We start from the raw sequence: 115343 nt of genomic DNA, 5'->3' as shown, positions 1-115343 counted from the left end.
CGCAAACCACAACGGAAAGCATCTTCTCGCTCGTTTTCACCAATCAGGACAACCCAGGAACGCAGAATCAATTTGGCTTTTACTACCTACCGACAGGTAACAGGGAGTATTACCTGAACCCGGCAGGAATTCTGGGCGAAAGCACCTGGAAATCGACCGATGCCCGCCGCCAGTTTGTGGTTACTTCGGGCGGGCAGCAGTGGTTATCGAAATACTCGAGTCCGTCGCCTTATACCGACAAAGCTCCAATTATTCGCTACGCGGAAGTGCTATTGAACCTTGCTGAGGCACGAACCCGCTCGACCAATTCAGTAGATGCCCGAGCCGTTCAGTTGCTGAGTGCCGTGCGATCAAGGTCGGATGCTTCCACGCAGTGGACTACCGCCAGCTTTCCTAATGCCAGTGCTTTGCTGGAAACGATTCTAAAAGAACGCCGCATTGAGTTTTTAGGCGAAGGCTTACGCTCTATTGACATTTACCGGCAGAATCTAACGTTTCCAGCAAAAGGCACTGTACCGGCCATCGTACCGAGCGATCCTACCTATGTATGGCTCATTCCAGCCAGTGAGTTAACCGCTAATAAGCTAATGACCCGTAATTAATCACAGGCAGCAGGCATCTAGCTTGAATAAATGCCTGCTGCCTAATCTAACCTCAATTCTCAATCTACTGATTGACAAATGATTAATAGGTTTGGCTAAAAAAATAAACGTTATTAGTCTATAAAATCTATAGATTTATTTGGATAATGTATTTTCACGTATATATCTTTGCAGAGTCTTCAATTACTTCCCTGCAAAAGTAGTTACGGCTTATAAAGAAAGGTGGAGAGACAGGCTCTTTGAATCCTTAGCAACTTTCCTGAACGGAATCAGTGCTAACCTGCCTAACATTTTTAGGAACTATAAACCCAACAACCAACCATGAACGCTAAGCTATTCGCCTGCAATGCTCGCTGCTGCACCTGCTGCTGCTGAGATCCGTCCAACCTCAACTAATCACGAAAGTCATTTGCATCTGCCTGCCTGCACTGGTGTATATGCTTTCTTTCTCTGCACGCGTTTCAACGCGAGTGCATTTCCTAACTATTTCTAACACATCTATTTATGAAAATGAAAGCCATTTCATTCCTGAAAGGCACGGCCCTTACTTTGTCCGTACTCAGTGGTTTTTCTTCGCAGGCTCAGCAAACTCAATTCCCGAAAGAAGGCGTTTGGCGGGGCGTTTTCACCATTAACGAACAGAAGGTTCCCTTTAATTTTGAAGTAAAGGGTAATAAAGCCGAAGACGCTACTTTCACCCTCATCAATGGCACCCGTCAGGATCACTTCCACGTCAAACAAACGGCTTCTGATTCTTTATTTATTAAAATGAATACGTACGATGCCGCACTGGTAGCTAAGGTTCACCCCGACGGCCACCTCACGGGTGAATACCGTAGTCTGGTGCCCAGCTTCCGGGGTAACTCGCTGCCTTTTACGGCGGAATACGGTAAGTCTTACCGATTCGTTGAACCCGGTAAAGACATTGCACCAGCGGCTAACCTGAGCGGGAAATGGGAAATCAAACTCATTAGTAAAGAACCGGTTGCGAATCAGGTCGCTTTACTCGAACAAAAGGGGAATAAACTGACGGGCGTGATCATGACGGTCGTGGGTGATTCCCGTGAACTGGAGGGGACTGTTCAGGGAAATGAATTTGTTCTTTCGGGCTTCACCGGGCCTAATCCCGTATTGATCAAAGGAAAAATCAACGAGGACAAAACCTTATCCGCCGAAATTGATCGTGGGTTATACGTTACTCAAAAGCTGGAGTGGACGAAAAACAAAAAGGCCGAACTTCCGGATCCCTATGCTCTGACTCAACTGAAGGAAGGTCGGAATAAATTAGATTTCACTTTCCCCGATCTGAATGGAAAAACCGTAAAACTGAGCGATGCCAAATACAAAGGCAAAGTGGTCATCGTGGAAATCATTGGGACTTGGTGCCCCAATTGCACGGATCAGACGGCTTTTCTTTCCCCCTGGTATAAGGCCAATAAACATCGCGGTGTAGAAGCCATCGCGGTTGGTTTTGAACAGAAAGATGATCTGGAATACGCCAAGTACACGCTGGGTAAACTGAAAGAGAAATACGGTATTGAATACGACATTCTCTTCGGTGGTATTGCGGATAAAAAACTGGCTTCCGAGAAATTCGCGGCCCTCAATAAAATGATGGCGTTCCCAACAACGATCATCATTGGTCGGGATGGAACCGTGAAGCAAATCCACACGGGTTATACCGGGGAAGTAACGGGGAAATACTACAAAAACTACGTGAAGAAGTGGAATAAAGACCTGGACAAATACATTGCTGAAGAAGCTCCGGCCAGCAGCGATGTGGCCGCACGATAATCGTTCGATCGTCAAAGTTGATTTGCCATGTATTCGAGTATCGGGTAGTTTACCCGATACTCCTTAAAAAACCATAATTCGCTACTAATCAACTACATTTACAAAAACCTAAACAAAACTTGTCATGAAAAAAGTACTCGCTCTCCTCGCCCTTGCGTCATTCGCATTTACAAAGCCTCAGGCTACGGTTACTTACAAAGTAGATACCCAGAAAAGCACTATCGTGTGGAAAGGTAAAAAAGTGACCGGTGAACACTATGGCAACGTTACCCTTACCAGCGGCACCCTAATTGCTGATAATGGTAAGTTGAAAGGCGGTTCGTTTGAAAGCGATCTTCGCACGCTGACGGTTACAGATTTAAAAGATCAGGAATACAACCAGAAGCTAGTCAATCACCTCAAAGGGGATGATTTCTTCGCGGTTGACAAACACCCTAAATCAACCTTTGTGATTACGTCGGTAACCCCACAGGCAGCGGGTCAGGTGCAGGTCAAAGGGAAGTTAACCATCAAGGGCATTACGCAGGAAGTAAGCTTTCCTGCCACGGTAAAGGCTGATAAAAACCAGTTAACGGCATCAGCTAAAATTCCGGTAGATCGTACCAAATACGATATCAAATTCCGTTCGACTAATTTCTTCGAAAATCTGGGTGACAAAGCCATCCACAATGACTTTGAACTGGATGTAAACTTAGTGGCTAACGCGGGCGGCACGGCTTCGGCGAGTCGATAATCTTTCCTTGTTTATGAGAAAAATTTTTACTAGGCTAGTCGTTTTACTAGCCAGTGTGACCTCGCTATGGGCTCAGGAAAGCGTTCAGCAACTCGAATGGGATTATTCGCTATCGAAGACCGCTCTCCAGCCCGGTGACGAAGTAGAGCTCATCGTGAGAGCCAAAGTTGAAAAAGGATGGTCTTTGTACTCTTCTGATTTTAAGGCAGATATAGGTCCTCAGCCCACTCATTTCGAGTTCGTATCTAATGGCACGTATTCAGTGCTAGGTCCGGTCGTTCCCATTTCGCCCCAAACGAAGCAAGACAAAACCTGGGAAATGAATGTCTCTTACTTCACGAAACAGGCCGAATTTCGCCAGAAGGTCAGAATCGATAAACTGGATTATTTTTTCACAGGCTACATCACTGGTCAGGTTTGTCACGATAAAAAAGGCTTATGCGTTCCTTTCCGACAAGCGTTTAATTTTGATCCCCGAAATGCCCAATGAAAGTCTTTTTCCTCGCTCTGGGGGGGATTCTATTACTCTTTCTGAACTTCAGGTTTATTACTTCAGAAGAACCCCTAAGCAAAGTAGAACTGGGCAAAAAGCTCTTTTTTGACCCTATTCTTTCCGAAGATCGCACCATTAGCTGTGCTTCCTGTCACAAACCCGAATTTGCCTTTGCGGATACGATGTCCTTCAGTCTGGGTGTGCGAAATACCCCCGGTGAACGTAATACGCCTTCGGCGATGAATCTGGCAGGTCGGTTGCAACTCTTTTGGGATGGGAGGTCATCGTCTCTAGAAATGCAGGCTCTGGAGCCGATTGCGAACCCAACCGAAATGAACTTGCCCATCGCCGAAGCTGTATCCCGCCTTAATGGCGACAAGTTTTACGCAAAGGCTTTTCGTAAACTTTATAAATCAGACGTTACGGCTACTCAACTGGCAGAGGTAATTGCGGCCTATGAGCGAACGCTGGAAACCAGTAATACGCCCTATGACCGGTATATCAATGGGGACGATGCGGCCATGTCGGCTTCGGCCATTCGTGGCAGAAATCTGTTCATTGGTAAAGCCAATTGTGCCAATTGCCACTCAGGAGAAGATTTCACGGCAGATCGGTTCAAGAACATTGGTTTATTCGATGGAAAGGATTTGCTGGATCAGGGGCGGTTCAGGATTGTAAAAGACAGTACTTACCTGGGTCACTTTAAAGTTCCGGGCTTGCGTAACGTGGCCTTAACGGCTCCGTATATGCATAACGGTATGTTCAAGACACTGCGGGAAGTCATTAATTATTACAACCATCCCGACCAGTTTGTCAAGAATGGTTTCAACCGGGACCCCTCTCTTAGTACCCCCCTGAATTTAAGCGAAGGTGACATTACTGATCTGGAGGCGTTTCTGCATGCGTTGACCGACGATCAGTTCACTAAAAAGTAAATCAATGAACCCGAGCTTCCCCTGCTCGGGTTTCTTTCAACTCATTTATTCTACTAATTCTATAGATTTAGTAAATTAATATATGAAACACTATCTTTACCTGACTTTCTTACTGATTATCAGTTTAACTACGAAGGCACAGCAACGAATTATCAGTGGTAATGTAAGCTCTTCCGCCGACAGCGGTCCCATTCCGGGAGCTTCTGTTTACATCAAAGATACCACACATGGCAGCTCAACCGATGTCCAGGGTAACTTCAGGCTTACGTTCAATAAAGGGACTACCCTTATTATTTCTGCCATCGGTTACCAGACGCAGGAAGTGGCTCTGAATGAGTCGAATCAATACGTCATCCGGCTGGAATCTTTGGCGAATCAATTGGGTGAAATTGAAGTAGTAGGCTCCCGAAACGCCAGTCGTACCCGAACAGATTCTCCCGTTCCCGTCGATGTAATTGATCTGAAACCCTTGAAAGAATCGGCTCCCCAAGTGAGTATTACCCAACTTCTGCAATACGTTTCGCCTTCCTTTCACTCGGTCAATGGCAGTAATGCCGGGGATGCGGGTTCGGCCCTGAATCTTTCGCAGCTACGGGGTTTAGGCGTAGATCAGGTCTTAGTACTGGTGAACGGCAAACGTCGCCATAAAAGCTCTAATGTTAACTGGGGTGGATTGGGCAACGGAGCTACGGGTTATGACCTGAACTCTATTCCAACGGGTTCGATTGAACGCGTGGAAATACTCCGGGACGGAGCCGCTGCTCAATACGGCTCAGACGCGATTGCCGGGGTTATTAACATCGTTTTGCGGAAAAGCACCGACGAACTAACGGCAACCTCAACCGTCAGCACGCGGCGTCGCGGCGATGGAACTACGACGCGAACCAGTGCCAATTATGGATTTTCGCTGGGTAACAAAGGCGGTTTTTTCAATGCAACGGCTGAATTTGCCACGCAAGGAATTTCCCTGACTCCCGGCAAAGACGATTCGGGTTTGTACAACGGCCCGATTTACGGCGGAGGAGCCAATACCCGGGCTTACGATGCCATTTATACCAAAGAAATTGATGAGGCTATCCTCGCCAAGCGAGGCATTGATCGGCACTTTTTTGATCAACGCGGTGGCGGTTCTAACAAAGCCAAAGACGCGTTACTCTTTTTCAACGCGGCCATTCCCCTGAAAGAAGAAGCGGAAATCTATGCTTTTGGCGGAATCAGTCACCGCAACTCACAGTTTACGGCAGTCTATCGTCTGCCCGGCTGGAGTGAGCGAACCAACTCGTTTTTATACCCCGACGGTTTTCTACCCGCGATGGAAAACATCATCACCGATAAGTCTCTGACGCTGGGCATTAAAGGAAAAGTACACGGGTGGAATGTTGATTTTTCGAATGTTTATGGGAAGAATGATTTCGGTAACGTCATCACCAATTCCATCAATGCTAGTCTGGGTTTGAAAAGCCCAACTACGTTTGACGCAGGAAAGTATAACGCCAGTCAAAACACGGCCAGCCTTGATTTCAGTCGTTACTTTGATCGGGTGTTGAAAGGATTGAACGTTGCCCTGGGTGCCCAGTACCGGGTGGAAACCTATCAGATCATTGCGGGAGAGGAAGCATCCTACAGCAAAGCCGATTTACGCACGATTTATGACATTGATACCACGACGGCAGGTATTCCTTACCTGAATAATGCAGGCAGCATTGGTCTAAACGGTCTTTCGCCCGGCTCACAAATCCACGCCGGATTCCGTCCAGCCAACGAGGTCAATGTAAACCGGGCCATTTCAGCGGGTTACCTGGACCTAGAAGCAAACCTTACCCAGAACTGGTTACTGTCGGGGGCCTTTAGGGTAGAGAATTTTTCAGATTTTGGAAACGTAACCACCTATAAAGTAGCCACCCGTTACAAATTCAGCAACTGGTTAAGCATCCGGGCTTCGCATAACACCGGCTTCCGGGCCCCCGATCTGGCTCAGTTCTATTATACCGAAACGTCCACGAGTTTCCAGCAGGGCCGGGCTATTGATCAGGTAACGGCTTCCAACAAAAGTGCCGCTACCCGGGCATTAGGGTTCCCTTCCCTAACGCCTGAAAAATCAAAAGGGTACACCTTCGGGTTTACTTCCCAACCCGTTCGGAATCTGGAGTTAACAGCGGATGCGTATCTGGTTGAGGTGAACAATCGGGTAGGCAATACGGGTAACTTCTCAGCAACCGATACCAATTTACCCCTGGAAGTACGTACCCTCTTCGTGCAAACGGGAACGACACAGGCCAAGTTTTTCTATAACTCCTTTAGTACCCGCACGAAGGGTATTGAGTTTACAGGAAGTTATAAAACACCCTTCCGCAGTGGTCAGTTAACGCTTCTGGTGGGAGGCAACTTTGTAAAGAATGAAGTAACCAATGTCCATACACCCAAAGGGTTGGAAGCCTATCGTTACATTATTTTTAACGAAGGCGAAAAGGCCCGGGTTACCTCCAACATTCCCGGTCAGAAAATTACACTTCAGGCTTTCTACCGTCAGGGACGTTTTAATTACCTGCTTCGCACGGTATATTTCGGATCGGTTACTACGGCTACAGCCCTGAATGCCACCTTCCCCCGACCTGATTATTTCTTCCAAAAACTCAATCCTATCTGGGTAACGGACGCTTCGGTAGGTTACCGCGTTTCTTCGGCCATTCAGGTAACGGCTGGTGTCAATAACCTCTTTAATCAGCTCGGCGATTATTCTCAGGTAGTCAGCCTGCGTAATCCGACGGTAGTTGGGATTCAAAACGGCAGTGCAGGGATTCAGCCCTTCGCCCGCCTTTCTGTCACTTTCTAAAAACAGCATCCATGAACAAGCTCTTCATAAAAGCAGGTCTGTTACTCACGTTCATTACAGGTTTGACTTCCTGCAACAAAACCGATTATCTTGATATTAACGCCTCCGAACGTCCTGCATTAGCGGCCTATGTTCGCTTTGTGAACGCCCGTACTACCGCCACGCCCGTTCAGTTCTGGACGTTTACCAATCAGATCACTTCCACTGCCTTAGCCCCCGGTAATGCATCTGCGTATCTGCCTACGGTTTTTGGAAACGTTCAGATTAACCTGACGGAAGGTTCGGGAACGAGTTACAAAGCGTCTCAACAGTTTGGAAACAGTGCCACTTTTAGCAGTTCTGGCGGGCCGAATGGTCCCATTGCGGATTTTTATCATACCGTTTTTGCCACTCGTAAAAACCGGACTTCTGGAGACACACTCATTCTCTTCTACGATAATCTGACTACTCCGGCTGCGGGCAAAGCCAAGTTTCGTTTCGTTAATCTTTCCCCCGATCAGGGAGCTGTGACGGTAACGGGTTCGGATGTTACTTTTACGAATGTGGCTTACGGAAGAGCGGCGAATTCAGCCCTGACCGGAGAAACGTCAAGTGCCTACACGCTCGGGCCCTTTGTAGAAGTAACTGCTGGAACGAAAACGCTTAACGTCAGTAATACGACGGGTGTTCTCCACTCAGCCTCCTACACGTTTCAGGACGGAAAAATTTACACCCTCTTTACTCAGGGTTCGCCGGGTGCCTTGAAAGTGGTTTCCCTCCTGCACAACTAACGATTCACTTCATCTATAGATTCGCGTTTAGCTTTAATCTTAACCGTCGGCTATCAGAGTCGGCGGTTTTATTTATTAACAATGATCGTCTTTAGAACTTCCTGAGCCTTTTTATTTTCTTCGGGTAAGCCAATGGTAATGCGAATCCAGGTCTCGTAGGGAGCAAAGGCCCGTCCAATTTTAATACCAGCTTTCGTGAAGGCCGCTTCCGTTTCAGTATATGGTTTTTTCGTATCCAGATACACAAAATTGGCCTGAGAATTCGTATGAGTTACCTTCCATTCATCAAGCCATTGATTCCACTTTTGACGTTCTTGCTGGATTTGTTGGGTTACTTTGGGTAAATAAGCTTCGTCCTCCAGCGAAGCCAGAGCCGCTACCACCGACAGGCGGTTTAAATCATGGACATTACCCAACCCCTGAGCTTTCAGGTAACTGGCTAATTCTTTAGTCATGACGGCATAACCGATCGATAAACCCGCCAGTCCATAGGCTTTAGCAAAGGTTCTGAAAACCATAACATTATTACCCTTTTTAAGATCAGCCACGGCGGTTCGGCCCTGAAAGCCACCCGTAAATTCCAGATACGCTTCATCCACTATAACCAAGGCTTTCTTACTGGTTTTCTCAATAAAATTATGGAAGGCCTTCGCGTCATTCACCGTTCCCGAGGGGTTATGCGGATTCACCAGAAAGATGGCTTGGGTTCGTTCATTTACCTGCTTACTCAGGGCAGGTAAATCGTTTTCTTTATTCGCATTCAGTGGCACCGAGATTACCTTTCCACCCACCCGGGCCGCCGCGTGAACCAACACGGGGTAACCCGGAACGGAGTAAATGAACTCGCTCCCAGCCCCGCCCTTTAATCCCAGGTAAATTCCCAGTTGATCCAGAATTTCACCCATCACAATCTGATCTGCCGAGACCCCTTCTCGTTGAGCGATGGCTTTTAGTAGTAACTCCCCTTCTTCACCCGTATACCGACTTAATCGATTTTTTTCCGCTTCCAGTCGCTGATAAACCGCAGGAGAAGGGCCATAGGGATTCTCATTCAGCGAAAGAGGAATAACCTGAGCTTCCATTCGCGTGATCAGGCTCAAGATCAGGAAAACAATCGCGTAAACGTGTCTTTTTTTCATCGCTGTCAAAATTCACTAGTCTTTATTTTCAATGTATTTAAGGAAACCATCTGAGCTTATCAGAAATTTAGTGATGGCCACAACTTAATATAACGATTTCATATATACGTTATATTAAATCTGAGACTAATTCATCTGAATTTTCGATGATAAGTTATTAGAAACCCAAGGCATTCCAATAAGATTTCTAATGATAATCCTCAACTGATAATCCTCAACCCAACCATCGTATTCAGAGGCTTTTATAACGTATTCAGAGGCTTTTATAACATTGTAAAGATGAAACGCAGTGTTGCAAATTACTAATATAGCCTATAGATTTTATAGATTATTTTCATTTCTGTGGAATAATAACAAGATTTGCAGTCTGTAAAAGACATCCATTTTGCTTTTCTCTCTGGGTCGATTTGTCATTCTTGAAAGTAGTTCAGGCAGGAATTTGCTCGTATGGTTTCATCATTAATTGAGTACCTGGACTGCTTAAAACTAGTCTATTGTTAGCCTCACTCTATCGAAATGAAGCGTACCTTTTTATACTTCTTCACTGCCCTTTGGGGGATCAGCCTGGGGCAGGCTCAAACGCCGCAGCGACCCAACATCGTCTTCATTTTCTCGGATGACCACGCGTATCAGGCCATTAGTGCTTATGGCAGCAAGCTGGCTCAAACGCCTAACATTGACCGCATTGCCCGCGAAGGAGCTTTGCTTCAGAACAATGTGGTGACTAACTCCATTTGTGGCCCCAGCCGGGCTACTTTGCTGACAGGGAAGTACAGTCATAAAAATGGCTATACCGTCAACGAACGCAAGTTTGATATTAACCAGCCCGTTTTCCCGGAATCCTTACAAAAAAACGGTTATCAAACCGCGTGGATTGGAAAAATGCACCTGGGAAGCCTCCCCAATGGCTTCGACTACATCGACGTTTTACCCGGTCAGGGTCATTATTACAGTCCGGATTTTATCAACGGAAAACGGGATACCGTTCGGCATGAAGGGAAGTATGTCAGTAACGTAATCACTGAGCTTTCGCTGAACTGGTTAGAAAAACGAGATCAGTCTAAACCCTTTTTTCTGGTGGTAGGTCATAAGGCCACCCACCGCGAATGGTTACCCGATATTCAGGATTTAGGAGCGTACGACGGCGTTACTTTCCCCCTACCCGCCAATTTTTACGATGCCTATCAAAACCGGGAAGCGGCGGAAAAGCAGGACATGACCATCGAAAAAACGATGCGATTGAAGGAAGATTTAAAGGTACATCTGGACTACGAAGCCCAAAGGCTCTATGGGGAGTATAAACGCTTTACCCCCGAGCAGAAGAAAGCGTTCCGGGATTATTACGAAGGCAAAGTCAGTAAAGAATTTGATGAGAAAAAGTTAAGCGGCAAAGCCCTGACCGAGTGGAAATACCAGCGTTACCTGAAAGATTACCTCGCTACCGCCAAGTCGCTGGACCGTAACATTGGTCAATTGCTCGATTACCTCGATCAGTCGGGACTGTCGAAAAATACGGTAGTGGTGTATGCTTCCGATCAGGGGTTTTACATGGGCGAACACGGCTGGTTTGACAAGCGATTCATCTACGAAGAATCCCTGAAAACGCCCTTTGTGATTCGCTATCCGGGCGTAATTAAACCCGGAATCAAGGTGGCTCCGCTGGTTTCCAACATTGACTGGGCTCCGACCATTTTGGACATTACCGGCACAAAAATTCCGCCGGAAATTCAGGGAAAATCTTTTTTACCGCTTTTGAAAGAACAAAAACCTGCCGACTGGCGGAAAGCGGCTTATTACCATTATTACGAATTCCCGGAGCCTCACCACGTCTATCCGCACTTCGGCGTTCGTACGGATCGTTATACGTTGGTACATTTTTACGGCGAGATTGAACGCTGGGAACTCTATGATTTGCAGAAAGATCCTCACCAGCTAAAAAATTTGTACGGCGAGAAGAGCACTGAAAAAATCACGACTGAACTGAAAAGTCAGCTAAAGCAACTGATGATTGACTACGATGATCAGGAAGCTCTACGCTTGCTGAATAAATTAGTTAATTAATTTTGAGGAATGTAGCGGTGCCTTTTAGTTACTGCCTTCTCTAAACTAAACTCATTCGTGCATGTTTCGAATTTCATGGTTACTGGGTCTGATTCTGTTAAACTCCTGCCAGGATCGAAAACAACCCGCAACCAACCAAGCTACCATTCCGGTATGTGAAACAGGGGAAGCCATTCCCAGCCGAGTCGCTTACATTAAAACGAATTCCAGCCGTACGAAAGTAAAGCCCGGTTCCACCCAGGGAATGGTTCGCATTCCCGGCGGTGATTTCACCATGGGGTCCAACGAATTCGAAGATACCCAACCCTTACACGCCGTTCACGTAGATGCCTTCTGGATGGACGAACACGAGGTAACCAACGCGGAATTTGCGGCCTTTGTAAAAGCAACGCATTACGTAACGGTTGCCGAGCGTCCTCTAAATCCCGCAGATTTTCCAGGTGTTCCGGCGGCTGACCTCGTTCCAGGTTCGGCGGTCTTTACCCCTCCTACGCAGCCGGTTTCGCTGGAGAATCCGCTTCGCTGGTGGAGCTACGTGCCGGGAGCGAACTGGAAACACCCTAAAGGTCCCCATAGCATTTATAAGCCGAACGATCCCGTTATCCACGTGTCCTACGAAGATGCCGCCGCGTATGCTCAATGGGCCGGTAAGCGGCTCCCTACCGAAGCCGAATGGGAGTTTGCCGCTCGGGGCGGAAAGGCACAAGCCACCGTTTATTACTGGGGTAATGATCTCAAGCCGAAAGGGCAATGGGTAGCCAATATCCATCAGGGCCACTTCCCGGACCATAACGCTCAGGAAGATGGCTTTGCCGAATTAGCTCCCGTGAAAACCTATCCGGCCAATGCGTATGGATTGTATGACATGGAAGGCAATGTCTGGGAATGGTGCTCGGATTTTTATCGTCCTGATTACTACGCACAAAGTAGCAAAGATAACCCTAAAGGCCCTCAGGATAGTTACGATCCACAGGAGCCAGGAGCGGTAAAACGGGTGCAACGCGGTGGTTCGTTCTTATGCAGCGATCAGTATTGCATTCGCTACAAGTCCGGCAGTCGCGGAAAAGGCGAAGTAAGCAGCGGCAGTAATAACCTGGGATTTCGCTGCGTAAAAAGTTTATAAACGAAAAGCCTTTACTGCCTAAAGGCTTTTTCATTAGCTTAGAAATCGTGAAGTCCGACCGGCAGAATAATTAATTTTTACCAGTATGATTGTTCCCCGGCCGGGTTTGGAATCTATTTCCATTTTGCCATTCATAATAGCAACCCTTCTTTTCATGCTTTGAAGCCCCATCCCCCGCTTTTTTACCAGTGACGGCTCAAATCCCCTGCCATCATCTTCAATAATCAGGTTAATCTGCTTTTTATACCAGGTAAGCTGTATCGTAACTTCCTTGGCCTCTGCGTGTTTGAAAATATTATTAATCGTTTCCTGAATGATGCTGTACAAGGTCACTTCCATTACCGTTTCGAGACGGTCTTTTTCGAAGCCTTCGGAATGAATGGTAAATTTGGGCGATTCGATCTGACCATACATTTCGGTAATCATTTCCAATAGGCCTAATTGCAGCAGAGCCGCTGGGTAAATATTGTGAGCAATATTTCTGCATTCCTCCGAGGCCAGTAAAAGCATTTGATCTGTTTGATCAAAAACGTCTTTCATATTCTCCGAAGACATTTTTTTCAACAGCCCGACATTCAGTCGAATGGCAGAAAGTAACGCCCCCATTTTATCGTGAAGATCGCGGGCCATGCGTTCCCGTTCTTCGTGACGAGTCTGCATTTCAACGCGATACTGGGTCTCCTTCACTCGCAATAATTGCAGCTGATCCAGGTAAAAACGATACGCAATGCCAAGCGTTAGTAAGAACATTTCCCAGAGGGTTCCCATGTAATAAGCATTGAATAACTGACTGGAGGCAATCTGATGCCAGTTTGAAAGTGATTCTATAAAACCAATGACAATTACAGGAACTGTGGCAAAAGCAAAAAGCCACGCAGGTTTATATTTTCTCCTGAAGGATTTAACCGCAAATAGTAAGGTAACTAAAAACAGTCCATCTAAAAAGGGATAAAACACGGCCCTTAATTCAAATAACCGTAGATCTGCGATATAGGTTGTAATCAATAGAATCAGAAGAATAGCGATCAGCACATAGCCTATTTTCAACCAAAACTGGTCGGAGGGTTTATTTATTTTTAGAAATTCTTTTGTGAAGAAGAAATAACAAATAGCAATAGAAACTACTAAAATCCCGAACACATCTTTATTGTAGACTATTTCAGGAATTGCTGAGGTCCAGTAATAATAATATTCATTCTGCATAAGCATGACCATCAAAGATGTACTTACGCAGGCACTGTATAAGAAATAAAGTCTACTTCGAAACAACAGCATCAGGGCAATTCCAAAACATAACATTAACATCATTCCCCCTACATACAAGTGCTGATATAAGGTTTGTTTGGAAATAAACTCCTGCCCTACCGTTTTTTCAAATAAATAAAATGGACTCAAGGAAAGCTTATAGTTATTTTCTTTAACTCTTAGAAACAAACGATTCGTTTTACCGGGCTCTAGGGTGAAGGTATAAATAAGAAAATTCGTTGGGTAAATTCGTTTACAGAGGGGTTGTACGGTGCCTATTTGAGGAAGGAATTGAAGGCGACTTCCCTGAATATAGCCTTCAAGAAAGTCAATCCCTTTCGTAACAAACATTAAAGTAATGGGATGTGAACCTGTATTTTTCAGAAAACTTTGAAAATAAACTGGTTCTTTACGGCTACCCATGTTTTCACCCGGTATTTTTTTCCATGATCCCCCTAAGGAATCTTCAGAAAAAAACGTAACTGGTATTAAGTCAGCGTTGGTAAATTTATTAGAAACAAGTAAGGTATCCTGTGCATAAGAAACAGCTATCAATTTACATATAAAGAAAAGAAGCAATAAGTATTGTTTTTTCATAATATACCCTGTCGGTGTGCTTTATTCACCAATTCTGCCGCATTTTTTGCACTAAATTTTCTTAATAAATGTGATCTAAATTCACTGACAGTAAATTTTTTAAGTCCTATTTCATCGGCAATGTCCATATCGGTTAACCCTTGAGCAATGAATGTTAGTACTTCCTTTTCACGCCGGGTTAACTGTACCGTTTCAGTAATCTTAGTTTCATTTCTGAGATCTTTTCTGTGAAGTATCTCTTCAACCTGATTTTGCAAATACTTGGTGCCGGAATGCACTTGCTGGATAGCTTTTAATAACTCTGTCAATGAGGTATTTTTAAGCAAATAGCCCATCGCTCCAAGTTGAATGGATTTTTTAATGAGGCTATAGTCATTATAACTGGATAGAACAATACTTTTAACGTGTGGCATATGCTCCTGAAGATATTCCAGAATCTGAAAGCCGCGATCTACATTCGGTGTTAACTTGCCATGTTCTGGAATACTCAAATCCAGTAAAACAATATCTACTTTGAGTAAGGATAAGGCTCGTAACGCTTCTACTTTATTTGTACAAATACCTACTACGTTAAATTGGCTCTGTTCAGAGAATAACCTTTGAAAAGATTCAGCTAATATATGCTGATCTTCCACAATTAATAATTGAATAATGGGATAATTGTTCATAGATGTTCACAAATGAGGTTGAAATACTACTACTTTTTTTGACGAATAAATATAAAATCTCCACCCTTTCCGTCATCACCAACGTTGTAAATAATACCGTACTGAGGCTGTTGCTTAATTCCTGAAAACCCAGGATTGGACTCCAGTGCCTGTAATATCTGAAAATACAGGTAACTTCCCTGTAAATAAGGGAGAGGGGATTGCCGTAGGTTTTCGACCAGAAGCTGGGCAAAAATGCTTTGATCGGGTACTTCTTCTTTAGCTCCACTGGTTAAAGCGTGACGACTGCGGGTGGTTTGATACCGCTCAGCCACTTTTGCGTTCAAAATCTCACCCGCCGTTTTTGTTGATCGGTTGGTCTGAAAAAGAGTGCCGCTGAAGCACGCATCTACAACCACTAATAGGTGTCGGCATTTGATTACCCTGAGCTTCGTTACAATATCGTTGTTGCTCACCCATTCGGCATCGGACTCCCGCTCGGCATCCACAGGTAACCAGTAACCCGCCTTACTTTCCTCGTCCCAATGGCCATGCCCTGCGTAATAAATCAGAACATTATCTTTTTCCGTTACTTTTCTTCGCAATTGTTCAAAAGCATGCAGCAAACTAGCCCGGTTAGGATTGGTCAGTAACTGAACATTTTCCGGTTCAAACGTATAGTTACTCAGCAATACTTCCTTAAGCATGGTCGCGTCAGCAATAGGATAACTCAAAGGATTCAGCCCTTTACTAACCTGATAGTCATTAATTCCAATCAGTAAAGCATAATAGTTTCCTTCAATAGTTTTAGAAATAGTTCCTACGGGAGCGTCTCCTATTTCTGTACCTCTCGGTGCCAGGGGATAGGGTTTCACATCTGCATTAACATCTTCTGAAACAATAGTTAAAACGATGAAATAAATCGTTTTCCCATTCAAATATTTACCAATCGTTTCAACGCGACTATGGCCTTTTACTAACGTTGTTCTAAAGGTTTTATCCCTACGTTGGCTATGGCTACCGGAATCTACAAAGCCAAATTGTTGGACTAAATCTCTTCTCATTTTAAAAACCTGAGTCGGGTTTTCGATCACAAAAGTTAAACGTGGACTTCCCTCACAGTACGTAATGCTTTCATTCCATTCTCCCTCATTCCCCTGCATGGTTCTTTTAAATTCAATGCAAAGTTTATGCGTTTCAGAATTGATAAATGCCTTTTCGTATACAAAACCCAGGTCTGCAATTATTCCTTCTCTGTTTACACCTTTGGCTAGACTGATTTCAAATAGGTCATTCCACCTTAAATAACCCACCTGAGCATTCGCCTTTGTAATTAGACCGACTGCAATAAAAAACAATAAATATCGTCTAATAAATTCCGTTTTGCAATGTTCAAACCTCATACTCTTAATTCTCTTCTGATGCTCCTCGTTAATGTAAGGAATAGGCAACGGTAGCCTAAGGACTTAAATAATTCAAGTTTATTAGCAAGATAAATTCATTCTTAATGATAGTTACCAAACACGCCTATATATTGATAGTATTGTATTATTTATATTCTAATAATTTTATAAATCATATATTCAAAATAAAACTAATCTTAATTTTAAAACAAACTTTTTGCTTATTAAGGCACCTTTTTAAAAATAAACTAATATTATATTACTGTCACTATTGATTATTTACATAAAATATAAATACTATTTTCAAAACCAATCTCTTGCAAATGATCTCTTAACCAAGATTTATTCACCACCTGTTGCAGGCTTTTGTTCAAATTCGTAAAATTTCTCCCTTGATATATTATAATGTTATATCTTTCCTTTCTATGGGGGTTAAATAGGTTAGTCAGTAATGTTTCAGACTTACGTTCGAGCTCCACTTGTTCACTACATGTACAATAGTTCTGTTTAAAATTGAATTGATGTATTAGTTGCTCCTGAGTGATAGGCTTATCCCTGTAGTTAATATAAATAATTAATCTTTTTGTATTGATTACAGAAATAAGCCCAAGATCTGCATATATATCTATTCGCATGAGCTTCGATAACTGATCTGTTTTTTTTTCCTGAAAATCAAAACCTGGTTGTGTCTTTAGTTTTGCCGTTTCCTGGCATTCATACTTTTTATGTTTAACCCAGGGGTCGGCATTAGTACCATACCCTTTTTTTGCTTTGACAATGGGTTGTTCTAATTCTACTTTATAACCTACCATTTCATCAGCATCCATTTCTGTCTGTTTTATTTCTTCTCCGTTTCCCCTAAAAAGTATAGGTACATCGTCACTATTACCAATCAATTGCAGTTCAACCCGGCGGTTCTTACTGCGGCCTTTTTGCGTATGGTTGGATGCAAGGGGAACTGCAGACCCAAATCCTCTCGTGCTTAATTGCAATGGCATTATTCCTTTGGTAATTAAAAAGTGTCTTACCATTACTGCTCGACTAGTAGAAAGAGCCTTATTCTTTTGAGGCTCCCCCGTATTATCCGTATGCCCCTCCAGAACCAACTTCGCTTTAGGAATCTGTTTAAAATAGCATGATACAGCCGTTAGATATACTTGGGCAGAAGCGGTTAATTGATTCGCTCCGTATTCAAATTCGATATTTTTTAAATGTATGGCTTTATTCTTAACCGTTTCTTCACGATCCTTTTCCATAGCCTTCATGATCCCCAATAATTCTTTATCAGAAGTATCCTGAGTAAAGCCCTTCGGGCCTGTTAAAAAATAAATCATTAATGCGAAGAAAGCAGGTATTTTTTTCATATTCGAACAGAGTAATGCTAACATTATCTGTTTTGCTCAACAGATCATCAAACACCTTTTCATTGAATACCACACTTGAAAGGTAATTGGCGGATTAGTCATTTTCTAGATTTGCACATAGGTCTTTAAAGAGATTCTGTTTATAAAAACCACTTTGCCTTCTGTTAGTGGTAATTTGAAAAAGTAACCCCTTAAACCGAAAGTATTAACTGACTCATTATATTATACGCAAGCATTTCAAATGATTAGACTGGCCCCAGCCAAAGGCCGGGGCAGTCAGGATTCGGGTGTTAAATGAGCAGATAATCTTTAGGTATAGGTGGAATTTTACAATTCCCATCATCAATGTATACTCCATAACCTAATATAGCAGCACAATTACAGTTAGGAATATCATTAATGATGGGCATCAATAAATACTAAGGTTGAAGTCTAGGAGAGCAAACGGAATAAATACAGTTTTTACAACTTGATGGGCAACAAACAGTAGGATCATTTGGCTACTTTATTAAGGCCTTTCGGCGGTGACCTTTATAAAATGGTGAGTAATGGAATTTCAGTAATCCACTTGCGTTAGAGATTACCCATCAACCAGTTTCAAAGAGAGTTAAACATCTATCATAACAGAAAAAAGCATAATAATCTTATCCAGATCTCAATAGCTAAACATTAGCTTCACCTATCAGAATCACGTCTTCAATAGTACTATGCTTCAGTCTGTTACAACATATCGTGAGTTGGAAAGTATTGCGAATCTTTAGTCTTTAATTTCAAATCCTGTCCTTTGCCTGGTTACCGCCTATGGCGATAAGCAGTACCCTAAGCGAAGCAAAATTGACCTTTGAAGATTATTAAACCAACCCCTAAAAATAGGGGGTATTTCGCAGATCACTCATTTTATGAATAGCATGAGCCTATTAGAGATACTATTTCTAAATTAATCATATACAAAATAAAAATATGACAACAATTACCCCTTATTCATCTCATACCCTCGACAGATCGTTACATTTATAATCATTTATCAACGTCCTTAAGACCCATCAGTAAAGAGATTGTCCTAGATGGAACAAGCGATATAATCACTATTCTTTGTACAGAATATTCATTCGTAAATCCAGTATTATATCGTCTAACCATACCTGTGTAATGAAGGATATTTACCAAATGAATGGAAACAATTTCCAGGTATGTTTTTGATAGTCAGTGTATTTTTCTCCAAAAATGCTAATTAAAAACTTCTCTTCAATTGAAACACGATAGACGTATGATCCCGTAATAAGGATCAGAATAATCATTGTACTCCAAAAGCCTTGTAAAGTCACACCCGTTGCTACCAGAAATAGCCATGCTCCTGTGTAACTAGGGTGTCTTAAATAGCTATAAGGCCCCGTTTTTATTAACGTTGGGGTGATCTTTCCAACGGTATTCGTAAAGTTTTCTTTAAGTTCTCGAATGGCTATGTATCGAAAGGTCAAGCCCGTAATCATACCCATAAGTCCCAGATAGAATGCATAATTATTTTCCTGAAAATCAGGCATATTTCTTATAAAAATCCAGTCTATCATCAAAACCCATTGCCCTAGCCAGCTGGTTACTAAAAGAATAATCATTGAACCTCGGTCCTTCGTGTTTTCAAAATCTGCTTTGGTGATAGTTGGCTGGGTTATCAACAGCATTGCACATCCGACGACTACTGGTATTAGTTGCCAAGTAGTTAAGCTTAAGTCGTGATTACGTAGGAAATAAATCAAAACAGGCAAGCCATAAAAGAGCAATAAAGTGAAGGCTACTTTAAAGTAATTTTTCATTGAGCGTAGAGATTTAGGGCCGAGTTTTTTCAGCCCGTGTAGTGTTGGCTACCAGGATTAAAAAAGTAAAATGGAGAAGTAGGGAAACTTATCGGCTGAGGCCTTCAGCCATCATTTGGAAAGTCACTGCAATGAAGTAGAGATTTTCATTCTTTGGGTAAGTACCGAGGTAGGGAAGATTTTCAAGAAAACTGCCTTCTTTTCTGTCATTAAGGCAAGTAGGAATGGTTTCGAACTGGAATGACTTCCGCAGGGTCCGTCCTAAAGCCGTTCGGACAATGGCAACGAATCCCGATAAATTCCAGCGTTTTCCGTAATACAAAAAAGCTTTTTGTATCAAAAGAAGTACTTCAGGAGGGGCCTGAGGCTCAATTGCCAAGCGTCCATACTCTACGGTGCGGTTCCAGTCGAGCGGTAATGAAGATTTGTGAAAATCTACCTGAAAAAGATCTTCTCCCGGAAAAATTCCATTCGTAGGAACATAAGAGATGCCGTACCGAGAAGCTTGTTATTCTGGTCATATACCACCAGCACTTTCGTACGGTAGCGTTGACTCGTATGCAATTTACTGGCTTCAATCTGGTGGGTCTCCCAGTAACGCCGCTCCACCAGTGCGTAAGCTTCTGAGATTTCCTTTTTGTTTCGTGCGAGTCTGGCTCTCATGATTGTAGTGTTTTTCTAATTCACTACTGAATCGGGACGACTGCACTGAAACGTCAGGTGAAAATTTCCTTTTCTAAAAAATATTTCATAATTATCTATAAATCAGAATTATAGCTGTATTATTTTTTCCTGGCCGGGATGATTTCAAAAACAAAGGACGCTGTTCCTAACTGATCTAAGGACATTTCATCGGGTTTACTTCCACGAAAATTCGACCGAAAAAGCTTCTGATAAGGATGGTCAGATTCTTGTTCTGGGATATTGCCCCGATTAAGTACAGCCATTCGTAAGTCAAAGGGCTGGGAGGCCATCAATAGCTTGTACATTTCGATACCATAAGGCGGGGAAATCGTTTCAATTGGGTAATGAAGTGTTTGTTGCGGCTTAAGGTAAAGCCCTTCCTTGCCCCATCCTTTTCCCGGTAGAAGAACCGATGTTTTACCCTGAGGCTCAATATCGATCAGGTTGAAGTAAAAAGCCGTCTTGCCCGTATTAGTGATGCTCAGCCAACCCTGATCCTGCGTGGAAAAAATAGGGTAACCACCCGAAGCTGTTCGTTTTTCTACAACTTTGTAGTTGCCCTTTTCGTCTTTTTCCAGACGAACGGGTACGAGTTCGAGTTTTGCCTGAAAAGAATTCGAAGACTGGAGGGTTAACTCCCGCAACAATTTCGCCTGAATGTAATTTTGCAGGGCCTCTTCCGTTTTATAAACCCATTGGTCGTTCAACGGCAACTTTTGCCAAACCTCTGCATCCTGCTGGTGAATGATGAAAAGAGTATCCCTTTGTTCTTTTACCAGAACCTCCGCAGAATCGCTAACCCACACCAAGGCCTTATTATGCTCAAGTCTCTGATAAAGAGTACGTTGCCGATTCTCTGACAACTTCGTTTTGAGGAAAAGCTGCCAGTTATCCAAAGCTTTTGAGTATTCATAAACTTTGTAGAAATCCATTGAAGAAGTAGGAAGTGGCTGCTTTAAACGAACCTTGGACTGAAAAGCACTACTCTCTATTACTTCTCCTTCCAGATCGTCGTCGCCTCGAGGGCTATCAACCGAACGTAATCGAACTTTCGCTCCCTTGAACAAGCCCGAAAGTGTTCCTGCCGCCACCGTTACTTGGGTACGAAACTGGTCAACAAATCCAGTTATAGAATAAAATGTCGGACGAGTAACCCCCATCCCACCCAGAACCAATTCTTCGGAATCTCCCTCTAACTGAGGCGTTTGACCCGGGGCCTTTTGGGCCATAATGGTTGAAATTACTTCGAAAAAAACACGATAAACCGTCCCTTTTTCCAACTGTTCGAAAGCTTTACTAATGGCATAGCTTAGCGACCCTATTTTCTTGCCTTCGTCATCTTTGGTTTCGTAATTAGGCTGCGTTGATTTCGCTCCGCTGATAAATACAAGCTTACCTAAGCCTCGCCCCGAGCGGCTTTCAAACAAACCCGAGCCATTTTCGGTGGAAAGAAAATCGCTGGTCATCCCACTTTCCCCCCTCACTTGCGACTCTCCGCGAGAGGCCGTTCCCGAATGGCAGGAATCCAGAAACAGCACCACTTGCCCAGACGAACCTACCTTTTCCCGCAAACGATCCAGCCAGGTGCCTAATTCATCATCCCTCAGGTGAAGCATCCCCGAGTAAGAGGCATCAAAACGCTTAGGAGCGTCGTAAGGTACCAGGCATTCGTCTTTGCCATCGGCTTCGTCACCCGTATCGTCCTTTAACTGACAGCCGTGCCCAGAATAATGAATTACTAACTTGTCCCCCGGCTGGGCCTGATTATAAAGCTGTTGCAGGGATTGAGTAATGCCTTTTCGAGTAGCCTGAGCGTTGATACAGGTCAGGATACTGACAAATTCCTGACGTTGCAAGGTCTCTGTCAGTACCAGCCGATCGCGATCTGCATTTAAGGGAGCCCAATTCTTGTCCGCGTAATGAGCAATAGTAATAAGTAGGGCTTTTTTGGATGGATTTTTCGCCAAACTCCAGGATGCTGAACCCAGAAAGAGCCATCCGAACACCCAGAGGCGGTGAAGAATCAAGCTTTTTGCCATAGCTTCCCTATAAAGATTCCAGCATTTTCCGGGCAGAAGATTGGTAAGAATGTTGCTTATTACCAGCCATTCGCTTTAATAAATCAAGAGCATTTTCCCGCTGATGATTTAATAAATACGCTAACGTCAGATACCATTCCGTTCTTTCTTTGAGCATTCCTACGGGTTCTTTGCTTAACACCTTTTTGAAATCTGAAATAGCAGCTTCTTCATTTTTCAGGGCCAAATTAGCCAGACCGTGATAGTATAAGGCACAACTCAGCTTTAATCTCGATTGGGTCAAACGTAGCGTTTGTTCGAATAAGCCGTTGTAATACGACTGACGAATGGACGCAGGTAAATCACTACAGAAAACACCTTGGTCATCCCCACGCTTTCGGCTTCGGGTTGGTAATAAGCTTCAAACACCTGATCCTGCCGATACGCACGAACCTGCATCAGCATAACGTAACCTATTCCCAGAAGTACTACCAGTGAAGCCACAAGCCACGCATAACGCTTCATGGATTTCAAGGATCGCACGGGCGTTGCATCCTCGTGATTACCCTCCTTTTCAACGGTCGGGCTTATTTGCTGAACCTGGTATTCCAAACTCAATTCTTCCAGTCCCCGATGAAGACGCTGATAGGTGTCTAATCGTTTACGTAGCTCTGGCTCCTGTTGTAGCCTTTGCTCAAAGTCCTCACGTTCAGACTTTAGCATCTGGTTTTTCACATAAGCCTCAATATCTCTCTGGTCAAAATCAAATGCCATTATACGCTAAAATTAGTGATGTCATTAGTCCGTTTATCTATTACCAGCCTCGTTGAACCAAAATGCTTCGCAGTTGTTCCTGACAGCCCCGGTAGGAGTTTTTGGCATGCCCTTTAGAAATGGAGATTCGTTCGGCCACTTCCTCCCAGGAACACCCATGAATATCCCTTTCAATGATGATACTCTGACAGGGCTGGCCTAGCTGTTTTAAAGCATCTTCTACAAATGCTTTTGTATCATCTACCGACTCTTCCGTCAATTCCGGGAAATCACCGGTTGGTTTTCGGGTACGGAGTATATCAATCCAACCATGCACCATCATCGGATGAATATAAACTAATATCGTAGCTTTCTCTGGCCCCTGATAACTTCCCCGCTCAATGGCATCCATGAATTTATGCAGGACTTTAGTGAGTAACGTGTCCGTATCATCCCGAATATCAACTGGGCTATTATTCGAAACATGGCGATAAAATTTATAATAGACCAGTTTTATAAACTCTTCAATAGCAGCATTATACTGCCTTCGAATTAGTCCTAATTCCTTTCTTAGTTGAGTATAATCATTCAGTTTAAGTATAGCCACTAATTGCTGTAATTGAGTATCATTTGGAAAACGTAAAAGTGCTTCCTGCGTTTTTTCTTTCGCTAATAAAATCGTCTTCTCCTGAAATCGTTGTTCGAGTTTTTGCAACCATTCCATTCTTTCTTCGACGGTAATAGTAGCCTGTACTAAAGCCTCATCAGCCCGAGTCCAGATTAATGCATAATCAATCGATAACTCCGACAAACGATTCTGTTCCAGTCGATTATTACTAAGCCAGTCGGCAAATACCGTTGCTTTTTCTTCAGAAATAGGGATTGATTGAAAAGCCCTTCCCAGAAAAAGACCTCGATACATTCGTAGTTCCTTTGAAAGACCGTCGCTGGGTTTTAAGTACATAGAGCTAACCATTAATTCATTCCGATACTATTTTACTTAAAAAAAATTAAGTACCACTATTCATTACATCATTCTTTTTAAATAAATCATCGGATTAACTTCCTAAAAGTGGACAAACAGTTTGTAGAATTTAGGAAGCTATTTACACTGGCTCAGGCTTTTTAAAATTACATCAGAAATTGCCGCAAATTTGAAAACATTATTGCCATGAGCCATCAACAACAAGTAGAACATATGAAAGAATTAGCCCGCCAACTCAGCTGCCCCGACGGCGAAGAAGGAATTAAAACGGGTGAACATATGAACATTAACAACGCCTTCATGACCTCCCTTACCATTGATTCGCTGGAGTTGCTTCCGGGTCAGAACGTATTGGAAATTGGACCGGGTAATGGGAGGCACGTCAATTATTTACTCGAAAAATACCCTCATGTTACCTATCGGGGCGTGGACATTTCGGAAACCATGGTAAGCGAAGCCCGGCGACTTGTTCGTTCAAATCAGGCTCATTTTCAGTTAATTGATGGAGAAAAATTACCCTTTGCTGACGCGAGCTTTGATGCTCTTTATACCGTGAATACCCTTTATTTCTGGAAAGAACCCCTGGCTTATGCTCAGGAAATGGCTCGGTGCCTAAAACCTGGCGGTACGCTACTCCTGGCTTTTGCGGTGAAAGAATTCATGGAACATTTACCTTTTACCCAACACGGCTTTGAGCTTTATGAAGAAGAAACGGCAGTAGAGCTTTTACAAGAAGCTGGTTTTCAGATCGTAACTACGAATCAGCAAACGGAAGAAATTTTGAGTAATGCCGGACACCCGGTTGTGCGTACCTTTGTACTTATTACCGCTCAAAAGTAAATCTCCGTTATGGCTTACCCCTTTGCCGCCCTCGTTGGGCAGGAACCCCTGAAACTGGCTTTATTACTCTGTGCTATCAATCCCGGCATTGGCGGTATTTTGATTCAGGGCGACAAGGGAACGGCTAAAAGCACCGCGGCCCGCGGGCTGGCTGAGTTAATGCCATCCCTGCAACGCGTGGCTCAGTCTCGTTACAATGCCTCCCCCGAGGAGTTACTCGAATGCTGTGAAGCATGCCAGCTGAATCCTGGTTCTTTCGAAGTCGTTCCGGTTCCTTTTGTTACGCTTCCCCTCGGAGCTACGGAGGACCGGGTTTTGGGACATCTGGATTTGGAAAGTGTTCTCAATGAAAAGCGGAAGAAACTACAACCCGGCCTGTTGGCCACGGCTCACCGGGGCATTTTATACATTGATGAGGTAAACTTGCTGTCGGACCATCTGGTAGATGTGCTGCTTGACGTAGCCGCGATGGGAGTGAATACCGTTCAACGCGATGGTTTGTCGATTAGTCACCCATCGCGGTTTATGCTCATCGGCACGATGAATCCCGAAGAGGGTAATCTTCGGCCTCAGTTTCTGGATCGTTTTGGATTAATGGTAGACGTGCAGGCCCCAACGGATGTCAACGAACGAACCGAAGTCATTCGCCGCCGCATCGCCTATGAAACAAACCCCAAAGCGTTCATCGATACATGGACTGCCGAACAAACGAACCTAACGCAACAAATCGAGCGGGCCCGACAGTTGTTACCTTTGGTAGCTATGCCAGAAGGATTATTAACCCTCATCAGTCAACTTTGCACCCAACTAAATGTCAGCAGTTTACGGGCCGATATTGTTCTTTACAAAACGGCGTTGACCTTAGCCGCTTACCATAACCGGACTACCGTTACGGCTGATGATGTCAAACAGGCTGCCGAATTGGTATTACCGCACCGCCGCCGCAAAAAACCGTTTGAACCGAATCACTGGAATAACTCGGAGCTGGATGAGTTAATGAATCAGTTACCGCCACCACCGGAAGAAACAGGGAATAACGATACCCGCGAAAATAACCCCGCAGATTCCACGGATTCCGATTCTTCCGAAGAAGTTTTTGACAGTGCACCGGTGGCTTCTTTGCCCTCTTTGCAAGTCGAAGATTTTCGAATGAACGCTTCGGCGGGGCGACGCAGCGTTACGGAAAACAGTAACCGGGGCTTTGTGACGCAAACCATCGCCAATGCCCAGACCAAAGATTTAGCCATTCAGGCCAGCGTTCAGCAGGCTATCATCCGTAATCCTGATCATTTTTCCTTACAAAAAGAGGATCTTCAGGCAAACGTCCGAAGTGGCAAAACCGGACATCTGATTGTTTTCGTAGTGGATGCCTCGGGTTCAATGGCGGCTAGTCGTCGGATGGAAGCCGTGAAGGGAAGCGTCCTGAGTTTATTAACTGATGCTTATCAGCGTCGGGACACGGTAGCCGTCATTGCTTTTCGGGGCGTAGAAGCTCAGTTGGTACTTGAACCTACCCAAAGCGTCGAGCGGGCCGAAACGGCTCTACGGGCTTTGCCCACTGGCGGACGAACGCCATTACCTCAAGCGTTACAACTGGCCCAGAACTTACTGAATCAGCGGAAAGAAAACCCCTTACTGATTATTTTGAGCGATGGCAAAGCAAACGTTCCGCTACCCGGCGGCGGCGATGCCTGGCAGCAATCCCTGGAAATCGCTCAATCCCTGCGACAGGTACCCACCCTCGTGCTGGACACCGATACGGATTACCTGCGGCTCGGCAAAGCCAGCGAACTGGCGGCGGCGTTGGGAGCGGATTGCGTATCGCTGGAAGCATTATCCGCCGAAACCCTGACCCGAACCATTGTTAAGCAACTCCAATAAATGAATCGCGTGCATTCATCTCTTCGACCTATTATGTTTGTGGGGACGGCTTCTGACGTAGGCAAGAGCATCATTACCGCCGGATTTTGCCGGATTTTTAAACAGGATGGTTATGCTCCCGCCCCATTTAAGGCTCAGAACATGTCCCTGAACAGTTATGCCACGCCAGAGGGGCATGAAATGGGCCGGGCTCAGGCCGTGCAGGCAGAGGCTGCGGGTATTCCCTGCCATACGGATATGAACCCGGTACTACTCAAACCTACCACCGATCAGCGTTCGCAGGTGATTTTGAACGGTAAACCCGTAGGCTCTCAGTCGGCATACGAGTATTTCCGCACGACCGACCGAACGGAGCTGTTTGCCTCGGTAACCCAGGCTTTTGACCGATTATCCCGTCGTTATTCTCCCATCGTTATGGAGGGGGCAGGCAGTATTTCGGAGCTTAATTTAAAACATCGGGATATTACTAATCTTCGCATGGCTCAGCACGCTGGGGCGGCCACTTACTTAATCGGTGATATTGATCGTGGTGGCTTATTCGGCTCCGTTTACGGAACCATTGCTCTTCTGACACCCGAGGAACGGACCTGCATGAAAGGCATCATCGTCAATAAATTTCGCGGCGACGCCCGACTTTTTGAGGATGGAAAACAAATGCTCGAAGAACTCACGGGCTTACCTGTCGTGGGAATACTACCTTATTTTCGGGATATATTCATTGAAGCCGAAGACTCCGTTTCGCTGGAATTGAAACAGCGAAACCCTACGAAAAATAAGGTCAATGTCGCGGTGATTCTACTACCCCGCCTTTCAAACTTTACCGATTTTGATCGACTGGAAAAAGACTCCCGCGTCCACCTGTTTTACACCCACCGCCCGGCTGACCTTGAGCAATCGGACCTCATTATTCTGCCCGGTAGTAAGAATACAATTGAAGATTTACTTTTCCTGAAAAACAACGGCATGGCCGAAGCTATTATTAAGGCTCATAAATCGGGAAAAACGGTGATTGGCATTTGTGGAGGATACCAGATGCTCGGCGAACAAATTGAAGATCCTTTGCACATAGAATCGACTGTCGATTCTATTCCGGGTCTCGGACTTTTGCCCGTTCGCACAGTGTTACAGGCCACGAAAACCACGCTTCAGCGACAGTTTCGTTTCCGGGCCTCGGAAGAACGTTGCCTGGGCTACGAAATTCACATGGGGGAAACTTACGTAAATGGCGAAAGTCAGCCCTTAACCCAGTTCGATTCGGGTGAAAGCGAGGGTTATTACCTAGACGAGACCTGCTGGGGTAGTTACCTGCACGGTATTCTGGATAATCAAGTCGTAGTCGATTCGCTACTTTCCCGCTTTACATCGGCGGAGGTAACCCCTTTCGATTATGCTGCCTACAAGGAAGAACAATACGATAAGCTCGCCGATATGATTCGGACGAATGTTGATTTAGAATTGATTTACAGTCATTTAAAAAAGTAAGGTATGCTGGAAGGACACGGCGACGATGGGTATCGTTTTTCGGGAAAAATTCGGGCCGACTTCAGTACCAATGTCTGGTACGGCGGGGAGCCTGTGGGCCTGAAAGCCTATTTATTTGACCGCTGGGAAAAAGTAAATCGTTACCCCGAAGTATTGGCAGAAAGCCTGTCTGAGCGGATTGCCCAACATCATCAGTTGTCTACGCATCAGGTTTTGGTTAACAGCGGTTCAACCGAAAGTATTTACCTAATTGCTCAGGCATTTGCGGGTGCCCAAACCACCATTATTACCCCCGCCTTCGCCGAATATGAAGATGCCTGTACGCGTTTTCAGCATCAGCTTCAGTTTGTAAACTGGTCGAAAAAAGAAGTATTACCCCAAAGCGATCTGGTTTTTATCTGTAATCCCAACAATCCAACCGGAGCTATTTTCAGCGAACTGGAAAAGTGGTTATTCGATTATCCATCCACCCTTTTTGTTGTAGACGAGGCTTTTATTGATTTCACCAAAGCCCTTGCATCCAGCATTCATTTATTAGCTCAGTATTCGAATCTGATTATCCTTCGTTCCCTGACAAAAACGTATGCTATTCCCGGTCTTCGACTGGGTTATGTATTGGCTTCTCCCGGGTTAATTGATCGATTAAAGTACCAGAAACAGCCTTGGACGGTTAATACCTTAGCTCTCGAAGCAGGACATTTTATCTTCGAACATTTTAACGAAATTCAGATTCCTTTACTATCCCTGTTAGCAGATAAAGAGTCGTTTGTTCAGGCGTTAAAGCAGATAGAATTCCTGGAAGTTGAGGACAGCGAAACTCATTTTTTTCTGGTAAAAACCCGTAAAGATACAGCGGCAGCATTGAAATCTTATTTGCTGGAAGAGCACGGTTTATTAATTCGAAACGCCAGTAATTTTAGAGACTTAAGCCCGCAACATTTCAGGCTGGCTACGCTTCGTCCTTCTCAAAATCAATTATTACTTTCTGCCTTACACGAATGGTTTTAAGCCTTGCCGCTTTATTCATCGGCTATGCACTGGATTTATTCATCGGTGATCCTGATCACTGGCCGCATCCCATTCGGGTGTTTGGTAATGCTATTTATGCAGGAGAAAAACGATTCAATACAGGTAACCATCGGTTCTGGAAAGGCTTGGGTATGAGCCTGTTCTTAGGTCTGTTGGTGTTTGCTTTTTTTACTTGCATTAACCATTTACTCCAACTCCTTCCTCAAAGTATCTGGTTGATTTTCAACGGAATTATGGTGTGGTACGGACTGGCGAATCACAACTTAATCAGCGAGGGAAAAACGTTTTTAAAGCCTTGAATGAAGGCGGTGTTGAAGCAGGGAGAACCCAGCTTTCGCGGATTGTTGGTCGCGATACCCGAAACTTAAGCCCTCAGCAAATCAGAATTGCGGTACTGGAAACCATGTCCGAAAATCTAAGCGATGGCGTAATTGCTCCCTTGTTTTATTATGCTCTTGCGGGGGTTCCCGGAATGATGACCTACAAAATGATTAATACGCTGGATTCGATGATTGGGTATCGCAATGAACGGTACGAGCAATTCGGCAAATTTGCCGCTCGCCTGGACGACGTTGCCAACTTCATTCCCGCCCGATTAACGGCCTTATTAATGATCCTGGTTACCTTCAGCAAACGCGGGCTTACGTTCGTTTTCCGTTACGGCAACCAGCATAAAAGTCCGAATTCGGGTTACCCCGAAGCAGCTTTGGCGGGTATTTTAAATTGCCGTTTCGGCGGACCCAATGTCTATCATGGGAAGCTCGTGGATAAGCCCTACATCGGAGCGACGGAACGAATGATTGAAGATCAAGAAATCAAACAGGTCAGCCGTATTAACCATTTGACCTGTTTATGGATGATCCTGCTTATTGCTATGATTTTCTACGCTTTATCCTAACGCCTTGCTGACCTGGTTTTACGTTCTGGATTAGGCGTTGGCATTCCCCCAAAATTTCGGAAATGATACATAAAGCTTACCAGAAAATACCGGGATAACACCCGATTCTGCCGTTCTTCCGTGTAGAGTTCCGTGACGTTACGTGTCACGCTCCGGTTCTGATTAAGTAAATCAAACACCCGAATCTGCATTTCCGCCTGCTGTTTTTTCAAAAATTTCTGACTAACCGTTACGTTCCAGAGCGTATATCGCTGGGCCGGACCGGCCGTATTTCCGCCGTAATGTTGATAGGTCGCATCCGTGCTAAGCCTCAGGTAAAAATCCCACTCGTAATAAAAGCTTGCGGATACGGAGGTATTGATAAACGATGTATTTCGCTGACTTTGCAGGGAATAGCGAGCGGACTGGTACGTCAGCATGGTCCGTAGGTTATATCCCAAACGTTCCTGATACGAAGAATTTAATTGTAGTTCGGGACTGATCAGTAAAGAATTAGCTTGATTAACCTGGCCATTGACCAGAGTCAGGCTGCGGTTATAGTTAATGGAAGAGCCTGTATTAACCTGTAATTTCAGAAACTCAAGCTGACGTCCATAATTAACATTACCCGATACCATGTAATGGCCGTTGGTATTCAGGGGAAGCGTCGTTTGAACGCCCTGCTCATCAAAACGGACCGATTGTATAATTTTATTGGTGACCTGATTAGCATTAATGTTAAGAAAGAAATTCTCAAAAGTCGTCGAATTAAAAGAGTTATAATTCAAGTTCATCGAATGATGGAATTCCTGCCTCAAGTCGGGATTACCCAGTCGAATGAGTAAAGGATTTGTATTATCAGCCACGGGCTGCAACTGATCTACGGTTGGGGCTTGCGTCTGCCCCTGATAATGAAGCCGGAGGTAACGATCCTTTTTTACTTTAAAACTTACCATGGCTGTGGGTAACAGACTGATAAAGTCTTTAGTAATATTCTGCGACGTAGATCTACTGCTAAGGCTTGCCTGCTGGACATCCATTCCCAGATTGAAAAGATTCTGGCCTTGATTTCGCTGGAATAATACGCCCGCTGCATGACTGGGGTAACTCGACCGAAAACGATTGGACAGGGAGTCATTGAAGCGGTCATACCTGCCCGTTGTTTCGTTATAGTTGCGAACTTCCCGATTGGAATACGAGGGATTTTTCTGGAATCGGTAATGAAACTCAAGTCGGTTTTTTTCCGAAAGCGGTTCACTGTATGAAACATATACCTGATGACGGGAAGAACGGGTCGTTTGCTCATTTTCCTGATTAATCGTCTGGTTTTGTCGCTGACCAAAGAATTCGTTCGTAGACTTCGTTAATCCTTCATTTTGTTGATGATTCAGAAAAAGCGTATAGGTGACCATTACGTTTCTCCCTTTTTTGTGAAAGTTTCGATTCAGGAAAGCGTTAACCGAACCATTCAAACTTTGATTATCCGTTGTATTTTCAGTACTACTTTGATTAATCGGATTCAGAAATTCTGAGCCTATGGGAAACGTTTGTGACTGTCGATGGGAAAGATTACCGGATTGCAGAAGCGAGACATTCGAATTCAAACGAAAACTGGTCAGCGAATCAAATTCATGGTTAAAATGGAGATTTAGCGAATGGGTGGTGTTTCCAGCATGGGACGAACTCGATTCCCGCACCTGATACGAGGTATCGGGCAGTGCATACGTGCGAATGCTTTGCTGGTCATTAAGGGATTTCACCCGATTAGCTCGGTAGTTGACTCCCAGGTCTGTTTTCTTGCCCCAACGATTTTGATAATTTACTCCCCCTACTAACGTTCGATTAATAGAGGAACCACTGCCGGGGCCACTGTTGGTATTATCTGCCTGAGCAATTACTGAAAATTGCTGCGATTCTTGAAAACGGTTTAGATTGAGTCGAACCCCATATCGCGGATTTCTTTCACTCTGATCGGGGCCAATGCTGAATTCCTGATCGCCGAATAAACCTTTTCGTCGGTCTTTTTTGGTGACAATGTTGATGGTTTTACTCCGCGACCCGTCATCCATTCCTGACATTTGGGTTCGCTCTGATTTCTGATCAATCAACTGAATTTTCTCGACTATATCAACGGGCAAATTTTTCGTTGCCATTTTAGGATCACCGTCAAAAAATGGTTGCCCATCCACCAGAATCTTCGGCACATCCTGGCCCTGAGCCTTGATATTTCCGTCTTTATCGACCGTAATGCCGGGTAATTTGCCGAGTAATTTTTCTATAACCGCACTGGGCTCCGTCTGAAAAGCTTCTGGATTATATTCTATCGTGTCTTTTTTAACCGTCACCGGCGGTGCCTGCCGGCGAATAACCACCTCAGCTAAGGTACTGGCTTGGGTGAGAAGTGGAATAGTGTCTAGCTGAATATCCGAAGTATTTACCTGAAGAACTGAACTATAATTCTGATAACCTACGTAGCTAATGACCAGATGGTATTTGCCTTTCGTAACACCCGAAAGGATAAACTGCCCAGCTTCATTACTGCGAGCTCCTTTCACCAGAACGGAATCCGAAAATGTAAACAGGGTAACACTGGCATCCGACAGATTCACCCGAGTGTCCGAATCCTGAATTCGACCTCGCACCTGCACCTGAGCACTAGCCCACGACCAAACCCCACAAATCAGGATTAAAACCCAAAGAAATCGCATTGCATAAAAAATAAACCCCGTCCTTCACTCCTGACTCTACACAAAGATGAGAAATGCTTTTGATTGAATACGTCAATCACGATCAAGATGTTGTACGGTCCTGAAAACCGTCGCCCTTCTCAATCAGTCGTAAGCCATTCCCTTAATCATCACTTAACAATTTGATTATCTGTCCTTTCTAACATTTCTTCTTTGTAAAAGCCTTTTCATTCCTGCCGTCCTTGGCTAAAATTTTAGCCTTTCTGCTATCTCCTATTCTCTACTATTCTTTGGCATTTTTTAAAGAAGCATTCAGGTATGTTCAGGTTTTTAAAAAATTTCAACTTTTTATTCTGAAAGAAGGGATAAATTAAAAATTCCGTGTGTATACCTAATTGAAGAGACCATGAACGAAGCATTACAAGTATATCAGACCTATACAACGATCGAATTCTTTAAGGATGAAACGTTCGTTGACAGTGTAAAACATCCCACGCCCGAAAAAGAGCAGTTCTGGCAGGAGCTATTACTGACTTATCCTGATCGTCGTCCTTTTATAGAAGAAGCCCGGCAATGGATTGAATGGTTGCAAAACCAGCCTCTATACATTCCTCAGCAATCTGAAACGGAAGCCTGGGGACAATTATGGGAAAAGATTGAAGAGAAAGAGCGTTACCAGCGAACATACATCCGCCCGATCCGTCGGGCCACGCAGTGGGCTTCAGCGGCGGCGGCAGTCGTTCTGGTCTTTTTCGCAGGCCGTGAACTTATCCAATTGGGAGATCAACAGGTAGAAACTCCTTTTGGACAACTCAGCACGATTACCCTGCCGGACGAGACGGAAGTGGTCTTGAACGGTAATTCGAAAATTCACTACTCCCGGAACTGGAAATCCAGCAAACCCCGCGAAATATGGGCGGAAGGCGAAGTTTCTTTTCACGTCAAGCACGTGGCTATTCAAAACCGGGTACAGGAGTCTGATTCCTTCCGAGTACACGTGAATGGATTGAATCTGACGGTGTTAGGAACTCGTTTCAACGTCAAGTCACGACGGCAGAAAACGGAAATATCACTATTGGAAGGACGCATCAAAGTTGAAAAACCCGGCGTATTCGTCCGTTACCTAAAACCGGGAGAAAGCCTGGGCTATGATGCCCGAACCAGCCAGTTGCAGGCTCTTGATCGCAGTCCGCAGGCGAATGCGGCCTGGGTTAACAAAGAGCTTGAACTTACCGGATATACCATGGCCGATGTAGTGGGCATACTGGAAGATACCTACGGATATACCGTTACTGTTGACAAGCCAGAATCATTGAGCAAGCGGTTGAATGGAACGGTTCCGGCGGCGAATCCGGACGACATTTTATTCGTGATTGAAAAAGTTTTTGATGTAAAAATCGAAAGGCAACACCAGCATCTGATTATACATACCCCCTGAGTTTATGAAAAAACCCTTACTGTTCCTTGTCTGCTTACTCCTAACGGGTCCGGTTGCCTTCGCTCAGCAACGGATTACCCTGAACCAGGCTCTGGTCAAAATCCAGCTTTTTACGGAACCAAGTTTTCCTACGCCGAACACTTGACCGATAATATGTATGTTCAGCTCAAAACGCCGCTGTCAAAAAACCAGCCAGTAGAGAATGTACTAAAGGAAATTCTCTACCCCAATAAACTCTTATTTCTATACGTTCAGCACAATTACTACACCCTGATTAAAGATACCCGTGACCAACCCTCGAAGAACCGAGTGGAGACTTCCGCACCTGGTTATACAGAAACCGTCGAGCCAGAGTCTGCCTACATTGAGACCATTCGCGGCACGATTACCGACAGTCACGGCAAACCACTGATTGGAGCAACGATTAAATCCGACCGGGGAAATGTCGGCGTGACTGCCAATAGCGACGGTCAATATACGCTTCGGCTCACGCAACCCACCCAGCACCTTACGGTATCTTTTGTCGGGATGGTTACGCAGCGGGTGGCCGTTGGTAACCGAACCATGATTAACGTCATCCTGGAAGAAAACACGCAGGAATTAAAACAAATTGAAATTCTCTCGACGGGTTATCAGAAAATTCCAAAAGAGCGGGCTACAGGTTCTTTTAGCCAGGTAACCAAAGAAATTAAAGATGTTCCCAGCATTAACCTGATGGAGCGTCTGGAAGGAGCCATGCCTGGCGTGAACTTCAATGTCCGCAAGAACACTATCCAGATTAGGGGTGTAAATTCTTTTGGATCAGGTGCAAATACCAATCCACTCATTGTCATTGATGGCTTCCCGGCCATTGATCCTGAGTTAACCAGCCGTGGTACTTCCCAGTATACGGCGGGTGCCATTTTAAGTCGTTACAATCCAGAAGACATTGCCTCCATCACCGTTCTGAAAGATGCCGCCGCTACGTCCATCTGGGGAGCACAGGCGCCAACGGCGTAATCGTGATTGAAACCAAAAAGGGCCGGCCCAATACCTCTTCCATTAATTTTAGTACGAACCTGAGCATCTCTCGTCCCGCTGATTTGTCAAGTTTAACAACCATGAGCAGTGCGGAATACATCGCTCTTGAAAAAGAGCTCAAAGACCGTGGTTTTTATTCTGACCCAACCAAATGGGATTCTTCCTGGATGAATTTCAACCAGAATCGTCCCCTCAGTGATGCGTTGGAATGGATGTTCCGGGTGGATCGGGGCACAGCAACGGTTAGTCAGCGGGATTCGGCCTTAAGTGCTCTTGCGGGGATTAATAATCAGGGTCAAATTCGTAAACTGCTTTTACAAAACGCAATTTCCCAGCAGTATAACCTCTCTCTTTCAGGAGGTGGGCCGAATAGCACTTATTACCTTTCAACGAATTACAGCAAGGATATTCCCGTTTTTCGCAGCAATCAATCCGAAAGTTACTTTGTGACCGCTAATTTGGGTAACCAGTTTTTTCAGAACCGCCTTCGACTCAACACCAGCCTCAATTATAACATTAGTAATAGCATCAATAATTCAGCGGCTATTAATGCCATTACCACAAGTAATCTGGGCCTTCGTCCCTATGAGTTACTCGAAGACGCTCAGGGAAATCACATTCAACGGTATTACGTGTATCGGCAGGATGTCGCCCAGGCTTTTGAAAAGAAGGGTTACCTGCCCTATGGGTATAATCCTATTGATGAATTGAATTATTCGAAATACACCACGCAGGAAAATCGCCTTCGCTTTGGAGCGGACTTAACCGGTAAGCTTACGGATTGGCTCGATCTAACTGTAGCCGGACAATGGCAGCGAAATCTGGTAAACGGGGTGAGCCTTGACGAATTGCAAAGTTACAACATGCGAAACCGACTCAACTATGCCACCAGCATCAGCCCCACTACGGGCAGCATCGTATATGGCATACCGTTCGGAGGTCGATGATAAGCAGAAACCAGATTAATGACAGTTATTCGTTGCGTGGACAGTTCAATATCAACAAGAGCTGGCATCAGTTTGCTCAGTTAAACATGGTAGCGGGCAGTGAAATTCGGCAGACCTTCAATAATGCCCAACAGCAAACGCGTTACGGATACAATGCCGATACCCGTAGTTCACTGGCCTTTAATCCTTCTGTTGCTTACACCACCATTGACGGATATAGCAGCATCCTTGGCTATAACGACGGAGCAATTACTTATGACCGCATGCGGTACCTGTCGTATTACAGTAATGCTGGACTTTCATTTCTTAATAATCGCTATTCTTTATCGGCTAGTATTCGTTTTGATGATTATTCGCTCGCCGGCATTTCACGGAGTCGCCGGGCCCGTCCCCTGTGGTCTACGGGCGTAAAGTGGAATATCAAGTCCGAATCGTTCATGAATACCGTCTCGTTTTTTGACGATTTACAGCTTCGCCTCACGTATGGAATAGCCGGAATCATTCCAACCGCTACCTCCAACAGCACCTTAATTAATACGTTTGGAGCTGATAACCTCACAAATGAAGCTTATGCCAGCATTTCAACGCCCGCCAATAGTCAATTAAGCTGGGAAAAAACGGCAAGTAGTAACATAGGACTCGATTTTGCACTGCTTAACAATCGCCTCTCGGGAAACTTTGATGTTTATAAGAAAAGATCTACGGATATTCTCGGACAGTTTCCTTACAATTCTACCTACGGCTGGTCTACGCTTAAGTTTAACTCGGCATCCATGGAAAATCATGGTTATGAGCTAGGCTTGAAAGCAGAAGTAATTCAATACCGGGGATTCCGATGGTCCTCTGCGTTCAACGTTTCTTACAATACCAATAAAGTTACCGATACCCGATTTAACCAGACTACCGTGGGTCAGATCCTGAGTAATGTATTTCTAAACGGAATGCCTACGGATTACCTGTATGCGTATCGCTGGGCTGGCCTTGATAACCGCGGACAAGGACAGATTTATAATAAAAGTGGAGAAATCGTTTCGGATCAAGTCGGTGTCAATAGCTTAACTCGTGAAGACTTGGTATATGTGGGTCGGACGACGGCACCCTATTTTGGAGCTTTCATTAATAACTTTTCATACAAGGGCTGGACGCTGGCGGTTCGGTTTACCTATGCCATGGGACACGTCTTCCGTCGTCCTTCAATAGATAACTATCCTGACTATCAGGCTACCGCTCTTTCAGGACTGATGGGAACTCAGAAAGATCTGGCTCTTCGCTGGCAAAAACCCGGGGACGAAGCTTTCACCAACGTACCCGGTCTGGCCAACATAAGTTATAACAGCGTAAACCGATATAAATTATCCGATCTTCTCACGGAGAGTGCCAGTCATATTCGCTTTCAGCAACTTTCACTAGGTTACCAACTGGGCGAATCATTACTAAAAAAGTTACCCGTCAAATCTGCCAGTTTGAACGTAACGGCTCGTAACCTGGGTCTGATTTGGGTGAAAAATAAAGCGGGCGTTGATCCCGAGTATTACCGCACGAATAACTACGCTAATCTTCCTCCGGTAACAAGCTTTTTCTTCGGCTTAAACGCTTCTTTCTAACGATCCTAGCCAATATGAACATGAAAAAATACATCTTGATTTTATCAGTTTCCTTATTGGTCATGACTTCGTCATGCCGGAAATACGTGGAGATTGAAATCAATAACAGTAACAACCGACTTCTGAAATATACTTCTGATTTTCAGTCTCTTTTAAATAACTATACGGTTTTTTCAGCAACGCCTTCATTACCCATGCTTTCGAGTGATGATATTGATGCCGGGGCCGATCAGGCCGCCCAAAACCGTCTAACCACGGACCAGAGTAATGTCTATACCTGGGCCGAAAACTATTACGACGCTACGCAAAGCGACGCGGGCTGGGATCAGCTTTATAACCAGATCTACGTCTGCAATGAGGTACTTGCTAAAGTAATGACCAGCGAAAATGGAACCGACGAAGCAAAGCATAAGATTTATGCGGAAGCTCAGGTGCAACGATCCTATGCCTACCTTACGCTGATTAATCTTTACGCACCGATTTACCAAAAAGATAAAGCAAACACCACTCTCGGGGTTCCCTTATTACTCGTTCCTAATCTTTTCCAAAAGTTAAATCGGGTATCCCTGGAAACCGTTTATCAACAGATTTTCAAGGACATAGCCGAAGCTTTACCTTTCTTACCTACTTATCCGAGTTTAAATACCCACCCCGGAAAAGCCGCGGCTTATGCCACATTGGCCCGAGCCTATCTGATGCGTCAGGAGTATGCACTGGCTCAGGAAAATGCCAGTAAAGCTCTGAAAATCCAGCCTACGCTGGTTGATTTAACTACCTATCAGACCACCCCTACGCAATATCCCCGTCACCTGAATAACCCGGAGATCATTCTTTCGAGATCGGCTTTATTTAATACAAATATTCCGCTCAATCCTACTTTATTACAGCTATTCGACACAAACGATCTTCGCTATATGCTCTTTACGCGAGTCGGTACGGCTTTTGCCCCGAACATTGTGGGAAGGGGATATTATAAAGGACGCTTGACTGTAGACCTTTCTATTAACTCAGGACCTAGCGTTGGCGAGATGATGTTAATTCAGGCCGAGGGCTTTGCTCGGAATAACCAGACTGACCAGGCCCTTCAGGTACTCAATACCCTTCGTGCCAAACGCTTCACGGCGGCTAATTATAAAGCCTTACAGGCCACTACCGCTCAGCAGGCTCTTGGGTATGTATTAGACGAACGTCGCCGGGAACTCATGGGAACGGGTCTTCGCTGGCTCGACCAACGTCGGCTAAGTCTGGAAAGCGAATGGGCCAAATCGGTCACTCGAACGTACAAGAATGTAAGTTATACCCTGCTCCAGCCAGCAATCGCTACGTCTACCCGATTGGACCGAAATACATTGATCTCAATCCTGAGATTCAGCAAAATGACCGTTAATTTTTCCTATATGAAATCTCCTTTTGTTATTCTTGCCTGTCTGGCCCTTCTGCTCAGTAAGGGTTTGCAGGCTCAGCAACTCACGCTTTCCCCGCAAAAACCAGTAGCGGGGAAGACGCTTCAAGTGCAGTATTCACCCCAAGGCAGTTCGCTACAGGCGGGTGTACCCATTTTAGGGGAGGCGTTACTCTACCAAAATTATTCCTGGACACGAGTGGACTTGCCTTTGGAATCAAAAGGCAATCTCTATCAGGGACAACTTTTGATCCCCGCCCCAACTGCCTTTGTTGCCTTTCGGTTTTTTCAGGGATCCCCTTTCAGGCCCGATCAACTGGATATTCAGAAAAGTTATGGACTGACAACCGTCAGCTCCACAGGTCAGACTTTACCTGGTGGTGCGTTGGCTTCCGTTATCTTCCAGATGCCTACTCTGGATAGCCATATGCCCTTTTTTTGGAATGATATGCAACCTGCCCTATCAACAGAAATACTCGAGAAAGCCCTCCAAACGGAGTTAAAAGAACCCGCTCGGGTAAAGTACTTCATTCCTACGTACCTAACCATGCAAAAAGCCATTCTGGGTAAGTCTTTTACGCAGCAAGCTCCGGCATTGCTCGCCAAATTGGAGGCTATTCCTGACTTATCAGAAGCGGATCGCATGGAGTTGGCTCGGTACTATAGATATGATTTGAAAGACAAAACCCATGCCGATCAAATAGAGCAATCGGTCATTCAGGGTAATCCTACGGGGCCTTATGCCCGATTGGCCGCTTCTCATGAGTTAATAGGAGCAAAATCTCGGGAACAGATGATTAGTAAATCAGAAAGTTTTCTGAAGAAGTTTCCTTACGGCGAATGGAAGAAAAACTCTACTAATCAGGCTTTTATTTATTACGAAGTTCACCGAAACCTAGCAACGGCTTATTTCGAAACTCGTCAGTTTGGTCCACTCCTGGCTTTGCTTCCCCAGCTTGATTTTAAAACAACCAATGAAATTGCTCGCTGGAATATTCATCGTGCATTTACTTTCAAAATGCTTCCGCTGGATAGTATTAATCTGATTTCGACGCCTTTCATCAAACACCTGATTCAGAACGTAAAGGACGGCTCGTTCGAAGAACCAAACGTTTTCACGGCCAAAGACGCCCAGATACAGGCCGCTAATCAACTGGATGAGCGGTTATACATTCACCTGAGTCTGTTGCATGAATTGGGAAAAGATCAGGAGGCGGAATCCTATTTCAACCATTTTTCGGAAAAAGGTAAATACGCCAATGCTGAGTTCAACGAAACCTACCTTCAGATACTCGAAAAAACCGGATCTCCTATTCAATCCTTTCTGGAATCGTGTGCTAAAGCGAATGCCCTTACCCCGCTAATGCTGGAAAAATTACAGTCGGAATTTGTTAAGAAAAAAGGCTCCGCTGATGGTTTCCAGACGTACTTGTCTTCACTAAAATCGGACGAAGGAAAAGCCGAACTGGAAACGTACGTCAAACAGCATTTACTCAATGAAGAAATCATGCCGTTTGCTCTGGAAAACCCCGAAGGAAAACTGGTGCGTTCCAGTGATTGGGAAGACAAAATCGTAGTAATTGACTTTTGGGCTACCTGGTGCAAACCCTGTATTAGTGCCTTTCCCGGTATGCAAATAGCCGTTGATAAATATGCCAAAGACCCGGAAGTGGCTTTTTATTTCGTGGGAACCATGCAACACGATAACTACAAGGAAAAATCGGAAGGCTATATCAAGAAGATGGGCTATCGTTTTAACCTCCTTCACGATGGAATTAATAAGAAAACGGGTGAGCAAAACGCGGTATTCAGCACGCTGGCACCCCGCTTCAATTCGTCAGGCATTCCCCGGAAAATTGTGCTTAAAAATGGTATGATGCGGTATAGTTCCGAAGGCTACTCGGGTAGTCCAAGTAAGCTGGTGGACGAATTATCTACGGTCATTGAAATCCTTAAGTCCGAGAAATAAGCCATGAATACAACCACATGTTACCTGGCCCTGGCCTTAGGCTTACTAACGATTTCAGGGGTGAATGCTCAGGTAAATCCCAAAGAAAAGTTTGCTTCGGCCTTAAGAGCGATTGAAGCCAATTACGTCGATCCGACCGATGATGAACAGCTAACGGATGCTGCCATTCGAGCCATGATTAAGGAGCTTGATCCGCATTCGCAGTACATGAGTCGGAAAGAAGCCGAAGCCATGAATCAAGCCATGAGTGGAAATTACGCCGGAATTGGCATTCAGTACCTCATGCAAAATGACAGTCTGTTTATTACCCAGATTGTACCGGAAGGCCCCGCCGAAAAAGCGGGCTTGCGGGCCGGAGACCGGATTATTGCCATTGACGGTCAGCAACTGGCCGGGAATGGCCTTTCGAATCTGGACATTATGAAGAAAATCCGGGGAGAGAAAGGGCAACCTATTTCCCTGACACTTGTTCGTCGCAGTTCTCCTGATCCTTTAACCGTAGCACTCACTCGGGGTACCATCCCCAATAGATCCATCCGGAGCTATTACATGGTCGATAAAACCATTGGCTATATTTCGCTGGGCATTTTCAATACTACTACCCGTTCCGAGCTTGATCAGGCCTTAAACGCTCTGAAAGCCCAGGGAATGAAAAGCTTGATTCTAGACTTGCAGGGGAATGGGGGTGGTTACGTACAGGCCGCTATCGGTGCCGCCGATGAATTTTTGAATCAGGAAAACTCGTGTTCTATAGTGTGCCCCGTGATGGCGGTAAAGATTACTATTATACCGGAGGTCAGGGGCAGTTCATGATGGGGAACATGGTGGTTCTGATTGATCAGTCCACGGCTTCTTCCAGTGAAATTCTAACCGGAGCCTTACAGGATTGGGACCGGGCCGTGGTAGTAGGTCAGCGGAGTTTTGGAAAAGGTCTGATGCAAAAGCCCGTGAACTTACTGGATGGATCGGTGCTGCAACTGACGGGTGCCCGTTATTACACTCCAGCAGGACGGTCTATTCAGAAACCTTACCACGGCCATGCTTACGAAGACAACCTGACGACCCGACTGAAAAGTGGGGAGTTAACGCATGCCCAGAACATTCATTTTCCGGATTCCCTCAAGTATAAAACCCTCGTAGGTAAACGAACCGTGTACGGGGGCGGGGGCATTATGCCTGATGTCTTCGTTCCGATTGATACGCTGGAGTTTTCTCCTTACTTCCAGCAACTGGTGGGTTCGGGTATAATTAGTCAAATCGCCTTTGAATACATGGATCAAAATCGGGCAACGCTTCAAAAACAATACCCTGATTTCCAGTCCTATGAAAAAAATTTCCAGCTTCCAGCAGAGTTAATGGAACGCCTGGCAAAAATGGGAATCACCCCTAAAGGTAATGAAGCTACCCAAGCACGATTGAAGACTATGGCTGAGTTACACCTGAAAGCTCAAATTGCCAGCCAGCTTTTTGGTAGTAACACGTATTACCAACGGATGCTGAACAGCGAAAATGGCAGTTACCTAAGGGCCATTGCTATTCTCAAAAAGCCCAAACAATACGAACAATACTTACAGATTTCACAACATTAAATCGTTTTTCCCTGATTAGTCATGAAAAGATTCATTCTTCCTGCTCTCCTACTCGCTCAGCTTAGCAGTTACGCCCAGGGCAGTTACACCATCAAAGGTAAAGTCGGTCATCTGAATAAGCCGGCCAAAGCATATCTCTATTACAAAATCCGGGGAACGAATCAGTCTTTCGTAGATTCAACCTTTCTTACGGATGGTAACTTCACGTTCAAAGGGAAAGTAGATTCACCCAAGGAAGCGAACATTCGGCTCGTTCATGACAATACGCCGAACGATCCGACCAAACGCCCCAAATTTGACGTACTGGCCTTGTTTGTTGAGGATACTGAAATTACCCTAACGGCGAAGGACTCCATTAAACATGCGACCATTAAGGGTTCGAAACTGAATGATGAGAATGCCAAGGTAAACGCCATGCTGAAGCCTCATTACGACAAGTACACGATTTTAAACGACGAGTATAATAAACAGCCCGAAGAGAAAAAATCGGATAAAACGTATATCCAGAGTCTGGAAGATCGGGCAACGGCCATTCAAAACGAGATCATTGACGTAAAAATGAAATACGTCAGAAGTCACCCCGATCAGTTCATGGCTTTGATGGCTTTCAATTCAACCTTACCTCCTGAATTCGATGCCCGTAAGGCGGAAGAAGATTTTCTTAAACTCAGTGCTGCCGTCCGTAATTCTGACCTGGGAAAGGATGTAGCCGAGAAAATCCAGAAGGTCAAGAAAACCCAGGAAGGTTCTTTAGCTCCTGAGTTTACCCTTAACGATGTAAATGGTAAGCCCGTTAAGCTTTCGGATTATAAAGGTCAATACGTATTACTTGACTTCTGGGCCAGCTGGTGTGCTCCCTGTCGCCGCGAAAACCCGAACTTAATCAAAGCTTATCATCAGTTCAAAGACAAGGGCTTTACCATTTTGGGCGTGTCACTTGACAAACCTGAAGGTAAAGAAAAGTGGCTAAAAGCCATTAAAGACGATGGCCTGACTTGGACTCAGGTATCGGATTTAAAAGGCTGGGATAGTCCCGCTGCCCAGCTTTATGAAGTGGAAGCCATTCCCATGAATTTTCTGATTGATAAAGAAGGTAAAATCATTGCCAAATACCTGCGGGGCGAAGCCTTGAACACGAAGCTTGCCGAGTTACTAGGCCAATAATATTCAATTAGTTTTGGTTAAGTGTAGGACTAATAAGGTCTCTTTCTGAGGGGCCTTTATTTATTTTCCTCCTTCATTACGGTAAGCTTTGCTTCGTGTCTGAAATAGGTAGTACATTTACACAGAACGGCCTAAGCCGACTACTTCATCAATCTATCATGTTTTCAGAATTTTTAGCGGAACCTTCGATCGTTCAGCCGATTCGGCTGGATGCTAACGAGAACCCCAATGGTCCCTCTCCGCTCGTACAGAAGGCCATTCTTCAAGCCCTTTCCTCAGTGAATCGGTATACGTTCAGCGAGTTACCCCGGCTTCAGGCTAGCATCGCTGCGTACGAAGGAGTCCCTACAGCACAAGTTCAGTTAGGTGCCGGTATTTCTGACCTGCTGGAAAAGATCGCCTTACGGCTATTTCAAAATCCCGGTACTCTGATTTTGCCCAGTCCAACCTTTCCTTTATTGGGGAATGCGGTTAAGGGCATGGGTTCCAACTGCGTAAGTATTCCCTGCTTATCGAATGGGTCACACAATCTGGCCGCTATGGAAGCCGCCCTTACGGAAGAAACCCGTCTGGTTTACGTCTGCAACCCTAATAACCCAACGGGCAGCATCACTCCGAGTGCTGAGTTAGTAGAGTTTTGCAAGCGTGTCAGTAAACGGGTACCGTCGTGGTAGATGAGGCCTATCTTGATCTGGCGGTTGACGCCCCGAGTATGGCTTCGCTTTTACAGGAAGGATACAATGTTATCATCATGCGAACTTTTTCTAAGGGTCTCGGTCTGGCAGGGTTACGCATTGGTTATATGCTGGGTCAGCCGAGTTTTTTGAAACCCTTGCAGGAAATAATGGCTTATAATGGTCTGATGTTGAGCAACATTGCCGTTCAGGCGGCTTTCGCAGCTCTGGAAGACCGGGCATTTCATGAGTCTTACATTGCAGAAAATCATCGGGTTCGAAACGAGGTTTCGCAGGCTTTGCTTGAAATGGGTTATGAAATCATTCCTTCCTTTACCAATTTCATTTTATTCAGTATTACAGGGCCTGCCCTAGATTTTGAGCTATACTTTAAAGAGCGAGGCTATGTTCTCAAGACCATGGCTTTGGACGGAAAAACCTGGTGCCGTCTCAGTCTTGGAACGCGGGATCAGATGAAGAGTTTCTGCCAGCTTCTTAAAACTATCCATTCTTAATTCCCTAATCTCCGTATCGAAAAGATCGATACGGAGATCAGTACTTAGTTGGTAACTTGATTTTTCCAGTAAAGAAAAACACCGAACAATATCCTAAACTCATGGGTCGACAGATGAGCTTTCAAACTGTCCAATGCTTTGTAAAGTAATTTATAGGTACTACTGGAAGATATACCCAGAATCTCGGCAATTTCCTCGTACTCAAGCCCTTCATAATACTTCAGGTGAATAATCTCCCGTTGCCGAGGGCTCATCTTCTCCAATGCTTTTTCGAGATTTTCCTTCAATTTCTGCTGATGCTCGGCCTGAATCATCGTAACATCATGCCCAAGTTCAATCTGAAAGGTATAATCTACTTCGGATTCAAAAAAATCAAGCAGGGGCGTCGCATATTCGAGCTTACGAAACAGCGTTCTCCGGAAAGCTTTATACAGGTAATTTTTTACGGAAGGGGTTTCTTTAATTGAAGTTCGGTTGAGCCACAACTTTACAAACAGATCCTGAATGGCATCCTCAATCGCTAATTCATCGGGACTGAATTTGCGTCCGTAATTATACAGACGGCGGCGGTAGGTGTTGAAAAGCAATTGAAACGCCTGCTCATCACCTGCTCTGAATTCATCCCACCATTTCTCTTCTTCCATTGCCAATGGATGCTAATCGCTTTTCTTTTAGAATCGTTTTGGAGTATAATTTGGTATAAAGTGCATGCAGAGGCGAAGTTTACGCAAGATATGAAAAAACACAGAACTTTCTATGGGAATATCAGCACTTTAGCTTACAGTGAGTATGATTTATTTTAGATTTGTAATGCGTAAGTCGCTCGTTTTGCGAACCGAGCCTGCCCTATTCCTTTTTTAAAAGCTATACGCTCTGGCCGACTGCTTATGTTATACCGCATTGCCTTTTTCAGTTCTTCTAAGCAACTCCTTCAGGAACAGGAGCTCATTGCCATTTTAGATCAGTTTGCTACAACCGTTGACGCCTTTGACATTAAAGGGGTTTTCATTTATCTTAATGGAAGCATGTTGCAAATGGGCGAAGCCGAGCTTGAAAAGTTCGAAGCTTTTATCGATTTATTAAAGTCAGATCCACGCCAAACCTACATTACTATTCTCTCCAAAAATCCCATTGAACAGCGGATTTTTAACCGAAAATATCTATTTTATAAAACATTGGATGCCAAGAATTTTTCCGGTTTAAGCGAGGTCATCCATACTGTCTTTCCGCCTGATTACGCGGCTAATCCAGATAATGAAATGATCAAAATTATTACTAACTTTTTCCGGGATAATTATCGAAATTAACTAACCTATTTATGTCTTAATCAATCTATTGGATAGTATTCTCCCTTATAAATACATGAGTAGCGTAATTAATTGAGATGAATAAGCTCATACCCATACATGCTTAATTTAAAAGCTATAACTATTCTCTAAAACATGATTAATAACTAGTAGCCCCAGGCAATTAATTACCAGGGCGTGTATTTCCTTATTCAATTGTTAACGCTATGAACTAATTCTTTCTTTAGGAAATCTTAAAGCTCAGCAACTGATAGTATGTTCTGGGCGTATGCATTCCATCCTACAGGAGAATATTCAGGTTAATTCAGATGAAACCCAATCCATTAAGTATTGATTACCAGTCGTTTTACTGATTCATTATCAATGGTAGTTTAATTGAGCATACCCATATCTCCCTTGATTATTACCCAAGGAAAGCACTCAATTTTTTATTGAATTGAGTGGGCTTTTCCTTGGGTAATAACTAACTAGGCAATTAGACTGGCATTCAGTTTAATTTCGAAACTAAACGCTCCGCTTACGGGACAGGTTTTTTCAGCTTCAGCGGCGATTTTCTGAAATTCTTCCTCCGTAATACCAGGTACTTTTGCCTGTAACGTTAATTCAGACAAGGTAATTTTTCCGTTATCCAAGGTAATAACTGATTCCGTTTCCAAAGATTCTACGGTATAACCCGCCTGCGTCAAATCCAGGTCTAATTTCATGGTGAAACAACCTGCGTGAGCGGCGGCCAGTAACTCCTCGGGGTTCGTTCCTACTCCTTCAGCAAAACGGCTATTGAATGAATATTGCGTCTTGTTAAGCGTAGTACTTTGCGTCGTTAAATGACCTGCTCCTGATTTAATGTCTCCGTTCCAAACGGCTGTAGCTCTGCGTTTCATGATTGTGTTGTTTTTGTAATAGATTGATTAGAAATGTTTTGTACCAAACAGTACAATATTGGTTAAAAAAATTTACTCGATTACGGCCAGATTCAATTTTAAAAGTTCAGTCAGTTTTGCCGAATCCGTTTCCATCCGACGCGTTACGTTAATGCCATTCCACAGATTAATCAGATACGACGCCAGCGTTGCCGGAGGCAGGTTTGTTTGAAGTAACCCCAGGTCTTTTCCTCGCTGCATGGCTTCTTCAAAAATACTTTCCAGCAGGGTTAGGTAATGAGCAGCCAGCAACTTAAGTCCTGAATCGTTTTCGCTAATCTGCACAAGAGCATTCCCAAAGTAGCAACCCTGATTCCCAATCGGCGATTGTTCTCCCACTAAACCCAAAAAGAAGTCCTTAATCAGCTTAACGGGGTTATCACAGGCATGAATGGCTGATCTCAACTCTCTGAAATTCTGATCCACCACCCGCTTCATGGATTTTTCAAACAGTTCCTGTTTGCCTCCTTTGAAAGCCAGGTAAAAACTGCCCTTTCCAATACCCATGGCTTTAAGCAAATCGTCTGCTGAAGCGTTGGCGTAGCCTTTTTCCCAAAATACGCCCACCGCCCGATCAAGGGCCCTTTCTTCGTCGTATATTTTGGGTCTGCCTGCCATTTCCTATTTGTTTTGCTCTACAAAGGTATAATATTGTACCTTTTAGTACAAAATATTTTTTCATTTATTTTTAAATTCTTTTCGCATCCGACTCCTCTGTGATCTGATCCTTATTATTAGCAAAAACTGAACGCGACCTTTTACCTTTGACTAACTCTTATTCCTGCAAAAGCCTTGACAGAAAAGTTTCGTTATAAATTTCAGGTCCGTTGGACTGCTCTGCTCGGAGCCCTGAGCTTCGGCATTGTGGTGCCTACATTTTACATTCCTATGGAGTTGGGGTCCTCCGCTCACCTGCTCTCCATTCTAGTAGCTACCCTGACCAGTTATATCATTTGGGAAGGAAGCAAGCTCATTCAGGCCTTAACGCTGTACTTCTTTCCTTGGGAACGCAGCATTACCAAACATCTGGTGTATGAAGTACTGGGAATTTTTCTGTTCTCTTCGTTGAGTCTGATTTGCGGAATTCTGATTTATGGCCGACTGGTAGCATCCGAATTAATCACACTTGGAGTAATCGTCCAGAATGCGTTCGTTTCCTTCCTGCTCGCGTTGCTTTTTACGGCTTTCAATGAAGGAACTTTTCTTTTTAACCAATGGAAACAGTCGCTGGTTGAACAGGAAAAACTTCGGCAGGAAAACCTCGTGGCCCGCCTTGAAGGACTCAAAAAACAACTCGATCCGCATTTTCTCTTCAATAGCCTGAGTGTGCTTAGCGGTGTAGTGTATAAAGATCCGGCTCTGGCCGATTTGTATATCAGTAAACTAGCCCAGGTGTATCGGTATGTGTTAGATCACACCGAAGAAAAACAGGTACCTTTAGCTGCCGAAATTTCCGTAGTTGAAGCTTATTTATTCCTGCTCAATGTTCGGTTCTATCATAAAATCGAAGCCCGCATTGAGCTTTCCCACGCCCAACGGGCTCAGGTATTGCCCCTTTCCATTCAGTTACTGGTGGAAAACGCTGTCAAGCATAATTACATTTCCGACGAACACCCGCTCACGCTTTCCATTTATACGGAAGGTTCAACGCTTTGGGTGACCAACAGCATTCACACCAAATCGGGAAAGGTTAATTCAAGCGGTATTGGACTGAAAAACCTACAGGCTCGTTACCAGTTTATGACCGGACAGTCGATTGTGGTGGAACCCGATTCAAGCGTATTCCGGGTAGGGTTACCCTTGATTTACTCTGAAAAAGCATGAAAGTAGTTATCATTGAAGACGAATATTTTTCAGCCGAAAAGCTCCGGTTTTTACTGGAAAAACTTGATCCTACCATTGAAGTACTGGCGGTATTACCCTCGGTTGAAAAAAGCGTAGCCTGGTTCAGTGCTCATGCCGAACCTGACTTGATCTTCTCCGACATTCAACTGGAAGATCAGGAAAGTTTTGAGTTATTCGAACGGCTCTCCATCGATGCTCCCATCATTTATACCACTGCCTACGACCAATACGCCATTCAGGCCTTCAAGCAAAACAGCATCGATTATCTACTGAAACCCATTCAACCCGAAGAATTACGGGCGGCCTTGAAAAAGTATGAAAATCAGGCGTATCGTTTATTGAAAAAAGGTTTGTTACCCACGCCTCAACCAACGAAGTCTGAACCCAAAGAGCGTTTTATGGTGCGGAAAGGAAATGGCTTCGCCGTGGTTAAGGTTCAGGACATCGCTTATTTCAAAAGCGAAGACAAACTCAGTTTTGTCGTTACCTTCGACCAGCAGAAACTGTTAATTGACGCGACACTGGAAGAACTCAGCGAACAGGTAGATCCCCGTCGCTTCAACCGGATCAGCCGTAATCGATTGGTTTGCATTGACAGCATTCATAAAATTCACCCGCATTTCAATGGTCGGTTGAAACTGGAGTTGATGCCACCGGACGAAGAGGAAGTATTCGTCAGTCGCGACCGGGCTACGGCCTTTAAAGAATGGATTAACTCCTGACCTTGCTTTTTTGGCCCTACGATTCAGTCAGGTAATGTTACAACTCGGGAAGTGAATTCGACCAGTCATCGCTAAAAGCTCGGTTTAGAGCCTCTCAGACCGAATATTTACTGAAAAAAGTAAAACAAAAGCGATGACTGCAATCCTCATATTCTTTGCTATACACTGGTACGGAGCCTTATTTTTCCAGACCGTCTTCCTTCACCGTTACGCTGCCCACCAGGCCTTTACCATGTCCAAAGGCTGGGAGCGGACGTTTTTTGTATTGACCTGGATTTTTCAGGGTTCGAATTACCTGAGTGCTTACGCCTACGGCGTGATGCACCGCATGCACCATGCCTACGCCGATACGGAAAACGATCCGCACTCGCCGATGTACAGCAATGGCATTTTTGATATGATGCTGAAAACGGCTAAATTCTACTCGGCCATTCGCGAACGCCGCATTGCGGTTGATCCTAAATTTACCGCCAACGTTCCTGATTGGAAAAGTTTCGATGATTTTGCTTCCAGCCGGGTTTCCCGTGTGGCCTGGGGTACGCTCTATACCCTTTTCTACATCTACTTCGCACCGTCCTGGGGCTGGTTCCTGTTGCTACCCGTTCATTACCTGCTGTCACCCATTCACGGTGCCATTATCAACTGGTTTGCTCACAAAATTGGCTATACGACCTTCAAGGTTAACGATACTTCAAAAAACCTGATGCCCGTGGATTTTCTGATGATGGGCGAAGGTTTTCACAACAACCACCACACCTACGGCAACCGGGCCAACTTTGCCTTCAAATGGTTTGAAATTGATCCTTCGTATCAAATCATGAAAGTATTGAATGTCCTCAACGTCATTCAGTTACCCAAAGAAAAAGGCCGTACAAAGGTCTTTATGGAGAAAAGAAAAATGGCCTCCTAAGCGATCCATGTCGTTAGTCCTGTAAAAGGTAACCACTGAAATGGTTACCTTTTATTTTTTTACCCGGGTTGCGTGCTGACTATTTGTAAGTTAACATAGTGAGTAGCCTTCCAATCGTAAGTCGATGGAAGAATCTACCAAATAATTAACCTGTATTCCGTATTTTTACTCGAATTTTTGCAAACAAAATCTGGGTAAGGCCATACTACAGCGATCTTTCGATACGGATCAGGAGTTACTAGCTCGTCTTCAAGAAGGAGACGAAAGTGTATTCTCGTCCCTGTATGATCGGTACTGGTCTCCCTTGTATGCGTACGTCTATAACCGCATTCGGCTAATCGAGGAAAGCGAAGAGCTGGTTCAGGAAGTTTTCATTATTTTCTGGGAAAATCACTCGGCCCTGACCGTTACCGACTCCCTCGCTCCTTACCTGTTCAGTGTGCTCAAAAAGCGGTTACTCTCCTATTTCCGTTCGGAAAAAGTACGCAGCCAATACGCCGAACACTTTAGTCATTTTCTTTCACAGCAAGTCGATAATTCTACCGATGAAGAATGGGCGGCGGAAGATTTGAAACAACGCATTGAATACGCCATCAGTGAGTTACCCAATAAATGTCAGCAGGTGTTCTGGATGAGTCGGCGACAGCAGCTTTCCATTGATGAAATTGCCCGGGAACTACAGATTTCAAACCGAACGGTTGAAAACTATTTGACAACGGCCCTCAAACATCTCCGATCGGTACTGGGTGATTCTATTTTATTACTAGCCATCGGAATGCTATTTTGCCATTGATTCATAGGCATTTTCCGAAATCACAGGAAGTTTATTTTACTAATTTTAAATTTCTCAAAAAATAATTGCCTTTCGACTGTGTGTTAAAGCCCACTTAGGGAATATAACAGTAGAGAGGCAGCTAGAGGCGTGAATTTTTAGGTTTATTAACCCGAGTATTTCACCTTTTTTCCACTCTAACCTGATTGCATCACTTTATGAATGAAGAACAATTTGACCGGATCTTAAGGAAAGTTCTGGACGGAACCGCTACGCCTATCGAACAGAAACAGGTCGATCAGTGGCTGGCTTCTTTCCCTGAACAGGCTTTTGAAGAAATACCGGCCATTGAAAAACAAGCGATTAAAAACCGAATGCAGGAACGCATTCAAAAACACATTCAACCCAACCCGGTACGTCGCCTGCCCTGGTATCGACACATCGCCTGGCAACTGGCGGCAGCTCTGGTAGTACTGATCGGAGCCGGACTGGCAGGTTATCAATACTGGGCCAACCGTGTTACCCTTGAAATGGCTTATGCAAATGCGAAAGAGATTCATAAAGTCATATTACCCGATGGAACGCTGGTATGGTTGAAAGACTCCAGTAGTCTGGAGTATCCGTCCCGATTTACGGGAAACCTCCGGGAAGTAAAATTGCACGGAGAAGCGTTTTTTGAAGTAGCCAAAAACCCTGAACACCCATTCATGATTCATTCGGGCCGCATGACGACTAAGGTTTTAGGAACCAGCTTTAATATCCGAAACCGGGCTGAAAAGCTGGAAGTGGTTGTATTTACGGGAAAGGTAATGTTGAGCTCGCCGCAAGGTCAGGTTACTTTATTACCCGCTCAAAAGGCCGTTTATCAGCAAAAAAGTCAGGATTTTAAACCGGAGATTCTGCAACCCAGCGAACCCGAAAAGCTGACCTATATTCAGGGAACGGAGTATCCCATGCAGTTTGAGGACGTACCGATGTTTGAAGTGTTAACCCGTATTGAGAAGAAGTTTAACGTTCACATCATCAGCGATAAAAAGTCCATTTATGACTGTTTGTTAAGAGCCGATTTAACAGACCAGTCGCTGGAAAATACATTATCCGTCTTAACGCAAACTTTTGGGGGTACGTATGTCATCGAAGGGTCGAGCGTTGAGTTAAAAGGTCTTAACTGCCAGTAATTTTCTATTCACTTAATCATTTATTCACTTCTATTTCTGACTGGATGACATAAACCTGTTCTCAACTCTTTAAAAAAGGTCAGAAGTGCCCCCGCACTCCTGACCTTACATGAACACCCAGTAACGCAATTACTCCCGCTCTAGGAAAGCGGGCAGGCTGTTCATTGTCTTATTCCGAAAACCGTCTGAATAAAACTTGACCAAATTAATGCTAAAAATTTATACCCCCCAAACCGTCACTTATCAACTTATGCGATTTACGGTTTATCAATGCTTTCTGGTGCTATGGCTGGCTTCCATGACCTTTGCTCACACCAACTACGCCCAGGGCGTTCTGGATCGTTCGGTCACTATCTCGATTCAGAATCTTACGTTAAAACAAACGCTGCAACAGCTCGAAGCCAAGGCGAGTGTACGATTCGTATACAGCAGCAGTTGGCCACAAATGAACCAGAAAGTAACGGTTTCAACGGTCAATACTTCCCTGAATCAGGTATTAGAAAAGGTATTAACCCCCGCAGGGATGACCTTTCAGCCACACGCGAATTCTAACATGATTGTGATTAAGCCCCTGAAATCAACCAGCTCAACGGACGTTCCGCTGGAAATTCAGCGGGAAGTGAGCGGTCAGGTGGTCAGTGCGGATAACGATCAGCCCATGATTGGGGTAAGTGTTCGGGTTAAAGGTACCTCTCAGGGAACCGTTACGAATGACCGAGGCGAATTTCGCATTACTACACCCGACAAAGGAATTGTGTTAATATTCAGCTACGTAGGCTACGAAACCCGCGAGGTAGGAATAGGCACTCAATCGTATCTGAAAGTAGATCTGAAGCCCAAAGATGCTTCGTTAAACGATGTAGTGGTCATTGGTTATGGAACCACCACTCAACGTTATAACACCGGGGCCGTTAGCTCCATTACTGCGAAAGACATCTCCGTTCAGACCATTTCTAACCCGCTGGTTGCCTTGCAGGGTAGAATTGCGGGAGCTCAGATTACGCAGAATAATGGTTTACCCGGCAGTTCCGTTCGTATCCAGATTCGCGGCCAGGGTTCATTATCTTCAGGTACGGTTCCTCTCTACGTAGTTGATGGTGTTCCGTTTACCCTGTTTAATGGTGGACAACCCGCCAATGACAACCTGAATGCTTATGGTATTTCTGGTGCCAATGGTGAGCAAAGCCCTTTAAGCCTGATTCCCCCCGAAGATATTGAGCGAATTGACGTATTGAAAGATGCGGATGCTACGGCCATTTACGGTTCACGCGGATCGAACGGTGTCATTTTGATTACTACGAAGAAAGGCAAAGCCGGGAGAACCCAGTTCAATGTTAATGTCAACAGCGGGGCGGGAAAAGTGCCTCATTATATCCCTATGCTCAATACGGAACAATACCTTTCTTTACGCAAGGAAGCTTTTGCCCGAGCGAAGGTAACGCCTAATACTTCGAACGCTCCAGATTTAACCTTATGGGATCAGAACGCCAACACGGATTGGCAACGCAAATACCTGGGCGGTACGGCTCAATTTGTGAATGCCAGTGCATCGGTCTCGGGAGGCAATGCCTTCAACTCTTTCTTATTCAGTGGTTTATATCGCAAAGAAGGCACCGTATTCCCCGGAAATCTGGGAGCTACTACCCTTTCGGGACGTTTCGCTGGTAGTCACACCACGGCGAACCAGAAATTCAGAATCGATTTCACGACCTCTTACTCTCACCTCAAGAACAACCTGGTTGGATCGGATCTTACTTCTGTCTACAGTCTGGCTCCCAACTATCCGCTGTATAATGCGGACGGTAGCTTGAACTGGACCGGAGGTTCAAACCCGGAAGGTCTGCTTATGCAGGAGTTTGACAACGTAAGCACGAACTTCATTACCCAACTGAATTTAAAATATACCATCTTACCCGGCCTGGACGTAAAAATAAACAATGGTTATACGTTGACGGGTATCGATCAAATTCAGGTTAATCCGGCTCGTTCACAAAACCCGCTGTATAACCCCATTAGCTCGTCCGTTTTTGCTAACAATAAAATCGAATCTTACATTGTAGAGCCTCAGGTAGACTACCGCAAAGCTTTTGGGAAAAGTCAAATCAATGTTCTGGTTGGGGGAACGTTCCAACAATCAAATGCTACGGGCCAATCCATTGAAGGCCGTAATTACACCAATGATGCTCTCCTTAAATCGTTAATAGGAGCGGGTACTATACTCGTTACCCAAAATAACTATTCGCTCTATAAATACACTTCTGCTTTTGGTCGGGTAAACTATAGCTGGGACAACAAGTACATTCTTAACGGAACCTTCCGCCGCGATGGCTCATCCCGCTTTGGTCCTAGCCATCGTTTTGGAAACTTTGGGGCTATTGGAGCTGCCTGGCTGGTTTCTTCGGAAGAGTTCATGAAAACACTTCCCTGGTTTAGTTACCTGAAACTCAGAAGTAGCTATGGTTTGACGGGTAATGATCAGATTCCTAACTATGCCTATCTCCCTACCTATCAGCTCACGAGTAGCACTAATGTTTATTCAGGAACGGCTACGTTGGTTAATTATAATATTCCTAATCCAACGCTCCATTGGGAAACGACCCGGAAACTCGAAGTAGCTCTCGAAATGGGTTTCTTACAAGATCGGATTCTGCTGAAATCTGCTTACTTCCGTAATCGTTCGGGCGATCAGTTGGCCAGTACCAACATGCCTACCCAGTCAGGGGTGAATTCCTTTTCGAGTAACCTGGATGCCGTCATTCAGAATAAGGGATTTGAATTCGAACTGAATACCATCAATGTAGCTACGGCTGCGTTGCGATGGTCAACGAATATCAATTTTACATTCCTGAGAAATAAGCTCCTTTCCATTGGCGATCCCAAAAAGCTTTTCAATTCCAGCTCTTATACCATTGGCCAGCCCGTCAACGCAACCCGCCTGTATCAATACACTGGTCTGGATGCCAACGGTTTGCCAACCGTACAGGATATTGATGGCGATGGCGTCATTAACTTCAACAAAGATCGAGTGATGGCTCCTATCGGGAATCCCTTCTTTGGTGGTATCAATAACTCACTTTCCTACAAGAATTTCCAGTTAGATGTATTCCTGCGGTTTAATCACCGAATGGGCTATCAATTTAATTTTTCTGATTTATACGGCTTCCCCTTAGGTAATAGTGTGGCAAACAAAACAACGGCGGCTCTGAACCGGTGGTCCGAGAGCAATCCTAACGGTGTTTATCCGGCAGCTACTACGCTTTATTCATCCGCGTTTAGCTACTATTCTTCCTCGAATGCTCTATGGGGAGATGCTTCTTTCCTCAAGCTCAGTACGGTAAGTCTGTCCTATAACCTTCCTGCTGCCTTGATTCAGCCCCTTCAGCTTTCGAAAGTTTCGGTGTATGTACAAGGACAAAATATGTTTACCTGGGCCAAACAGAAATACATCCTTGATCCTGAAACTTCACTGCCCGGTACGGGTACCGGGTTGGGTTCGGGCCAGTTCCAGGCAGTGCCTCAGCTCCGTACCATTGTTGCAGGTCTTAATGTGTCATTCTAAGCAGGATATTCCCATGAAATCTATCTTTCGTTTTCCCCTCTTTATTACATTGGCAGGTTTAAGTCTTGCTTCATGTGAGAAGTTTGTAAGCATTGATTATCCTCCCACCGTTATTGGGGTAGATGACGCTTTTAGCTCTGATGCCTCAGCTACCAGCGTGGTGTTAAATATGTATTCTACCGTTCGCAGTAACCCTACCATCTACTGGACTGTATTTGGCGGACTGTTGAGCGACGAATTGGAATACACTCCTACTAACTCAGATCTGGAACAGTTCGAAAACAATACGGTTTCTCCACTCAATACGTTTGTTTCTGACTACATCTGGTTCGAGGGCTATCGCTTTATTCGTCAGGCCAACATGGCGATTGAGGGTATTTCTAAGTCACAGCGTATGACTGAAGCAGGCAAAAAACAGTTGCTCGGCGAAAGCAAATTCTGGCGTGCCTATGCACTATTCCATTTGGTAAATTACTTCGGGGATGTGCCTTTAACGGTTTCATCGGATGAGTTTCTAAATGCTGGCCTTCCCCGAACCCCGGCAGCTCAGGTTTGGGCTCAGGTCATCACCGATTTGAAGGACGCCAAAGCCAGCCTGCCGACGGCATACGTAGGTAGCTTACGTACCCGAATCAACAAACACACGGCTTCGGCATTGTTAGCACGTGCGTACCTGTATACCAAAGACTATGCGAATGCCGCTGCGGAAGCTTCGGAAGTGATTGGTTCGGGGACGTATAGCCTGGGAGATCTTTCTACGACCTTTGTTAACAATAGTAACGAAACGATTTTTCAGACGGCTACCTTACTGGGCTTCACAAGACTGGGAGCGAATTACCGTACATCCAATCCTAATGCGGCTCCAGGTTTTGTGTTGAAATCAAACTTTGTTCGTTCGTTCGAAGTGGGGGATAAACGTCGTACGGCCTGGGTCGATTCCATGACCATTGGAAGTACCGTATACCAGCGGATCAACAAATACAAACTTCAAACGGCAACAGCGGGTAACGAAAACAACGTCATGTTCCGACTGGCCGAACAGTATCTGATTCGGGCTGAGGCACAGGCAAATTTGAATCAGTTCACGGCAGCGAAAGCGGATTTGGACATCGTTCGCAGCCGGGCTGGCCTGTCGGCTTCTACCGCCACTACGCAAAGTGCCTTGTTAGCAGCGATTTTGCAGGAACGTAAAGTAGAGTTTTTCGGAGAATTCGGCCATCGCTGGTTTGACCTCAAGCGAACCAACCAAGCCGATGCCGTGCTAACTCCGATTAAACCCGGCTGGAAAACGACAGGACTGTTAATGCCCATTCCTTCAACCCAGATTGAAGCGAATCCGGCATTAACGCAAAACTCAGGCTATTAATCACTCACTAATAACCAATATCTATTTATGAAAAAAATAACCACCCTGGCTGGACTGATGCTCATGAGTATCTCGGCCTCGTTTGCTCAAAAAGCACCGGCTTCGACGTACCTGATTAAGGGTGAGATTAAAGGTTTAAAGGAGGAGAAGATTTATCTGTATTACCCCAAAGGCAGTGAGTCGGGCCGTGATTCCGTTGTAACGAAAGATGGCAAGTTTGCCTTCAAAGGTACTTTAGACCATGAAGGAACGGCTTCGCTTTCACTGGCTTCCAATCGTCAGCAATTCGTAGCCTTTTTTATAATGCCCGGCATTCCTACCACGGTCACTGCCGTGAAAGACTCCCTTTCTAAAGCTACTATTCAGGGAGCAAAGGAAAATAAGGAGTGGAAGCAGCACCGCCACGAATTGGAATCCATCGTTTTCACGCAGTTACAGGCCATTGAAAAGAAGTACGCTGGCTATCGATCAGGCCCTAAACAGACCCTACCCGATAGTTTGGCGAAACTTCAGTCCAAGGAAATTCAGAACCAGTTCAAACGGGCCGATAGCCTTTCTCAGGCTTTCATTAAATCTCATCCGAATTCAGTGGTAAGTCCCATGTTGGCCATCAGTTACTACAGCATGGAACCCGAAGCGGAAAAACTTCCGGGCCTGTACGCGGGCATGAGCCCAGCCGTTCAGAACTCATACTACGGAAAACAGATCAAAACACTGACCACCGATCTGGCCAAGATTGGACTAGGTAAGCCCGCTCCGGAGTTTTCCATGGCCGATACCTCCGGCAAAGCGGTTGCCTTATCCTCGCTGAAAGGTAAATACGTTTTAGTGGATTTCTGGGCGAGCTGGTGCGGCCCCTGCCGGAAAGAAAATCCAAACGTGGTAGCTGCGTATAATAAGTACCGTGACAAAGGATTTGAAATTCTGGGTGTTTCGCTGGACTCTAAAAAGGCTGCCTGGGTGAAAGCTATCGAAGCCGATAAATTAACCTGGCCGCATGTTTCAGATCTAAAAGGCTGGCAGAATGAAGCCGCCGGACTGTACGTAGTGAAGGTAGTTCCTACTAATTTTCTGTTGGATAAAGACGGAAAAATCGTTGCTAAAAACTTACGTGGAGCCGATCTGGAAAAGAAACTGGCGGAGTTATTAAAGTAATGATTAAACCGGGAAGAGTGGGTTTCCTACCCTTCCCGGAAACTAAATAGCAGGTTTCAGTTTTTACTCTTCATCAACATTTTACTGAAACTTTAGAAATTCTATGAAAACGCAGGCAGAGCCCCGAGCATTAGATCTCAGCGAAAAATTCAATCACCTGTGGCACTTGGTGGGTAATACGCCCATGCTTGAAATTTTTTATACCCTTGAAGGAATCAGCCGTTCCATTTTTGTAAAATGCGAGCATTATAATCTGACGGGAAGTATCAAAGATCGCATGGCCTTATACATCTCGATCAGGCGTATCGTCAGGGGAAAATCAACCCATCGGATACCATCGTCGAAGCAACTTCGGGCAATACCGGTATTGCCTTTTCTGCCCTGGGGAAAGCCCTGGGCCATTCCGTTCGGATCATCATGCCAAACTGGCTGAGCCGCGAACGCATTGATATTATCCAAAGTCTTGGGGCCGATATCACACTGGTTAGTAAGGAAGAAGGCGGTTTTCTGGGTAGTATTCGTCTCAGTGAGGAACTGGCCGCTCAAGGGGGTGTTTTCCTGCCCCAGCAATTTGAAAATCAGTATAATGCCGAAGCACACGAACGAACCACTGGTCCCGAAATCTGGCGACAACTGGATTTGATCAATAAAAAACCGGATGCATTTGTAGCAGGCGTAGGTACGGGCGGTACCGTTATGGGTATTAGTAACTATTTGAAGGAGCGAGATTCGTCGATCCGCATTCACCCTCTAGAGCCCGCCGAATCGCCTACGCTGACGACGGGTTATAAAGTAGGCTCTCACCGGATTCAGGGAATTTCGGATGAGTTTATTCCCGCCATCGTTCAACTCGATCGACTGGATGCAGTAGTGCAGGCTCACGATGGAGATGCCATTTTGATGGCTCAGAAATTATCCAGAGAACTCGGTTTGGCCGTTGGTATTTCCTCCGGTGCTAATGTGATTGGTGCCATTCGGCTGCAACAGCAGTTAGGTATCAATTCCTGCGTGGTAACCATCCTCTGCGATAGTAACAAGAAATACCTGAGCACGGATTTAGTAAAAACCGAACCCCTTAAAGAAGATTACCTGAGTCCGGTCATTACGTTCTCGGGCTATCGACCTATGCCTCGTTTAGCTACTCACCCGGCTTTGATCTAGCCATCACTTTCTGAATTGATAGTAGACATGAAAAGAAGCTTATTCTTTTTACTGGTTTTGTTGTGCCCTTATTGCCAGGCTCAGCTATTTAACCCCGTTACCTGGGACTTCAAAGCGAAGGCCACCTCCCCTACAGAAGCCGTATTAACCTTTCAGGCTAAAATCTCCCGGCACTGGCACATTTACTCCCAGCATTTGGCCGATGGAGGCCCCGTGGCTACCTCTTTCGTTTTCAATCCAAGCAAGGAATATACACTAGTGGGTAAGGTTGAGGAAAAGTCAAACGTGGTGAAAGGCTTTGATAAGACCTTTCAAATGGATATTAGCTGGTTTGAAAATCAGGCCCTATTCACGCAAAAAATCAAACTTACGGGAAATAAAGCCACGGTTTCCGGCAAGTTGGAATTCATGGCTTGTGACGACGAACGCTGTTTACCTCCCGAAGAAGTAGCGTTTGATATTCCCGTGCAAAGGCTTAGTGAACCCGTAGCAGCCGTAACTCCGACAAAACCTGCCAAAGATTCCATTCCGCAAGTTAGCCAATCGCTGGTCAGCGATTCTATGACTATCGGTTCGAAGTCAGCATCTGTGGACACGGCACAGGCTTACGAGTTACCAGTCATTCAGGCGAACGAATCTCCCAAACCCGAAGAAGAATCCTTATGGGTAACCTTTGTAGCAGGATTGCTGGGGGGACTGGCCGCCATCTTCATGCCCTGCATTTTTCCGCTATTGCCCATGACGGTTAGCTTCTTTACCAAGCAGGCAGAATCCCGCTCCTCCGGTATTCGCAATGCCCTGCTCTATGGTCTGTCCATCATTGTTATCTATGTTTCGCTAGGCTTATTGATTACGGTGCTGTTTGGAGCCGATGCTCTCAATAACCTCTCCACAAACGGCCTTTTCAACTTCGCTTTCTTTCTTTTGCTTGTCGTTTTCGCGGCTTCCTTTCTGGGTGCCTTCGAACTTATGCTGCCCAGTAGTTGGGCGAATAAGATGGATCAGAAAGCTGATCAGGGCGGTTTGCTGGGTATCTTTTTCATGGCAACCACCCTTTCGCTGGTTTCTTTTTCCTGCACGGGTCCCATCATTGGAACGCTGCTGGTGCAGGCCGCCGCTCAGGGAGCATTGCTAGGCCCGGCCATCGGCATGTTTGGCTTTGCATTGGCTCTGGCGTTGCCGTTTACCTTGTTTTCGCTGTTTCCTTCCGCTCTCAAATCCCTGCCTAAATCGGGCGGTTGGCTGAATTCCGTGAAAGTAACCCTGGGTATTCTGGAACTGGCTCTGGCTCTTAAATTCCTTTCCAACGTTGATCTGGCCTATCACTGGCAGTGGTTCGACCGGGAAGTGTTCCTCGTCCTCTGGATTATCCTTTTCGCTATTTTAGGATTCTATCTGCTGGGTAAACTCCGCTTTGCTCACGACTCAGCACTGGTAAGCCTTTCGGTGCCCCGTTTCTTTTTAGCCGTGATTTCGCTCAGTTTCTCGCTGTATATGGTTCCCGGACTTTGGGGGGCTCCCCTCAAAGCCATTGCTGCTTTTCTACCTCCCCAGCAAACGCAGGACTTTGATCTTTACTCGGCCAGTCTGGCTGGAAATTCGGGTAGTGCTCCCGTTTTTCACGAGAAACACAAATACAGCGATTTATTTCACGCTCCGTTGGGACTGAATGCCTATTTCGACTACGACGAAGCTTTGGCGGAAGCCCGGAAAACGGGCAAACCCCTCCTGATTGATTTTACGGGACATGCTTGTGTAAACTGTCGAAAAATGGAAGCTACCGTCTGGCCTGATCCGGCGGTATTAACCACCATTCGGGAAAATTATATTCTGCTTCAACTCTACGTAGATGACAAAACGGAGTTAGCTCCTGCCGAACAAACGGTTATCAATGGTAAAGAAATCAAAACCATCGGTAAGAAATGGAGTACGCTACAGACTACCCGTTTTCAGGCTAACTCCCAGCCCTACTACGTGTTATTAGATCCGATCACTGAAAAACCTCGGGTCAATCCCCAGGGAGCTAACTATGACATAGCCGAGTTTCTGACGTTCCTTCATGCAGGGATTTCTAAACCTTAAATTGTTATTTTTTAGTTTTGGTTAAGTGTGACGAATAGGCTCTTTCAGTGAAAGAGCCTTATTTTTTACAATTATCTAATAGTATATACATAACACTATTTATTTAGTGCTTTGCAATTGTCATGAATGGGTAACTTATTACCATAATCTTACAACCAAGCTAACAATAAACAAGTAGAAACTCTTAATTTTATAATAGAATCCAATTATCAATTGGAGGCATTAATAATACCTAGTCTTAATTAAAGATGTAAAATTTTTTCCATCACCTTTCTGAAAACCCTATGGCAATCAAATCTACTTTAAAAGAAAAGATAGTATTTCTACCATTCATCAGCTTAATTATAATCCAGTTGATTACATTATATGATAGAATAGTTCTTCATACTGGAGAATTAGATACTGACAATTATGTAGCAATAGCTTTATTGATTAGTAATTACTTGATTTATTTATCTAATAAAGAGCTTGGTCTACTTACAACCAGTTTCATTTTATTGATATCATGTTTTGGGTATGAATTCATATCTTTCTTTACTGATAAAATTTATCACAAATATTCTTTCTTTATAAGAATTGGAGATGATAAAAGAGTAATGAGTCTCCCGAGCATGGAAATAAGAATCTTTTTAATTTTATTACTTTTCTTGATTATAAATTTTCAACTCGTATCAAAAAATATAAAAGGAATTAGAAACAGGTTCACTAATAGGTAGCCATATTAGAAATAGCAATCTCTTGTGTACCTAAGCTAGTACATTAATTTACAAAAGAAGGGAATTAGTGGCATACTTAAGGCTTGCCTATAGTATAACGCTTACTATTGATTAAGTAAAAATAATTAGATTAAGTATTACTACTCACGTACAAATACGCTAAATCGAAAGAATTAGATAAAAGGTTTTGGAATATTTTGATAACCTTTTAGTATTGAAGACTATATATACCCAGCAACACCTGTATAAACTTTTATCTGTCCGCCCTGTGTACCGCCTTTTTACCCTTGCCTTGTTCCAACTATTGGGTACACAGGCCGCTTTCTCCCAAGACAATAAGCACTCTGAGCTTTTCAAGAGAGCTAATTTAATTGTATTGGAAACTACTGATACCCCAAATACTCTTAAAGAGGCTACTAAATATTTGATTAAGAAAGGCTAAATGATTAAGAAATACGATAAAGATTTTGGACAGAACGTCAATTTGTCCAGAGTGTCTCTGGTATTGCCGCTACCCTCTTTCAAAAGGTAAAAATTATTAGAGCGAAAGAATGAAGCCAGATTTTTCATTGACTTTGCTATTTATGTTCATAAGGGAAATACTAGCCTTTAAGACTCTGAATATTAAGTAACTATGTAAGTCATTACTGGCAAACGGTGTCAGCAGGATTCATAGCGAATGTAAAAAAGTTATTGAGTGAAATAGACTAATAATCTATTTAATAGCATGAATATAAATCTAAACACCACTCTAATTTATTTTAATAAATTAAATAATATATTTATTTCCTATCTATTTTTTGATTCATCGCAAATCACTGCCAGACTTAAAATTGACAAAATTTGAAAAAGACTAATTAATGAATTGATATAGTACATATAATTATATACATTCAATATCGTTTTACTTGTTGCTACTAAATAAGCAAAATATTTGACAATTAACAATCAAATCCTATTGTTGATCAAAACAAAGAAGAAAATGAATCCAAAAATTAGTATTGATAAATCTATTACTTATTCATTAATCGATGAGTATTATGAGATATTGGATAATTGTATAGACAAAAGCTTAGTTATTGATATTGAATTACCCGTAAGATTTGAAAGTAGAAGTTTAGGAATTGAAGCAATTATTTATCAATTGGTTATAACGTGGTCCCGTGCATTTAGAGAAGGAAATATTATAATAAATTTAGATATTAAAAAAAATCCAGATGTAACAAATCTTTATGAAAATGAAATTTTATTTACAATAATAACATATTCATGGAATAGGCATAAAATTCTTGATAATAAACATGAAATTATACCTAGAGAAAGTTTAAAATCGATTAATGCAGACATTAATCTAAAGATGTTAAAAGCAGAAATATTAAAGGGTAATAAACTGTTATTAACGTCATTTGACCACTTACCGAAGAATAGAGGAGTATTACCATGTTTTGAACCTAATGGTGTTTATATTGATAATGAATTCCAATTAGCTGAAAATTTGCAAAATTCATTAATGAAAATTGTAAATTTCTCCAATACAACTAAATCAATATATCGAAAACTAGGCATGAATGTCATAAATATAATTTATGAACTAATGAAGAATACAAATGAATGGGCTAAAACGGATGAAAACTCAGTTCCTCTTGATCCTAATGTAAGAGGTCTTTATATGCAATTTTTTAAGAAAACAAGAAAAAAATAAAAGAGGAAGTAAATAATATAACAAGCATTGAAGAATACTTTAACAGTGAAATATTATCTGAAAATAGTTTAGGAGAACTATATTTCCTAGAAATCACAGTATTTGATAGTGGGCCCGGATTCATAAAAAAATTCCAGAGTATGAATAGAAATCAATCAGAAAACAAAATTGATATTCTAAAGAGATGTTTAACAAAACACACAACTTCAGATAATAGTATTTATAAAGATGTTAAGGGATTAGGATTAAATCGCATTCTCAATATTTTAAATAGAAAAGGGTTTTTGCGAATTAAAACTGATGATATCCATGTATATAGAAATTTAATAAAGTATCCTTACGAATATACTTCAATTAATCAAGACATAAGTTTATTTGATTGGAATACATGTAAGGACAATGATTTTACAATCAATTGTCATTCTAATGGATCTGTTTTAACTATTATTTACCCATTGTCATAATATCATGAATAATATTTATATCTACAGGTTTAAACACGACGAAAAAATTGACGGAATTTCAAAAGAAATATCTACAACAGTCATATTTTGTGCAGGATTGAAATTAAATCAAGCGGAAATTATAACCGAAATCAAACAATTTCATGTAAATCACTATCAAACAGATAAAATTGTAGTGATAGGAGGATCATATTTAAGTAAACAGCTATTAGAAACATTTTACGATAAAATAGCTGATACCTTCAAATATATTCCAAAGAGAGAAGAAACATATTTAAAGGAAAATTTAATTATCTATACATTTGATAAGGGCGGTAAGATAAATAAGATATTAGGAGAAGAGTCTAGAAATTTCAAATCTAAATTTTTAAATGAAGGCTTACAAAATATATTTTTGTCAAGAGGTGGATTAGTTGAAAGTTCTGGCTCTCATCATTTTGTTTTTCCTTCAGGAAAGCATTGTAATAGATTTCTTCGGACAGGAAACATACTATTACATAGCTCAGAAATATATTTTATAGCATTTGCTTTACTGAAAAAATTCAATGAAGATATACATAACAAAATATATTGTGATACTTCCTCTATTAACACTTTGGCATTCGCATTAATTAGTTTAAAGAATAGATTTTTAGAAAAAAAAATAGATGTATTAGTAGAAAGTTTTAGTTCATATGAAGGGCTTCATAATCCAACGTCTTTTTTTCTAAAAAATTCATTTTTTTTAATTTCCTCGTCTACTTCAGGAAATATAATAAAAAAGATATTCGATAAATTCCCTATAGTTGATACTAATAACATACAGCTATTATTTTACCTAGGCCCTGTAAATGGATTACAAAATAATATAATCTGTAATTTAACGAAGAGTAAATCTAATAAAAATGGAATTGAAGAATATGCATCATATGTCAAAGACAATTGTCAATTTTGCAAATCAGGATCATACGCATTAGATGTTTATGGAGATGTGTTCTTACTTGATACGCCAAAAATATGTAAGCATGTCCTTAGTGTAAAAGATGCCAATGAATACCTATCAGATTTTATACAACAATTCATGTCAGATAAAAAAGCCAATTCAATTCTTAAAGTCAACTATAAGGAAACCCCATCAACAGGCGAAGCTTATAGTATTTTTATAGATTACAATGATATTTTAAATGGATTTAAAAAAGATAAATATTCATCTTATAAACAGAAAATTAATCATTATATCGATCAATACATACCTAGTAATTTAAAATATATAATAAACCTAAATGATTCGGCATCAGAGGAATTATCCAATTTTATTTTGAACCAAATACAAGACAATTATATACCTAGCCGTGTGCCTATTCAAATAAAACAAGATAATCTCGAACAAATTACGCCAGACTGTAAAGGAGCAGTACTAGTAGTAGGTTCTTGTATCTCAAACGGAAAAAACTTACTCTATTTAAGCCGAGCACTTCGAAAACATTCAGAACTTAGAATAGTCTATTTTGTAGGATTAATTAGAATGAACAATGAATCTCGTTTAAACTTTTTAATTAGTAATTTATGTCATGGTAACTATGGGAAAAATACTAATTCATTTCATGCGATCGAATCTATATATTGCGATAATTCTTCAAAGACCAATCCTTGGACAAGTGAAATATCTTTTTTAAATGAATTCATAGATCATTTTAGAGATATTCTTCCTGCTGAAAATATTGATATAAAATTTCTTGAAAATCGAAAATATATATTACAAGATTCCTTAAGTGTAAAGAAAAGAGGTTTATCAAATAGTCTATTTTATCCAAGGATAAAAACGTCTACTCAAAATACTGAAGAGCTATATTTAAGAAAAAATTTTGCCTTCTTTAATTTTGACAATTATTTTGATGACATAAGCCAATCTGATGTGTATTTTACGATATCTAATATTATCAATCAACTAAGAAATTCTAAAAACTCAAAGCAACTAACTCAATCAACCTACACAAGGAATCTGATTGATCCCGCTAATTTTGATAGATTCAATGATGGTATAATACAAGCTTCTATATTAAGATCAGCAAAACCTGAAGAGTTGAAATACTCCTTAGATCAAATCTGCTCTGAGGACATAGCTGCTACGATTGAAACACTAATTATTTATAATAATCAAGAACAAGGGGAGGCTTTACTTGAATTTCTTTATGCACTGGCAAGCAGAAAGATGTCTTTGCGTAAAGAGCATATAAATAAAATTTTTAAATCTCCTAAAGTATCAAAATTACCATCTATTCATAAATTATTTATAACTTTTATATTAGACAATATTGATTTAATATCTTGACTATAAACAAATAGGGCTCGGTATTTCGAGCCTTATTTGTTTTCTCCCAAAATCGCCTCATGAGCAATCTCCTACCCTTCCAGATCAAAACAATCTAAGTACAACTGTGTGGTCTGAAAATTAGAAATGGGCAAGCATGAGACTCAACGCATTTAAAGTAATACGCGGGTCATCTTTCATCATTCGTCTGGCTTTATCAGCAAAACTATGGCGGGACGTATGAAACGTTACTTTCTTGCCCTTCATGATTTCTACCTCGCTCTAATCTATAAAATTCATTTTTCCCAATTGGAAAGCGATCAGATCAGCCGAGTCCTCTAATTAGAATTACTGGTAGCTGGTAAGTCTAAATCAAAAAAAGCGGTATCAGATAGGTTCTGATACGCCCGGTAATCTACTAATACGCTTAGAGACTTATTTTTTCTGTTGCGAAAGGAAGGTAACTAAAGATGCAAATTCTTCGTAAGACAGAGCATTGGCCAGTCCAGAAGGCATCATGGAATTTTCCATTTCCTTACGACTCAGAATATCCGAAGTCTTGATGGTATACACCGTTCCCGTGATGTCACGCATGATTACGCGGGTTGGGTTTTCTTCCGTTACAAAGCCCATGTAGCTCTTCTTGCCTTTTGCGGTAATCATGACCGTCGAGAAGCCCTGGGAAATAGAAGCATTAGGCTTCAGGATTGATTCGGCAATCTGCTCCCGCGTCATGATCGAGCCGATTTGTCCCATGAAAGGTCCTTTCATCGGTTCTGTTTTGCTCAGGCTATGGCAGGCAATACAACCCTGATTGGTAAAGAGCGTTTTACCCTTCGAAGGATCTCCTTTCAATTGAGCAATCGCCAGCATTACGTCTTCAATCGAAGATTCGCCTACCTGCCCTTTTTTATTCTTGATTTTCTCTAAATCAACCTTAGGTTCTTCTTTCACAGCCGCGACTTCTTCGCCACCAAATTCAGAAATACCTAAACGTAACTTCGCATTCAGATCCGCATACGCCTGTTTATCTGAAGACTTTTTCCATTCCTGCGTCAGGAAGGTTTTGATGGCTGGGGAAGATTCCCAGGTGATCGCTTTGTAGTAAGGTCCATGCGTATCGGGACGCGTGCTCCACCACCAACTAGCATCATAAGGAGCTTCTTTGTGGTACAGACGAGCAACTGTTTGGAGAATTTGCTTCTTCAAAGCCGGATCGTTGCTCTTCTGATACGCCTGAATCAACCCGTTTACGGCTTTTGGCGAGTGCATGTAACGCAGGGCCCATAAAGCCAGCGTGGACTCATCTGTACCAATGGCCGCTACGCAAGCGTCCACTGCCTGTAAGTTAACCAGAGCACGAACGGCTAAGTGTGGAGGTACAATGGCCGAATTCGCGTCGCGTGTGGTCCTTCGGTACCTTTCGCCGGAGCGACAAAAGAAGCGGGAACTTTGGTTTTCAGAAGAGCCGTAGCCGCTTCGGGTTTACCTAAACGTCCGATACCAATAATCGCTGCCGTCTGCACGCGGGGAGAAGCATCGTTCAAGGCTTTCAGGAATGGATCGAGGGGCACCTGAGCGGCCCAGGCTTTGCGGTCAGAAAGGGCTTTCAAGGCATATTCACGCAGATCGGCGTCATTGGTATACGTTACCAGTTGGTTAATACCAGCCGCTCCGTTCAACTGAGCATAGGTGAATAACGCCGCTACCCGACTCGATAATTTCTCCTTGGTATCCGAAATGATTTTTGTAAGCATCGGATTTGCTTCCTGAGCTGCTTTGCGGTTGATTAATTCCTGCTGAGCAGCCAGACGAGCCACGTTACTACCCGCTTTGAGCTGAGCTACGACGTCTGAAATGCTCGCTTTTCTTAAATCGTGGAAAGCCTTATACTTCCAGTCTTTGGGAACAACCCGAACGACATAGCCTTTGCCGGGGTTACCCGAGTAACCCGCACCGTCCCAGGCCGCTAAATACGCCCGGCCCGAAGCATCCAGATCCACATCCGTGATTTGGGGTAACTTGATGAATTCTTCTTCCTGTTGCGTAAAAGTCGCCTTATCGGGCTTCACGCGGTGAATGAAAAGGAAGTTACGACCCCAGTCGGCCATTAAAGGCACCTGGTTGTAACGCTCAGGCCAGGTTTCATCGTCAATAAAGAACGAGCCCGTACCCGAACCGCCACCTAAGTCCACCAGAGCAGGGATGATCTCTTCCGTAAAATTCTGGAAAAAGACCGGATACCCGTACTCACCCGATTGTAAATGGTGAGAGAAACGAATATTCCAACCGCCGCCGTCATTGGTGTTATCCCGCGTGAACACATTCATGTAAGGGTCAATAGCGACGTCATAAATGTTACGCGTACCGTGGGAGAAAATCTCCATTTCTGTGCCGTCTGGTCTTACCCGAACGATGCCGCCACCCAACATGGTCAGTTTTTTACCTGAACGGTCGGTAGCATTGTGGAAGCCAAAATCCCCCACAGCGATATAAATCCAGCCATCAATACCCATGCGGATTCCGTTTGTAGCGTGGTCTACACCCCGGTTACGGATATACGCAGCATTACTGATGTGTTCAATCAACATTTTTGACGGACCGTCAGCGACACCGTCCTGGTTTTTATCTTCAAAAACCACCAGATTCATCCCCGTAGCCAAACCGGTTTCGGGGGAGAAAGCCGCATGAAGCACGTATACTTTGTCGCCTTCAATCAGAATACCACGGGGGTTGTTTACTTCCGCAAAAACGGTGTGTTTATCTACCTTGCCATCATTATTTGAATCGACGAGCTGGACGATACTTCCTTTGCCGGGTTCTTTCCCAAGTGATCCCATTTTGTCAACTCCCACGTACACCTCTCCGGTTGGAGCAACCGCCAGACAGGCTGGACTGGGAGTTAAATTCGGGCCAGAAAAATAGGTCAAGTCCAATTCTTTCGGCCAGCTTACTCCTTTCAAGAGGGTATCAGAACTGGTCGTCATGCTCCGCTGGGGAACCTGAGACGGAGTAGACATTTTAAGTGCAGCAACTCCTAAAAAAAGAGCGGCAGTAACCAGCGGTACGGTAAGCTTTATCATACTAAAAAATCAAAGGGTAAAACAGGTTTAGAAACACGGCCTCAGTGATAGTACAAACGGTTTTCTTCACTATTAGAATATTAAGGGTTATAAATACTCTGTTTTTGTGAAATCAACTTCTTAGTACTTTAAAAGCCCAGACTGTTACCATTCCTGCATATGCATCAACATAAGGTTTCTTAACAAAAGAAATCTAATTATCTCATTAGTAATACCAAAAGCGACAAATTGACAAAATTGACACTTTATTTGACGAAAATCTACCCCTATTACGTCCAGCTTTCCTCGTATCTGTTGTAAAATACTATCATTTGCAAAGCAGGCTTGTCCGGCTTTTCTGAACGTCTCCTCCCTGATTATGGCTAGTGATTACCCAAAAATCTTTACTCAATCAGGCATTTCTTCATGATAAGTTAATCCAATTTCTAGTCAGTTAATACGAAGGGACACGCCTGTATAGCTGACCGGAAAAGCATAGGTTACTCCTCAGAAAAGGTTCTTTCCTGCTTGTGAAGCGGGTCTTTTGCTGACTGACATATGCCTGAAACGACATATTCCAACACGTTTATATAAGTGATAAGCTTCTTCGCTCTAGACCACAGACGTGGAGCCTAACGGCAGATGGGAACCTGCCATTATTGATAGGAACGAGAGGGAATCTCGCACCAGTGGCCACTGGCTCATCCCGAAACGAAACGTTCATCCCAAACCAAGAGAAACCTTGGATTATCGTTTTTTTCAACGGGCTTGCAAGAAGACACTTCCCTAACCTACTAAGACGAAAGAATTTTAAGATAAAATCACCTCCCTACCCGATTTGGTACTTACTTTTGCGGGTATGAGTCCACTTTTCAAATCCATTAGCGTTGTTTTCTTCACTGGCTTACTGCTGTTGAGGACGCTTATGGTACCTTTGATTCTGATGGACTTTGAGCTTCGGCACGATTACATTGCCAGCGAATTATGTGTCAATCGGGACAAGCCCCAACTGCATTGTGACGGCAAATGTTACCTGGCTAAAAAATTAAAAGCTGCTCAGGACTCCGAGGAAAAAGAAGCCAGCGGACGACTGCTGAGTCAGTTACTGGAGGTTCCGGATCAACTTACCCAAACCCATATTACCTTTCACTGCTCTACAGTTTCATCCGAACCGACTAATAGTACCTTTACTTACCTCTGTTTCTTCCCTTCCAGTCTGCCTACTGACATCTTCCGCCCCCCAAAGCTAGGCTAATTTCAATGCTGCATTCCGTACGTTTTTTAGAATATCCGTGAGCTTTCTATCCTCATGGCTAAAAATCATTAGGGAAATTCTTTCGGGCCTTCGCTTGGTCTGGAATGCTCCCTTGTACGTCTGACAGCCTCTTTTCTTTCCCTTTCTGAAGTCGTTGATTCCTTTTCAGGTAATCAACCCATTGCTTTTAATCTAGTCCATGAAATTCCATTTACTCGTTTTTCTTTGCCTTTGTGTAGGGCTGGCACCCGCTTACGCTCAATCGGGAACCCTAAAGGGTCGCTTGGTTACCTTTGAAAATGAACCTCTGGCGGGGGCTTCCCTTTCCTTTCAACCTACTACGCTTGGTACTCAAACCGATTCGGATGGTCATTTCAGTATCACCGGCATTCCTGCGGGGACTTACGTACTGATCGTATCGAACATAGGTTACCGGGCTCATACCCAAAATCTCACGATCCGACCCGGTAAGAATCCTTTTCTTAATCTGCAACTGTCAGAGAGCCGACAGGAATTAAAGGAGGTCATTGTCAGTGCAGCTAAAAGCCAATATCAGGTACTTGCCTCCGCTACCTCTACTCGTCTGGAGCAGCCGTTGCTAGCTACTCCCCAATCTGTGCAAGTAGTAAATGCTCAGGTACTTCAGGATCGGCAGGCCTTTACTCTTAATGACATTGCGGGCACCTTTACGGGCATGAAAGCCAATAACGGCAACGGTTCTTTTCAAATACGGGGCTTTACGGCTTATTCGCCTAACGACGCCAGCTTTTTACTCTACAATGGCATTCGGGGGAATCTGTTTCTCTGGAGCCAGCAACCGCTGCTTTACAACATTGAGTCCGTAGAGCTTTTGCGGGGTCCCTCAGGAGCTTTATTTAGTGAAGGTTCGCCGGGAGGAGTGGTTAACTTCATTACTAAAAAACCACTGGCTCAGAAAAAAGCCCGTGCGGATCTTTCGCTGGGTAGCTGGGCTTTTCGTCGGGTAGCCCTCGATTTTACCGGCCCTCTTTCTACCAATCAGAAGTTACTTTACCGGGCCATTATTGGCTATGACCGCTCGAAAAGTTTCAGGGATTATCAGGACAAAGAAAATCTGTTTGTAGCTCCTTCCCTGACGTATCTGATTAATACCCGCAGCTCGCTTCATCTGGAGCTTAATTATGCTTATCAGAAGGCTGTCCATCAGTACGATAACGGAAGCTACATTTATACCCGGCCCGATGGCAGCTTTGATTTTAACTATTACCCCAATCACCTAACGATTCAAAGTCCGACGGATTACGGACGCACGCACAACGCTTCTGCTACGCTAAGCTTTACCCATCAGCTAACAGATCAATTGAAACTGACTGTGGTGGAACGGGCCGTTCGAAACGTGTTGGACTTCACGGATCATATTCCGAGAGGCCGAATCCGAAATGATTCCATTAGTCGGGGGTATCAGGACTGGCAAACGGATCGCTTTAGTTTACAAACCACAGCCTTTGCCAGCTATACTGCTAAAACGGGAGCTATCGCTCATCAGGTAGTTGTAGGAGTGGATTATAACCGCTACGGCTGGACGAAGAATGATTACCAGTATAAAAATTCCACCCGAATTTCAATCCTTCATCCAGACTACTCGGGTAGTGTGCCCGATGCCTCAGTTGCTGCGATTGAAGCTGATGATAATAAGCGAATTACAAACTTGATGGGTGCTTACCTTCAGGATCAGATAAGCCTGGGGGAACGGGTGAAGGTATTACTTTCGCTTCGGTATGATTCGTATCAGGGGAAGGAGACGCCGCTATCCGACCGAGATAATAAGCAAGGAGATACTTTACAGGCTTCAGGATGGATTCCCCGGGTTGGCCTCGTGTACTTACCTGTTCCAAACGTATCCATTTATGGCACTTACTTAAAATCGTTCAACCCTCAAACGTCAACGAATGCCCTCGCAGGCGGCCCCTTCCCTACTCGTCAATCCACTCAGTTTGAAGTGGGTTCGAAAGCGGATTTGATTCAGGAACGTCTCTCCGCTACCTTATCCCTCTATCAGATTAATTACGCCAATATTCTGACGGCAGCTCCAACGCCGGAAAACTCACACCGTCAGGCTGCTATCGACGGTACCCGAAGCCGGGGAGCGGAATTCTCCCTGACGGGTAGCCTGGGGCCGATACATCTGATTGCCGGATATGCATTCAATGATCACGTGCTGGTAAGTACCAGCAGCTACGGAAAAAAGGGAGATCGCTTTGCTAATGCTCCCCGCCACCTGGTGAATGGCTGGGCTAAGTATACATTTTCCTCCAAAGCTCTGAAAGGACTAGGATTGGCGGCAGGGGTTCGCTACGTGGGCGATCAGGTGGGACTTTTGAGCAATCAACATTTCATTTTTCCCGCTTACACCGTTTTTGATGCAGCCCTTTCCTACCAGCGGAGCCGGTATTTACTCCAGGTTAATGCCTATAACCTTACTAATCAGCATTACTTCACGGGTAGCCGCTCTAGTACGACGACGGCAGGTTTGGGTGATCCTTTCAATTTCCGGGCAGCCCTTAGCTATCAGCTCTGGTAAGGTAAGTAGTTGTTAGTTGACAGACTGATAGCCAACATTTTACAGCCGAACCATAGATTAGTAAACCATTACAAGAACTTAAATTCAATGTAGCGTTCTCTGGGAGTAATCTCTGCGTTGAAGCTGATGAAGTACGATCAAACGAGTTAAAACGTTAAATGTATGAATAAAGGAAAACTCACTCGCCTCACCTTTACCCTTCATAGCTGGCTGGGATTTGTTAGTGGCATTTTCCTGCTGCTGCTGGGCCTGAGTGGTTCCGTACTCGTCTTCCGTCATGAACTGGATCATTGGGCTAACCAAGAACTGTTACAGGTTTCCAGCCAGGGCAAAACGCTAGCTCCTGATCGACTTTCCCGGTGTTACCATACCATCGTTGACAAGTACGGTGATCTGGATGGCATTGCCTGGCTTAACCCAGAAGCAGGTCCTGATCAGGCTTATAATTTTAGAATTTACTATAACGATGCCCGCCTGTTTACGTATGATCTGGGTCTGATTTCATTTGACCCTTATTCGGGAACCATTCTGAGAGAAGGCCCTTCCCGTTCGTTTACGCCCAGCTTTATCGAGTGGTTATTACAATTTCATTTCAGCTTTCAGTTGGGGATTCCCGGGGCGGCTCTGACCGCCATTTTCGGACTAACCATGATGCTTTCGTTACTAACGGGAGTCATCGTTTACCGGAAAATGTTTTGGAAAGTACTTTCTTTCAGAATCAGGATTAACCGAAAAAACTGGCGAACCATCAGTTCCGACCTGCACCGAATCGTTGGCGTATGGTCTCTGCTTCTGAACGCCATTATTTTCTTTACGGGTTTTTACATGAATCTCTTTGCATTTGAAGCTAAAACCTGGCGGGGAGAAACGGTTCCTACCCAACCGAATACGCTGATGGCTGCTTCTCCCGATCAGATGTTACAACAGGCTCTGAAAGCGTTCCCCGGACTCCAACCAAGCTATGTGTATTTACCCACTCAACCCACCCGTACATTTGAAGTTAGAGGTTATACCCCTAATCAGTGGAAACTTTGGGGGGCTGGTAATAACGTAAAAATAGATCAGCAAACGGGTAAGATCACCCGAATTTCACGTTTGCAGGATAAGTCAGTAGGAGAGCGAATCGAAGCCACTTTCTTTCCCCTGCACGTGGGTAACTACGGTGGTCTGCCCGTTAAGGTGCTTTACGTAATCATAGGATTAACCCCTGGACTGCTTTCAATAACAGGCTTTTTACTCGGGTGGCGACGTTTGAGAAAACCCGCAAAAGCTCAGGTTAGCCCTGCTTTCAAGCCACGTCCATTACTAAAAAGATAACGATGCTTTAACTACTAGAGCTATGAGTCCATTTGTTAAATCCATCAGCGTCATTTTTCTGACTGGCTTATTGCTGGTGAGGGCATTGGTGGTGCCTGCGATTTTGATGGACTTTGAACTTCGTAAAGACTATATTATTAAATATTACTGCGAAAACAGAAACCGACCCGAGCTACACTGCGATGGCAAGTGTTACCTGGCTAAAAAACTCAAAGCCACTCAGGAATCGCAGGAAAAAGAAGCTAGTCAGCGTTTACTAACGCAGGTTCTGGAAGTCCCTGATCAACTTAGCCACTGGCAGTTTACCTTCGAAGCCCCGGACTTCGAGTCTACGGCAGTACCGTTCCCTTTTTCTATCATCGTTTCTTTCCTTCGGCTGAAAAAAACGGCCTTTTCCGTCCCCCCAGGCCTTAAACGTCCCTACTATCTGTGCTTATTCTTCCTGTTCGGGATTCTCCCGAACACAGGGTACGTATATGCTTATAAGTTAGCCATTACCGTACGCTAGTGGAAGAAATCAGGAACATTCCGGTGCAAAACAGAGTGTTCCACTCGCGAGCCCACTGGAGTCGCAGGATATCCTTTTGATCATAAATTCTTACGGACGGAACTTTTCGAACCATCCGAATTTCAGAATCCATTTTTATACTTTTCTAATGAAAACTATTTTCTTCTTTATCACCTTAATCGGAGGCTTGTTTCTAAGCAGTTGCTCGGAAAAGAAGACGGCTTTGAAAGATGAAGTCATGGCTATTCATGACAGCATTATGCCCCGCATGAGTGAACTTATGGACTTGCAGGAAACCCTAACACTAGAGCTGACCAAGACGGATAGCTTGTTGGCAGACCATCCCGCTGATTCCGCGTTAATATCTCGTCAAAGCCAGCTACAACGCCTGATTGCTAACCTCAAAGGGGCTGATCAGGCCATGATGCACTGGATGCACGAATACAACGCCGATACATTAACCAAACTAGAGGCAAAACAGGCCGATCTGTATCTGCAAAACCAGAAAAAAGCCATTGAAACGGTGAGGGATCAAATGCAGAAGAGTATTACGGACGCTCAAACTTTTCGACCATGAGAAAGCTACTTTACGTTTTTCTAATGGCTCTTTTACCCTCCTGCCATTCAGAAGAGGCGAAACTCCCCCTATTGGGTACTCCTCACGAGGTTGAGGTGAATGGTAAACTTACGCAGGTATATCCCAGCATTCCTGATTTTAGCTTCGTTAATCAAAACGGCGATACGGTAAGGCAACGCGATCTGAAGGGGAAAATCTACGTAGCTGATTTTTTCTTTACCACGTGTCCCACGATCTGCCCGATCATGAAACGCAATCTGTTAAAGGTCTATAAAGCTACTACGATCCAACTGCTTTCGCACACCATTGATCCCGATCATGATACCCCCGCCATCTTAAAGCGATATGCCCTTGATTTGGGAGTCGTGGATACCCGCTGGCAGTTTGTAACCGGGGATCGGAAAAAGATTTACGAACTAGGTGAGAAACATTACCTGATTACCGCACAGCAGGATTCGACCCAACCCGGCGGTTATATTCACAGTGGTCACTTTATACTCGTGGACCCTAATGGTCACGTCAGGGGACTGTTTGATGGGACTTCCGACGAAGGCACCCAACAGACCATTGAAGCCATCGCCCTTTTGAAAAAAGAGTTTCCTAACTAATTGAAATAGCATGAACATCCGATTTATTCTTGTCATTGGTCTATTCAGCAGTCTACCCGCCGCTGCCCAAAGCAAACCACCCGCCGACGTAGAAAAGATTTTGCAAAAATACGCCTGTCTAACTTGTCATCAGATAGATACCCGAGTGGTAGGCCCCGCGTATAAAGAAGTAGCCAGGAAAAAATACAAGCCCGAGCAAATCGTGGCTTTAATCCACAAACCTGACCCTTCGCACTGGCCCAGCTACCCTCCGATGTCCCCCATGCCGCAGGTGCCCAAAGAAGAGGCTTTAAAAGTAGCCAGGTGGATTAACTCACTGACTGTTTCAAAGAAGTAATTGAATCTCAACGCGTTTTATTTTATTTAGTTTAATAGGTTGATAGGCTTCCCCTTTTAGAGGAAGCCTATTTCGTGTATAATGTATTTTCAGTAACCCTTCTAGACGTTTAAAACGTCTAACATTGAGTACCCAACTAACAAAGTCATGTTCTATCTCTAAACTTTTAGCTATGAAAAGAATCTTATTTCTGGCAGGGTTCTCGCCGCAAGTACCAACCCTTTTTTAGTTGGCTAGTGAAGATTCACCCGGTTCAAAAGCGTTAATACCCGGCATAACGCTTATCCCGATCATCAGATTACCATCACGCTTATGAAAATAGGAGTTATAGTAGGTATCTCATTAAAGAAGATTTGACAAGTCATCAGAGCTTTGAATAGCTCACCAGGTACACTAATTTTCGTTCGATATTTAGCCTTTCATTAACTATTCTATAAAAGACACTTCATCAAATGTTTTTTCAACCCCGCCCACTTATAAATACCTACCGGAAATTCGTGTCATTTTTTCTGCCCTGTTTTTTACTGCTTATCATGCTGGGAGAGGCGGAGGCTCAAACCGTTACGTCCGTTTCGGGTCGGGTACTTGACTACTTATACAACCAGATTGGTGATTATAACGGGCTTCGCCTGAAGCCTTCAAAAGGGGGTGAAGTGGATGTATTTTTTCCACCTCACACAGCCGCCCGGATTCGCCGACAGGCGGCAATCGGACAACAGGTTAAGGTTGATCTTGATCCCAGCCCTAATGGACCACCGCACCCCGGACCCGTTCTAGCTAAACCCACACGGAAGAATCAGTCCGTTATTCCGGCCTTTCGCTTAATTCGGTTGCAAAATCAACGTTTAAAAACCACCTTATCGATCTCTGATCTTCCTTCTCCCCTACCTCAATCAGGGCCGCTGGTTCAGTCAGAGGGACCACTGGTAGGGCAAATACACGATGAGCAGGGCCGATTAATAGCTTTACTAACCAACAAATACTTAATCGAATTAAAACCTCACCAGTCCGAACAAATTAGTGCTCTGCTCGTGGGAGCCCAACGGTTGAGAGTTACCGGATTCGAGCGAATGTCTGATGGCTTTGTTAATCGGACGGGCCGCCCTTTACTACACCCGACTTCTTTAACCATTCACGGCCAAACGTTTGCACTTTAATGAAAATATTGCTGATCGACGACGAAGAAAAATTAGTCCTACACCTGCAAAAAGGACTTCGGCAGGCTGGTTACACGGTAGACATAGCCTTATCAGCGGCGACGGGTCTGGAAATGGCCGCAGTTGGGGGATATGATTTGATTTTGCTAGATCTGATGTTACCCGGTACAACTGGTTTCGATGTACTGCGTACGCTGCGGGCCTTTGGCATTGAAGTCCCCGTGATGATCCTGAGTGCCCTCAATCAGTCCAAGCACGTAGTTGAAGGACTGGATCTAGGGGCAGTCGATTACCTGCGTAAACCGTTCGAACTTGACGAGCTATTAGCTCGCATTCGAACGGTTCAACGTAATCATGCTGGAAGCAGACTTCCCGTGTGGAGAGTCGAAGATCTGACGATGGATCTTGCCAGTCGGCAGGTAAGTCGGGCGGGCCAATCGATTGCCTTGACCCCCCGCGAATATCAATTGCTGGAGCAGTTGATGCGTCAGGCCGGGCGGGTCATCACGAAGGCACAGTTAACCGAAAAAGTATGGGAGTCGGATTTTGACCGGGGTAGTAACGTCGTGGAAGTTCATGTGCACCAGCTTCGCAAAAAGATTGACCGGGGGTTTTCGATTCCTTTACTCGAAACGGTCGTTGGGGTTGGATACCGACTCCGGGGGAAGCTTGAAACGAACTAAATCTATGGCATTGATAAGGCCCGTTCGGAGCATTCGATTAAAAATAGGTCTGGTATTCGGGATTACTTTTTTCCTGGGATTTGCCGGAGCTGCTACCTACGTGTTCTATGAAGTAAAAAAAGTATTGATTCAGCAGGAAAATCGGTCCTTAACCGACCGGGCAACCCGGCTATCCGAAAGGACATCTCTCTACCCGCTGGTCATTCCCTTGCCGGACCGGGGGGAAGTTATATCACTCTGGTACACCACCGGGGGAGTCGCCAGACGGCTCTATCAGTCTCCGACATTTCCCGCTTCTGCCCCTAATCTGGGGAGTAAGGCTGTCTTTCAATCAGATACGTTTCAACTGGCTCGTTACATTCGAAGCGTTGAAGGCGGCTACGGAAAACTAACCACTGTTGTTGGGCACAGCAACCAGCCCCTGGCTCATCAACTCCTGTCCATTGGCTGGTTACTCATTAGTTCTTTACTACTGAGTATGATCCTATCCGGGCTGGGAGCCTGGTGGTTGAGTGGCTGGCTGTTACAACCGCTGAAAACGATCATTAAATCGGCTCGTTCCGTCAATCTGGCCGACGAGGTTACCCCCATTCCAACGCCAAACTCTAATGACGAACTACAGGAATTAGCTGATACGATTAACGATATGCTCGCTCGCATTCGGCAGGCTATCGATACCCAGCATAACTTTTTTGCGGCGGCTTCACACGAATTACGTACCCCACTCAGCATTTTACGTACTGAAATTGAAGTGGCCCAGCGGGAAGCAACTCAAGATCAGGATCGCCGTTTTTTAGCTAGTCAACTATCGGAGTTACGTCGATTGAGTCGCCTGGTAGATGATTTACTGGCCATGAGCCAACTGCGTGCCGGTACGCTGCAACTTCGCCACGAACCCATTGAACTGGATGACCTGACGCTGCATCTGATGGAGCGGTATCACTCATCCATTAATCAGCGGCAGCTTTACCTGGCGATTCATTTAGATGATACCACCCCCTCCTTCACCATTCAGGCCGATCTGGATAAGTTGACGAATGTATTATTGAATTTACTGGACAATGCGGTTAAATACGCCCAACCCAATACCCAGCTCGATTTACGCATTTCTACTGACAATGAACTAATTATCTGGTCAATAACTAACCTGACAAATGTTCCCATTCCCGATCCTGATCGGTTGACCCGAGAGTTTTATCAGGTCGATAGCCGACATGACGGCTATGGCTTAGGTCTCTGGATCAGCCATCAGATTATTCGGTTGATGGGGGGCTCCCTCATGCTAGCCGCAAAAGATAATACGTTTCGGGCTGAAATCTCCTTTAAAAAAGGCTAAAGCCAACTTCAATTAAAAGCGAGTTTCAGCCTACTCTGATTCATGAATGAGAGCAGCCTGAGTAATAATATACACGTAAGATTCATCGGATTCACGTTGGTTCTGTAACGTGAATCCGATGAATCTTATCAAGAATGAGAAGCTTTACTGTTTTACTACTAGCGGACTAAGTAGGACTGTCCGTTAACTGTAATTGTTGAAGCCTCAACGACGGTTTGCTTGGTTAATTGAACCTGTCCTTCTCCAATCGGGCGTACATAGCCATCCACCGAAATCGTACTTCCTTTAGGAGCAATCGTCAGGAGTTGAGACGCAATGTGAGGGGGCACCCGTACGAGCGTCTGGTCACTCATTTTCAGTCCAGTAGCCTGTCCTTGTGGGTCTAATTGATAATCGATTACTTTTCCTTTCACACTAATCGACTTTGGCGTGGGAAGTACCGCCGGAGCTGCGGGTGGGGCATCATTCACTACCGTTTGTCCATTGGTTAAACTCACCAGACGGAAAACCTCTACCCCTTCGGGGGTAAGCTCAGATACGCCAGTTACGGTCAGCTTACTTCCTGGTTTTCCAGCGGCCTGAATAGCCTGACCCAGGTGAGCAGGAAACCGAACTGCCACTGTTTTTGAACCTGTATTCAGCGTAAATCCATCCAGAATAGATTCGTCATTGGCGGTAAATTGCTGAATCGTACCCGACAAATTGGTTAGGGCTACAATGCCGGGTGTTTGCGGAGGACGAGGACCAGCCAGAGCCATTGGACCAGGGCCGCCGGGTCTGGGACCTACAGGGGGTTGTGCCTGGGCAGTAAACGTAGCGGTTAGTCCAACTAATAAAAGCAGAAATGGGATTTGGTTGTTGCGTTTCATAACAGTAATAATTTGATTACGCTAGCAAACCTACCGTACCCATCTAAGGATGATCTGAGGAAAGTATTAATTTTTCTTAAGGTCAAAAAATGTACTTTATTTAAAACCGCAGTCTGCCGGATTTTCAGCATTCGAACGTGGAAATGCATGTATTAGCTCCAAAGTAACCCCTAATAAAGAACGACCCTTTGGATATTAAATGGTAAACCCTTAAGTTTATAGATTTATATTATAAGCTTTAATCAAGCTTTACGAAGTAACAGTGCAGGTAACAGGACCGTGAGGTCCGCTGCTGATTACCTATTGTTTTTTGAATGCCCTCATCTTTACTAAATTTCATCAAGAAGATCTCAATGGTCTATTTTAATGATACTCCCTAGTGGTTCATTCCACTAACTACGGTTAGGAAGGATCTTCCTCATCCGCTTCCCAATAATCTTCAGCTTTATTAAAACTTTTTATTACTACCTATCGCTTTTTTTTTCATCCTATGTTTTTAGTATAAGTTCTTAAGTAAACACTACCTACACCCGGTCGGTTTGAGCTATGTAAATAGTCAGGATCGATTAAAACAGTCATACGTATTTATATCTATCAATCCCTATAGATGTGTCATGATACGCCTGTTGATGATCTGATTAGATTATAAAATACTGACTTACAAGCATTTACAGCCGCCAATGTATAATGTCATTTTTTGTCAATGAAACGATCTTTTCTATATTTTCTTTCCATTTTACTAGTGCTGAGTCATTCGGCCTGGGCTTTGCCTGAGCCTCGTAAGGGTATTCTGGATCTTCGCCAAACCAATTTGAAAAATCAGGAGATTGCCTTGGGAGGAGAGTGGAAATGGTACTGGCATCAGTTACTTATTCCACAGCATCCTGCTGGAGAGAGTGAACCCATTCGTTTTCCCAAGCTTTTTAATAACAGTACCTGGAAAGGCAAACCCGTTCCGGCTCAGGGGTATGCCACCTACGAATTGACCGTATTACTCCCCCACCAACGACCGCCACTAGCTTTATTTATTCCTGACTGCTATACTGCTTATCAAATTTCCGTAAATGGCCAGGTGGTGATGAGTAGTGGCCGACCAGGAACTTCGAAAGAAACTACCATTCCCTATTGGTCGCCCCAGGCTCAGGTATTGCCTGATTTTCCGGGGGATTCGCTCCTAATTTTATTGGAAGTCGCTAATTTTCACCACTCTAAAGGGGGCTCCTATCGAGAAATGGAGCTGGGAGATGCTCAGTTGATTGTCTCTTCTTTTGAAAAGGATAAAGCTCTGGATTTCGTATTGGCAGGCTGCCTTTTCATGGGCGGACTATTTTTCCTGGGGCTTTTTGGTTTCGGCAAACATGATAAAGCCATTCTGTATTTTGCCCTGTTCAGCATTTTTTACAGCTACCGAATCGTGGGTTCTGACTTACATGTCCTGCATACCCTTTTCCCTAATCTGAGCTGGAGTTTTTCCATTCATATGGAATACCTGACGCTATATTTATCCATCGCTGCTTTCGTCGAATACACCCGCCGTTTGTATCCTGAAGACGTGTATCATCCCGTAATGAAAGCTATGAGAGGTATTTGTCTAGCAATGGGCCTTGGAGTATTGATTCTGTCTCCTGTCATCTTCACTCAGCTCATCAATCAATTCTTACTTCTGACGTTTCTGTACGTAGGTTATGCGATTTATATCTACCTGAAGGCAGCCAGAAACCAGCGTCCGGGAGCTAATTATGCCTTGATGAGTACCGGAATTCTACTCGTGGTTTTTGTAATCATTAATTTACATTATTTCGGAATCATTACCCCTAAAAAGTTTCTGTTGTTTGTAGGCTATATAGCTTTTTTCTTTTTGCAGTCCTTGATCCTTTCTTTCCGGTTTGCCTTTGCCTTAAAACAGGCGAAATCGCAGGCAGAAGAAGGTTTAAAAGCCAAAAGTGAGTTCCTCAGTACGATGAGTCACGAAATCCGAACGCCCCTCAACTCGGTAATTGGTATGACGTATTTGTTACTGGGCGATCAACCCCGAAGCGACCAGAAGCAGCACCTGGATGTGATGTTGTTTTCAGCCAATAATCTGCTGAACATCATTAATGACATTCTGGATTTCAATAAAATTGAAGCCGGAAAGGTTACGTTTGAAAGCATTCCGTTTGACGCCACCCTCATTGCCCGCAACTGCATTGCCAGTTACCAGACCTACGCTCAGGAAAAACAGAACACTCTAACGACTTCCATTGACCCTAAGCTAAAAAATCTGCTCTTGGGCGATCCTACCCGTACGACACAGGTTCTGAATAACCTGACCCATAACGCCCTGAAATTCACTCAGAAAGGCAGCGTAACACTCGGAATAGAAATGATGAGTGAAACGGATACCGACGTTCAACTAAAGTTTTCGGTTACGGATACGGGCATTGGCATTGATCCCGCTAAACAGAAACTTATTTTTGAGCGATTTACCCAGGCAGATTCTTCGATGACTCGTAGCTTTGGTGGAACCGGGCTTGGTTTAGCCATCTGCAAGCATATTCTGGAGTTACAGTCTGTTGAATTACAACTCATTAGCACTCCGGGAGAAGGCTCTCAATTTTTTTACATCCAATGGCTCAGGAAAGGAGATCCGATTAGCGTCGTGGAAACCCAGGTGGTGGAAACGCCTGTTCAGCCATTGCTGGGCCTTCACATTCTGTTGGTAGACGATCAGCCCATGAATATTCTGGCAGCCCGGGGAATTCTGAAACGCTGGGGAGCCCAGGTAGAAACGGCATCCGACGGACAACAAGCCCTGGACAAAATGGAAGAGAAGTTACCCTCGCTAGTATTGATGGATTTACAAATGCCCATCATGGATGGATACGAAGCTACCCGTCACATCCGTCAGCGAGGATATACCATTCCCGTCATCGCTCTAACGGCTAATCTGATTCCTGAAATCGAGGATAAAGTCAAAATCTCGGGAATGAACGACATAGTAATAAAGCCCTTCAAACCCGAAACCTTATTACAGGTTATTCAAAGTCACGTTAAAGTTCGTTCCTGATTATTCTTCAGGAAGACGACGAAACGTGCGGGCCGCAAAGAACATACTTAATAGTGCCAGTAAAGCTCCAGCAAGAAAGGGTGCTCCGGGGAAGTGAGTGGCTGCTCCGGGTTGGTAAAGTGCGAAAAAAGGCTCGTCATGAATGGCGGCCCTACGATAGAAGTCGCACTCATCAGGCTGGTCAAGGCTCCCTGTAATTCGCCCTGCTCGTTAGGAGGAACCTGCCCGGAAATAATCCCCTGCAGTGCCGGACCTGAAATGCCCCCAAGGGCATAGGGAACGGTAAAAGCCAGCATCATCCAACCCTGACTGGCAAAAGCAAAACAAATAAAGCCGATTACATAAAACCCCATTCCGACAAAAACGGAATTTCGGGTACCCAGCTTGGGGATGATCACACGGGTTAATATTCCCTGAACTAGCCCCATGCAGAGGCCCACACAGGAAAGCGAAAGGCCAATCCAGCGTTCGGACCAGTTAAATTTCTCGATGGTGTAAAACGTCCAGGTGCTTTGTGTGGAATGTCCGGCAATGTAAATACAAACCAGCGAAGCTGTTAAACTAACAATAATCGGGTATTTGCGAAGCTGGACTAAAGAGCCTACGGGGTTAGCCCGTTTCCAGTCGAAGGATCGCCGATTTTCAGGTTTCAAAGATTCAGGCAGTACGAAAAAGCCGTACAGTGCATTCAGTAATGAAAATCCGGCGGCAACAAAAAACGGAACTCTGGTACCAAAATCTCCCAGAAAAGCTCCAATGGCGGGTCCGAGAATAAATCCTGCTCCGAAAGCGGCCCCTACCAATCCGAAATTCTGAGCTCTGTTTTCGGGTGTGCTTACGTCAGCAATGAATGCACTGGCCGTGGTAAAACTGGCTCCGGTTACGCCCGCCAGAATTCTTCCTATGAACAGCCAGGTAATGGTTGGAGCAAACCCCTGAAGAATATAATCCAGTCCGAAACCAATTAATGAGGCCAGTAATATCGGACGTCTGCCAAATCGGTCACTCAGGTTACCCAAAATCGGAGCGAACATAAATTGCATGATCGCATAGGCAAACGTAAGCCAGCCGCTATAGAGCGAGGCCTGGCTAATATCCCCGTGAATGAGTTCTTCAATTAATTTCGGAAAAACCGGAATAATAATCCCTAAACCCGTTACATCAATCAGTAAGGTTAGAAAAATGAAGATTAAGGCAGAAGAAGGCTTAGCCATAATTAGAATATTTACAAGCCTTCAAAAATACGGGTCAAAACCGAATTTTAAGCGAATCCGTCATTACTCGACATTTATATTTCATAATGAGGGGAATTCAGTAACTTTCCTAAACATTTAGTCATCAGCAAGGGTATTAACAGTACCATGAACGACTATGAAATTAACGATTGGGCCCGCATATTACTAGGTGATTTACCGGGTCAGTTTTTACTGGAAGTGACCATTCGGACGCTTCTCATGTTTATCGTTATTTTCGTCAGTATGCGGGCTACGGGTAAGCGGGCCGTTCGACAACTTTCCATTATGGAACTCGTGCTGATTGTCGGGCTGGGTTCCGCCGCGGGTGATCCGATGTTTTATCACGATGTAGGTATACTGCCCGCATTAATTGTTTTTAGCGTCGTTATTCTCGTCTACCGAGGTCTTACCCGACTGGCAGCTAAGTCCATCAAGATGGAGAAGATTATTGAAGGGGAAGCTCTTCTGATTGTAGAAAATGGACAGTTTACCATTGATAGTTTTGACAAGGAAGATTTGGGTCAGGATGAATTCTTCATGGAACTACGGGTGAACAGTATCGAACATTTGGGTCAGGTCCGCCGAGCGTACATTGAAACCAATGGACAGGTAAGTATCTTTTTCTTTGAAGAAGACGAAGTAAAACCCGGGCTGCCGCTATTGCCCGAGATATTCAACCAAAGAACGCAAAGCATTCCCCGAATTGGCACTTATGCCTGTACGTTCTGCGGAAACGTAAAAGAGTTAACGCCTCAAGATAGTCTGCACGTTTGCCCTAAATGTAATCGTACCACCTGGGTAGCCGCTTTGAACAATCGCCGGATTAAGTAATACTATCCTTATTTATTTTCATAACCTCTTCCCGATCCCTTATATTTCTCCAAAAATCGAGTATGAATTAGTGAATGACTACGCCTATGGATGATTTCATCGCCGCCCGTTCCCAAATGGCCCTATCGCTGGGCTTTCATATTGTTTTCTCCTGTATTGGCATGGTCATGCCTTTTTTTATGGCCGTTTCGCATTACCTCTGGCTCCAGACCCACCATATAGTTTACCAAAATATTACCCGAGCCTGGAGTAAAGGAGTAGCCATTTTCTTTGCCGTAGGTGCGGTTTCTGGTACGGTCTTATCCTTCGAGTTAGGCTTACTCTGGCCTACGTTCATGAAGCACGCCGGGCCCATTTTCGGGATGCCCTTCTCGCTGGAGGGAACTGCCTTTTTCATTGAAGCCATCGCTCTGGGCTTTTTCCTGTACGGCTGGGGTCGATTTAACCCTTGGTTTCACTGGATTACGGGGGTTATCGTAGGCATCAGTGGGCTATTATCAGGAATTTTAGTCGTTTCAGCGAACGCCTGGATGAACAGTCCAGCGGGTTTTGATTACGTCAATGGCCAATACCTGAACATCGATCCGATCAAAGCCATGTTCAATGCAGCCTGGTTTTCACAAGCCCTGCATATGTGTCTGGCCGCCTTTGCAGCGACGGGTTTTGCAGTGGCTGGCGTTCATGCTTGATGATTCTTCGTAAGAAAAACGTTTTGTTTCATCGCCAGTCCTTCCAGATAGCCGCCATTTTTGGGTGCGTAGCTGCTCTTCTTCAGCCTTTAAGTGGAGATTTTTCAGCGAAAGACGTCGCCAAACGTCAACCGGCCAAGCTGGCAGCAATGGAGTCTCATTTTAAAACCGAAAAAAGAGCATCACTCATCGTAGGTGGCATTCCCGACCCTGAAAACCAGAAAGTTGATTATGCAGTAAAAATTCCAGGATTACTCAGTTTTATGGCCCATGGTGATGTGGATGCCGAAGTAAAAGGATTGGATCAGATTCCGCTTCAGGATCAGCCTCCCATTGGCATCACACATTATGCCTTTCAAATCATGGTAGGTCTAGGAATGGTCATGATGTTGATTGCCTTGCTTTTCGGAACGGCTCTGTTCATCAAAAAAGACTGGCTGAAACGCAACTGGTTACTCAAGCTGTTTGCCTGGGCTACGCCCATTGGTTTCATCGCCGTAGAAGCCGGATGGACAGTTACGGAAGTGGGCCGCCAACCCTGGATTATTCACGGAGTGATGCGAACCGCCGATGCCGTTACCCCTATGCCTGGCATTGCCTATTCCTTCTATCTCTTTACGGGCGTTTACGTCTCGCTGGCTTTGGTTACCTTATTCATGCTCTACCGGCAGATTAAAATGGTTGATACGCTGTACGATCTCCCCACGGGTATTAAAGAAGCTCATTAAACTAGCTGATTAGTAACTAAATCCAACATTCTCCTATTAATACTGTCGGTTATGTTATACGTCGTGATTGTTTTTTTGTGGGCAGCTATCTTACTCTATTTATTACTAGGCGGAGCTGATTTTGGAGCTGGGATTATTGAGTTATTTACCTCTTCCAAAAACCGAACCCAAACCCGTAAGATCTTGTACCGGGCCATCGGTCCTATTTGGGAGGCTAATCACATGTGGCTCATCATTGCCATTGTGATTTTATTCGTGGGCTTCCCGGCCATTTACACCACCATGTCGGTTAATCTGCACATTCCATTAACCATCATGCTATTAGGAATTATTGCCCGGGGGACGGCTTTCACCTTTCGGCATTACGACGCCGTAGTGGATGATATGCAGCATATTTATAATCGAATTTTCGCCGTTTCCAGCCTCATTACTCCTCTATTTCTGGGTATTATTGCCGGGAGCAGCGTTTCACGTCATATCGACCCGAATGCTAATTCTTTTCTGGACGCTTACATTTTCAGTTGGCTTCACCCTTTTCCGGTGGCTGTCGGGCTGTTTACCGTAGCCATTTGCGGCTATCTGGCCTCGATTTATTTAATTGGAGAAACCGAAACAACAGAAGAGCGGCAGCGTTTTATGGCGAAGGCCTGGATGATGAACTGGGCCGCCGTTGCTTGTGGAGTTATTGTGTTTACCGCCGCTTATTGGGAGAACATTCCTCTGATTCAATGGGTATTCGGAGAGATTTGGGGAATCCTGGGCGTAGCAGCGGCAACCATTTCAGTCATGACACTCTGGTTTTTTGCCCGTAAAGGATTTAATAATATCCTTCGAATATTAGCTGGGTTTCAGGTAATGATGATTCTCTTTGTGGCGACCTATCAGCATTTCCCTAATATCATTTTACTCAAAAAAGGAGGTTACCTGTCGCTCTTAGAGCATAAGGGTGACGACAAAACCATTGTTGCTCTAGGTTGGGCTTTAGTATTGGGAAGTCTATTCATCCTGCCATTTCTGATTTATCTCATGTATAGTTTTCAAAATAAAGATAGAGAAGATTCCACAGTGTACGGAGATGTCTAGGCTCATTAGTAAAAAAGGCGAACTCTTTCGGAGAGTTCGCCTTTTTTAGGCTAATACGTTCAGGTAACCTTTCTGATTCTCTATCGCTAGCGTTACTTCTGGAACATTTTCCAGGATCTCATCATCGGCGTGTACGTGTGGCCCATCCCAGCGAATCCTGAAATGACGTCCTTTAATGGCTGGAAAAGGAAATGTTTTTTCTGAACCATCGCATAAACTCAGGATGTATTTTCCGAACGCTTCTTTTTCTTCTTCACTGATACGAATCAGCTCAAACCATCCATCGCCAAATTCTGAATAAGGAGCCAAGGCCAGATTGGGGCCAATAGATTTGATATTCATGATTTCCAGAAGGATATATTTTCCGGAATAATCCTGACCATCCACCTGCAACTGACAATCCCGGGCTTCGGCTGTCATGATTAATTCATACAAAACGGTCAAGGCAAAATTGAGTTCTTCTTCCGGCTTCTCCGGTTTTTCTACCGTTTTCATTACCTGCATCAATCGCGGAAATAGTCCACAGCCAAAGGCTTCAATGAAGAAATGTTCTTCCGCTAACCCCCTGATAAACCCCACATCAAAACTTTGCGGGACTTTTTCTTTCCAGGATTTGATAAGGTCTTTGGTATCTTCCATTGCTCCCAGCGTTTTTGCAATGTTGTTAGCAGTACCGAGTGGTAACACCGTAAAAGGAATAGAGGTGGGAACGCTTCCGTTTAATACCAATTCTTTAGCCACGCTTCGAACAGTGCCGTCGCCTCCGGCTACCACCAATAGATCGGTTGCAGAGGGCAGATGTTGGGGCCAGTCTTCATCTTTGGCCGAAGAGTACTCACAATGATAGCCTTCGTTTTCGATCGTTTGGATTAGTTGCCTTTCCGAATGCTCCTCTTCCCCTGCGGACGGATTGTGAATGAGTTTTATAGTTTTTATAGCCAGAGTCATCGTCTGAAGTATATAGTGGTGCTGAGTACTGATTCTTTAGGTAAAGCCATTAATAGCTAATGAACCATTTGAAAACAATCTCTGAAATATCTGTATTCGTTAAAAAGAAGTAGAAAAGGCTCCTCAAATCTACTCACTTCTCCCCTGCCCTGGTTTTCTTGCATGCAATCCTACTGCATTCAAAACTCACTAATCATTACTGTTATGCGAATTTTAGTCACTAATGACGACGGGATTTATAGTCCAGGCATTGCGGCTCTAGCCCGAATCGCTACCAAATTTGGCGAAGTATACGTCGTTGCTCCTGATGTTGAACAGTCTTCGATGGGTCATGCCGTTACGCATTCGCGACCCTTAACTATAAAAAAATCAACGAATTCTTTCGGTGAAAATATCTCTGCTCACCGGGTTAACGGCACCCCTGCCGACTGTGTCGCTCTGGGCACGCACCTGTACGCGGACGTGGATGTAATTCTCTCGGGTATTAATATGGGTCCTAACCTGGGTAACTCCATGTGGCACTCGGGAACACTGGCAGCAGCGAAACAAGCGGCTTTGTTTGGCCTGAAAGGCATTGCCCTCAGTACACCCGTAGGTAATGCTGACCCGGATTTTGATGCTCTGGCTCCTTTTGTTGAAAAAGCCATTGCCCTGGCATTAGAAGACAACCTATCGAATCTTATTAACATCAACTTCCCCCCTAACCCTACGGATTTGGTTTGGACGCGGCAATCCGTTCGCCAATACGATGGCCATGTGGTTCCGGGGGTTGACCCTATGGGCCGTAAACATTACTGGTTTACGGTATCTCCGCTGGAACCTGCCGAAGAAGGCACCGATCGTTGGGCAGTTGAAAATAACCTGGTTTCGATAACTCCGTTGCGACTGGATCTGACTGACGAACAAGCTTTGCTCCGCGTATCTAATACCAGTGTTTAAAATTTAGAATCCGTAAACATTTAAGCGGTCGTTGATAGGCTGGTTTCCCGAACGCAGGAAGGAACTCCTGAGGGCGTTCGTTTATATCTCAAAAACTGTCATTCAGAGCGAAGAATCTTATGACTTTTGGGGGCAGGCGGTAACTTCACTAAGCTAGCCCCTTCCCATTCCAATAGAAGGTCTCTTCCTTCGTTCGAGATGACAGAATCGGAAGTATAACGGCAGGTTTCTACCTGCCGTTATACTTCCGATTCTGTCATTCACAGTAAAATTGAAATCTTCTTTTTCATAGATTCCTCACTAATGCAGGATCTATTGTTTCAAATAAATCAATTGAAAGGCTCTATAATTTTGGATAAAAAAAGTTCTTTCTATATTTGTCATAGAGAAAATTTTATCCTTAAAGCCTATGCTTACGCCTGAAAAAGCGATCCGGTTTTTAAAATCTAAACCCGCTTTGAATTTATCCCAAATCGAAAAAGAAGCGGGAATTCCTTCAAAAACTCTTCACAAAGCTCTTTCTGAACAGAACGATATTCCAGCTAAACATTTACAGGCCTTGGATACAGCTCTGCGGAAATACGGTTATTCCGACGATCAGGTTAATAAAGCTCAGGTTATTTCCATCGTCAATCACAAAGGTGGTGTCGGGAAAACGACAACGGTTATTAACCTTGGCAAAGCTCTGAGTTTGCTCGGCAATCGGGTGTTACTTATTGATATGGATTCACAGGGTAACCTATCCCAGTGTTTCGGTGTGCACGATCCACAGGAGCAAATCATCGATGCTCTGTTGCATAACTCCCCCCTACCACTCATCCCAATTACAGATACCTTATATCTAACGCCTTCTGATATACGCATGGCGTATAAAGAGTCAGAACTGGCGAATGCCATTGGGGCGGATCGGCGTTTGGCGTTAAAACTGGAAGAAGTCCGTGAGCATTTCGACTATATTCTGATTGACTGCCCTCCCAGCCTCGGTATCTGCACTACCTGTTCGTTGGTTGCTTCTACTTCCTGTGTCGTTCCTATTCAGCCCGAAGCCAGTGCGTATCACGGCGTAGAGAGTTTATTTAACCGAATCGCTGAAATTCGAACCTACATCAATCCTACGCTTACGGTAAAAGGCATCGTGTTTACCATGGTTCATAAAAACCAGAGTGTGCACAAGAGCATGATGTCTCATATTCGGGAGAATTACAAAAACTTCCCAATCTATAACTCCATTATTGAAGTCTCAACCGTCATTAAGCAGTCGCAGGTGGCGAAAGAAGACCTATATACATATTCACCCAAATCGGTTTCCTGGCAACAGTATGATAAGCTGGCAACTGAACTAATCGCTCTTTAATATGGCTAAAAAAGACTTCATGAATTTAATGAAGGAAAAGACGACGAATCTGAAACCTTCCATTTTGTCTTCCGAAGAACATATTAAAAGTCAGATCACGATTCTGCAGGAATTAAAAGAGCTGATTCCACCCCTTACGCCCGACGAGCTTCAGCAGCTCGAACAGAACATTCTGAAACATGGCGTAAAGGACCCGGTGACGATTTGGGAAACGACTACTTCCATTGCCGGGATTGACGAACAGTCATTGCCCGTTTATATTCTGATTGACGGCCATAACCGTTTCTCCATTGTTCAGACTCATCACCTGGATTTTCGGATTAATCTGGTTCATTTCGGGTCTATGGCTGAGGTGAAGGATTACATGATTGACCACCAATTGGGCCGTCGTAATCTGACTCCTGAGCAGGCTTCTTACCTGCGTGGACTTCGGTATTTACAGCAGAAAAATGTACGGGGAGGTAATCAATATTCCCCCGAGCAGGAAAATATTTCGGTTAATCTCGGGAAGGAATATGGCGTGAGCAGCCGAACCATCAAGCGGGACGGAGACTTTGCAGCAGGCCTGGAAAAGCTTACGACTGAGTTTAAAAGCGATATTCTTTCGGGTAAACAGAAGCTTCCCAAAGCTAGTATTAATGCGATTTCAAAGGTTAAAACGAAACAATTATTCAATACACCTGAAGAGGTTCAGAACGCCATTTCCGCATCTCCTTTTTCAGAAGATGTGACGGAACGTCGACAATTACAATTGGAAATCAAGACTTTAGCTTCTGGTCCTTTAACTAAAGAAATTTGCGAGACTTTGGTTCAACGCATTCAGCAATTCCAAAATTTACTCCAACCAAAGTGACAGCTTGTCACTTTGGTTTTCACATCTTAGTCTCCAAAAGCAAAGTGACAGCCTGTCACTTTGCTTTTTTTATTAGCTTATTCTAAGACAAAGTGACAAGCTGTCACTTTGGTTTTTGTATCGATTATTTGCTTCTCTATGTGATCAAAGAAACTGTCTGTTCCTTTTGTGTCATAGGCTCAGTAGACACAAAGTGACACATTGTCCCTTTGTCTTTTCATTCATTGGTTCATTCTGTGAACTACCGTTAAAAACAGCGTTTCCATCTGATCGAGCAACCAGAGCCTCCTTCCCTTTGGGAACGTCTTGGGTTATGCAGAAACTTTACTAACTCGTAGCGTCGTCCCCTTCTACAGAAGGTTTTTTACCAGGTTAGAGATGATAGTTGGAAAATTTAGTTTATAACGCAGAGCTAACCGCCCGCAATCGTGTTCCCGGATTACATCCGGGGCTATTGATATTGAACCCCGCTGGAGTTGTTATTCAAATCGTCTTATGACAAATAACCCTGGAGGGGTTAAACACGGATAGCCCCAGGCTGGATAGCCCCGGATGTAATCCGGGGAAGCAACATGCACCAACGAAAAATTTTCCCTACACCAAGTAAAGCCACAAAAGGCCCTCAGCTTCTTCGCTTGGTTTCCCGCAGTCGATCGGTTCTAGCCGAGTAACTACGATTTTCTATTTACGAATCTGTAAAATTGTAAACGCAGTTTAACACAAATTTTGGTTTTGAAAGCGTAGAGACGAATTACGACCAGCTGTTGCGAGATTCCATCTCGTCCCTATCTAACGGCACGTTCCCATCTGCCGTTAGGCTCTCAAGTCTGCGATCTAAAATGAAGCTTACCTACTTTGCCATTCTCTATCCGTGAAGGTTTCAGAAGCCATGATTCGGAGCTGGCTTCTGCAAGTATAAATTTTAGATAACCGTTCATAATTTTGAAAAACACAAAACCAAAGGGACAGCGTGTCCCTTTGGTTGGATAAGAGCAGTGACTGATTTTTTAAATCTTTCAAAAATTATTGATAAGTAGAGCGGTGATTAACTCAGGATTGAAAGCAACCTTATCAGTATGCATACAATTAGTCAATGGCAAGAATGATGGACCATTCACTTGGTTGGTATGCGTTTGTCACCAGTTGCCGCCCCAGACTAATTGGACTAATGATGAAGCTCATCCTTTGCTGAATAGTAGATAAGGTAAGCCTCCTACAACGAGCACCAGCGAAAACTTACAAAGGCTCCTATGTTAGTTTATGGGAACGATGTCCATACAAAAGGTAAGTCTTCCTTAGTACATCGGTGACTCAAGGTTAAGCCGCTATGAATTGAGTTATAGATCAAATAGCTAGTGCCCATCACTTTCATTTCAAGTACAAACATCAGGTTAAATCTGAGTTGAGTTATTAGTATAAATAGGACAAAGCCGTAAGGCATTTTTTATAATATAATTCAGATAAAAAACACAATCTTACTCATATACTTAAATAAGTAAATTAATTACTTTTTCGTTGGTGACTCTCCCTAATTATTGAGGGCAATTTGTGATAGATAAGTTTCGTCTTCTCTTTCTATTCATGAGTCTTCCCATCAGGTTAATAACTCTCCTAATAATTAATTGATTCAATAACTGTTGTTCCGAAGCGAGTAGGAGGTAGGCGAACTATCACAAATTGTGAGTAAAATTTGTAAGCCTTTCAAAGCTGACTATTGAATGTCTGGAAGATAAACCGTTAGGATTGAGGAGCAGGTATAATCTTAGAAAGCATCCTGAAAAACAAAACATTACTCATTAGCTGGTAAACAGGGAGTAAGGCTAAGAAATAGAGCAACTATCACAATTTGTGACAAATGAATTAGAAACTTCAAGCGTGCTATTTTCACTAAAACTGATCAAGATCGTTAACATGAATGTTAGTTAACTATCTAATATTCAATACATTAAAAAAACAATGTGTGATAGTTTGAGTAAAAAGAAAAGTAACAAAGCCCTTATTCATCATGTATTATCATTAGGCCTTAACTTCCTCATTCTAAAGATATTACTGCTAACATATTGTGATAGTTTTTGTTCCTAGTATTTCATTCACTATCCGCCACTGCCTTCCGTACAGAATTCACAATTTGTGATAGTTAACTCTCTATAAACTTCCTACAATCTAAACCATATGAGTCATTCCATTGATTTACAGATGATTATCTCTAACAAATTGTGATAGTTAATAAGATGGATAGGAGACCCCAGCAAGTCTATCACTAAAACCACGTGGGAAAGTTTGGTAGAGGACACTCACAAATTGTGATAGTTTGTAGGATGCGAGATAGCTATTGTACGATTGTCATCTTGTAAATACCTATTAAAAGTACTGATTATAAATAGTTTACATACATTAAGTTCGAAACTATCACAATTTGCACGTGCCCGGAACCTGAATATTGAAGTATCACAAAAACACTTCCATTCTATTTTCCAATCATAAGCTTCATTTCAACATTTACTTTTTTCTTCATTTCACTTTTAAAAACCCTTCAAAAAATTCAAAAAATCATCATCAATTTCTGTTTGACTGTTTTTTATATATTATTTATATATATTTCCCTTAAAAAAACAGTTTGTAAATCATTCATTATCAATGTGTTATGAACACATTTTGGGATGAACTATCACAGATTCCACGTCTAAGTATCACAAAATGCACGTGCATCTATCACAAAATGCACGAATAAGTATCACAAAAATCACGCAAGTTTATTACCTTGCAGACGTGGAATCTGTGATACTTATTGAGATCGCTTCCCTAAACCTCTGATGTAAGTCCTTTAATCGCGTCTGGAAGTGGATAAAAAGCCTGTTACTCGTAAAAATGTCCGTAAGAAAAAGCGAAACAACACCGTCGTTCTGATTCGTAAATCTAACGCTCTGGTGGAAGCTCATTACAAATTTACGATTTGGGAAACCCGTGTGTTTGCCAAAATGATTTCCATGATTGATTGGGAAGATAGCGACTTCAAGGAGTATAAAATATTCTTTCGGGACATTATTCAGGATTTCGGCCTTCGCAAGGATGGACGAACCTATGATGACCTGAAAGAAGGGGCTAGGGGATTGATGAGTAAAATCATCAAACTCAAAGTAAAAACAGAAGGCGTGTACGAAACGCTGGAAACACCCATCATTGGGGGTATTAAAACGCCTGACGATGTGCATCGGAAAATTGTGCAGTCAAAACGATTCGACGACGACCGGGTTTATCTGAAGGTATCCTTTCACCCTGATTTAAAACCTTTTCTGATTGAGCTGAAAGAACGGTATCTTGTATACGAAATGGCAAACATTCTCGATTTGTCCAGCCCTTATACCGTTCGGATTTATGAGCTACTCAAGCAGTACGAGAAACTAGGGGAGAGAACCATTGAATTGCAGGAGTTGAAAGCCATGCTGGGCATGGAAGAAGAATATAAACTCTACGGTCACTTTCGGGATCGGGTGCTGGAGAAGGCGAAGGAAGACCTGCGTAAGTACACCGATATTCGGTTTGAATACGAAGGGGTACAGGCCAAAAATTATCCTTACGAGTTACCCGTTAAACTGAAATCTAATGCGGTAGTCGCGATTCGTTTTTATAACATCACTAAAAACGACGCAAGCCAGTCGCCAGGTAAGCCTTTTCTGAAAATCAGCAAACCGACCAAAGTCGAAGAACCAGAGGAGATTCCATACGCTGAAGAAGTTCCTCAGGTACCGTATTTCGACGAAATCTACGCATTGGTCAAAAACTACGTTTCGGATCAGACCGTTTTGCAGTGGCTGAGTAAGTCATCAATTGAACACATTCGTACCAGCATTCAAACCACGCTGAAACAGACCCGAAAGAAAAACTCGTCCATTCAGAATATTGGAGGGTATCTGAATACGCTCATTCTGTCTCCGCCCTTATTCGGTGGGGCAGAGGCACCTAAGACGGTTACTCAAGCTCCTCAACTAGACCGGAAAGCGATTCAGGATGAGCTGGATCGCCTGAAAAGTCAATGGTACGAAAAGCAGTATGAACTCATTCGCGACTTCTTATCCATTCGACCGGGTTTACGGATGGAATTGTTTCAGCAAGCCAAAAAGACGGTTCCGTTTTCGTACGATCCTAAAATGACGGATGAGCAGAACTACAAGGAAAAAATGCTGTTTGCCACCGCCGTTTGGGAGTTAGCCCGTACCTATTGTCAGGATGAACTGAGCGTTCTCGAAAAGAAATATTTACCCAGGCTAAAGGAAATGGAAATCAAACTATCTGCCTGAATTTTTATCAGGAAGTACATTTCATTACCTTACCAGCTCGTATGCGTTTTTGTAACAAACCTTGACCTCTATGACTACTTTGCAAACACGCCGGAGTTTCATCAAGTCTGCGGCTGCATTGTCATTGTTTAGTATTGTTCCCCGTCACGTTTTGGGCAAGGGGTTTCTGGCTCCGAGTGATCAGTTAACAAAAGGAATTATCGGTTTGGGAGGAATGGGGAGAGGGCATATTCCTTACGCAGGTACTCGCGTAGTTGCTCTTTGCGATGTGGATGAAACCCACCTGAAACAAGGGCTAGAATTGGCCGGTGGAGCGGGAATTAAAACGTTCAAAGATTACCGGGAACTGATTCAGTTACCCGAAGTCGATATTGTTCATATTGCTACGCCGCCGCACTGGCATGGCCTGATGGCTATAGATGCCGCAAGAGCCGGGAAAGACATCTGGTGTGAAAAACCCATGACCCGAACCATTGGCGAAGGCAAACGGGTGAAGGAAGCCGTGGAACAATACGGTCGTATGTTTCGCCTGAATACCTGGTTTCGGTTCGAATCCACATTTTACGGGATGAAAACTACCGTGCGTCCCATTAAAAAACTGGTTGAAAGTGGATTACTCGGTTGGCCGTTAAAAGTTACTGTTAGTAAACACACGGGGTTTGACTGGAAATTTTACTGGGTGGGTAAAACCAATCTGGAAAAGCAACCCGTCCCCAGCGAATTGGATTATAATGCTTGGCTTGGCCCGGCACCCTATAAGCCTTACAATGCTCACCGGGTGCATGGAACCTTTCGCGGGTATTGGGATTACGATGGGGGAGGGCTGGGCGATATGGGCCAGCATTACCTGGACCCAATTCAGTATTTTCTGGGAAAAGATAACGAAAGCCCAATTAGCGTCGAAATTGATGCTCCTCAGCAGCATCCCGAGGCTGTAGGTACCTGGCGAAGAATTGAATACACGTATGCGGATGGCTGTAAAATTATTCTTGATGGAGAAGGGAAGGACGAAGGAATTCCCTACATCGAAGGACCGAAGGGGAAATTGTATCCCGAATTCAAATCAGATATTCCTGATTTGAAGAAAAAGCTGGACGCCTTTCCAGACCCGTCCCCACAGGTAACGGATTTTCTGGAGTCGGTTCGGGAACGCAAACCTTTTGCCCTGAACGAACAGAATGGCTATCGATCCTGTACGCTAATTAACATGGGCATTGTGGCTTTACGGTTGGGACGTTCACTCAAATTCGATCCTGATCGTCAGGAATTTATTGATGATGAAGCCGCTAACCGCCTCATGGATCAGCCCATGCGGGCACCCTGGGTTATGGGTTCATAGATGTTCGTTCGTAAATCGCTCTCAATCATGAAAAAAACGTGGTTACTCTTCAGTCTGGTATTTCCTTCCGTAGCCTGGGCTCAAAGTGATAAAATAGAAACAACGCTGGATCAGTTTCCCGCCGCAGATGCGGAGCATTTGCGTTCGGCTTTGACAGAACTCAATAAGTCAGGAGAATCTGGAATTCTTGAACTGGCTGCAGGATTAAATCAACCCGGCGACCATAGCCGGGCAGAATATGCATTATGGAGTTACTCGGCTTACGTGGCCAAAGGTAATCACCCGGCAGATCGTCTACGCAGTTCACAGGCTTATCAGAAAGCTCTGAAAGCCAGTAAAGATCCTGATGCACAAGCTTTTCTCATTACCCAATTACAACTGGTGGGCAAAGACGAGGCCGTACCTACACTGGCTACTTACCTGAGTGATGAACGTTTGGCTGATCCTGCGGCTCGGGCTTTAGTCAGTATCAACACGCCCGCCGCTCAGAAAGCCATTGCTTCAGCTTTACCAGCCTCAAAAGGAGCCGCTCAACTAGCGGTGCTTGAGGCGGCTGGGAAAATGCGAATCCAGACGGCTCAGCCCCTCTTTCTCAAATGGGCTAAAAGCCCGGATTTGAACGTGAGAAAACTGGCACTGTATGGACTGGCAAATCTGGGCTTCCCCTCGGCTCAGCCCCTTTTGCTGGCTCAGGCTTCAAAGGTTCATTACGAGTACGATCCCAGCGAGGCAACGAATGCGTATTTGTTGTGGCTAAAGCGGGCAGGCGAGAACCCAAAGCAGACCGGAGCAGAGAAAAACGTTCTGGAGCTTATTAAATCATCAAAAGGGCAGACGAGGTTGGCTGCGGAGCAGATCGTGCTGGAGAAGGCAAATAAAGCGGTATTTACGGCTTTTGTAGAGCGAGTTAGTAAATCAGACTATTCTGCGGCTGATAAATTCCATCTTTTGAAGCAGGCGATGGAAAAAGCATCGACTACGGAGCAGAAACGGGTAGTTCTGAAAGAATTGGCTCAGGTGGATTATCCGGCGGCCTTGTATTTGGCCAGTACATTTCTGGAAACAAAAGAACTTCAGAAAACAGCCGCCACAACCGTAGCCGAGTTATCGCTGGATCTTCCTGAATTATGCACGTTTAAAGACCGTGAACTCATTTCCAAAACCTTTCCTTACATTTCCAGTACTTTACAGGAAGAATTGCGGAAACATCTTTCCATCATGCCCGAACTATATGGGTTGAAAGAGGAGGAAAAGAAAGAAGGCTTTAAAACCCTGTTTGATGGCTCCAATCTGGAGCAGTGGACGGGTAACAAGCAGGATTATATCATCGAAGAAGGAAACCTTGTGATTCGCCCTTCGGGTAAAGGCCAGGGAAATCTGTACACCAAAGATGAATACGCTGATTTTGTATTCCGTTTTGATTTTCAGCTAACCCCGGGAGCCAATAATGGTCTGGGGGTGCGGGCACCGCTTGAGGGAGATGCGGCGTATACCGGCATGGAACTTCAGATTCTGGATAATGATGCTTTCGAGTATAAAAACCTGCAACCGTACCAATACCACGGTTCCGTGTACGGGATCATCCCGGCGAAGCGGGAGGCGATGAAACCCGTAGGCGAATGGAACTCCGAAGAAGTTACGCTGAAAGGCACGCGTGTAAAGGTCGTCCTGAATGGAGTGACCATCCTGGATGGTGACACCGCTGAAGCCACCAAAGAAGGCACGCCGGATCATAAAGAACACCCCGGACTGAAAAGAACATCCGGCCACATCGGTTTTCTGGGACACGGATCAGTCGTAAAATTCCGAAACATGCGAGTAAAAGAATTATAAGCATTTCGCTTCTCATCCAAAGCCCCATAACTAACGTATAGTTATATCGTTAGTTGTGGGGCTTTGGTTTGGCTCACGTGGCGATGACTAGCTACCGTACGTATGCATAGATTGAATAACTATTTCTGAAGTACAAATCATAAACAGACAATAGATCATGTAATCGCATAAAATTGATTTTTAGTCTATAAAATCTATAGATTATACTTGTATTTAAAAAATGCCCTTCTACCTTTGCCTCGATCTTTGGTTCTGCCTACACTTTAATAGGACAATCATCTTATAAACCTCAAAGACTGAGCAAATTCCGCCTGATACTTTGCTCATACCTTGGAAAGTTTGTTGAAGTCTTAGATATATAGTCTATTTATTCTATATATCTACTAGTAATTAATATGTTATTGAAAACCATTTGAATAGCAAGATTTTGATGAAACCTTACCTGTCTTCCGTACCCTTATCATGGAGGTTAACCCTTATTGCAGGAGGACTCAGCCTGAGTGGTGGGCTTGCAGCCCGACCTCCTGAAACCCATGCCTACGTATATACCCAGCTCCGCATTCAGATTAACGGAAAAGTGCTCGATGAGAATGGCAATGGTATCCCTGGAGTAAATATTCAGATCAAAGGCTCTTCGAAGGGAGTCACAACGAATGCCAATGGGGAATTTCAAATACCAAACACCGAAGTTTCTACGCGATTAATTATCTCATTCATCGGGTATAAAACCCAGGAAATTGTGGTTGGTAATCAGACGAATCTACGGATTCAGTTAGTGCCGGAACAAAGTCAGTTGAGTGAGGTTATCGTCGTAGGGTACGGTACTCAGGAGCGTAAAAATCTGATTGGCTCAATTAGCAAGATTGATCCTTCAGAAACAAAAAATATACCGACGGGAAGTTTCGATGCCCAGCTACAGGGTAAAATTCCCGGCGTTCAGATTTCCAGTAATACGGGCGTTCCCGGCGAAACGGTAAATATTCGTGTTCGCGGAGCGACTTCAATTAATGCCGATAATGATCCTCTGTACGTCGTAGATGGCGTTTTTATCAATAATACCAGTTTGCAGTCCATCGGGACAGGTGGGAAAGCCACGTCTCCCATCGCTGACATCAATCCTAATGACATTGAAAGTATTGAGGTTCTGAAAGATGCTGAGGCAACGGCTCTGTATGGTTCTCGCGGGGCCAATGGGGTAATCCTGATTACTACCAAAAGAGGTAAGTTCGATCAGAAACCAAAGATTAGTTTCAACGCTTCGACGGGCTGGAATAAGGCCGCACGGCTTTGGGACTTGACCACTGGGCCCGAACACGCTCAATTAGTTAACGAATGGTGGATTAATACCGGAAAAGATACGCCCTCACTCAATCGTACCGAAGCAAATCGTCCCTTCCGTCCCGTCAGTGAAGGCGGTCGGGGCTTACCCGAAGAGCAAAAAACGTATGATCGATTAGGTGAACTTTTTCGAACGGCCCATCTGCAAAACTATGACCTCTCGCTGGCGGGAGGTACTAACGATACCCGCTATTACATTGGCGGAAGTTATACCCAGCAGGAAGCCATCATTAAGCCCATCAATTTCGAACGAGCCAGCTTCAAGATTAACCTCGATCAGAAGGTAAATGACAAAGTGCAGGTAGGGGTGAGTAACATTCTGAGTCGAACGTACCGCAATCAGGCCCGGGCCGGGGATGGCCCACAAGGTGGATTGCTGCAAGCGGCCTTACATACGCCTACGTATCTTTCTCCGTATGAAAATGGCGTACTGGTAGGCCGGGCAGGTTTTGATAACCTAACGCTACTGCTTGAGAATTATGACGTTCACTCCATCAGCCTGCGTTACATTGGTAACCTCTACGGCGAAGCTGAATTGTTACCCGGCTTAAAGTTCCGCACGAGTTTCGGGGTTGACTATAATGGTTACGACGAATCTGAATACTGGAACAACCTGCTCATTGCGGGAAGTCCTTCGGGTTTAGCGACTTCTTCACAGACGCAATTCTCCAGTCTGTTAAATGAGCAAACGCTGGCTTATCGCAAAACAGTCGGTAAACACGGTTTTGGACTTTTAGTAGGGAATAGCTTGCAAAGCGATGTACTGAAACGTACTTACGCCGAAGGTCGTGGTTTTGCCAACAATGCCTTTACCCAGATTTCTTCGGCCTCTACCACGGCTGGTTCGCAGAGCTGGAGTAAGAACACCCTGGCTTCCTTCTTTGCCAAAGCCGATTATAATTACGCTGGAAAATACCTGGTCAATGCCAGCGTTCGGGCCGATGGTTCTTCGCGTTTCGGTAATGACCGGAAATGGGGCTACTTCCCATCCGTCGGAGCTGCGTGGCGAATCAGTCAGGAAGAGTTTTTGAAGAGCGTACCGGTGCTGAGTGATTTGAAATTACGGGCTAGTTACGGGATAACGGGTAACCAGAACGGTATTGGTAATTTCGCCGCACAGGGATTGTGGACCGGTGGAGCTTCGTATCAGGGAAATCCCGGGATCGCTCCCCAGCAGTTAGGCAACCCCGATTTGCAGTGGGAGAAAACCCGGCAATGGAACGTGGGTCTGGATGCGTCCTTATTTGACGGACGGTTATCGGCTGAATTTAACGTGTATAATAAATACACTACGAACGGACTATTACTGCTAACGCTTCCCAGTACTACTGGTTTTAGCACGTATTGGAGTAATGCCGCTGAAATCAGTAACAAAGGTTTTGAAGTAGCCTTGCAATCGGTGAATATTCGAACGCCGGAATTGAAATGGACCACAAGTCTGAATTTGGCTCGTAACGTCAATAACATCGAGAAACTCGAAACGCCTTTACGGTATGGCAGTCGTGATCTGATTCTTCAACAACAGGGTTCGCCGTTGTATTCTTTCTGGGTATACAAGCAGTTATACGTTGATCCGCAGACGGGTAATGTGGTGTATGAAGACGTAAACAAAGATGGAAAAATTACTACGGCTGACCGTCAGATTCTCGGTAGCATCTGGCCTAAGCTCTTCGGTGGATTGACCAATAACCTGACTTACAAAAATTTGATGTGAATCTGTTCTTCTCGTTTTCGTACGGGAATAAAATCTACAATCATAACAAATTCTTTGGCGAGGGTGGGGGAGCCCGCGATGCCGCTCGCGTGATTTTCGCGAGTAACAATGCTCGCTGGCAGAAACCCGGCGACATTACTGACGTGCCTCGTCCTGATGGCGTAAACGTGAATAATTACCGGGACGGCGGAAGTCGTTGGCTGGAAGACGGCTCGTTCTTACGACTACGTTCGCTCACCGTGGGGTATACGTTCCCGAAAAACTGGTCGAAAAAAGCAGGTCTCGAAACCCTGAGACTCTACGCGGCGGGCAGTAACCTCTGGCTCTGGACAAAATACACGGGTCTCGACCCTGAATCAAGTGCCAGCAGTGATCAAAACCAGCAGGGGATTGATCTCGGTACGCCACCCCAGCCCGTGGGTTTGCAACTGGGTATTAACGTGACTTTATAAATGACATCCATGAAAGTACATACCTATCTTATTACGTTATTCAGTATCACGGCTTTAGCGTCTTGCCAGAAGTTTCTGGACGTGAAACCCAAGGAATCCATTTCGGATGCCGTGACCATTACCGATAAATCTTCTGCTGAAACCGCCGTTCGTGGCGTATACAGTGCTCTGGCTGGCAGTAATTACTATGGTACCAACTTTCAGGCCATCGGTTATTTGTCGGGTGATAATGTGCAGTGGACGGGCTCGCAGTCAATTGTGCAGGAATTTATTAACCACCGGGTAAACGCCGATAATGGCATGGTCAGCGGTGTCTGGACTGCTATTTATCAAACCATTAACCGGGCCAATAACGTTATTGTGAAGGTTAATGAAGTAACCGATCCTACGCTGACGGATGCCCTGAAAAAACAGTACATCGGCGAAGCTTACTTCATTCGGGCACTAGCTTATTTCGACCTGGCTCGTATCTGGGGTGGCGTTCCGCTCATTACGCAGCCTACTGTTCGTCCGACGGATAACCGGGGTATTGCCCGTAGCACCCAGGCTGAAACGTACGCTCAGGTCCTTAAAGATCTGGACGCTGCTGAGCCTTTGTTAACCAATACGGTGGATCGGTACCGGGCTACGCAGAAAACGGTTTGGGCCTTAAAAGCCCGGTATTATCTCTATCAGAAAGACTGGGCTCAGGCGGAAGCGTATGCCACCAAATTGATCGGTGAAACAACTAATTATAGTCTGATTAAACCTTACAGTGCCTTTTTTGCAAATAACGTTCGCGGTACCCAGGAATCCATTTTTGAGATTTTTTATAACGGAACCACCGAAATTAATGCTCACCGGGGGCAGTGGCAACCGCAAACGAATGGTGGTACCCGTCAGTGGGCACCGAGCGACGCTTTGGTAACCTTGCTCAATGATGCCTCTGTAGCAGGAAACCGTAACACCTTAATTGCGAAGGATAACCAGAATCGTTGGTACGGCAATCTGTATTACCGCAACCCCGGTTCAGATCCTTCGTACGTCTTACGCATTGCTGAACAGTACCTCATTCGGGCCGAGGCCCGGACGCAGCAGAATAAGCTAACCCAGGCGGCTAGTGATCTCAACGCGGTTCGGGATCGGGCGGGTTTAACCGCGACCACTGCCACTACTGCCGATGCTTTATTACTGGCTATCGAAAACGAACGCCGGCTGGAATTTGCCCTGGAACCGCATCGCTGGTTTGACCTCGTTCGCACGAACCGGGCGGGAGCCGTACTAGGAGTAACCGACCCTAACCGCTACGTTCTGCCCTTACCCATTGACCAGTTACTTGTAGACAAAGCACTTGTTCAAAACGAAGGTTATTAATCCCAATCGCTATGGCAGCTACGCTTGAAGTGTCATCGTCCCAATGGACTGAAGCAGAGAAAATTCTCTTCCGGTTTGTTTTTATTTATTTTTTCATTCAGGTTGTTCCGCTGGATTACAAGTATTACGCTCAGCTCTTGAGTTGGGATCGTTTAGGCTATCGGGAGATTTTTTACCTTTCGCGGTACAGTCCTAAATTCATTAGTGGAGCAGACAGTTTTCTCAATTGGGGTATCGTCGCTGGTATCGCGGTAGTTGGTTCAATCATCTGGACGGCCCTGGATAAAACTTCTAGGGAGTATAATCGACTCTATTACTGGCTTCGCGTGCTGGTGCGTTACCGCTTGGCCGTGGGTATTCTGGCGTATGGATTCCTTAAGTTTTTCCCGGAACAGTCGCCGTTGCCTTCGTTGAGTCACCTGAATACAAACTACGGCGATTTTTCGGCCTGGAAGCTGTTTTCCATCAGTCTGGGTGTTGTGCCTACTTATGAATCGTTCTTGGGTTTGGTTGAAATCGTGGGCGGTTTACTGCTGTTACATCGTAAAACGGCAACCATTGCTACGCTCATCATTTTGCCTTTCACCGGAAACGTCTTTTTCTCTAATCTGGCTTACGAAGGGGGCGAATACGTGTATAGCCTTTATCTAATCAGTCTGGCTCTGTTCCTGTTTTCTTTCGATGCCATCCGTCTGTTCAATCTGTTATCACTGGAAAGGGCAACCGTACCCAACCGTTTCCAACCCGTATTCTCGGAAAACTGGCAACGGACGGGCCGACTCCTGGCTAAGGCTGGGTTTATCATCTTCTTCGTTTTTTTCTACGGTTACCAAACCTATGCGAGTCACCAAAAAGGCCCGTATCAGTATCCCCAGCAACCGGGCTTAGCTCAGGCAGCGGGCGTGTATAATGTGAACAGTTTTAAAGTAAATGGGAATGAGTTACCCTATTCCAAAACCGATTCGCTCCGGTGGAAAGACGTGGTTTTTGAAAAATGGGCTACGCTGAGCGTTCGTTCCAACCGTCCGGTGTTGATTGATTCACTGAATACGGAAGAAATTTTCGCCGAGGATTCCCTTCGCAATTACGAGTCCACGGGCTCGATAGGGCGGCATTATTATTCCTATCAAATTGATACGGAACACCAGACGCTTCACCTGAACAACAAGAACAGCCATTATAAAACCGAAACGCTGGTGTTGCATTACGAGCGTCCATCAGCTAATCAGATCATACTGTCGGGATTGAATGAAAATCGGGATTCGATCCGGGTCGTATTGGATCGGTTGGATAAGAAATACCTGATTCATGAAGCTAAAAAAGTCGGTCGTCGGAAAGGCCTTAAACTCTAAACGCCATGTCATCTTTTCCTCTGGAAACCCCCACGTCGCAGGTCAATTGGGTTGAACAGCCCGCTTCACCCAAGCCCTGGTCGAAGCTAACGAAATTCCTGTTCCGGGTTGCTTTCGTGTTTTTTGTGAGCATTTCACTGCCGAATGATCCGGGTTGGTACAAGGACCTGTTTACCTTCGACTGGACCAGCCTGCATTACCGGGATCTTTACGACATCGCCCGTTTCGGTTCAGGACTCAATATTTTTGGTAATAAAATCTTTGGCAGTACCCTAAACGGTTATGCTACCTGGGTGATTACCCTGATTTTTGCGGTAGTGGTTGGCGGTATTTGGACCGTCATTGCCGAACGTAAAAAGCCGCAACCCAAAGAATATAATCTGCTCTATTACTGGCTTCGCGTTGTGGTACGTTACCGGGCTGGTATTGGTATCATCGGTTTTGGGTATACTAAACTGTTCCCCACGCAACTGCCTTACCCTTCGCTGGGCGTGCTTAATACGGATTTTGGTGATCTAACGCTTCAGAAAATTTACTGGCTATCCATCGGTATTGTGCCCTGGTATGAGTCTTCGCCGGAGTGGTGGAAGTGCTGGCTGGAGCCCTGTTATTCTTCCGGGCTACTACCTTCTGGGGGGCCGTATTACTCTTTGGAGCCTTGGCCGACATCGTTTTTGTTAACTTTGAATACGACGGCGGCGTTCACGTGTACAGTTCTTACTTCGTGTTACTGTCGGCTTTTTTACTGATTTATGACATTCCAAAGGTTTATAACCTGCTGATTAAAGAGCGATTAACCATTCCCGTACATTATTACCCCACGTTCAATAAACCCTGGCAGAAATGGAGTCGAGTGCTTTTAAAAACGGGTGTAATCGGCGTGTTCATCGTTTGGTTCTTCTATTTACAAGGCGTAAACTTCCTCTATGATCCTTATAAACAGCCCGCTTTAAAAGGCATTTCGGAGTTACGGGGTAATTACAACGTAACCGAATTCAAGGTTAACAATCAGGTTATTCCTTATTCTCCTCTAGACAGCGTTCGCTGGCAACAGGTTACGTTCGAGAAATGGACCTCTTTGACCTTTAAAGTCAACCGTCCGGTCGATCTGGATTTATCCAATGGCGGCGGATCGCCCATGCGGGACATTAACCGAACCTTTGAATTAACGGGCGTAGCGGGAGGGCAACGCGTCTTCTATTACGAAGTCGATACCGTGAATAAAGTGCTGTATTTACAAGATAAAAATCGGGGAAGACAAAACCGCGAAACCCGTGAGATTGAAGGAAAAGCGGCTCGTTCGGATCGGAAGGAAAAACCCGCAGAAGATCCCTGGATTTCGGCGGAGACTCGTAAAATCATTGGTTCGGAAGACGAAAAAATACATCCGTTGGCCCGTTCAACCCGTCGGACTCGCGGCATGGTTACCGAGGCCGAGGAACCCGGAAAGGAAAGCACCAAATTCGTGGGCTGGGATCAGAGTAACAACGGCACCGTGAAAGCTCAGGCTCCCCTTCGTAAACGCATGATTTTACATTACTCAGCCATTAACGGTGGGAACCGGGTAATTTTAAAGGGCATTGACGAAAACAAAGATTCCATTCAGGTGGTGTTAGATCGGGTGAATCGCAAGTATGCTCTCTCGGAAAGTACCTTAAAAGCGGGTAAGTACGATTAATGTATGAACGCAGTTTTCAAAATTACTTTGTCGATACTGATCCTTGGATGGGCGAGTGGCTTTGGATCTTTTTCAAAGCCATCGTCTGGGGGAGTGTTCACATCAGATACTATTTTCAATTTCGGTCGCCTGGCCACTCCGGCGGATATTCAACGCTGGGACATCGACATAAGACCCGATGGCAAGGGTTTACCTAAAGGTTCGGGGACGGCTCAAAAGGGGAAATCCATTTTTGCTCAGAAATGTGCGGCCTGTCATGGCGTGACGGGCGTGGAAGGGCCGAATGACCGATTAGTTTCGACCGATTCATCTCAAGGAAAAGCCATTGGGAATTACTGGCCTTACGCCACGACGGTGTTCGATTACATTCGCCGGGCCATGCCTTTTAATCAGCCCGGAACGCTGACGGACGAGGAAGTATACAGTTTAACTGCCTTCCTGCTCGAAGCCAATCGGGTAATCAAACCCGGAACCGAACTGAACGCTCAAACGCTTCCGGCAGTTCAGATGCCCGCCCTGAAAAGGTACATCCTCGATGATCGTAGGGGTGGGCCCATTATTCGCTAGTACGTCATGAAAGTAATACCCGGAGAAAAACCTACGCTGCTGCAAACCAAGGTTAGCCGACGAAAACTGCTCGGTGGAGCTGCCGCTGCCGCCGTAGTTTTAGCCGAAGCTCCCTTTGCCAGTGCCGTTCAGGCTGCTGTTACACAAGCGGAGTTAACAGACCCTACTAAAATACCGGGTGTTCCACCGGGGCAGGTCGGTACTCGTTCGGCATTCGAGAAACTTGTTAAAAAACCTTCGGACATTTCGTCAAGAACGCCTTTACAGGATTTGTTCGGCACCATCACTCCCTCAGATTTACACTTTGAGCGAAACCACAACGGCGTTCCAGCCATTGATCCGGCCAAACATGAGTTAGTGATTCACGGGATGGTAGAAAAATCCCTCGTGCTCACCTTGGCAGATTTAAAACGTTTTCCTTCGGTTTCCCGCATCTGTTTTCTGGAATGTTCGGGCAACTTCCGTTCCGGCAGCGAAAAACTAAGCCCCCAGGATATTTGTGGACTAACCAGCCAGAGCGAATGGACGGGCGTCATGCTTTCCACGATTTTCCGACAGGTAGGCGTGAACCCGAAAGCAACCTGGTTTTTAGCCGAAGGTTCGGATGCGGCAGTGATGACCCGTAGTATTCCCATACAGAAAGGGTGGGACGATGCCATGATTGTCTACGCTCAGAATGGCGAAGCGATTCGTCCCGAGCAGGGCTATCCTTTCCGATTATTCCTACCCGGCTACGAAGGAAACATGAGTATCAAATGGTTACGGAGAATTGAGCTTTCGGATGCTCCGTACATGACTCGTGAGGAAACCTCTAAGTATACCGAACCCGTGAAAGACGGGAAAATCCGCTACTTTAGTTTTGATATCGACGCCCGTTCCATCATTACTTTTCCAGCCTATCCGGCTCAGGTGCAAAAAGGCTGGATCGAAATTCGGGGCATCGCCTGGAGCGGAAGGGGAAAAGTGCAGCAAGTGGAAATCAGTACCGATGCCGGGAAAAGCTGGAATCCGGCTCAACTCAGCGGTCCTGTCCTGGACAAAGCTCATACGGGCTTTCGTTACCTTTGGCAATGGGATGGTCGCGAAACGGAAATTCAAAGCCGGGTAACGGATGAAACGGGTTACCAGCAACCGACCTACAAAGCATTAGCCGCTGCCCGGGGAAGTAAGGGGGGCTATCATTTTAATCCCATTACGGGCTGGGTTTTAAAGCCCGATGGCCGGGTTCTTTTGAGGAATGGGTAAGGAAAATTAAGACATGACAAAAAGAGATTTCGATGCGGTAGTGGTGGGTTCAGGGCCGAATGGACTGGCGGCAGCGATTACCTTGCAGGAAGCAGGACTTTCGGTTCTGGTGGTGGAAGGAAAATCGATGATTGGGGGCGGACTTCGCACGCAGGAGTTAACCCTGCCCGGTTTTAAACACGACATTTGCTCGGCCATTCATCCCCTGGCGGCAGGCTCGCCGTTCTTCAATACCTTACCGCTCGAAAAATTCGGTCTGGAATACGTGTATCCTGAAGTGGCGGCGGCTCATCCTTTTGATCAGGGTAACCCCGCTGTTCTCTATCATTCCATTGAAAAAACGGCTGAGACGTTAGCAGAAGATCAGGAGCGTTATGCAACCATGGCCCGTTTTCTCACGAAAGTATGGCCGAAAATAGCCGTCGATACCCTCGGTCCTTTAGGTTTCCCTTCGCATCCCTTTGATTTTGCCCGTTTCGGTTTACACGCTTTACCTCCGGCCACCTGGTTTAGCGGACTTTTTAAAAGTCAGCAGGGGAGGGGGTTACTGGCCGGAATGGCCGCTCATGCCATTCAACCCTTGAGTAACTGGACGACGTCGGCGATTGGTCTGGTATTATTGACGGCGGGACATTTACGCGGCTGGCCCATTCCCAAAGGAGGCTCAGCATCCATTGCCAAGGCATTGGGGGCTTACTTTGAATCGATTGGCGGAAAGATTCAAACCAATTTTTATGTTACTTCTCTGAAGCAGCTGCCTTCGAGTCATGCCGTTTTATTCGATATTACACCAAAGCAGCTTTTGAAAATTGCGGGACACGAATTTTCGTCTTTGTATCGAAATCAGTTGAGTCGGTATCGTTACGGCATGGGTGTATTTAAAGTAGACTGGGCATTGGATGAACCGATTCCTTTTAAAAATGCCGAATGCCGAAAAGCCGGAACGCTTCATCTAGGTAATACGCTTGAAGAGATTACGTATACGGAAAAACTAAGTTCCGAAGGCAAACACCCCGATAACCCTTTTGTGCTACTGGCTCAGCAAAGTCAATATGACGCTTCGCGGGCACCCGAAGGAAAACACACGGCTTGGGGCTATTGCCACGTTCCGCACGGTTCTACGCTGGATCGTACGGCAGTAATCGAAAATCAGATCGAACGCTTTGCTCCGGGTTTCAAAGACCGGATTCTAGCCCGCCATACGTTTAATACCGCCGAAATGGAAGCGTATAATCCTAACTACATCGGTGGTGATATTAATGGCGGAATTCTGGACATTGGTCAGTTATTTACCCGTCCGGCCCTGCGACTCTCGCCCTACCGTACTTCCAGAAAAGGGTTATACATCTGCTCTTCTTCCACGCCACCGGGCGGGGGCGTGCATGGCATGTGCGGGTATCACGCCGCCAAGCGGGCCTTAGCAGATGTGTTTAAGATTAAGGAAAACCGAAAGTTGGTTCCATGAGTAAGAATCTAGCTTTGTCTTTAAAACATTTATTGTCCCCCGTAGTCGTTCGGCTCTAACAACTGACTATAGACTTCTGGCCGGTATGGTGCGACGATCAGCGGGCCACAGAACATCTTTCCCGAACAAAAACAAGCTTGCAGCCATCGGCCAGAGGCCTACCAGACTACAGCGTCACTCGGCTAGAGCCGAGCGACTGCGGGGGCAAATACCGTATCACTCCACAAAACGTCTCTTGCTACCTTCGAGAACTTGTTTCCTGAAAGTATACTTTTTTTCGCTAGTAGTGAATATTAACTCAATGTAAAGAGATAGTTGAGATTTGCTAAGACAACTAATTCTTTAGTTGATATAATATGTGTAATTATTATATTATTTCGTAATGCGGCCTTAATACCTAGGTCATATTGCTGTAGTCTCTTTGCGGGAAATTTCTTTCAAATTCCCGCTATATGAAAAACAGTTTATTTGCTGTCCTATTACTCGTGTGGGGCTCGTGCTGGTTTTGCCAGCCTCTGCTTGCCCAAACTACTCAGGCCTCGATCTCCGGGGTCATCTCAGAAAAAGAAAATATGCCTCTCCCCGGGGCAACAGTAACGATCAAAAACCTCTCTACGGGTTTTACGACCGGAACGGTTACGAATGCGAAAGGGGAATATTCCTTCAAAGAACTACCCCTGGGTGGTCCTTACGACGTGAGTGCAACCTTCGTAGGATATGGCGAGCAAAAACGCTCGGGGTACATGCTAAACCAGGGCGACGCTGTGCGTGTAAACCTGACCGTTCAGGAGAAAGAGCAAAGCCTGGAAGTAGTTCAGGTGGTGGCTTCTGGTCTGAAAAATAAAATTGAAGACATTGGTACGGCAACGGCTGTTTCTGCCAAAGCCATGCTAGCGTTACCCGTCAATGGCCGAAATTTTACTTCATTAACGGATTTGTCGCCCCTGAGCCGGGGAAGTAACCTGTCGGGTCAGTTAGGTTCTTCCACAAATTATACGATTGACGGGATGACCGCAAAGAACCCGACTTCTGCGGGTGCTACCACTAGCCGAAGCGGTGCTCCTTATTCTATCTCGATTGAAGCCGTTCGGGAATTTAAAGTAGTGACTAACCAGTACGACGTAACTTTCGGCCGGGCCGGGGGTGGTACCGTCAGTGCGGTAACCAAATCGGGTACGAACAAATTTACGGGAAGTATCTTTAACTATACCCGGGCCAACTGGCTGTCGAGCCCGTATGACATTCGTGGTAACCGTCGGAATGTTCCTTTCTCGACGAATCAGTATGGTTTTTCATTAGGCGGTCCGATCATTAAAGATAAATTACACTTCTTCCTCGTTTGGGATCACCAACAAGACTCACGTCCGCTGGTAATTGCCGACATTCAGTCTCCCGCGGATGAAAACCGTTTCAACGTAACAACGGCTACACTGGATCAATACATTGCCATTGCCCAGAATAAATACGGCATGTCCAGAACGGGTCTCAATACGGTACGTTCGATAAAAAACGTGGTTCAGACGCTGCTTTTGCCCGTATTGACTGGCAAATCAATAACAAGCACCTGTTGACGGTTCGTAATAACTTTACTTACGATCTGAACAAACTGGGATTGGCTGATAATACGGCCATCAACCTGTATGAGTCCTACGGGAATGACCTGAACTGGGATAACAGTTTTCTGGCGACGCTGCGTAGTTCGCTGAATCCTAAAATTACGAATGAATTAAAAGTACAGCATTTATATACCTATCAGAAAAGTAGCCCTGGCGATCAGTTACCGGCGGCTAACATTCCTCGGGCCATTGTTGAAAACGTTCCATCCAAGTTAAGCGATGGAAGAACTGTAACGACGGCTATTCAGATGGGCGGGCACCGGTTTGCTCAGGAATCTTTCAAGAACAACGTTATTCAACTGGTTGATAACCTTTACTACAACACGGATAAGGTTCAATACACCTTTGGACTGGACCTGATGTATACGAACGCCTATTCGGTGTATGGTAGCGAAGTCAATGGACGTTTCCATTATAACGTGGATACCAAGGCAGGGACAACGGCTTTACAGAATTTTAACGATCTCAAGCCTTACCGCTATTACCGGGAAGTACCTTTGATGAGTGATTGGGGAGTAACCGGGAATACGTTAAACGCTGGTATTTATGGACAGATGGAGACGAAGTTAGCTCGGGGGCTAGACATGACAGCTGGTTTGCGTTTGGATTATACCTATTACCCTTCATCGCCTTTCAACCAGACTGTGTTTGACGAGCTGGGCATCCGTACGGATCATAAACTGAAGGCTTTCGTGGTGCAGCCCCGGGCTCAGTTTACCTGGGATGTCAACGAAAATCATAAAGACTTCGTCCGTTTTGGAGCCGGTATTTTCGCCTCTGACATCAATAACTACATGGTGATTAATAACCTGACATTTGATGGAAAACACCTGGCGACGGTGGATGTACGTTCTCCGAATATCCCAACACCAGACTTTAACGCCTACCGCAATAACTTCTCAAGCATTCCAAGTCTGGCTCAGTTCCAGTTACCGACTATTAACACGAATGCTCCAGACGCTCGTATTCCGGTATTGTACAAAGCAAACATTTCCTATAGCCACTTCATTACGGACAAGTTTCGCGTAGGAATCGCTGGATATATGTCATTGGGACGTAACAACTACATGTACGTTGATCGTAACATGGTGGCTGATCCTCTCTTCCGTTTAGCGAATGAAGATAACCGGGGCGTGTACGTACCTTTGAGCACCATGCCTGAGTCTGGAGTACCCGACTGGTTAGAAGGACGGATCAGCAAGAAATTGGGTCGCGTGCTGGAATTAAACAGTCAGGGCAAAGTAAATCAGTTTGCTTTTGTTGCCGACGCAACGTATCAATACTTCAAAGACGGAGAAATTACACTGAGCTACACCTGGAATGATGCTCGTGATAATACTTCCTACAATGGTAACGTAGCCAACACGGCAACGCTTTCATTACCCGTGAAAGATGATCCACGGGATTTGAGTCGAATGACTTATTCAGATAACCATTTCCGTAGCAAAGTAGTATTAGCGGCGACTTCTCCTTCGTTCTTGGGCATTACGATTGGTGTTCGTTACTCAGGTATTGGAGGTACGCGTTACTCCATGCTTTCGGGTGCCAATAATAACGGCGACTTCGTAGGTACCAACGATCTGGCGTTTATCTTCAACCGTTCCAATGGAGAAGTTCCCCAGAACGTGCGTGCGGGTCTTCAGTCCATTTTGGATAACCCAGACGCAAGTCAAAGCATCAAGGATTATATTCTCAAATACGAAGGTAAAATTGCCGAGCGTAACGGGGGTATCAACGGTTTCTTTGGTACGTTTGATGTACGGGCCAACAAGAAATTTAAGCTCTACAAAAACCACGCTCTGGAAATCTCTGCCGACGTATTTAACTTCGCTAACCTACTGAATAAGAATTGGGGAGT

Annotated in this window: 84 protein-coding genes, 5 pseudogenes and 1 riboswitch (2 of these 90 running past the window's edge); of the genes and pseudogenes, 68 read left to right on the top strand and 21 right to left on the bottom strand. The window is 44.6% G+C overall.

From position 1 onward, the window contains the following. The 7 genes from BWI96_RS07960 to BWI96_RS07930 form a co-directional block, all read left to right on the top strand. Positions 1-602: the 3' portion of a RagB/SusD family nutrient uptake outer membrane protein gene (locus BWI96_RS07960; RefSeq protein ID WP_106636129.1), read on the top strand. The gene continues 874 nt to the left of window position 1, outside the view; 602 of the gene's 1476 nt are visible here — the last part of the coding sequence; its start codon lies beyond the left edge, outside the window; its stop codon occupies positions 600-602. A 207-nt stretch (positions 603-809) separates the two neighbouring features. Further along, positions 810-911, top strand: a riboswitch (SAM riboswitch). Positions 912-1112: 201 nt separating this feature from the next. Continuing rightward, positions 1113-2396, top strand: coding sequence for a peroxiredoxin (locus tag BWI96_RS07955; RefSeq protein WP_106636169.1), 1284 nt, complete (start codon positions 1113-1115; stop codon positions 2394-2396). A gap of 124 nt (positions 2397-2520) precedes the next feature. Continuing rightward, positions 2521-3129: a YceI family protein gene (locus BWI96_RS07950; RefSeq protein WP_106636128.1), complete on the top strand. Its 609-nt coding sequence runs from the start codon at positions 2521-2523 to the stop codon at positions 3127-3129. Between the two features lie 13 nt (positions 3130-3142). Further along, on the top strand, positions 3143-3619 hold the full coding sequence (locus tag BWI96_RS07945) for a protein-disulfide reductase DsbD domain-containing protein (RefSeq protein ID WP_106636127.1): 477 nt from the start codon (positions 3143-3145) through the stop codon (positions 3617-3619). Continuing rightward, on the top strand, positions 3616-4557 hold the full coding sequence (locus BWI96_RS07940) for a cytochrome-c peroxidase (protein WP_106636126.1): 942 nt from the start codon (positions 3616-3618) through the stop codon (positions 4555-4557). The genes BWI96_RS07945 and BWI96_RS07940 overlap by 4 nt, the downstream gene beginning before the upstream one ends. Before the next feature lie 82 nt (positions 4558-4639). Further along, on the top strand, positions 4640-7390 hold the full coding sequence (locus BWI96_RS07935) for a TonB-dependent receptor (RefSeq protein WP_106636125.1): 2751 nt from the start codon (positions 4640-4642) through the stop codon (positions 7388-7390). 11 nt (positions 7391-7401) lie between these two features. Then, a complete protein-coding gene (locus tag BWI96_RS07930; RefSeq protein ID WP_106636124.1) occupies positions 7402-8160 on the top strand; it encodes a DUF4397 domain-containing protein in 759 nt (252 codons plus the stop codon). 68 nt (positions 8161-8228) lie between these two features. Here BWI96_RS07930 and BWI96_RS07925 read toward each other — a convergent pair whose 3' ends face one another. Beyond that, positions 8229-9299, bottom strand: a complete 1071-nt coding sequence (locus tag BWI96_RS07925; RefSeq protein WP_198555184.1) for a histidinol-phosphate transaminase — start codon at positions 9297-9299, stop codon at positions 8229-8231. A 516-nt stretch (positions 9300-9815) separates the two neighbouring features. Between BWI96_RS07925 and BWI96_RS07920 the strand changes: the two genes are divergently transcribed. After that, the gene (locus BWI96_RS07920) at positions 9816-11360 is read left to right on the top strand and encodes a sulfatase (protein ID WP_106636123.1); all 1545 of its coding nucleotides are present in this window, start codon (positions 9816-9818) and stop codon (positions 11358-11360) included. 61 nt (positions 11361-11421) lie between these two features. Beyond that, positions 11422-12483: a formylglycine-generating enzyme family protein gene (locus BWI96_RS07915; RefSeq protein ID WP_106636122.1), complete on the top strand. Its 1062-nt coding sequence runs from the start codon at positions 11422-11424 to the stop codon at positions 12481-12483. Positions 12484-12516: 33 nt separating this feature from the next. On the opposite strand, the gene BWI96_RS07910 is transcribed toward BWI96_RS07915, so the two are convergent. The 11 genes from BWI96_RS07910 to BWI96_RS07860 form a co-directional block, all read right to left on the bottom strand. Next, complete coding sequence (locus BWI96_RS07910; RefSeq protein ID WP_198555183.1) at positions 12517-14079, bottom strand: 7TM diverse intracellular signaling domain-containing protein; 1563 nt, start codon at positions 14077-14079, stop codon at positions 12517-12519. Positions 14080-14321: 242 nt separating this feature from the next. Continuing rightward, positions 14322-14993 (bottom strand): response regulator transcription factor, encoded by a 672-nt coding sequence (locus BWI96_RS07905; protein ID WP_106636120.1) that lies wholly within the window; start codon positions 14991-14993, stop codon positions 14322-14324. A 29-nt stretch (positions 14994-15022) separates the two neighbouring features. Continuing rightward, positions 15023-16135: a caspase family protein gene (locus BWI96_RS07900; RefSeq protein WP_157830263.1), complete on the bottom strand. Its 1113-nt coding sequence runs from the start codon at positions 16133-16135 to the stop codon at positions 15023-15025. A gap of 515 nt (positions 16136-16650) precedes the next feature. Continuing rightward, positions 16651-17739, bottom strand: a complete 1089-nt coding sequence (locus BWI96_RS07895; protein ID WP_157830262.1) for an OmpA family protein — start codon at positions 17737-17739, stop codon at positions 16651-16653. A 1160-nt stretch (positions 17740-18899) separates the two neighbouring features. Next, positions 18900-19550, bottom strand: coding sequence for an isoprenylcysteine carboxylmethyltransferase family protein (locus BWI96_RS07890; RefSeq protein WP_106636117.1), 651 nt, complete (start codon positions 19548-19550; stop codon positions 18900-18902). An 88-nt stretch (positions 19551-19638) separates the two neighbouring features. Further along, positions 19639-19929 (bottom strand): hypothetical protein, encoded by a 291-nt coding sequence (locus BWI96_RS07885; RefSeq protein ID WP_106636116.1) that lies wholly within the window; start codon positions 19927-19929, stop codon positions 19639-19641. 56 nt (positions 19930-19985) lie between these two features. Then, positions 19986-20213, bottom strand: a complete 228-nt coding sequence (locus BWI96_RS07880; RefSeq protein WP_106636115.1) for a hypothetical protein — start codon at positions 20211-20213, stop codon at positions 19986-19988. A gap of 119 nt (positions 20214-20332) precedes the next feature. Further along, on the bottom strand, positions 20333-22273 hold the full coding sequence (locus BWI96_RS07875) for a caspase family protein (RefSeq protein ID WP_106636114.1): 1941 nt from the start codon (positions 22271-22273) through the stop codon (positions 20333-20335). Positions 22274-22280: 7 nt separating this feature from the next. Beyond that, positions 22281-22556 carry a hypothetical protein gene (locus BWI96_RS07870; protein ID WP_106636113.1) on the bottom strand — a complete coding sequence of 92 codons (276 nt, stop codon included), beginning with the start codon at positions 22554-22556 and terminating at the stop codon, positions 22281-22283. Further along, positions 22553-23026 (bottom strand): hypothetical protein, encoded by a 474-nt coding sequence (locus BWI96_RS07865; RefSeq protein ID WP_106636112.1) that lies wholly within the window; start codon positions 23024-23026, stop codon positions 22553-22555. Before BWI96_RS07865 ends, BWI96_RS07870 begins: the two co-directional genes overlap by 4 nt. Before the next feature lie 40 nt (positions 23027-23066). Next, positions 23067-23969 (bottom strand): RNA polymerase sigma factor, encoded by a 903-nt coding sequence (locus tag BWI96_RS07860; RefSeq protein WP_198555182.1) that lies wholly within the window; start codon positions 23967-23969, stop codon positions 23067-23069. A 207-nt stretch (positions 23970-24176) separates the two neighbouring features. On the opposite strand from BWI96_RS07860, the gene BWI96_RS07855 reads away from it, so the two are divergent. The 5 genes and pseudogenes from BWI96_RS07855 to cbiB all read left to right on the top strand — a co-directional run bounded on the left by BWI96_RS07855 (position 24177) and on the right by cbiB (position 30120). After that, entirely contained in the window at positions 24177-24830 is a 654-nt protein-coding gene (locus BWI96_RS07855) for a class I SAM-dependent methyltransferase (protein WP_106636110.1), read from the top strand. Between the two features lie 9 nt (positions 24831-24839). After that, the gene (locus BWI96_RS07850) at positions 24840-26711 is read left to right on the top strand and encodes a magnesium chelatase subunit D family protein (RefSeq protein WP_106636109.1); all 1872 of its coding nucleotides are present in this window, start codon (positions 24840-24842) and stop codon (positions 26709-26711) included. 9 nt (positions 26712-26720) lie between these two features. Continuing rightward, on the top strand, positions 26721-28193 hold the full coding sequence (locus BWI96_RS07845; RefSeq protein ID WP_106636167.1) for a cobyric acid synthase: 1473 nt from the start codon (positions 26721-26723) through the stop codon (positions 28191-28193). A gap of 3 nt (positions 28194-28196) precedes the next feature. After that, positions 28197-29201: a histidinol-phosphate transaminase gene (locus BWI96_RS07840; protein WP_106636108.1), complete on the top strand. Its 1005-nt coding sequence runs from the start codon at positions 28197-28199 to the stop codon at positions 29199-29201. Continuing rightward, positions 29192-30120 (top strand): annotated as a pseudogene (cbiB, locus tag BWI96_RS23210) (adenosylcobinamide-phosphate synthase CbiB). The gene BWI96_RS07840 and the pseudogene cbiB overlap by 10 nt, the downstream one beginning before the upstream one ends. Here cbiB and BWI96_RS07830 read toward each other — a convergent pair. After that, a complete protein-coding gene (locus BWI96_RS07830) occupies positions 30117-32807 on the bottom strand; it encodes an outer membrane beta-barrel protein (RefSeq protein WP_106636107.1) in 2691 nt (896 codons plus the stop codon). The pseudogene cbiB and the gene BWI96_RS07830 sit on opposite strands and share 4 nt — an antisense overlap. Before the next feature lie 385 nt (positions 32808-33192). Between BWI96_RS07830 and BWI96_RS07825 the strand changes: the two genes are divergently transcribed. The 11 genes from BWI96_RS07825 to BWI96_RS22845 all read left to right on the top strand — a co-directional run bounded on the left by BWI96_RS07825 (position 33193) and on the right by BWI96_RS22845 (position 45108). After that, a complete protein-coding gene (locus tag BWI96_RS07825; protein ID WP_106636106.1) occupies positions 33193-34224 on the top strand; it encodes a FecR family protein in 1032 nt (343 codons plus the stop codon). A gap of 4 nt (positions 34225-34228) precedes the next feature. After that, positions 34229-34369 carry a hypothetical protein gene (locus tag BWI96_RS21510; RefSeq protein ID WP_157830260.1) on the top strand — a complete coding sequence of 47 codons (141 nt, stop codon included), beginning with the start codon at positions 34229-34231 and terminating at the stop codon, positions 34367-34369. An 8-nt stretch (positions 34370-34377) separates the two neighbouring features. Then, positions 34378-35223: a carboxypeptidase-like regulatory domain-containing protein gene (locus tag BWI96_RS07820; protein WP_106636105.1), complete on the top strand. Its 846-nt coding sequence runs from the start codon at positions 34378-34380 to the stop codon at positions 35221-35223. Between the two features lie 2 nt (positions 35224-35225). Then, positions 35226-36191, top strand: coding sequence for a hypothetical protein (locus BWI96_RS07815; protein WP_106636104.1), 966 nt, complete (start codon positions 35226-35228; stop codon positions 36189-36191). Next, a complete protein-coding gene (locus BWI96_RS07810; RefSeq protein WP_106636103.1) occupies positions 36188-37795 on the top strand; it encodes a TonB-dependent receptor in 1608 nt (535 codons plus the stop codon). The genes BWI96_RS07815 and BWI96_RS07810 overlap by 4 nt, the downstream gene beginning before the upstream one ends. Positions 37796-37815: 20 nt before the next feature. Next, complete coding sequence (locus tag BWI96_RS07805) at positions 37816-41166, top strand: RagB/SusD family nutrient uptake outer membrane protein (protein WP_198555180.1); 3351 nt, start codon at positions 37816-37818, stop codon at positions 41164-41166. A gap of 3 nt (positions 41167-41169) precedes the next feature. Continuing rightward, on the top strand, positions 41170-41979 hold the full coding sequence (locus tag BWI96_RS07800; RefSeq protein WP_106636101.1) for a S41 family peptidase: 810 nt from the start codon (positions 41170-41172) through the stop codon (positions 41977-41979). Further along, the gene (locus BWI96_RS07795; RefSeq protein WP_198555179.1) at positions 41910-42755 is read left to right on the top strand and encodes a S41 family peptidase; all 846 of its coding nucleotides are present in this window, start codon (positions 41910-41912) and stop codon (positions 42753-42755) included. The genes BWI96_RS07800 and BWI96_RS07795 overlap by 70 nt, the downstream gene beginning before the upstream one ends. Before the next feature lie 21 nt (positions 42756-42776). Beyond that, on the top strand, positions 42777-43919 hold the full coding sequence (locus tag BWI96_RS07790; protein ID WP_106636099.1) for a TlpA disulfide reductase family protein: 1143 nt from the start codon (positions 42777-42779) through the stop codon (positions 43917-43919). A 158-nt stretch (positions 43920-44077) separates the two neighbouring features. Next, entirely contained in the window at positions 44078-44593 is a 516-nt protein-coding gene (locus BWI96_RS22850; protein ID WP_106636098.1) for an aminotransferase class I/II-fold pyridoxal phosphate-dependent enzyme, read from the top strand. Continuing rightward, positions 44587-45108 carry an aminotransferase class I/II-fold pyridoxal phosphate-dependent enzyme gene (locus tag BWI96_RS22845; protein ID WP_106636097.1) on the top strand — a complete coding sequence of 174 codons (522 nt, stop codon included), beginning with the start codon at positions 44587-44589 and terminating at the stop codon, positions 45106-45108. The genes BWI96_RS22850 and BWI96_RS22845 overlap by 7 nt, the downstream gene beginning before the upstream one ends. 44 nt (positions 45109-45152) lie before the next feature. Here the strand turns inward: BWI96_RS22845 and BWI96_RS07775 are convergent, their stop codons facing one another. Beyond that, on the bottom strand, positions 45153-45752 hold the full coding sequence (locus BWI96_RS07775) for an RNA polymerase sigma factor (RefSeq protein WP_106636096.1): 600 nt from the start codon (positions 45750-45752) through the stop codon (positions 45153-45155). Between the two features lie 243 nt (positions 45753-45995). On the opposite strand from BWI96_RS07775, the gene BWI96_RS07770 reads away from it, so the two are divergent. After that, complete coding sequence (locus BWI96_RS07770; protein ID WP_106636095.1) at positions 45996-46415, top strand: BLUF domain-containing protein; 420 nt, start codon at positions 45996-45998, stop codon at positions 46413-46415. A gap of 467 nt (positions 46416-46882) precedes the next feature. Here BWI96_RS07770 and BWI96_RS07765 read toward each other — a convergent pair whose 3' ends face one another. Together BWI96_RS07765 and BWI96_RS07760 are read right to left on the bottom strand one after the other, a co-directional pair. Further along, a complete protein-coding gene (locus BWI96_RS07765; protein WP_106636094.1) occupies positions 46883-47296 on the bottom strand; it encodes an OsmC family peroxiredoxin in 414 nt (137 codons plus the stop codon). A gap of 72 nt (positions 47297-47368) precedes the next feature. Then, positions 47369-47953, bottom strand: coding sequence for a TetR/AcrR family transcriptional regulator (locus BWI96_RS07760; RefSeq protein WP_106636093.1), 585 nt, complete (start codon positions 47951-47953; stop codon positions 47369-47371). Positions 47954-48127: 174 nt separating this feature from the next. On the opposite strand from BWI96_RS07760, the gene BWI96_RS07755 reads away from it, so the two are divergent. The 13 genes from BWI96_RS07755 to BWI96_RS07690 all read left to right on the top strand — a co-directional run bounded on the left by BWI96_RS07755 (position 48128) and on the right by BWI96_RS07690 (position 67278). After that, entirely contained in the window at positions 48128-49159 is a 1032-nt protein-coding gene (locus BWI96_RS07755) for a sensor histidine kinase (protein ID WP_106636092.1), read from the top strand. Then, positions 49156-49902: a LytTR family DNA-binding domain-containing protein gene (locus tag BWI96_RS07750; protein ID WP_106636091.1), complete on the top strand. Its 747-nt coding sequence runs from the start codon at positions 49156-49158 to the stop codon at positions 49900-49902. The genes BWI96_RS07755 and BWI96_RS07750 overlap by 4 nt, the downstream gene beginning before the upstream one ends. A gap of 133 nt (positions 49903-50035) precedes the next feature. Next, entirely contained in the window at positions 50036-50812 is a 777-nt protein-coding gene (locus BWI96_RS07745) for an acyl-CoA desaturase (RefSeq protein WP_106636090.1), read from the top strand. A 154-nt stretch (positions 50813-50966) separates the two neighbouring features. Then, complete coding sequence (locus BWI96_RS07740) at positions 50967-51605, top strand: RNA polymerase sigma factor (protein WP_106636089.1); 639 nt, start codon at positions 50967-50969, stop codon at positions 51603-51605. A gap of 197 nt (positions 51606-51802) precedes the next feature. Then, a complete protein-coding gene (locus tag BWI96_RS07735) occupies positions 51803-52762 on the top strand; it encodes a FecR family protein (RefSeq protein WP_106636088.1) in 960 nt (319 codons plus the stop codon). Between the two features lie 208 nt (positions 52763-52970). After that, the gene (locus BWI96_RS07730; protein WP_106636087.1) at positions 52971-56321 is read left to right on the top strand and encodes a SusC/RagA family TonB-linked outer membrane protein; all 3351 of its coding nucleotides are present in this window, start codon (positions 52971-52973) and stop codon (positions 56319-56321) included. 13 nt (positions 56322-56334) lie between these two features. Then, complete coding sequence (locus BWI96_RS07725) at positions 56335-57687, top strand: RagB/SusD family nutrient uptake outer membrane protein (RefSeq protein ID WP_198555178.1); 1353 nt, start codon at positions 56335-56337, stop codon at positions 57685-57687. A gap of 27 nt (positions 57688-57714) precedes the next feature. Beyond that, complete coding sequence (locus tag BWI96_RS07720) at positions 57715-58842, top strand: TlpA disulfide reductase family protein (RefSeq protein ID WP_106636085.1); 1128 nt, start codon at positions 57715-57717, stop codon at positions 58840-58842. 103 nt (positions 58843-58945) lie between these two features. Further along, a complete protein-coding gene (locus BWI96_RS22285; RefSeq protein ID WP_232793634.1) occupies positions 58946-59275 on the top strand; it encodes a hypothetical protein in 330 nt (109 codons plus the stop codon). Then, on the top strand, positions 59161-60003 hold the full coding sequence (locus tag BWI96_RS07715) for a PLP-dependent cysteine synthase family protein (protein WP_369804112.1): 843 nt from the start codon (positions 59161-59163) through the stop codon (positions 60001-60003). The genes BWI96_RS22285 and BWI96_RS07715 overlap by 115 nt, the downstream gene beginning before the upstream one ends. Before the next feature lie 27 nt (positions 60004-60030). Next, positions 60031-62085, top strand: coding sequence for a protein-disulfide reductase DsbD (locus BWI96_RS07710; protein ID WP_106636084.1), 2055 nt, complete (start codon positions 60031-60033; stop codon positions 62083-62085). A 1698-nt stretch (positions 62086-63783) separates the two neighbouring features. Then, a complete protein-coding gene (locus tag BWI96_RS07695) occupies positions 63784-64503 on the top strand; it encodes a hypothetical protein (protein WP_106636081.1) in 720 nt (239 codons plus the stop codon). 468 nt (positions 64504-64971) lie between these two features. Then, positions 64972-67278 (top strand): hypothetical protein, encoded by a 2307-nt coding sequence (locus BWI96_RS07690; RefSeq protein WP_106636080.1) that lies wholly within the window; start codon positions 64972-64974, stop codon positions 67276-67278. Positions 67279-67398: 120 nt separating this feature from the next. Here the strand turns inward: BWI96_RS07690 and BWI96_RS22840 are convergent, their stop codons facing one another. Continuing rightward, on the bottom strand, positions 67399-67524 hold the full coding sequence (locus tag BWI96_RS22840) for a hypothetical protein (RefSeq protein WP_255400658.1): 126 nt from the start codon (positions 67522-67524) through the stop codon (positions 67399-67401). 168 nt (positions 67525-67692) lie between these two features. Beyond that, positions 67693-70244: pseudogene (locus BWI96_RS07685) on the bottom strand (HEAT repeat domain-containing protein). Positions 70245-71178: 934 nt separating this feature from the next. On the opposite strand from BWI96_RS07685, the gene BWI96_RS07680 reads away from it, so the two are divergent. The 10 genes from BWI96_RS07680 to BWI96_RS07635 all read left to right on the top strand — a co-directional run bounded on the left by BWI96_RS07680 (position 71179) and on the right by BWI96_RS07635 (position 80657). Beyond that, positions 71179-71574, top strand: a complete 396-nt coding sequence (locus tag BWI96_RS07680) for a hypothetical protein (protein ID WP_198555177.1) — start codon at positions 71179-71181, stop codon at positions 71572-71574. Between the two features lie 199 nt (positions 71575-71773). Continuing rightward, positions 71774-74134: a TonB-dependent receptor gene (locus BWI96_RS07675; RefSeq protein ID WP_106636078.1), complete on the top strand. Its 2361-nt coding sequence runs from the start codon at positions 71774-71776 to the stop codon at positions 74132-74134. 162 nt (positions 74135-74296) lie between these two features. After that, positions 74297-75451, top strand: coding sequence for a PepSY domain-containing protein (locus tag BWI96_RS07670; RefSeq protein ID WP_106636077.1), 1155 nt, complete (start codon positions 74297-74299; stop codon positions 75449-75451). Positions 75452-75473: 22 nt separating this feature from the next. Further along, positions 75474-75959 carry a hypothetical protein gene (locus BWI96_RS07665; protein ID WP_106636076.1) on the top strand — a complete coding sequence of 162 codons (486 nt, stop codon included), beginning with the start codon at positions 75474-75476 and terminating at the stop codon, positions 75957-75959. A 148-nt stretch (positions 75960-76107) separates the two neighbouring features. Further along, positions 76108-76536 carry a hypothetical protein gene (locus tag BWI96_RS07660; protein ID WP_106636075.1) on the top strand — a complete coding sequence of 143 codons (429 nt, stop codon included), beginning with the start codon at positions 76108-76110 and terminating at the stop codon, positions 76534-76536. Then, a complete protein-coding gene (locus tag BWI96_RS07655; protein WP_106636074.1) occupies positions 76533-77144 on the top strand; it encodes an SCO family protein in 612 nt (203 codons plus the stop codon). The genes BWI96_RS07660 and BWI96_RS07655 overlap by 4 nt, the downstream gene beginning before the upstream one ends. A gap of 10 nt (positions 77145-77154) precedes the next feature. Continuing rightward, positions 77155-77481 carry a c-type cytochrome gene (locus BWI96_RS07650; protein ID WP_106636073.1) on the top strand — a complete coding sequence of 109 codons (327 nt, stop codon included), beginning with the start codon at positions 77155-77157 and terminating at the stop codon, positions 77479-77481. Positions 77482-77978: 497 nt separating this feature from the next. Then, a complete protein-coding gene (locus BWI96_RS07645; protein WP_157830256.1) occupies positions 77979-78638 on the top strand; it encodes a hypothetical protein in 660 nt (219 codons plus the stop codon). Beyond that, entirely contained in the window at positions 78638-79321 is a 684-nt protein-coding gene (locus BWI96_RS07640; protein WP_106636071.1) for a response regulator transcription factor, read from the top strand. The genes BWI96_RS07645 and BWI96_RS07640 overlap by 1 nt, the downstream gene beginning before the upstream one ends. Before the next feature lie 4 nt (positions 79322-79325). Continuing rightward, complete coding sequence (locus BWI96_RS07635; protein ID WP_198555176.1) at positions 79326-80657, top strand: HAMP domain-containing sensor histidine kinase; 1332 nt, start codon at positions 79326-79328, stop codon at positions 80655-80657. 158 nt (positions 80658-80815) lie between these two features. Here the strand turns inward: BWI96_RS07635 and BWI96_RS07630 are convergent, their stop codons facing one another. Then, on the bottom strand, positions 80816-81526 hold the full coding sequence (locus BWI96_RS07630; protein WP_106636069.1) for a hypothetical protein: 711 nt from the start codon (positions 81524-81526) through the stop codon (positions 80816-80818). Between the two features lie 703 nt (positions 81527-82229). Here BWI96_RS07630 and BWI96_RS07625 point away from each other — a divergent pair. Continuing rightward, positions 82230-84575, top strand: coding sequence for a response regulator (locus BWI96_RS07625; RefSeq protein WP_106636068.1), 2346 nt, complete (start codon positions 82230-82232; stop codon positions 84573-84575). On the opposite strand, the pseudogene BWI96_RS07620 reads toward BWI96_RS07625, so the two are convergent. Further along, positions 84576-85789: pseudogene (locus BWI96_RS07620) on the bottom strand (TCR/Tet family MFS transporter). It abuts the gene before it with no gap. Positions 85790-85936: 147 nt separating this feature from the next. Here BWI96_RS07620 and BWI96_RS07615 point away from each other — a divergent pair. The 3 genes and pseudogenes from BWI96_RS07615 (at position 85937) to BWI96_RS07605 (ending at position 89141) form a co-directional block, all read left to right on the top strand. Beyond that, positions 85937-86641 carry a DUF421 domain-containing protein gene (locus tag BWI96_RS07615; RefSeq protein ID WP_106636067.1) on the top strand — a complete coding sequence of 235 codons (705 nt, stop codon included), beginning with the start codon at positions 85937-85939 and terminating at the stop codon, positions 86639-86641. Between the two features lie 74 nt (positions 86642-86715). Then, a pseudogene (locus BWI96_RS07610) lies at positions 86716-88058 on the top strand (cytochrome ubiquinol oxidase subunit I). A gap of 51 nt (positions 88059-88109) precedes the next feature. Then, positions 88110-89141, top strand: coding sequence for a cytochrome d ubiquinol oxidase subunit II (locus tag BWI96_RS07605; RefSeq protein ID WP_106636066.1), 1032 nt, complete (start codon positions 88110-88112; stop codon positions 89139-89141). 45 nt (positions 89142-89186) lie between these two features. Here BWI96_RS07605 and BWI96_RS07600 read toward each other — a convergent pair whose 3' ends face one another. Continuing rightward, the gene (locus tag BWI96_RS07600; protein ID WP_106636065.1) at positions 89187-90089 is read right to left on the bottom strand and encodes a diacylglycerol kinase family protein; all 903 of its coding nucleotides are present in this window, start codon (positions 90087-90089) and stop codon (positions 89187-89189) included. A gap of 204 nt (positions 90090-90293) precedes the next feature. Between BWI96_RS07600 and surE the strand changes: the two genes are divergently transcribed. From surE to BWI96_RS07530, 15 genes and pseudogenes are all read left to right on the top strand, one after another. Then, positions 90294-91028: a 5'/3'-nucleotidase SurE gene (gene surE, locus BWI96_RS07595; protein WP_106636064.1), complete on the top strand. Its 735-nt coding sequence runs from the start codon at positions 90294-90296 to the stop codon at positions 91026-91028. Positions 91029-91437: 409 nt separating this feature from the next. Then, positions 91438-92382: a ParA family protein gene (locus BWI96_RS07590; protein WP_106636063.1), complete on the top strand. Its 945-nt coding sequence runs from the start codon at positions 91438-91440 to the stop codon at positions 92380-92382. 1 nt (position 92383) lies between these two features. After that, on the top strand, positions 92384-93235 hold the full coding sequence (locus BWI96_RS07585; protein WP_106636062.1) for a hypothetical protein: 852 nt from the start codon (positions 92384-92386) through the stop codon (positions 93233-93235). A gap of 2840 nt (positions 93236-96075) precedes the next feature. After that, positions 96076-97533 carry a replication initiation protein gene (locus BWI96_RS07580; RefSeq protein ID WP_157830255.1) on the top strand — a complete coding sequence of 486 codons (1458 nt, stop codon included), beginning with the start codon at positions 96076-96078 and terminating at the stop codon, positions 97531-97533. A gap of 70 nt (positions 97534-97603) precedes the next feature. Further along, entirely contained in the window at positions 97604-98872 is a 1269-nt protein-coding gene (locus tag BWI96_RS07575) for a Gfo/Idh/MocA family oxidoreductase (protein WP_106636060.1), read from the top strand. Between the two features lie 27 nt (positions 98873-98899). Next, complete coding sequence (locus BWI96_RS22280; RefSeq protein ID WP_232793633.1) at positions 98900-100705, top strand: DUF1080 domain-containing protein; 1806 nt, start codon at positions 98900-98902, stop codon at positions 100703-100705. 412 nt (positions 100706-101117) lie between these two features. Beyond that, the gene (locus BWI96_RS07565) at positions 101118-103757 is read left to right on the top strand and encodes a TonB-dependent receptor (RefSeq protein WP_232793632.1); all 2640 of its coding nucleotides are present in this window, start codon (positions 101118-101120) and stop codon (positions 103755-103757) included. Continuing rightward, positions 103754-104209, top strand: a complete 456-nt coding sequence (locus BWI96_RS22275; protein WP_232793631.1) for a hypothetical protein — start codon at positions 103754-103756, stop codon at positions 104207-104209. The genes BWI96_RS07565 and BWI96_RS22275 overlap by 4 nt, the downstream gene beginning before the upstream one ends. Before the next feature lie 9 nt (positions 104210-104218). Next, the gene (locus BWI96_RS07560) at positions 104219-105562 is read left to right on the top strand and encodes a RagB/SusD family nutrient uptake outer membrane protein (protein WP_106636166.1); all 1344 of its coding nucleotides are present in this window, start codon (positions 104219-104221) and stop codon (positions 105560-105562) included. 11 nt (positions 105563-105573) lie between these two features. Beyond that, complete coding sequence (locus BWI96_RS07555; RefSeq protein WP_106636058.1) at positions 105574-106914, top strand: hypothetical protein; 1341 nt, start codon at positions 105574-105576, stop codon at positions 106912-106914. Positions 106915-107494: 580 nt separating this feature from the next. Beyond that, positions 107495-108592, top strand: coding sequence for a hypothetical protein (locus tag BWI96_RS07550; protein ID WP_369804104.1), 1098 nt, complete (start codon positions 107495-107497; stop codon positions 108590-108592). A gap of 93 nt (positions 108593-108685) precedes the next feature. After that, positions 108686-109159: a c-type cytochrome gene (locus tag BWI96_RS07545; protein WP_232793630.1), complete on the top strand. Its 474-nt coding sequence runs from the start codon at positions 108686-108688 to the stop codon at positions 109157-109159. Between the two features lie 6 nt (positions 109160-109165). After that, positions 109166-110404, top strand: coding sequence for a sulfite dehydrogenase (soxC, locus tag BWI96_RS07540; protein WP_106636056.1), 1239 nt, complete (start codon positions 109166-109168; stop codon positions 110402-110404). 13 nt (positions 110405-110417) lie between these two features. Next, positions 110418-111869 (top strand): NAD(P)/FAD-dependent oxidoreductase, encoded by a 1452-nt coding sequence (locus BWI96_RS07535; RefSeq protein WP_106636055.1) that lies wholly within the window; start codon positions 110418-110420, stop codon positions 111867-111869. 452 nt (positions 111870-112321) lie between these two features. Beyond that, positions 112322-115343: pseudogene (locus BWI96_RS07530) on the top strand (carboxypeptidase regulatory-like domain-containing protein); it runs 184 nt beyond the window's last position.

Source organism: Siphonobacter sp. SORGH_AS_0500, from assembly GCF_002838835.1.
Lineage (GTDB): Bacteria > Bacteroidota > Bacteroidia > Cytophagales > Spirosomataceae > Siphonobacter.
Note: the sequence above shows the minus strand (reverse complement) of the source record. Positions and strands in the feature narration are given on the sequence as shown.

Bases quoted from the DNA above. Each gene is read 5' to 3' on its own strand.
- BWI96_RS07955 (WP_106636169.1), top strand. From the start codon at position 1,113: ATGAAAGCCATTTCATTCCTGAAAGGCACGGCCCTTACTTTGTCCGTA.
- BWI96_RS07950 (WP_106636128.1), top strand. From the start codon at position 2,521: ATGAAAAAAGTACTCGCTCTCCTCGCCCTTGCGTCATTCGCATTTACA.
- BWI96_RS07945 (WP_106636127.1), top strand. From the start codon at position 3,143: ATGAGAAAAATTTTTACTAGGCTAGTCGTTTTACTAGCCAGTGTGACC.
- BWI96_RS07940 (WP_106636126.1), top strand. From the start codon at position 3,616: ATGAAAGTCTTTTTCCTCGCTCTGGGGGGGATTCTATTACTCTTTCTG.
- BWI96_RS07935 (WP_106636125.1), top strand. From the start codon at position 4,640: ATGAAACACTATCTTTACCTGACTTTCTTACTGATTATCAGTTTAACT.
- BWI96_RS07930 (WP_106636124.1), top strand. From the start codon at position 7,402: ATGAACAAGCTCTTCATAAAAGCAGGTCTGTTACTCACGTTCATTACA.
- BWI96_RS07925 (WP_198555184.1), bottom strand. From the start codon at position 9,299: ATGAAAAAAAGACACGTTTACGCGATTGTTTTCCTGATCTTGAGCCTG.
- BWI96_RS07920 (WP_106636123.1), top strand. From the start codon at position 9,816: ATGAAGCGTACCTTTTTATACTTCTTCACTGCCCTTTGGGGGATCAGC.
- BWI96_RS07915 (WP_106636122.1), top strand. From the start codon at position 11,422: ATGTTTCGAATTTCATGGTTACTGGGTCTGATTCTGTTAAACTCCTGC.
- BWI96_RS07910 (WP_198555183.1), bottom strand. From the start codon at position 14,079: ATGTTTGTTACGAAAGGGATTGACTTTCTTGAAGGCTATATTCAGGGA.
- BWI96_RS07905 (WP_106636120.1), bottom strand. From the start codon at position 14,993: ATGAACAATTATCCCATTATTCAATTATTAATTGTGGAAGATCAGCAT.
- BWI96_RS07900 (WP_157830263.1), bottom strand. From the start codon at position 16,135: ATGCAGGGGAATGAGGGAGAATGGAATGAAAGCATTACGTACTGTGAG.
- BWI96_RS07895 (WP_157830262.1), bottom strand. From the start codon at position 17,739: ATGAAAAAAATACCTGCTTTCTTCGCATTAATGATTTATTTTTTAACA.
- BWI96_RS07890 (WP_106636117.1), bottom strand. From the start codon at position 19,550: ATGAAAAATTACTTTAAAGTAGCCTTCACTTTATTGCTCTTTTATGGC.
- BWI96_RS07880 (WP_106636115.1), bottom strand. From the start codon at position 20,213: ATGAGAGCCAGACTCGCACGAAACAAAAAGGAAATCTCAGAAGCTTAC.
- BWI96_RS07875 (WP_106636114.1), bottom strand. From the start codon at position 22,273: ATGGCAAAAAGCTTGATTCTTCACCGCCTCTGGGTGTTCGGATGGCTC.
- BWI96_RS07865 (WP_106636112.1), bottom strand. From the start codon at position 23,026: ATGGCATTTGATTTTGACCAGAGAGATATTGAGGCTTATGTGAAAAAC.
- BWI96_RS07860 (WP_198555182.1), bottom strand. From the start codon at position 23,969: ATGTACTTAAAACCCAGCGACGGTCTTTCAAAGGAACTACGAATGTAT.
- BWI96_RS07855 (WP_106636110.1), top strand. From the start codon at position 24,177: ATGAGCCATCAACAACAAGTAGAACATATGAAAGAATTAGCCCGCCAA.
- BWI96_RS07850 (WP_106636109.1), top strand. From the start codon at position 24,840: ATGGCTTACCCCTTTGCCGCCCTCGTTGGGCAGGAACCCCTGAAACTG.
- BWI96_RS07840 (WP_106636108.1), top strand. From the start codon at position 28,197: ATGCTGGAAGGACACGGCGACGATGGGTATCGTTTTTCGGGAAAAATT.
- BWI96_RS07830 (WP_106636107.1), bottom strand. From the start codon at position 32,807: ATGCGATTTCTTTGGGTTTTAATCCTGATTTGTGGGGTTTGGTCGTGG.
- BWI96_RS07825 (WP_106636106.1), top strand. From the start codon at position 33,193: ATGAACGAAGCATTACAAGTATATCAGACCTATACAACGATCGAATTC.
- BWI96_RS21510 (WP_157830260.1), top strand. From the start codon at position 34,229: ATGAAAAAACCCTTACTGTTCCTTGTCTGCTTACTCCTAACGGGTCCG.
- BWI96_RS07820 (WP_106636105.1), top strand. From the start codon at position 34,378: ATGTATGTTCAGCTCAAAACGCCGCTGTCAAAAAACCAGCCAGTAGAG.
- BWI96_RS07810 (WP_106636103.1), top strand. From the start codon at position 36,188: ATGATAAGCAGAAACCAGATTAATGACAGTTATTCGTTGCGTGGACAG.
- BWI96_RS07805 (WP_198555180.1), top strand. From the start codon at position 37,816: ATGAAAAAATACATCTTGATTTTATCAGTTTCCTTATTGGTCATGACT.
- BWI96_RS07800 (WP_106636101.1), top strand. From the start codon at position 41,170: ATGAATACAACCACATGTTACCTGGCCCTGGCCTTAGGCTTACTAACG.
- BWI96_RS07790 (WP_106636099.1), top strand. From the start codon at position 42,777: ATGAAAAGATTCATTCTTCCTGCTCTCCTACTCGCTCAGCTTAGCAGT.
- BWI96_RS22850 (WP_106636098.1), top strand. From the start codon at position 44,078: ATGTTTTCAGAATTTTTAGCGGAACCTTCGATCGTTCAGCCGATTCGG.
- BWI96_RS07775 (WP_106636096.1), bottom strand. From the start codon at position 45,752: ATGGAAGAAGAGAAATGGTGGGATGAATTCAGAGCAGGTGATGAGCAG.
- BWI96_RS07770 (WP_106636095.1), top strand. From the start codon at position 45,996: ATGTTATACCGCATTGCCTTTTTCAGTTCTTCTAAGCAACTCCTTCAG.
- BWI96_RS07765 (WP_106636094.1), bottom strand. From the start codon at position 47,296: ATGAAACGCAGAGCTACAGCCGTTTGGAACGGAGACATTAAATCAGGA.
- BWI96_RS07760 (WP_106636093.1), bottom strand. From the start codon at position 47,953: ATGGCAGGCAGACCCAAAATATACGACGAAGAAAGGGCCCTTGATCGG.
- BWI96_RS07750 (WP_106636091.1), top strand. From the start codon at position 49,156: ATGAAAGTAGTTATCATTGAAGACGAATATTTTTCAGCCGAAAAGCTC.
- BWI96_RS07745 (WP_106636090.1), top strand. From the start codon at position 50,036: ATGACTGCAATCCTCATATTCTTTGCTATACACTGGTACGGAGCCTTA.
- BWI96_RS07735 (WP_106636088.1), top strand. From the start codon at position 51,803: ATGAATGAAGAACAATTTGACCGGATCTTAAGGAAAGTTCTGGACGGA.
- BWI96_RS07730 (WP_106636087.1), top strand. From the start codon at position 52,971: ATGCTAAAAATTTATACCCCCCAAACCGTCACTTATCAACTTATGCGA.
- BWI96_RS07725 (WP_198555178.1), top strand. From the start codon at position 56,335: ATGAAATCTATCTTTCGTTTTCCCCTCTTTATTACATTGGCAGGTTTA.
- BWI96_RS07720 (WP_106636085.1), top strand. From the start codon at position 57,715: ATGAAAAAAATAACCACCCTGGCTGGACTGATGCTCATGAGTATCTCG.
- BWI96_RS22285 (WP_232793634.1), top strand. From the start codon at position 58,946: ATGAAAACGCAGGCAGAGCCCCGAGCATTAGATCTCAGCGAAAAATTC.
- BWI96_RS07710 (WP_106636084.1), top strand. From the start codon at position 60,031: ATGAAAAGAAGCTTATTCTTTTTACTGGTTTTGTTGTGCCCTTATTGC.
- BWI96_RS07695 (WP_106636081.1), top strand. From the start codon at position 63,784: ATGAATCCAAAAATTAGTATTGATAAATCTATTACTTATTCATTAATC.
- BWI96_RS07690 (WP_106636080.1), top strand. From the start codon at position 64,972: ATGAATAATATTTATATCTACAGGTTTAAACACGACGAAAAAATTGAC.
- BWI96_RS22840 (WP_255400658.1), bottom strand. From the start codon at position 67,524: ATGAAGGGCAAGAAAGTAACGTTTCATACGTCCCGCCATAGTTTTGCT.
- BWI96_RS07680 (WP_198555177.1), top strand. From the start codon at position 71,179: ATGAGTCCACTTTTCAAATCCATTAGCGTTGTTTTCTTCACTGGCTTA.
- BWI96_RS07675 (WP_106636078.1), top strand. From the start codon at position 71,774: ATGAAATTCCATTTACTCGTTTTTCTTTGCCTTTGTGTAGGGCTGGCA.
- BWI96_RS07670 (WP_106636077.1), top strand. From the start codon at position 74,297: ATGAATAAAGGAAAACTCACTCGCCTCACCTTTACCCTTCATAGCTGG.
- BWI96_RS07665 (WP_106636076.1), top strand. From the start codon at position 75,474: ATGAGTCCATTTGTTAAATCCATCAGCGTCATTTTTCTGACTGGCTTA.
- BWI96_RS07660 (WP_106636075.1), top strand. From the start codon at position 76,108: ATGAAAACTATTTTCTTCTTTATCACCTTAATCGGAGGCTTGTTTCTA.
- BWI96_RS07655 (WP_106636074.1), top strand. From the start codon at position 76,533: ATGAGAAAGCTACTTTACGTTTTTCTAATGGCTCTTTTACCCTCCTGC.
- BWI96_RS07650 (WP_106636073.1), top strand. From the start codon at position 77,155: ATGAACATCCGATTTATTCTTGTCATTGGTCTATTCAGCAGTCTACCC.
- BWI96_RS07640 (WP_106636071.1), top strand. From the start codon at position 78,638: ATGAAAATATTGCTGATCGACGACGAAGAAAAATTAGTCCTACACCTG.
- BWI96_RS07635 (WP_198555176.1), top strand. From the start codon at position 79,326: ATGGCATTGATAAGGCCCGTTCGGAGCATTCGATTAAAAATAGGTCTG.
- BWI96_RS07630 (WP_106636069.1), bottom strand. From the start codon at position 81,526: ATGAAACGCAACAACCAAATCCCATTTCTGCTTTTATTAGTTGGACTA.
- BWI96_RS07625 (WP_106636068.1), top strand. From the start codon at position 82,230: ATGAAACGATCTTTTCTATATTTTCTTTCCATTTTACTAGTGCTGAGT.
- BWI96_RS07615 (WP_106636067.1), top strand. From the start codon at position 85,937: ATGAACGACTATGAAATTAACGATTGGGCCCGCATATTACTAGGTGAT.
- BWI96_RS07605 (WP_106636066.1), top strand. From the start codon at position 88,110: ATGTTATACGTCGTGATTGTTTTTTTGTGGGCAGCTATCTTACTCTAT.
- BWI96_RS07600 (WP_106636065.1), bottom strand. From the start codon at position 90,089: ATGACTCTGGCTATAAAAACTATAAAACTCATTCACAATCCGTCCGCA.
- surE (WP_106636064.1), top strand. From the start codon at position 90,294: ATGCGAATTTTAGTCACTAATGACGACGGGATTTATAGTCCAGGCATT.
- BWI96_RS07590 (WP_106636063.1), top strand. From the start codon at position 91,438: ATGCTTACGCCTGAAAAAGCGATCCGGTTTTTAAAATCTAAACCCGCT.
- BWI96_RS07585 (WP_106636062.1), top strand. From the start codon at position 92,384: ATGGCTAAAAAAGACTTCATGAATTTAATGAAGGAAAAGACGACGAAT.
- BWI96_RS07575 (WP_106636060.1), top strand. From the start codon at position 97,604: ATGACTACTTTGCAAACACGCCGGAGTTTCATCAAGTCTGCGGCTGCA.
- BWI96_RS22280 (WP_232793633.1), top strand. From the start codon at position 98,900: ATGAAAAAAACGTGGTTACTCTTCAGTCTGGTATTTCCTTCCGTAGCC.
- BWI96_RS07560 (WP_106636166.1), top strand. From the start codon at position 104,219: ATGAAAGTACATACCTATCTTATTACGTTATTCAGTATCACGGCTTTA.
- BWI96_RS07555 (WP_106636058.1), top strand. From the start codon at position 105,574: ATGGCAGCTACGCTTGAAGTGTCATCGTCCCAATGGACTGAAGCAGAG.
- soxC (WP_106636056.1), top strand. From the start codon at position 109,166: ATGAAAGTAATACCCGGAGAAAAACCTACGCTGCTGCAAACCAAGGTT.
- BWI96_RS07535 (WP_106636055.1), top strand. From the start codon at position 110,418: ATGACAAAAAGAGATTTCGATGCGGTAGTGGTGGGTTCAGGGCCGAAT.